This is a genomic window from Streptococcus sp. Marseille-Q6379 (genome assembly GCF_965119505.1).
On the sequence record NZ_CBCPLV010000002.1, the window covers coordinates 115,343 to 230,685 of the forward strand.

At 40.3% G+C, this 115,343-nt stretch carries 101 protein-coding genes, 4 pseudogenes and 1 riboswitch (1 of these 106 cut by a window edge); of the genes and pseudogenes, 28 read left to right on the forward strand and 77 right to left on the reverse strand.

Going from position 1 to position 115,343, the window contains the following annotated elements; genetic code table 11:
- From lpdA to ACWPVZ_RS07315, 10 genes and pseudogenes are all read left to right on the forward strand, one after another.
- A protein-coding gene (gene lpdA, locus ACWPVZ_RS07270) for a dihydrolipoyl dehydrogenase (RefSeq protein ID WP_454381636.1) crosses the window boundary here: on the forward strand, positions 1 to 174 show its 3' portion. The gene continues 1,584 nt to the left of window position 1, outside the view; the window shows 174 of its 1,758 coding nt (coding positions 1,585-1,758); the start codon falls outside the window, past its left edge; it ends in the stop codon at positions 172 to 174.
- A 264-nt stretch (positions 175 to 438) separates the two neighbouring features.
- Positions 439 to 4,299, forward strand: a complete 3,861-nt coding sequence (locus ACWPVZ_RS07275) for a GBS Bsp-like repeat-containing protein (protein ID WP_454381638.1) — start codon at positions 439 to 441, stop codon at positions 4,297 to 4,299.
- Between the two features lie 386 nt (positions 4,300 to 4,685).
- Positions 4,686 to 5,285: a GBS Bsp-like repeat-containing protein gene (locus tag ACWPVZ_RS07280; RefSeq protein WP_454381923.1), complete on the forward strand. Its 600-nt coding sequence runs from the start codon at positions 4,686 to 4,688 to the stop codon at positions 5,283 to 5,285.
- Positions 5,183 to 5,533 (forward strand): annotated as a pseudogene (locus tag ACWPVZ_RS07285) (N-acetylmuramoyl-L-alanine amidase family protein); the annotation flags it as partial. The gene ACWPVZ_RS07280 and the pseudogene ACWPVZ_RS07285, both read left to right, overlap by 103 nt.
- A 119-nt stretch (positions 5,534 to 5,652) precedes the next feature.
- Entirely contained in the window at positions 5,653 to 9,366 is a 3,714-nt protein-coding gene (locus ACWPVZ_RS07290; RefSeq protein ID WP_454381640.1) for a pullulanase, read from the forward strand.
- A gap of 250 nt (positions 9,367 to 9,616) precedes the next feature.
- The gene (gene efeO / locus ACWPVZ_RS07295) at positions 9,617 to 10,489 is read left to right on the forward strand and encodes an iron uptake system protein EfeO (RefSeq protein WP_454381642.1); all 873 of its coding nucleotides are present in this window, start codon (positions 9,617 to 9,619) and stop codon (positions 10,487 to 10,489) included.
- A gap of 5 nt (positions 10,490 to 10,494) precedes the next feature.
- Positions 10,495 to 11,700, forward strand: coding sequence for an iron uptake transporter deferrochelatase/peroxidase subunit (efeB, locus tag ACWPVZ_RS07300; RefSeq protein WP_454381644.1), 1,206 nt, complete (start codon positions 10,495 to 10,497; stop codon positions 11,698 to 11,700).
- Positions 11,678 to 13,363, forward strand: a complete 1,686-nt coding sequence (locus tag ACWPVZ_RS07305) for an FTR1 family iron permease (RefSeq protein WP_414340777.1) — start codon at positions 11,678 to 11,680, stop codon at positions 13,361 to 13,363. Before efeB ends, ACWPVZ_RS07305 begins: the two co-directional genes overlap by 23 nt.
- Positions 13,350 to 14,078, forward strand: coding sequence for a twin-arginine translocase subunit TatC (tatC, locus tag ACWPVZ_RS07310; protein WP_038676006.1), 729 nt, complete (start codon positions 13,350 to 13,352; stop codon positions 14,076 to 14,078). The genes ACWPVZ_RS07305 and tatC overlap by 14 nt, the downstream gene beginning before the upstream one ends.
- Positions 14,079 to 14,090: 12 nt before the next feature.
- On the forward strand, positions 14,091 to 14,279 hold the full coding sequence (locus ACWPVZ_RS07315) for a twin-arginine translocase TatA/TatE family subunit (protein WP_454381647.1): 189 nt from the start codon (positions 14,091 to 14,093) through the stop codon (positions 14,277 to 14,279).
- A gap of 135 nt (positions 14,280 to 14,414) precedes the next feature.
- Here ACWPVZ_RS07315 and ACWPVZ_RS07320 read toward each other — a convergent pair whose 3' ends face one another.
- Positions 14,415 to 14,507, reverse strand: a complete 93-nt coding sequence (locus ACWPVZ_RS07320) for a type I toxin-antitoxin system Fst family toxin (protein WP_004182539.1) — start codon at positions 14,505 to 14,507, stop codon at positions 14,415 to 14,417.
- Between the two features lie 297 nt (positions 14,508 to 14,804).
- Between ACWPVZ_RS07320 and tnpA the strand changes: the two genes are divergently transcribed.
- Positions 14,805 to 15,278, forward strand: a complete 474-nt coding sequence (tnpA, locus tag ACWPVZ_RS07325; protein ID WP_002891962.1) for an IS200/IS605 family transposase — start codon at positions 14,805 to 14,807, stop codon at positions 15,276 to 15,278.
- Positions 15,279 to 15,418: 140 nt separating this feature from the next.
- On the opposite strand, the gene ACWPVZ_RS07330 is transcribed toward tnpA, so the two are convergent.
- From ACWPVZ_RS07330 to ACWPVZ_RS07345, 4 genes are all read right to left on the reverse strand, one after another.
- Entirely contained in the window at positions 15,419 to 16,555 is a 1,137-nt protein-coding gene (locus ACWPVZ_RS07330) for an ABC transporter ATP-binding protein (protein WP_454381649.1), read from the reverse strand.
- A gap of 15 nt (positions 16,556 to 16,570) precedes the next feature.
- The gene (locus ACWPVZ_RS07335; protein WP_060971766.1) at positions 16,571 to 17,407 is read right to left on the reverse strand and encodes a sugar ABC transporter permease; all 837 of its coding nucleotides are present in this window, start codon (positions 17,405 to 17,407) and stop codon (positions 16,571 to 16,573) included.
- Positions 17,407 to 18,765 carry a carbohydrate ABC transporter permease gene (locus tag ACWPVZ_RS07340; RefSeq protein WP_414340784.1) on the reverse strand — a complete coding sequence of 453 codons (1,359 nt, stop codon included), beginning with the start codon at positions 18,763 to 18,765 and terminating at the stop codon, positions 17,407 to 17,409. Before ACWPVZ_RS07340 ends, ACWPVZ_RS07335 begins: the two co-directional genes overlap by 1 nt.
- Positions 18,766 to 18,879: 114 nt before the next feature.
- Positions 18,880 to 20,127: an extracellular solute-binding protein gene (locus tag ACWPVZ_RS07345; protein ID WP_414340785.1), complete on the reverse strand. Its 1,248-nt coding sequence runs from the start codon at positions 20,125 to 20,127 to the stop codon at positions 18,880 to 18,882.
- Positions 20,128 to 20,309: 182 nt separating this feature from the next.
- Between ACWPVZ_RS07345 and ACWPVZ_RS07350 the strand changes: the two genes are divergently transcribed.
- The 3 genes from ACWPVZ_RS07350 (at position 20,310) to glgP (ending at position 25,329) form a co-directional block, all read left to right on the forward strand.
- The gene (locus ACWPVZ_RS07350; RefSeq protein ID WP_107373060.1) at positions 20,310 to 21,302 is read left to right on the forward strand and encodes a LacI family DNA-binding transcriptional regulator; all 993 of its coding nucleotides are present in this window, start codon (positions 20,310 to 20,312) and stop codon (positions 21,300 to 21,302) included.
- 264 nt (positions 21,303 to 21,566) lie between these two features.
- Positions 21,567 to 23,066 (forward strand): 4-alpha-glucanotransferase, encoded by a 1,500-nt coding sequence (malQ, locus tag ACWPVZ_RS07355; protein ID WP_002890948.1) that lies wholly within the window; start codon positions 21,567 to 21,569, stop codon positions 23,064 to 23,066.
- A gap of 1 nt (position 23,067) precedes the next feature.
- The gene (glgP, locus tag ACWPVZ_RS07360; RefSeq protein ID WP_454381653.1) at positions 23,068 to 25,329 is read left to right on the forward strand and encodes a glycogen/starch/alpha-glucan family phosphorylase; all 2,262 of its coding nucleotides are present in this window, start codon (positions 23,068 to 23,070) and stop codon (positions 25,327 to 25,329) included.
- A gap of 109 nt (positions 25,330 to 25,438) precedes the next feature.
- Here the strand turns inward: glgP and ACWPVZ_RS07365 are convergent, their stop codons facing one another.
- Positions 25,439 to 26,566, reverse strand: a complete 1,128-nt coding sequence (locus tag ACWPVZ_RS07365; RefSeq protein WP_454381655.1) for a hypothetical protein — start codon at positions 26,564 to 26,566, stop codon at positions 25,439 to 25,441.
- A gap of 123 nt (positions 26,567 to 26,689) precedes the next feature.
- Between ACWPVZ_RS07365 and ACWPVZ_RS07370 the strand changes: the two genes are divergently transcribed.
- Together ACWPVZ_RS07370 and xerS are read left to right on the forward strand one after the other, a co-directional pair.
- Positions 26,690 to 27,679 carry a lipoate--protein ligase gene (locus tag ACWPVZ_RS07370; protein WP_049545534.1) on the forward strand — a complete coding sequence of 330 codons (990 nt, stop codon included), beginning with the start codon at positions 26,690 to 26,692 and terminating at the stop codon, positions 27,677 to 27,679.
- A gap of 267 nt (positions 27,680 to 27,946) precedes the next feature.
- Positions 27,947 to 29,017 (forward strand): tyrosine recombinase XerS, encoded by a 1,071-nt coding sequence (xerS, locus tag ACWPVZ_RS07375; protein ID WP_060973277.1) that lies wholly within the window; start codon positions 27,947 to 27,949, stop codon positions 29,015 to 29,017.
- A 163-nt stretch (positions 29,018 to 29,180) separates the two neighbouring features.
- Here the strand turns inward: xerS and ACWPVZ_RS07380 are convergent, their stop codons facing one another.
- The 20 genes from ACWPVZ_RS07380 to pcrA form a co-directional block, all read right to left on the reverse strand.
- On the reverse strand, positions 29,181 to 31,721 hold the full coding sequence (locus ACWPVZ_RS07380; protein WP_454381658.1) for a M1 family metallopeptidase: 2,541 nt from the start codon (positions 31,719 to 31,721) through the stop codon (positions 29,181 to 29,183).
- A gap of 133 nt (positions 31,722 to 31,854) precedes the next feature.
- The gene (gene phoU / locus ACWPVZ_RS07385) at positions 31,855 to 32,508 is read right to left on the reverse strand and encodes a phosphate signaling complex protein PhoU (RefSeq protein WP_004182526.1); all 654 of its coding nucleotides are present in this window, start codon (positions 32,506 to 32,508) and stop codon (positions 31,855 to 31,857) included.
- A 28-nt stretch (positions 32,509 to 32,536) separates the two neighbouring features.
- Positions 32,537 to 33,295: a phosphate ABC transporter ATP-binding protein PstB gene (gene pstB / locus ACWPVZ_RS07390; protein ID WP_368386430.1), complete on the reverse strand. Its 759-nt coding sequence runs from the start codon at positions 33,293 to 33,295 to the stop codon at positions 32,537 to 32,539.
- A gap of 12 nt (positions 33,296 to 33,307) precedes the next feature.
- Positions 33,308 to 34,111 carry a phosphate ABC transporter ATP-binding protein PstB gene (gene pstB / locus ACWPVZ_RS07395; protein ID WP_002890957.1) on the reverse strand — a complete coding sequence of 268 codons (804 nt, stop codon included), beginning with the start codon at positions 34,109 to 34,111 and terminating at the stop codon, positions 33,308 to 33,310.
- A 10-nt stretch (positions 34,112 to 34,121) separates the two neighbouring features.
- Positions 34,122 to 35,006 carry a phosphate ABC transporter permease PstA gene (gene pstA / locus ACWPVZ_RS07400; protein ID WP_195519872.1) on the reverse strand — a complete coding sequence of 295 codons (885 nt, stop codon included), beginning with the start codon at positions 35,004 to 35,006 and terminating at the stop codon, positions 34,122 to 34,124.
- The gene (gene pstC, locus ACWPVZ_RS07405; protein ID WP_002890959.1) at positions 34,996 to 35,910 is read right to left on the reverse strand and encodes a phosphate ABC transporter permease subunit PstC; all 915 of its coding nucleotides are present in this window, start codon (positions 35,908 to 35,910) and stop codon (positions 34,996 to 34,998) included. Before pstC ends, pstA begins: the two co-directional genes overlap by 11 nt.
- A 2-nt stretch (positions 35,911 to 35,912) precedes the next feature.
- On the reverse strand, positions 35,913 to 36,788 hold the full coding sequence (locus ACWPVZ_RS07410; protein ID WP_454381661.1) for a phosphate ABC transporter substrate-binding protein PstS family protein: 876 nt from the start codon (positions 36,786 to 36,788) through the stop codon (positions 35,913 to 35,915).
- Positions 36,789 to 36,913: 125 nt separating this feature from the next.
- Positions 36,914 to 38,224, reverse strand: coding sequence for an RsmF rRNA methyltransferase first C-terminal domain-containing protein (locus ACWPVZ_RS07415; protein WP_454381663.1), 1,311 nt, complete (start codon positions 38,222 to 38,224; stop codon positions 36,914 to 36,916).
- An 80-nt stretch (positions 38,225 to 38,304) separates the two neighbouring features.
- Positions 38,305 to 39,072, reverse strand: coding sequence for an inositol monophosphatase family protein (locus tag ACWPVZ_RS07420; RefSeq protein WP_073689717.1), 768 nt, complete (start codon positions 39,070 to 39,072; stop codon positions 38,305 to 38,307).
- Positions 39,062 to 39,343: a UPF0223 family protein gene (locus ACWPVZ_RS07425; RefSeq protein ID WP_004182521.1), complete on the reverse strand. Its 282-nt coding sequence runs from the start codon at positions 39,341 to 39,343 to the stop codon at positions 39,062 to 39,064. The genes ACWPVZ_RS07420 and ACWPVZ_RS07425 overlap by 11 nt, the downstream gene beginning before the upstream one ends.
- Positions 39,336 to 39,749 carry a Spx/MgsR family RNA polymerase-binding regulatory protein gene (locus ACWPVZ_RS07430; protein ID WP_002890965.1) on the reverse strand — a complete coding sequence of 138 codons (414 nt, stop codon included), beginning with the start codon at positions 39,747 to 39,749 and terminating at the stop codon, positions 39,336 to 39,338. The genes ACWPVZ_RS07425 and ACWPVZ_RS07430 overlap by 8 nt, the downstream gene beginning before the upstream one ends.
- A gap of 69 nt (positions 39,750 to 39,818) precedes the next feature.
- A complete protein-coding gene (locus ACWPVZ_RS07435) occupies positions 39,819 to 40,730 on the reverse strand; it encodes a bifunctional riboflavin kinase/FAD synthetase (protein ID WP_454381666.1) in 912 nt (303 codons plus the stop codon).
- Positions 40,727 to 41,608: a tRNA pseudouridine(55) synthase TruB gene (gene truB, locus ACWPVZ_RS07440; protein WP_080610518.1), complete on the reverse strand. Its 882-nt coding sequence runs from the start codon at positions 41,606 to 41,608 to the stop codon at positions 40,727 to 40,729. Before truB ends, ACWPVZ_RS07435 begins: the two co-directional genes overlap by 4 nt.
- 119 nt (positions 41,609 to 41,727) lie before the next feature.
- A complete protein-coding gene (locus tag ACWPVZ_RS07445; protein ID WP_454381669.1) occupies positions 41,728 to 43,074 on the reverse strand; it encodes a DUF438 domain-containing protein in 1,347 nt (448 codons plus the stop codon).
- 1 nt (position 43,075) lies between these two features.
- A complete protein-coding gene (locus ACWPVZ_RS07450; RefSeq protein WP_064524432.1) occupies positions 43,076 to 43,309 on the reverse strand; it encodes a DUF1858 domain-containing protein in 234 nt (77 codons plus the stop codon).
- A gap of 87 nt (positions 43,310 to 43,396) precedes the next feature.
- A complete protein-coding gene (locus ACWPVZ_RS07455) occupies positions 43,397 to 44,017 on the reverse strand; it encodes a restriction endonuclease subunit S (RefSeq protein ID WP_454381671.1) in 621 nt (206 codons plus the stop codon).
- A gap of 126 nt (positions 44,018 to 44,143) precedes the next feature.
- Positions 44,144 to 44,638: a thiol peroxidase gene (gene tpx, locus ACWPVZ_RS07460; protein WP_037611582.1), complete on the reverse strand. Its 495-nt coding sequence runs from the start codon at positions 44,636 to 44,638 to the stop codon at positions 44,144 to 44,146.
- A gap of 67 nt (positions 44,639 to 44,705) precedes the next feature.
- Positions 44,706 to 45,461 carry an HAD hydrolase family protein gene (locus ACWPVZ_RS07465; RefSeq protein ID WP_454381673.1) on the reverse strand — a complete coding sequence of 252 codons (756 nt, stop codon included), beginning with the start codon at positions 45,459 to 45,461 and terminating at the stop codon, positions 44,706 to 44,708.
- 60 nt (positions 45,462 to 45,521) lie between these two features.
- Complete coding sequence (locus ACWPVZ_RS07470) at positions 45,522 to 46,802, reverse strand: O-acetylhomoserine aminocarboxypropyltransferase/cysteine synthase family protein (RefSeq protein ID WP_155213108.1); 1,281 nt, start codon at positions 46,800 to 46,802, stop codon at positions 45,522 to 45,524.
- Positions 46,803 to 46,922: 120 nt separating this feature from the next.
- Positions 46,923 to 49,232 carry a DNA helicase PcrA gene (pcrA, locus tag ACWPVZ_RS07475; RefSeq protein ID WP_454381676.1) on the reverse strand — a complete coding sequence of 770 codons (2,310 nt, stop codon included), beginning with the start codon at positions 49,230 to 49,232 and terminating at the stop codon, positions 46,923 to 46,925.
- 305 nt (positions 49,233 to 49,537) lie between these two features.
- Positions 49,538 to 49,644: riboswitch (glycine riboswitch) on the forward strand.
- Between the two features lie 96 nt (positions 49,645 to 49,740).
- On the opposite strand from pcrA, the gene ACWPVZ_RS07480 reads away from it, so the two are divergent.
- The 3 genes from ACWPVZ_RS07480 (at position 49,741) to ACWPVZ_RS07490 (ending at position 53,667) form a co-directional block, all read left to right on the forward strand.
- Positions 49,741 to 51,084: an alanine/glycine:cation symporter family protein gene (locus ACWPVZ_RS07480; protein ID WP_037597809.1), complete on the forward strand. Its 1,344-nt coding sequence runs from the start codon at positions 49,741 to 49,743 to the stop codon at positions 51,082 to 51,084.
- 127 nt (positions 51,085 to 51,211) lie between these two features.
- Positions 51,212 to 52,582 carry a tRNA uridine-5-carboxymethylaminomethyl(34) synthesis GTPase MnmE gene (gene mnmE / locus ACWPVZ_RS07485; protein ID WP_410537200.1) on the forward strand — a complete coding sequence of 457 codons (1,371 nt, stop codon included), beginning with the start codon at positions 51,212 to 51,214 and terminating at the stop codon, positions 52,580 to 52,582.
- A 176-nt stretch (positions 52,583 to 52,758) separates the two neighbouring features.
- Entirely contained in the window at positions 52,759 to 53,667 is a 909-nt protein-coding gene (locus tag ACWPVZ_RS07490) for an AraC family transcriptional regulator (RefSeq protein WP_392391877.1), read from the forward strand.
- Between the two features lie 35 nt (positions 53,668 to 53,702).
- On the opposite strand, the gene nt5e is transcribed toward ACWPVZ_RS07490, so the two are convergent.
- The 11 genes from nt5e to ACWPVZ_RS07545 form a co-directional block, all read right to left on the reverse strand.
- On the reverse strand, positions 53,703 to 55,937 hold the full coding sequence (gene nt5e, locus ACWPVZ_RS07495; protein ID WP_454381679.1) for a cell surface ecto-5'-nucleotidase Nt5e: 2,235 nt from the start codon (positions 55,935 to 55,937) through the stop codon (positions 53,703 to 53,705).
- Positions 55,938 to 56,047: 110 nt separating this feature from the next.
- Positions 56,048 to 56,701 (reverse strand): amino acid ABC transporter permease, encoded by a 654-nt coding sequence (locus tag ACWPVZ_RS07500; protein ID WP_454381681.1) that lies wholly within the window; start codon positions 56,699 to 56,701, stop codon positions 56,048 to 56,050.
- Positions 56,702 to 56,759: 58 nt separating this feature from the next.
- Positions 56,760 to 57,608 carry a transporter substrate-binding domain-containing protein gene (locus ACWPVZ_RS07505; RefSeq protein WP_454381683.1) on the reverse strand — a complete coding sequence of 283 codons (849 nt, stop codon included), beginning with the start codon at positions 57,606 to 57,608 and terminating at the stop codon, positions 56,760 to 56,762.
- A 105-nt stretch (positions 57,609 to 57,713) separates the two neighbouring features.
- On the reverse strand, positions 57,714 to 59,165 hold the full coding sequence (locus ACWPVZ_RS07510; protein WP_454381685.1) for an amidase: 1,452 nt from the start codon (positions 59,163 to 59,165) through the stop codon (positions 57,714 to 57,716).
- Positions 59,166 to 59,250: 85 nt separating this feature from the next.
- Entirely contained in the window at positions 59,251 to 59,880 is a 630-nt protein-coding gene (pyrE, locus tag ACWPVZ_RS07515) for an orotate phosphoribosyltransferase (protein ID WP_201709774.1), read from the reverse strand.
- Positions 59,881 to 59,967: 87 nt separating this feature from the next.
- On the reverse strand, positions 59,968 to 60,663 hold the full coding sequence (gene pyrF / locus ACWPVZ_RS07520; RefSeq protein WP_201709773.1) for an orotidine-5'-phosphate decarboxylase: 696 nt from the start codon (positions 60,661 to 60,663) through the stop codon (positions 59,968 to 59,970).
- 235 nt (positions 60,664 to 60,898) lie between these two features.
- Positions 60,899 to 61,855: a dihydroorotate dehydrogenase gene (locus ACWPVZ_RS07525; protein WP_454381687.1), complete on the reverse strand. Its 957-nt coding sequence runs from the start codon at positions 61,853 to 61,855 to the stop codon at positions 60,899 to 60,901.
- 9 nt (positions 61,856 to 61,864) lie between these two features.
- Positions 61,865 to 62,638: a dihydroorotate dehydrogenase electron transfer subunit gene (locus ACWPVZ_RS07530; protein ID WP_454381689.1), complete on the reverse strand. Its 774-nt coding sequence runs from the start codon at positions 62,636 to 62,638 to the stop codon at positions 61,865 to 61,867.
- A gap of 340 nt (positions 62,639 to 62,978) precedes the next feature.
- Positions 62,979 to 63,527: a DJ-1 family glyoxalase III gene (locus tag ACWPVZ_RS07535; protein ID WP_316582899.1), complete on the reverse strand. Its 549-nt coding sequence runs from the start codon at positions 63,525 to 63,527 to the stop codon at positions 62,979 to 62,981.
- A gap of 133 nt (positions 63,528 to 63,660) precedes the next feature.
- Positions 63,661 to 64,461, reverse strand: a complete 801-nt coding sequence (locus ACWPVZ_RS07540) for a TraX family protein (RefSeq protein WP_454381692.1) — start codon at positions 64,459 to 64,461, stop codon at positions 63,661 to 63,663.
- A gap of 64 nt (positions 64,462 to 64,525) precedes the next feature.
- Positions 64,526 to 65,515: a hypothetical protein gene (locus ACWPVZ_RS07545; protein ID WP_454381694.1), complete on the reverse strand. Its 990-nt coding sequence runs from the start codon at positions 65,513 to 65,515 to the stop codon at positions 64,526 to 64,528.
- Positions 65,516 to 65,962: 447 nt separating this feature from the next.
- Here ACWPVZ_RS07545 and ACWPVZ_RS07550 point away from each other — a divergent pair, with 447 nt between their 5' ends.
- The 3 genes from ACWPVZ_RS07550 to ACWPVZ_RS07560 all read left to right on the forward strand — a co-directional run bounded on the left by ACWPVZ_RS07550 (position 65,963) and on the right by ACWPVZ_RS07560 (position 70,732).
- Positions 65,963 to 67,621, forward strand: coding sequence for an Rqc2 family fibronectin-binding protein (locus tag ACWPVZ_RS07550; RefSeq protein WP_454381696.1), 1,659 nt, complete (start codon positions 65,963 to 65,965; stop codon positions 67,619 to 67,621).
- A gap of 175 nt (positions 67,622 to 67,796) precedes the next feature.
- Entirely contained in the window at positions 67,797 to 69,341 is a 1,545-nt protein-coding gene (locus tag ACWPVZ_RS07555; RefSeq protein WP_454381698.1) for a hypothetical protein, read from the forward strand.
- A 50-nt stretch (positions 69,342 to 69,391) separates the two neighbouring features.
- A complete protein-coding gene (locus ACWPVZ_RS07560; RefSeq protein ID WP_454381700.1) occupies positions 69,392 to 70,732 on the forward strand; it encodes an MATE family efflux transporter in 1,341 nt (446 codons plus the stop codon).
- A gap of 46 nt (positions 70,733 to 70,778) precedes the next feature.
- Here the strand turns inward: ACWPVZ_RS07560 and ACWPVZ_RS07565 are convergent, their stop codons facing one another.
- Complete coding sequence (locus ACWPVZ_RS07565) at positions 70,779 to 71,747, reverse strand: ABC transporter substrate-binding protein (protein WP_454381702.1); 969 nt, start codon at positions 71,745 to 71,747, stop codon at positions 70,779 to 70,781.
- Positions 71,748 to 71,961: 214 nt separating this feature from the next.
- Between ACWPVZ_RS07565 and ACWPVZ_RS07570 the strand changes: the two genes are divergently transcribed.
- Both ACWPVZ_RS07570 and ACWPVZ_RS07575 read left to right on the forward strand, forming a co-directional pair.
- Positions 71,962 to 74,676 (forward strand): DEAD/DEAH box helicase family protein, encoded by a 2,715-nt coding sequence (locus ACWPVZ_RS07570; RefSeq protein ID WP_454381704.1) that lies wholly within the window; start codon positions 71,962 to 71,964, stop codon positions 74,674 to 74,676.
- Between the two features lie 72 nt (positions 74,677 to 74,748).
- Positions 74,749 to 75,384, forward strand: a complete 636-nt coding sequence (locus ACWPVZ_RS07575; protein WP_454381706.1) for an HAD hydrolase-like protein — start codon at positions 74,749 to 74,751, stop codon at positions 75,382 to 75,384.
- Positions 75,385 to 75,445: 61 nt separating this feature from the next.
- Here ACWPVZ_RS07575 and ACWPVZ_RS07580 read toward each other — a convergent pair.
- From ACWPVZ_RS07580 to ACWPVZ_RS07625, 10 genes and pseudogenes are all read right to left on the reverse strand, one after another.
- Positions 75,446 to 76,209 (reverse strand): annotated as a pseudogene (locus tag ACWPVZ_RS07580) (nucleoside phosphorylase).
- Between the two features lie 152 nt (positions 76,210 to 76,361).
- Entirely contained in the window at positions 76,362 to 77,159 is a 798-nt protein-coding gene (locus ACWPVZ_RS07585; protein WP_454381708.1) for a hypothetical protein, read from the reverse strand.
- A 255-nt stretch (positions 77,160 to 77,414) separates the two neighbouring features.
- A complete protein-coding gene (locus tag ACWPVZ_RS07590; RefSeq protein ID WP_454381924.1) occupies positions 77,415 to 77,714 on the reverse strand; it encodes an alpha/beta hydrolase in 300 nt (99 codons plus the stop codon).
- Between the two features lie 246 nt (positions 77,715 to 77,960).
- A complete protein-coding gene (locus tag ACWPVZ_RS07595; RefSeq protein ID WP_316582888.1) occupies positions 77,961 to 80,183 on the reverse strand; it encodes a heavy metal translocating P-type ATPase in 2,223 nt (740 codons plus the stop codon).
- Positions 80,184 to 80,194: 11 nt separating this feature from the next.
- A complete protein-coding gene (locus ACWPVZ_RS07600) occupies positions 80,195 to 80,566 on the reverse strand; it encodes a cupredoxin domain-containing protein (protein ID WP_454381710.1) in 372 nt (123 codons plus the stop codon).
- Positions 80,567 to 80,584: 18 nt separating this feature from the next.
- Complete coding sequence (locus ACWPVZ_RS07605) at positions 80,585 to 80,980, reverse strand: CopY/TcrY family copper transport repressor (RefSeq protein ID WP_454381712.1); 396 nt, start codon at positions 80,978 to 80,980, stop codon at positions 80,585 to 80,587.
- Between the two features lie 212 nt (positions 80,981 to 81,192).
- A pseudogene (locus tag ACWPVZ_RS07610) lies at positions 81,193 to 81,438 on the reverse strand (IS30 family transposase); the annotation flags it as partial.
- A 6-nt stretch (positions 81,439 to 81,444) separates the two neighbouring features.
- On the reverse strand, positions 81,445 to 82,482 hold the full coding sequence (locus ACWPVZ_RS07615) for an alcohol dehydrogenase catalytic domain-containing protein (RefSeq protein ID WP_316582885.1): 1,038 nt from the start codon (positions 82,480 to 82,482) through the stop codon (positions 81,445 to 81,447).
- A 91-nt stretch (positions 82,483 to 82,573) separates the two neighbouring features.
- Positions 82,574 to 83,668, reverse strand: a complete 1,095-nt coding sequence (hemH, locus tag ACWPVZ_RS07620; protein ID WP_454381714.1) for a ferrochelatase — start codon at positions 83,666 to 83,668, stop codon at positions 82,574 to 82,576.
- A gap of 111 nt (positions 83,669 to 83,779) precedes the next feature.
- The gene (locus ACWPVZ_RS07625) at positions 83,780 to 84,676 is read right to left on the reverse strand and encodes a cation diffusion facilitator family transporter (RefSeq protein WP_454381716.1); all 897 of its coding nucleotides are present in this window, start codon (positions 84,674 to 84,676) and stop codon (positions 83,780 to 83,782) included.
- Positions 84,677 to 84,809: 133 nt separating this feature from the next.
- Between ACWPVZ_RS07625 and ACWPVZ_RS07630 the strand changes: the two genes are divergently transcribed.
- Genes ACWPVZ_RS07630 through ACWPVZ_RS07640 form a run of 3 tightly spaced genes read left to right on the forward strand, consistent with a single transcriptional unit; the run spans position 84,810 to position 86,203 of the window.
- The gene (locus ACWPVZ_RS07630; protein WP_224111184.1) at positions 84,810 to 85,349 is read left to right on the forward strand and encodes a TetR/AcrR family transcriptional regulator; all 540 of its coding nucleotides are present in this window, start codon (positions 84,810 to 84,812) and stop codon (positions 85,347 to 85,349) included.
- 15 nt (positions 85,350 to 85,364) lie between these two features.
- On the forward strand, positions 85,365 to 85,835 hold the full coding sequence (locus tag ACWPVZ_RS07635; protein WP_002891025.1) for an HXXEE domain-containing protein: 471 nt from the start codon (positions 85,365 to 85,367) through the stop codon (positions 85,833 to 85,835).
- Positions 85,836 to 85,870: 35 nt separating this feature from the next.
- Positions 85,871 to 86,203, forward strand: a complete 333-nt coding sequence (locus ACWPVZ_RS07640; RefSeq protein WP_418861716.1) for a glucuronide permease — start codon at positions 85,871 to 85,873, stop codon at positions 86,201 to 86,203.
- Between the two features lie 55 nt (positions 86,204 to 86,258).
- Here the strand turns inward: ACWPVZ_RS07640 and ACWPVZ_RS07645 are convergent, their stop codons facing one another.
- The 24 genes and pseudogenes from ACWPVZ_RS07645 to ndk form a co-directional block, all read right to left on the reverse strand.
- On the reverse strand, positions 86,259 to 87,131 hold the full coding sequence (locus ACWPVZ_RS07645) for an SDR family NAD(P)-dependent oxidoreductase (RefSeq protein WP_454381719.1): 873 nt from the start codon (positions 87,129 to 87,131) through the stop codon (positions 86,259 to 86,261).
- 1 nt (position 87,132) lies between these two features.
- Complete coding sequence (locus ACWPVZ_RS07650; protein ID WP_454381721.1) at positions 87,133 to 87,969, reverse strand: alpha/beta fold hydrolase; 837 nt, start codon at positions 87,967 to 87,969, stop codon at positions 87,133 to 87,135.
- A gap of 13 nt (positions 87,970 to 87,982) precedes the next feature.
- A complete protein-coding gene (locus ACWPVZ_RS07655) occupies positions 87,983 to 88,987 on the reverse strand; it encodes an NADP-dependent oxidoreductase (protein ID WP_454381723.1) in 1,005 nt (334 codons plus the stop codon).
- A gap of 77 nt (positions 88,988 to 89,064) precedes the next feature.
- Positions 89,065 to 89,496 (reverse strand): Rrf2 family transcriptional regulator, encoded by a 432-nt coding sequence (locus ACWPVZ_RS07660; RefSeq protein WP_195413606.1) that lies wholly within the window; start codon positions 89,494 to 89,496, stop codon positions 89,065 to 89,067.
- 140 nt (positions 89,497 to 89,636) lie between these two features.
- A pseudogene (gene pnuC, locus ACWPVZ_RS07665) lies at positions 89,637 to 89,999 on the reverse strand (nicotinamide riboside transporter PnuC); the annotation flags it as partial.
- 167 nt (positions 90,000 to 90,166) lie between these two features.
- Positions 90,167 to 90,967, reverse strand: a complete 801-nt coding sequence (locus ACWPVZ_RS07670) for an energy-coupling factor ABC transporter ATP-binding protein (RefSeq protein WP_201709746.1) — start codon at positions 90,965 to 90,967, stop codon at positions 90,167 to 90,169.
- A complete protein-coding gene (locus ACWPVZ_RS07675) occupies positions 90,954 to 91,790 on the reverse strand; it encodes an ABC transporter ATP-binding protein (protein WP_201709745.1) in 837 nt (278 codons plus the stop codon). The genes ACWPVZ_RS07670 and ACWPVZ_RS07675 overlap by 14 nt, the downstream gene beginning before the upstream one ends.
- A complete protein-coding gene (locus ACWPVZ_RS07680; RefSeq protein WP_454381726.1) occupies positions 91,766 to 92,557 on the reverse strand; it encodes an energy-coupling factor transporter transmembrane component T in 792 nt (263 codons plus the stop codon). The genes ACWPVZ_RS07675 and ACWPVZ_RS07680 overlap by 25 nt, the downstream gene beginning before the upstream one ends.
- Positions 92,557 to 93,159, reverse strand: coding sequence for a hypothetical protein (locus ACWPVZ_RS07685; RefSeq protein WP_002891037.1), 603 nt, complete (start codon positions 93,157 to 93,159; stop codon positions 92,557 to 92,559). The genes ACWPVZ_RS07680 and ACWPVZ_RS07685 overlap by 1 nt, the downstream gene beginning before the upstream one ends.
- A gap of 300 nt (positions 93,160 to 93,459) precedes the next feature.
- Positions 93,460 to 94,260, reverse strand: coding sequence for a PhzF family phenazine biosynthesis protein (locus tag ACWPVZ_RS07690; RefSeq protein WP_454381728.1), 801 nt, complete (start codon positions 94,258 to 94,260; stop codon positions 93,460 to 93,462).
- Between the two features lie 111 nt (positions 94,261 to 94,371).
- Entirely contained in the window at positions 94,372 to 95,892 is a 1,521-nt protein-coding gene (locus ACWPVZ_RS07695) for an ABC transporter permease/substrate-binding protein (RefSeq protein ID WP_454381730.1), read from the reverse strand.
- Positions 95,885 to 96,613: an ABC transporter ATP-binding protein gene (locus ACWPVZ_RS07700; RefSeq protein ID WP_454381732.1), complete on the reverse strand. Its 729-nt coding sequence runs from the start codon at positions 96,611 to 96,613 to the stop codon at positions 95,885 to 95,887. The genes ACWPVZ_RS07695 and ACWPVZ_RS07700 overlap by 8 nt, the downstream gene beginning before the upstream one ends.
- Positions 96,606 to 97,571: a zinc-binding dehydrogenase gene (locus ACWPVZ_RS07705; protein WP_454381734.1), complete on the reverse strand. Its 966-nt coding sequence runs from the start codon at positions 97,569 to 97,571 to the stop codon at positions 96,606 to 96,608. Before ACWPVZ_RS07705 ends, ACWPVZ_RS07700 begins: the two co-directional genes overlap by 8 nt.
- A gap of 13 nt (positions 97,572 to 97,584) precedes the next feature.
- Positions 97,585 to 98,349, reverse strand: a complete 765-nt coding sequence (locus ACWPVZ_RS07710; RefSeq protein ID WP_454381736.1) for a nuclear transport factor 2 family protein — start codon at positions 98,347 to 98,349, stop codon at positions 97,585 to 97,587.
- 3 nt (positions 98,350 to 98,352) lie between these two features.
- Positions 98,353 to 98,802, reverse strand: a complete 450-nt coding sequence (locus ACWPVZ_RS07715) for a MarR family winged helix-turn-helix transcriptional regulator (protein WP_454381738.1) — start codon at positions 98,800 to 98,802, stop codon at positions 98,353 to 98,355.
- A gap of 163 nt (positions 98,803 to 98,965) precedes the next feature.
- Positions 98,966 to 99,685, reverse strand: coding sequence for an acetolactate decarboxylase (budA, locus tag ACWPVZ_RS07720; RefSeq protein WP_002891043.1), 720 nt, complete (start codon positions 99,683 to 99,685; stop codon positions 98,966 to 98,968).
- A gap of 15 nt (positions 99,686 to 99,700) precedes the next feature.
- The gene (gene alsS / locus ACWPVZ_RS07725) at positions 99,701 to 101,377 is read right to left on the reverse strand and encodes an acetolactate synthase AlsS (RefSeq protein ID WP_454381740.1); all 1,677 of its coding nucleotides are present in this window, start codon (positions 101,375 to 101,377) and stop codon (positions 99,701 to 99,703) included.
- Positions 101,378 to 101,588: 211 nt separating this feature from the next.
- Positions 101,589 to 101,930 (reverse strand): hypothetical protein, encoded by a 342-nt coding sequence (locus tag ACWPVZ_RS07730; RefSeq protein ID WP_002891047.1) that lies wholly within the window; start codon positions 101,928 to 101,930, stop codon positions 101,589 to 101,591.
- 97 nt (positions 101,931 to 102,027) lie between these two features.
- Positions 102,028 to 103,254: a hypothetical protein gene (locus tag ACWPVZ_RS07735; protein ID WP_454381742.1), complete on the reverse strand. Its 1,227-nt coding sequence runs from the start codon at positions 103,252 to 103,254 to the stop codon at positions 102,028 to 102,030.
- A gap of 195 nt (positions 103,255 to 103,449) precedes the next feature.
- The gene (gene lepA, locus ACWPVZ_RS07740) at positions 103,450 to 105,282 is read right to left on the reverse strand and encodes a translation elongation factor 4 (protein WP_454381744.1); all 1,833 of its coding nucleotides are present in this window, start codon (positions 105,280 to 105,282) and stop codon (positions 103,450 to 103,452) included.
- A gap of 121 nt (positions 105,283 to 105,403) precedes the next feature.
- Positions 105,404 to 105,568, reverse strand: coding sequence for a hypothetical protein (locus tag ACWPVZ_RS07745; protein ID WP_002891050.1), 165 nt, complete (start codon positions 105,566 to 105,568; stop codon positions 105,404 to 105,406).
- 101 nt (positions 105,569 to 105,669) lie between these two features.
- Positions 105,670 to 106,434 (reverse strand): (S)-acetoin forming diacetyl reductase, encoded by a 765-nt coding sequence (locus ACWPVZ_RS07750; RefSeq protein WP_002883902.1) that lies wholly within the window; start codon positions 106,432 to 106,434, stop codon positions 105,670 to 105,672.
- A 211-nt stretch (positions 106,435 to 106,645) separates the two neighbouring features.
- Positions 106,646 to 106,939: a rhodanese-like domain-containing protein gene (locus tag ACWPVZ_RS07755; protein ID WP_454381747.1), complete on the reverse strand. Its 294-nt coding sequence runs from the start codon at positions 106,937 to 106,939 to the stop codon at positions 106,646 to 106,648.
- Position 106,940: 1 nt separating this feature from the next.
- Complete coding sequence (gene ndk, locus ACWPVZ_RS07760) at positions 106,941 to 107,354, reverse strand: nucleoside-diphosphate kinase (protein WP_454381925.1); 414 nt, start codon at positions 107,352 to 107,354, stop codon at positions 106,941 to 106,943.
- 167 nt (positions 107,355 to 107,521) lie between these two features.
- Between ndk and ACWPVZ_RS07765 the strand changes: the two genes are divergently transcribed.
- Positions 107,522 to 108,667 carry a cobalamin-independent methionine synthase II family protein gene (locus ACWPVZ_RS07765; protein ID WP_454381749.1) on the forward strand — a complete coding sequence of 382 codons (1,146 nt, stop codon included), beginning with the start codon at positions 107,522 to 107,524 and terminating at the stop codon, positions 108,665 to 108,667.
- Between the two features lie 59 nt (positions 108,668 to 108,726).
- On the opposite strand, the gene trmFO is transcribed toward ACWPVZ_RS07765, so the two are convergent.
- From trmFO to topA, 5 genes are all read right to left on the reverse strand, one after another.
- On the reverse strand, positions 108,727 to 110,070 hold the full coding sequence (trmFO, locus tag ACWPVZ_RS07770) for a methylenetetrahydrofolate--tRNA-(uracil(54)-C(5))-methyltransferase (FADH(2)-oxidizing) TrmFO (RefSeq protein WP_021144085.1): 1,344 nt from the start codon (positions 110,068 to 110,070) through the stop codon (positions 108,727 to 108,729).
- A gap of 117 nt (positions 110,071 to 110,187) precedes the next feature.
- Positions 110,188 to 111,564, reverse strand: a complete 1,377-nt coding sequence (locus tag ACWPVZ_RS07775; RefSeq protein ID WP_454381751.1) for a sensor histidine kinase — start codon at positions 111,562 to 111,564, stop codon at positions 110,188 to 110,190.
- On the reverse strand, positions 111,555 to 112,214 hold the full coding sequence (locus ACWPVZ_RS07780) for a response regulator transcription factor (protein ID WP_110981436.1): 660 nt from the start codon (positions 112,212 to 112,214) through the stop codon (positions 111,555 to 111,557). Before ACWPVZ_RS07780 ends, ACWPVZ_RS07775 begins: the two co-directional genes overlap by 10 nt.
- 35 nt (positions 112,215 to 112,249) lie before the next feature.
- Positions 112,250 to 113,074, reverse strand: a complete 825-nt coding sequence (locus ACWPVZ_RS07785) for a TraX family protein (protein WP_110981437.1) — start codon at positions 113,072 to 113,074, stop codon at positions 112,250 to 112,252.
- Between the two features lie 114 nt (positions 113,075 to 113,188).
- The gene (gene topA, locus ACWPVZ_RS07790) at positions 113,189 to 115,333 is read right to left on the reverse strand and encodes a type I DNA topoisomerase (protein ID WP_037599980.1); all 2,145 of its coding nucleotides are present in this window, start codon (positions 115,331 to 115,333) and stop codon (positions 113,189 to 113,191) included.
- Positions 115,334 to 115,343: the final 10 nt, after the last annotated feature.

Consider the following 115,343-nt stretch of genomic DNA (forward strand, 5'->3'; position numbering starts at 1 on the left):
GGACCGGCTGCAGCTGAATTGATTAACGAAGCGTCAACAATTATGGAAAATGAATTGACTGTAGATGAGCTCTTGCAATCTATCCACGGTCACCCAACCTTCTCTGAAAACATGTACGAAGCCTTTGCTGATGTACTTGGAGAAGCTATCCATAACCCACCAAAACGTAAATAAAGCTGATAAAATTCTCGGACAAAGGTTCGGGAATTTTTTTATACATTTTCATTTGTATTTATTTGAAAAAATTGTTACAGATTTTCAATAGTTTTGTAGAAACATACGAATAATAAGTTAAAGAGTTTTCTATCAAGAGAGAAAGTTTATTTATAATTTTATAATATTTCTATTTTATTTAGAAATTTTTTAATAATAACCTTTCCACGAGAGTTTTTCTGTGGTAAAATGGTTCAAGTATTACAAATGCAAAAGGAAAGTTAAATGCGAACGAAAGATTTTATCTACTATGCTAGTGCGGCTGTTCTCTTGGCTGTCACAACACAGGTTGCTCAAGCAGACGAAGTGGCGACACAAACGCCTTCTGTTACCGAAGGAAATCAGTATCAACCTGTGACAGCGGCTGAGATTTTTGGTGGAGAAGCAGCCTTACCTGTAACTCCTAGTTCAACGGTTTCAGCACCCGCAGCTACGAGTGAAGTGGCAAAAGCTAGTGCTCCAGCGGTATCTACGTCTCCTGCTTCACAGAGTTCCGAGGCTGCAACGGCAACGGTATCAACTTCGGTAGCTAACTCTACTGTTGCTGTGACATCAGCTTCAGTAACATCTTCAGTTGTTAGTTCAGAAAGTGCAACTGCTTCTACGAGTGCGACAAGTTCAGAAATGTCAAATAGCACTGTAGCAACACCTGCTAAATTAACGAATTCTACGGATGTTCCTTCTCCAACCCTTAAGGTGCAACCGAAGACTTTTATCGATGTCAGCAGCCATAATGGTGAAATCAGTGTAGATGACTATCGTGCTCTTGCACGCCAAGGTGTTGGTGGGGTCGTAGTCAAGTTGACAGAGGATACTTGGTACAATAATCCTAAGGCAGCGTCACAAGTTCGCAATGCGCAAATCGCGGGTCTTCAAGTATCAACCTATCATTTTTCTCGTTACACGACTGAGGAAGAGGCGCGCGCAGAAGCTCGTTTCTTCATTCAAGCTGCACAAAACCTTAACCTTTCAAAGAGCACTGTTATGGTTAACGATTTCGAAGACTCTAAGATGCTTCCAAATATCAACCGTAACACTCAAGCATGGGTTAATGAAATGCGTAAGCATGGTTACAACAACTTGATGTTCTATACAAGTGCCAGCTGGTTGGATGAGAACAATCTAGGCCATCGTGGACTTGTCTCAACCTCTCAATTTGGTATTGAGAATTTCTGGGTCGCACAGTACCCATCATCAACTCTTACAGCAACGAGCGCTAAAAACATGCGCTATAATGCCAAAACTGGTGCATGGCAGTTTTCAGCTACGTCTAATCTCTTGCCAAGTAAACATGTCTTTGACCACAGCGTGGATTATACAGGACGTTTCACAGCTAATGCTAGTGCTGAGGTTGATGCAACTCAAGGCAATTTGAGTGGAACCATTTCTATTGTCAACAATAATCCAACTGTTGGTAGCTTTAATGTTGTCATCTCTAATGTCAAAGCACCAAATGGTGTTGAAACAGTCTCTGTTCCAATTTGGTCAGAAATTAATGGTCAAGATGACATTATCTGGTATACGGCTAACCGTCAAAATAATGGAACTTATACAGTAAACGTTAAGGCTTCAGCTCATAAAAACTCGACAGGGCTTTATAATATCCACCTTTATTATGTTCAAAAAGATGGTCAATTGACGGGTGTTGGTGGAACAACTACGCAAGTCTTCATTGGTAAGACACCTGAGCAGTTGAAACCTAAAGCAAGTTTTGCTATTGAAAACAATAATGCTAAGGCTGGAACTTTTGACGCCGTTATCACTAATATCTCAGCACCACTAGGTGTTAAAGAAGTTTTGGTGCCATCATGGAGTCTTGAAAATGGCCAAGACGACCTTATTTGGCATAAGGCGACTAAGCAAACTGATGGCAGCTATCGTGTAACCATTAAGGCAAGTGAGCATAAGGGCACTAAAGGAAATTACCGTGCCGATGCTTATATCGTGGATAACTCTAACAATCGCCATTATATTGCTGAAAAAGTAGTGGCTGTTGATTATGCTCGACCAAGTGGTCTCCTTACGATTGAAAACAACAATACTGCAACAGGTACTTTTGATGCAGTTGTTCGTAACATTGTTGCTCCTACAGGTTTGAAAGAAGTTCTTGTTCCTTCATGGAGTCTTGAAAATGGTCAAGACGACCTTATTTGGCATAAGGCGACTAAGCAAACTGATGGCAGCTACCGTGTAACCATTAAGGCAAGTGAGCATAAGGGCACTAAAGGAAATTACCGTGCCGATGCTTATATCGTGGATACCTCTAACAATCGCCATTATATTGCTGAAAAAGTAGTGGCTGTTGATTATGCTCGACCAAGTGGTGGCCTTACGATTGAAAACAACAATACTGCAGCAGGCACTTTTGATGCAGTTGTTCGTAACATTGTTGCTCCTACAGGTTTGAAAGAAGTTCTTGTTCCTTCATGGAGTTTAGCTGGTGGTCAAGACGACCTTATCTGGCATAAGGCAACTCGTCAAGCCGATGGTTCTTACCGAGTGACTATCAAAGCAACGGATCATAAGAATTCAACTGGTAAATACCGTGCCGATGCCTACCTTGTAGATGACTCTAACAAACGTTTCTACCTTACTGAAAAAGTGGTAGAAGTTTCTCAAACTCGTCCTAGTGCAAGCCTCTTTATTGAAAATAATAATGCTGATTTAGGTACTTTTGACGCTGTTATCCGCAATATCGTAGCACCAAATGGGGTTAAAGAAGTTTTAGTACCATCTTGGAGCCTAGTTAATGGACAAGATGATCTCGTTTGGCATAAGGCAAGTCGCCAATCTGATGGTAGCTACCGTGTCACTATTAAGGCTAGTGAGCATAAAAATTCACTAGGAAATTACCGTGCTGACGTTTACATCGTAGATAATGCCAACCAACGTCATTATGTCACTGAAACCATTGTAGACGTAAAACATAATAAGCCAGTCGGTACTATTTCAGTTGTTAATAACAATAATGATACTGGTACTTTTGATGTCATTATCAGTGATGTTTATAGTCCTAAAGGTGTTCGTACTGTTCAAGTACCTATTTGGTCTGAAAAAGATGGACAAGATGATATTCGTTGGTATGAAGCCACACGTCAAGCTAATGGCACTTATACGGTAAATGTTCAAGCTACTCACCACAAAAATTCAACAGGTTTGTACAATATTCATTTGTACTACATTTTAAATGATGGGTCACAAGTTGGTGTAGGAGGGACAACGACAACAGTTGAATTCCGTAATGCTAAGACTAAAACGCAAACCTATATCACTAATGTTAATTCAGAAGCAGGTAGTTTCACAGTAGTGGTTGATCAAGCGCCACAAGGACGTCAGATTAAGAATATTCGTGTAGCTGTATGGTCAGAAAGTAACCAAGGAAACCTTTCTTGGTACAATACAGCACCTACTGGAACACATACTGAAATCAATGTATCGACTGTTAATCATAAGAATCTCATAGGTAACTATACGACTCATGTTTATGTAGACTATGTAGACAATACTGTAGACGGGTTTAACCTTGGTGAGACAGCTCTTGCTCCACGTAATCGTCGTGTTGAGCCTCAGACGACTTATTATTCTCAACGTGACCCTCGTTGGGCTTCTAAGTGGTATGGTGTCAGCAATATGGATCAATCTGGCTGTGTTCCAACATCACTTGCCATGACTTTTACAGATATCTTGGGAACTGTCATTGCACCAACGACAGTTGCGGATTATTTGTACTACAATACAAATTCATTTAACAAAACATCAGTCGCTGGTACTGATGCAGATGGTATTGTATTAGCAAGTAAAAATTGGGGTCTGAAGAGCAACGTACTTTCAAGTATTGCTAACATTGCCTCAGCTTTGATGTCAGGGCAACACGTTTTGGCGGCAGTAGGAGCAAGTCAATTTATCAATTATCCTTACACGCATGAAATCGTACTTCATGGCTATGATAATGGTAAAACATATGTTCGTGATCCATTTAACGCCAATAACAATGGATGGTATTCATTGGATTACATTCATGGTGTTCAGAGTAGAGATGCAATGGATACTAAGCTTGGTGCACCATTCTTCTCTGTCTTTGCTTAATCTATCAATCAAAGGTCTTTAGAAGGAAACTTCTAAGGGCTTTTTTAGTGTTGATTTTTGATAGTTATGTTGTTATTTACCTATTTTCATAATATTATATACAGGATTGAAATCTTATATTTATAGGTTTTTACGTTATTATTTTGGATTGTGTTAGTACTATTAGCATAGAAATTACTTAAATTTTTATCATTTTTGTAGTTTTTTTAGAGAATTATCACTTTTCCTCTATTCGTAAGATATTTTCTATGGTGAAATGGGTGACGTATTAAAAAGTGTCAAAGGAAAGTTAAATGCGAACAAAAGATTTTATCTACTATGCCAGTGCAGCTGTCCTCATGGCGGTGACCACTCAGGTGACCAGTGCGGATAAGGTAGCCACTCAAATGCCTACAGTTACTGAAGGGAACCAGTATCAACCTGCGACTGCAGCAGATATTTTTGGTGGTGGAGCAGTTCTTGCGCAAGAGTCACCATCAGCAACACCAAGTTCAACCGTGGTGGTAGCTGCTACTGCTACAAGTGAAGTAACAAACTCAAATACTCCACAAGTCAGTCAAGCAAGCTCAACAACGGTTGTAGCATCTGAATCTGTAGTTCAGCCGAACACGGTAGCGAGTTCTGAAAATGCTAGGGTATCGACTGCTTCTGAGGTTTCAAGTGAGGTTGTAGCTGAACCTGCTAAATTGACTCATGCTTCAGGTTCATCTAATGATACTGATGTTTTAAAACCGAAGGCTAGCTTCTCAATTGAGAACAACAACAAGGTAACTGGTACCTTTGATGCGGTGGTTCGAGATATTGTTGCACCATTGGGTGTTAAAGAGGTTCTTATCCCATCTTGGAGTCTAGCTAATGGTCAAGATGATTTGATTTGGCATAAGGCAGCTCAGCAGCACAGGGAATCGAAACTTATTATTACCAACCTTATGCAGAATACCCATCACGCATTAATGCGACCTACCATGCTAATCCGACTCGTTTGAGTATGAGTGACACTTTGGCCAATGCCATCCAGTCCAGCCTTATTAATGCGACTGGCGCTCAGAATCAGGGCGTGAAACGTCAAACCTTTGCAGTCTTGCGTGAAACGACAGCGCCAGCAGCTCTCCTTGAACTTGGCTTCTTGTCAAATCCTCAAGAAGCAGCCCGTTTGAATACCTCTGCTTATCAAGAGACTTTAGCTAACGCAATTGTGGCAGGGATTAAGCGTTATTATTCTGTTTATAACTAATAGATTGAGAGAATTTTATAGTTCTCTCTTTTTTTATTTTAAAGGAGCGAAAACGCTTGCATAAATCTAATCTAAATGGTATATTAAAAAACATGAAAACGTTAACAAAAGGAGTTAGTATGAAAAGAAATACTCAAGCTAATGATGAAAAAGTTCTTCGTTATAGCCTTCGCAAGTACAAGTTAGGGTTGGCTTCTGTAACCATTGGAGCTGTTTTTTTGAGCTTTGCTGCTACTCATGGAGTCAAGGCAGAAGAAGTAGTGTCAACACCTGCCTCAAGTACACAGGTAGAATCAGCTGATTCTAGTCTTACCACCAGTGGTCTAGTAACTGAAACGCCAACAGCTCCTCTAACAGCTGAGAATGCCACAGTGTCCAAGGAAAATGAGCCAGTTTCTCTTTCAGAAGAAAACACTAGCCGTACTGAGCCTACCAAGCTAACTGAAACTAGCGAAAACACGCCAAAAACAGTAAGTACTAATAATAGTCAAGCTCTCACTAATGCATCTGAGGAACCTATTGCTGAGGGGACTATTCGCTTGCATTTCCAAGAGTTACCAAGTCAGGATAAGGCATCGCTTGGGCTTTGGACTTGGGATGATGTGGAGACGCCATCATCTCAGAAAGGTGCTTGGCCAACAGGGGCAACCTCATTTGCAGAAGCCAAACAGGATGATTATGGTGTTTACCTGGATGTGAAGTTGTCTTCAACACCTAAAAAGCTTAGTTTCTTGATTAATAATGCCGCTGGAACGAACCTTTCAGGAGATAAAACTGTTGAAATTCTAAGTCCTCAAATGAATGAGGCCTGGATTGACAAGGATTTTCAAGTTTACAGTTATCAACCTATCCCTCAAGATCACGTTCGTATCAATTATTTCCGTACGGATGGCGACTATAGTAATAAGTCTGTATGGTATTGGGGAGATGTAAAGGATGCCCCAAGTAATTGGCCTGATGGTGTCAATTTCCAACCAAATGGTAAGTATGGTGCCTATTTAGACATTCCGCTAACAGAGGTTGCTAAATCTATCGGATTTTTACTCTTAGATGAGAGCAAAACAGGAGATGATGTGAAAATTCAACCAAATGATTATAAATTTAGTGACTTGAAAAAAACTCGTCAGCTTTTCGTACGAGATACTGATACGACAGTCTACACCAACCCTTACTTTGTCAAGGATGTGCGTTTGACTGGGGCTCAGCAACTTAGTCCAAGCCAAATTGAACTCAGCTTCACCAACTTAGACGAGGTCTCATCTGGAGACATTCTCAAAGACCTAAAGGTGACAGACAAGGATGGTAACAGTGCAACTCTTAAACAGCTTGACTTGGATGCTAAACTCAAAAAAGCTACATTAACAGGTGATTTTGCTGCGGAAAATCTGCCTTACAAGGTCACTTTGGGCAATGATAGTTTTAAAACGTCTGAGAGTTGGCAATTGAAGGATGCGCTCTACAGTTACGATGGTGAATTGGGTGCCCGTCTTCAAGAGAATGGTACTAAGGCACATGTGACACTTTGGTCACCAAGTGCAGATCAAGTAGATATCATTGTCTATGATAAGAATAATCAAGACATGGTTCTTGCTGAACATGCCCTAAGCAAAGGACCTCGAGGTACTTGGCAAGCTGACTTGCTTGCGACTGATCTTGGTTTGGAAAACTTAACAGGTTATTTCTATCAATATCGCATTAAACGTGGTGATCAGTTTGTAATCGTTTTGGATCCTTATGCTAAGTCTTTGGCTGCTTGGAATAGTGACGATGCCAGCAAGGGACCTGAACACAAGATTGCCAAGGCTGCCTTTGTAGATCCTGCTAATTATGGACCAAAAGATCTTGACTACGCTAAGATTCCAAACTTTAAATCTCGAGAAGATGCCATCATTTATGAGGCTCATGTACGAGATTTCACCTCTGATAAGGCTATCTCAGCTGAATTGAAACACCAGTTTGGGACTTTTGCAGCCTTTGCAGAGCGTTTGGATTATCTTAAAGATCTCGGTGTTACCCATATTCAGCTTTTACCAGTATTAAGCTACTATTTTGTCAATGAAATGCAAAATGGGAAGCGTTTGGATGCCTATGCATCAAGTGATAGTAACTACAACTGGGGCTATGATCCACAAAACTATTTCGCTTTGACTGGCATGTATTCTGAAAATCCAAGTGATCCAGCTAAACGTATCGAAGAATTCAAGAATTTAGTTGCTGCTATTCATGCCCACGGTATGGGCGTTATCTTGGATGTGGTCTATAATCATACAGCCAAGACAGCTATTTTTGAAGACATTGAGCCAAATTATTATCACTTTATGGATGCTGATGGTACTCCTCGTTCGAGTTTTGGAGGGGGGCGTCTAGGCACGACTCACTATATGAGTCGTCGTGTCTTGGTTGATTCGATTGCTTATCTTACTAAGGAATACAAGGTGGATGGTTTCCGTTTTGATATGATGGGTGACCATGATGCTGAAAGTATCGAGCAAGCTTACCATGCTGCACGTGCCCTTAATCCAAACCTTATTATGCTTGGTGAGGGCTGGGTGACTTATACTGGCGATGAAAATAGCCCTGTTCAGCCTGCCGATCAGTCTTGGATGAAAGACACAGATACCGTAGCTGTATTTTCAGACGATATTCGAAACACCCTCAAATCAGGTTATCCAAACGAGGGGACACCTGCCTTTATCACAGGTGGCAAACGTGATATTAATAAGGTCTTTGACAATATCAAGGCACAGCCAACTAACTTCGAGGCTGATTCTCCAGGTGATGTGATTCAATATATTGCTGCTCACGATAATTTGACCCTTTTTGATATCATCGCCCAATCAATCAAGAAGGATCCAAGCAAGCCTGAGAATAATGCTGAAATTCATCGTCGCTTGCGTCTAGGAAACCTCATGGTCTTGACTGCTCAGGGAACACCATTTATTCACTCTGGTCAGGAATACGGCCGCACCAAACAGTTCCGTGATCCTGCCTACCGTTATCCTGTGTCTGAGGACAAGGTGCCGAATAAGTCACATCTTTTAGTGGATGAAAAGGGCAATCCATTTGACTATCCTTACTTTATCCATGATTCTTATGATTCTAGTGATGCCGTCAATCATTTTGACTGGACTAAAGCAACTGATAGTCAGGCATTCCCAGAAAATACGAAAACACGTGCCTTTACCAAAGGGTTAATTGCCTTACGTAAGTCGACAGATGCCTTCAATTTCAAATCGAAAGCGGATGTGGATGCTCGTGTGACGCTATTGACAGTTCCTGGTCAGGACAATGTCGCTCAAGAAGATTTGGTATTGGGATACCAAACTGTTGCTTCGAATGGAGACCGTTACCTTGTCTATGTCAATGCTGATAGCAAGGCTCGTCAGTTTGATTTGAGCAAGATTACAAATGGCCTATCCTATCAGGTTTTGGCAGATGGCAGTCAAGTTAATTTATCCGGAATTAGTGAGTTATCAGGTGTTGCAATCAACAATCATATCTTGACCTTGGATCCACTAACAGCGACTATTATTCGTTTGACCAATGCTCAGACACCAACTGACCAAGTAGCTAAGCCTTCAGAAAGGACCGAGTCATTTGGTGGAAAAGAGACTGAGGTAACTAAAACAAGTGCCAAGACCTCAAGTCAAGAGAATCTTGTCGGAGATGCTGAACTTGTTAATCGTGACAATGGTCAGGCTAAGACTGAAGCTAGTCGTCAGACTGATAAACAACTGCCATCCACTGGTGAAAAGACAAATCGTGGACTCTTTTTAGCAGGTCTGCTAAGCATTCTTAGCCTAGGATTCCTTAGAAAACGACGGATGAAATAAATAAGTGACAACAGGTTATTTCCTGTTGTTTTTCTTTTATTTAGAATCATTCTTATCTGCTCTTTAGAATAGTTCTTAAATAGCCTAAAACCGTTGACAGTGCTGGTTTCTTCTGTTAGTTTAGATATGTTCTCTTACATATGAGAGATCATTATTGACTTATCATCGTTCGTTCTTTATTAATGTTAAAACGACGATTCACATATATAACGACAAATGTCGAACACTATCTTGAAAATAGGAGACATTCATGAAAAAACTTAGCAAACTTGGTGTTGTTCTTTTGGCATCAGGACTTTTATTGACGGCTTGTGCCAAATCTGGTAATTCAAGTCATTCAAGCTCAACTAGCTCAAAACTCACAGCCAGTGAGCAAAAGCAATTGAAGCAGGCTACAAGTGATTATAAGACTTTCGTAGAAGGCGAAATTGATCAGCTTTTGAAAGATACTGAAGGATTCAGTGAAACCCTCAAGTCAGGAAATCTTGAAGAAGCTAAGAAACAATACCCATTGATTCGTATGGCTTACGAGCGTTCAGAACCGATTGCAGAAAGCTTTGGTGAGTCTGACGTGAAAATAGACTACCGTTTGGTTGATTACATGGACGAAAATAAATCAGAAGACGGTTGGTCAGGGTTCCACCGTATCGAACGTATCATGTGGCAAGACAACACGACAGAGGGTACAGATGCCTATGTAGATCAATTGGTTAACGACATTAAGGAACTCAAAGCTAAAATTGCAACTGTTAAAGTTACTCCAGATATCATGTTGACAGGTGCTGTTGACCTTCTGAATGAAGTAGCCACTCAAAAGATTACAGGTGAAGAAGAGGTCTTCTCACACACTGATCTTTACGACTTCCGTGCCAATATTGAAGGGGCAGAAAAAATCTTTGAACTTTTCAAGCCGTTGATCCAGAAGAAAGATGCTAAACTTGTGAAGACTCTTGAAACTGAATTCAAGAATGTGAATGGTCTTTTGGACAAACACATGATTGATGAGAAAAACTATAAGTCTTATACAGATTTGAGTGAGGCAGATACTAAGGAATTGGCCGAAGCTGTAACTAAACTTGGTGAACCATTATCACAAATGGGTGTTATCCTAGATGGGAAATAAGAAAAATGACTGACGAAAAATTTTTAGATCAAAAAATGGACCGTCGTGAATTTCTTAAAAAAGCAGGTATTGGAGGGGCTGGGCTTGCGCTTGGTCTTTCTGGTGCATCTGCTTTTTTCGCTAATCAGGATAGTTCAAGTAAAAAGGCTTATGATGGTGATGAAGATATTAGCTTCTTTGGCAAGCACCAGGCTGGGATTACGACTCCTATGCAGAAGGCTTGCTACTTGGTGGTGCTAGATCTTCATACAACCGATAAAAAAGAAGTCATCCAGCTTTTTAAAGACTGGACCGATTATAGTAGTAAATTGGTCGAAGGAGAGTTAGTCAAAAAAGATGGTTCTAATGCCCTCTTGCCTCCTACGGATACAGGCGAAACGGTAGGACTCAATCCCTATCGCCTGAGTCTGACTTTTGGAGTTTCGGCTGATTTTCTTAAAAAACTTGGTTTAGAATCCAAACGTCCTAAGCTCTTCCGTGATTTGCCTCCATTTCCTAAGGAGCAGTTGCAGGACAAGTATACGGGTGGAGATATCGTTATTCAAGCCTGTGCAGATGATGAACAAGTAGCTTTCCACGCTGTCCGCAATCTGATTCGTAAAGGTCGTAATAAAATCACCATGAAGTGGAGCAAATCAGGGTTTGCAGCCATCGGAGACCGCAAGGAAACGCCTCGAAATCTCTTTGGCTTCAAGGATGGTACTGCTAATGTTACGACAGAAATGGAATTCGACAAGGTTGTCTGGACTGATAGTAAAGATTGGATGAAGGGTGGTTCTTATATGGCTCTTCGTCTGGTACAGATGCACCTTGAAACTTGGGATCGTACTAATTTGCAAGAGCAGGAAAACACCTTTGGTCGTTACAAGGAATCAGGCGCTCCCTTTGGTAAGAAAGATGAGTTTGACGAAGTAGATTTGTCAAAATTACCAGTCGATTCGCATGTGCGTTTGGCTAAAGAAGTAGACCTTCCTATCTTACGTCGTTCATATTCTTATTCAGATGGCATTGATGAGAGAACTGGCCAGTTTGATTCAGGTTTGATTTTCATTGCCTACCAGAAGGATCCAGACCGTTTTGTTAAAATTCAGACCAATCTTGGTGCTGTAGACAAGATGAACGAGTACATCACCCATATCGGAAGTGGGCTCTTTGCTTGCTTTGCTGGGGTGGAGAAAGGAGGCTACCTTGGTCAAGCACTCTTTGAATAAACTCCTCGTTTTACTTGGGCTTTTAGCCTTATTCTGGACCTATCCAGTAGCTGCTGAATCATACAGTGACCTCTATATCAAAATTACAGATGCGACAACAGCTGTTCAAAATAAAAATCAAACAAAAGCTAAGGAATTGGTTGCTGAGATTAAGACTGATTTCGAAACTAAAGAAAATCACGATTCCAAGGCAGGTAAAAAAGTTAGCAAGGCTCTTGATATTAAGGGTGACGTGACAGAAGAGGACCTAACCTCCATTTCGTCAGCCCTTCTTAAATTTGAGAAAGAGCAAAATCCTGTTGATTTAGATGCCGAAAAGGAAAAACTTGAAACACGCCTAGAGCCTTATTTCAAAAACTTACAGGATGCCATTACGGCCAAAGACCTGGCTGCAACACGCAAAACTTACAGTGAATTAAATAATGCTTGGACGCGAAATGAAGCTGTTGTCCGTGACCACAGTACTGCCTACTACGGCAAGATTGAGACGGCCATTTCACTTTTGCGAAGTAGCATTGAGACGGAGCCTACTGATTTCACCAGCATCCAGTCATCTTATGATGATCTCAAGGGTGGGATTGATGACTTTATCAAGGGTGTCCCTCTTGATAGCACAAGCACAAGTTTAACCCTAAAAGATGGTATTAAGCTCTTGGAAAAGGCTCTAGGTCAATTCCAAGCAGGTGATGACAAAACGGCTGCGGCAACTATGAAGAAGTTCATCACTATCTGGCCAACCATTGAAGGCGATGTAAGCACAACTAATCCAAGCCTTTATACGCGTGTGGAAAGTGAAACACCTGTTATCATGGTTAAGGGAAAAGAAAAAGTTTATCAGGACAAACTGCAAGCCTTGATTACAGACCTATCTGCTATTGATACAAGTGCTTCTTATAATGCCTTTGATGCCATGTTGATTCTCTTACGTGAAGGGGTTGAAGCCCTCCTCATTGTTATGGCACTTGTGACTACTCTTAAGGCAGCCAAGATGCGTAAGGGACTCAAATGGGTTTATGGCGGAGCCATTGCTGGTGTTCTTGCTAGCGCAGTTATAGCTGTTATCTTACAAGTTGTCTTTCCAGCTGTGACCTCGGGGGCTAACCGTGAAATTATTGAAGGTGGCGTTGGTATCTTTGCAGTTGCGATGATGATTCTGATTGGAGTTTGGCTCCATAGCAAGTCTTCAGTCAAACAGTGGAATGACTTTATGGACCGCCAGATGAAGACGGTGACGGCTACTGGAAGCTTTGTGTCCATGTTTGCACTCAGTTTCTTGGCTGTCTTCCGTGAAGGGGCCGAGACTATTCTTTTCTATGTCGGTATTGTCCCACGTATCACGACAGCTAATTTCTTGATTGGTATTGCTTCAGCTATTGCAGTTCTTGTTATCATTGCTGTGGCTATGACTAAAGCGAGTCACTATATTAAACCGCACCGCATTTTCTTTATTTTGACTTGGTTGATTTATGCCTTGGCCTTCAAGATGCTCGGTGTCAGTGTTCATGCCCTTCAGTTAACTAATATGATGTCTAATCATTTGATTAGTGGTTTCCCAACCATTGATTGGGCTGGTATCTATCCAAGCTGGGAAGTCTTGATTCCACAACTTATCTTTATTGCTATTATTGTCTTTGTGACGGTGAAACAGCATGGCAAGAAATAAAGATGAGATGACTATTGTTGAGCATCTGGTGGAATTTCGGAGACGTTTCATTGCAGTAGTGTTATGCTTTTTCCTAGTTTTTTGTATTACTCTGTTGTTTGCTGGGCAACTCTATGCTTATCTAACCAGAGGATTTGACAAGCCTTTATTAGTTCTAGGGCCTAACGATATTCTTTGGATTTACATTAACTTGGCTAGTCTTATGGCTTTTACGGTCACTTTGCCTTTCACCACCTACCAGATTTGGCAGTTTGTGAAACCAGGTTTAAGGGACAATGAAGCGCGTGCTATCTTTGCTTATATACCTGCAACTTTTGTCTGTTTTGTATTAGGCTTGGCCTTTGGTTATTATTTTGTTAGTCCAGCTATCTTAGAAGTGCTTTTAAAACTAGGCGAAGGGCTCTTTAATACACAAATTACAGCACAGAACTACCTTAGTTTCTTACTGCATACGACAGTGCCTTTGGCTGTTCTCTTTGAACTTCCCGTAGTTGTGAGTTTTTTGACATCTATCGGCATAATAACACCAGTTTTTCTGACACACTATAGACGCTACGCTTACTTTATTCTCTTGGTTTTGGCGGTCATTCTAACACCAGCTGACTTTATCAGTGACCTGGCCATGACGGCACCCTTAATCTTGCTTTATGAAGTTAGCGTAACTCTAAGTAAGTTCATTTATAAACGTAAACAAAGAAAATATAAAGATAAATAGAAAGGAAATCTCATGGGAATTCTACGTGATATCGGAGCCCCAGGACTTATCATTATTGTCCTAGGAGCCCTCCTCATATTTGGTCCTAAACGCTTGCCAGAACTCGGCCAATCTATCGGTAAAATGCTAGCCGAATTTAAAGCAGCTGTAAATAAGACTGATGAAGATAAAAAGGATTATGAGACTGAGAAGAAAGACTAGTTCCTAGATACTCTAGTTTCTTGACAATTATAAGCTTTTGTGACATAATACACTTGTATTGAATAGTAAGTCTATATCATAGGCAAGAAAAGACCCCAAGCTAACTTCCACATAAGCTCGGGGTCTTTTTTAGCACTATCTATCCTTGTTTAACCACTTGTCGATCAGACGAAGGATAACACCGACCACAATGGGTCCGATGATAGTTTTGAATAGTAAATCCATCATAGGCAAACTCACCTCCCTTCGTAGGCGGTGTCGAGGTGCCAAGGGATATTATATCATAGATTGAGAGAGTTGTTTAGTGAGTGTCAGGAAGTAAAAGTTAGAAGGTAGTTTAATCATGCCATACAAAAAATCAGCTCAAGAAGGCTGATTTTTTTATTTTTTCTTGTCTCACGAAAACCACTAGCTGTGCTAGTGGTTCCGAAAAGCTTTTAGCGATGTATCAAAAAAGTCCCCCTAAAGTGTTATATTAGATAAGGTTTCCCGACCGCTAACTAATATACAAAAGGAGGACCCCTGATGAGACAGGATAATAATAGTTTAGCACATACTACATGGAATTGTAAGTATCATATTGTGTTCGCACCCAAATATCGACGTCAGATAATTTATGGGAAATACAAAGCAAGTATTGGTCAAATCTTACGATTATTATGCGAAAGAAAAGGTGTTGAAATTCATGAAGCAGAAGCTTGCCCAGACCATATTCACATGTTGGTGAGTATACCACCGAAACTAAGTATTTCCTCATTTATGGGATATTTAAAGGGCAAAAGTAGCTTAATGATATTTGATCGACACGCTAATTTAAAGTATAAATATGGGAATCGCAAATTTTGGTGTCGAGGGTTTTATGTTGATACGGTTGGACGAAATCAGAAGCGAATTGAAGAATATATTCGTAATCAATTACAAGAAGACGTGATAGCAGATCAGCTAAGTCTATTTGAGGAGTATGATCCGTTTACAGGTGAGAAGAATAAAAGAAAGTAATCTTAAAGAGACCCGCTAGACGGGTCAGCTAGCAAAGGTGGTGCTGAAGGGAAACCATTCGGTAGGCCTTTAGGCCTCGGCCGGTAGCAGAGGCTTTCAGCCGAAGAGCAAGCCACCCGTTCTCACGGGTGGTTTTGACTTTACAAACTGATACGTTTTTCTGTCTCAGCGTCGAAGAAATGACCTTTTGCAACGCTGAAAGTAAGGTTTACTTTTTCACCTGGATTGTGGAAGTCACGCGCATCAACACGGGCAGCAAATTCAGTTTCTCCAAGTTTTAGGTAAAGCATTGTTTCTGCACCAAGAAGCTCTGAAACGACGACTTCAGCATCTACATTGGCATCTGGATAGACTTCTTGAACGATTGGACTGCTTGAAACATCTTCAGGACGGATACCGAAGATAACTTCCTTCCCTTGGTATCCTGTTTCCTTCAAGATTTTAGCTTGACCTTCAGAAATCGCAATATCCAAACCTTCAGCGTTAGTAATACGATTGCCATCAACTTTGACATTGAAGAAGTTCATGGCAGGACTTCCGATAAACCCAGCAACAAATTTGTTGGCTGGTTCATTGTAAAGTTCCTGAGGTGTACCAATTTGTTCGATACGACCGATAGTACCAGAACCATCAGGATTTTTAGTAGAACTCATGATAACGATACGGTCAGCAAGAGTCATGGCTTCTGTTTGGTCGTGAGTAACATAGATGGTTGTTGCGCCAATATTACGAGTAATTTTAGCAATTTCAGCACGCATAGTGACACGAAGTTTAGCATCCAAGTTTGAGAGAGGTTCGTCCATAAGGAAGACTTTAGCATCACGAACGATGGCACGTCCCATAGCCACACGCTGACGTTGACCACCAGAAAGGTCAGCAGGTTTACGTTCCAAGAACTCAGTCAGGCCAAGGCTAGCAGCTGCTTCACGTACACGTTTGTCAATATCGTCTTTTTTATATTTACGAAGTTTTAGACCAAAGGCCATATTTTCATAAACAGTCATGTGTGGGTAAAGTGCGTAGTTTTGGAATACCATGGCAATGTCACGGTATTTTGGTGATTTGTCATTAACCACTTCACCATCAATATAGAGTTTACCTTCAGTGATTTCTTCAAGACCAGCAACCATACGGAGAGTTGTTGATTTACCACATCCTGAAGGACCTACGAAAACGATAAATTCCTTGTCTTTGATGTCGATACTGAAATCTTCAACAGAGTAGTGAGTTGCATTTGGGTATTTTTTGTAAATTTTATCCAGTTTAAGAGTTGTCATATCATTTATCCTTTATTATTTAACTGATCCGCCGGTTACACCTTCAACATAGTATTTTTGCATGAAGATAAAGAGAAGGGTGATTGGAATGGCGATGATAATAGCACCTGCGGTAAATGGAAGGAACCATTCATTGATAGCGTCTTGGTTAAGCATTTGGAAGAGTCCAAGGGCAACGGTATATTTATCTTTAACGTCACCGAGGATAACAGATGCAAAGATGAAGTCTACCCAAGGTCCCATGAAGGCCATGAGGGCAGTGTAGACGATGATTGGTTTAGAAAGTGGCAAGGTAATCTTGGTAAAGATTTGAAGTCGAGTTGCTCCATCAATCATTGCTGATTCATCCAATGAGTAAGGAATGGTATCAAAGAAACCTTTCGCAATGTAGAAACCAAGTGCTGCCCCAGCAGAATAAACCAAAACCAAAGATGTCAAGGTTTGTGTCAAATTAAGGGCCTTCAAAATATAGTAGACCGCAATCATAGACATGAAACCAGGGAACATGTTAAGTACAAGTGCCAATTTCAAGAAGCCATTTCTGTGTTTGAATTTAATACGGCTAAGTGAGTAGGCCATCCCAACGGTAATTAAAGTTGAGAGGATACATGTACATGTGGCAACGATGAATGTATTGATGAACCATTTTCCAAATGGATAAGCATCGCTGGTAAACAGTTTGATGTAGTTATTAAAAGTGTAAGTCTTAGGGAAGAAGTAAGGTACCGCATTAGCTCCTTCACCACGGAAACTTGTAAGGAAGATCCAGATAATAGGGATCAACCAGATAACAGCTAGAACTGTCAATAGAATATAAGTACCAGTTAGGTAAAGATTTTTCTTACGTTTCATTATTTAGCAGCCCCTTCCTTGAATGAAGATGATCTTGTGTAGGCCAAGAGACTGAATGTTGCAGAGATGGCGAAAATCAAGATACCGATAACAGATGCCAAGTTGTAGTCTTTAGCGCTAACAGTCAGTTTGTAGAGCCAAGTTACCAAGAGGTCAGTTGAACCCGCTTGATAGTATTCAGAATTAGTAGGTCCACCACCAGTAAGGAAGTAGATAACGTTGAAGTTATTGATATTACCGATGAATTGTTGAATCAATGATGGCGCCATAATCAAGAGAATTTGTGGGAAAGTGATGCTCTTGAAGATTTGGAACTTGCTTGCTCCATCAATTTCAGCTGCTTCAATCTGCTCAGTTGGCAAGTTCATGATGATACCAGTTGCGACCAACATTGTGAATGGAATACCAATCCACATATTAACAAAGATAATAGAGAACTTCGCCCAGAGAGGATCAGTCAAGAAGGGAATAGGTCCATTAGTGATATGCAAGGTTTGAAGCAAACCATTCAAAGGCCCATGGTCATTAAGGAAGTTACGCATCAAAAGAAGTGATACAAACTGAGGAACGGCGATAGTGATAACAAAGAGTGTACGCCATACTTTCTTGAATTTAAGGCCCTTAGTGTTAAGCAAGAGGGCAAGGACAATACCGAAGAAGAAAGTGGTTGCTGTTGCAGCAACGGCCCAAATCAAGGTCCATGTCAAAAGTGGGAAGAAAGTACCAGCCATACGACCTTGTAAAACTTCACCAAAACTTGAGAAACCAACCCAGTCAAAGAGTGATTTAGGTGCTGGGTGATTGTGGTCAAAGTTAGTAAAGGCCAAACAGATCATGTAGATCAAAGGCAAGATTGTGAAGAGCAAAACTCCAATCAGTGGGACAGTCATAAGACCCATGTGGAAACGGCCATCAGCCAAGGTCTTGAAGTCTTCGATAAAGTTAGGAACTTTACGTCCAGACTGTTTGAGAGCCATGAGATGACGAGCACTCTTAAGATTACACCAGTAAATATAAGCGAAGACTGCACAGAAGATTAATGAGGCAAGTCCAAAAATCAACATAAGCATTGAATTATCTCCAGCAACCTGAACTGTAAGTTTAACGCCATTAACTTCTTTAACGGCCTCACCTTGTTCTTGAGTTCCCAAAGTAATCATTCCTTGAAGAGCTGGGACAATTTGGATAACGAATGCTACTAAGAAGGCAATCTCAGAAAGGAGGAAAAGCAATCCCTTGGTAAACTGTTTGTTAACCAAGTTTGTCAATCCCATTACCAGAAAGGATAATTTGACATCCCATGTACCTTCTTTGAAGACTTGGCGCATAGGAGTTGTGTCGTAGATTGTTTGTGACATAGATATCTCCTCAGATAAATGTGTGATTAGTGATGGTTTCTATTTTGTCTACAAATAAAAGATAAAGAGGATAGGAACTTGACCCACCTCTTTACCTTGTCATTGTTAGGATTCTTATTTAGCCGCTGCCAAATCTTTATCAAATTGTTGTAATTTAGTAAGGAATTGGTCTTCCTTGATTTTACCGTTATAAGCGTCACTCATAAGAGCAGCACTTTCAGTCCAGAAGACTGACATTTGACTAAGTTTAGGCATAACAGTTGTGTACTGATTAGATGAACCCATAGTAATTACAGCTTGTGCAAGTGCATCCTTTTGAACTGCTTCAGAAGCTTGAACTTCTTTGTTGGCTGGGATGATGTGACGGTCTTCATTAGTGAATTGGTTATTTTGACTGTCTTTGCTTGTCAAAGCTTGTGCCAATTGGTAAGAAGCAGCAATACGTTCAGCGTTACCTTTAGATGGTGTTTGGTTAACTGCGTAAAGTTTTACACCCATGAAGGCTTTTTGTTGAACGTCTTGACCACCGATATTAACTGTTGGGTAAACAGCAACACCAAGATTGTCTTTACCGACAGCTTTAGCAGCTGCAGCGTAGTCCCATGGACCAGATTGGAAAGCATCAACAGAACCATCTTCGAATTTAGCCATCATGTTAGCTGAATCAACATTAACAAATCCTTTGTTGTCTTTTTGAGCTGCGATGAATTTAAGAACGTTCACACCAGCTTCATTGCCCCAGTTAGTCCCTTTAACATCTTCACCGTTAGGACCAAAGAGTGTGTCACCAACTGAAAGGAAGAGAGGACCAGTTACATAAGCATTAACTTCTTTCAAGTTGCTACCAAATTTAGCTTTAGAAGTGATTGTTTCATATGATTTAACATCATCTTCGTTAAGTTTAGATTTATTGTAGTATGTAACTTGTGTTTCGATACCGTATGGGAAGGCGTAAGTTTTACCTTTGTATTGAGCACCTACAGTAGCTTGCTCAGTATCTTGATCAGCAATTTCTTTTGAGTATTGCTCTGGGATTTCTTGGATAGCTCCAGCGTCTACCAATTTACCGAGTTGGTCATGTGGAAGTGAGAAGACATCTGCAGCAGTAGAAGCATCCTTAGTCAAGTTTTCTTGAGCATTTGGATCTTCCATTTCAACCATATCAACTTTGTAACCAGATTTCTTTTCAAACTGTGCTACTGTATCTGAGTAAGATTTCTTAGCGCCAGTTGGTACCCAAAGTTTCAAAGTCTTGCTATCTGAACTTGAGCTCTTGCTTGAATTTGACCCACAAGCTACCAAGAGCGATCCAGCCACAAGTAATCCAGCACTACCAAGTAATACCTTTTGCCATTTTTTCATTTCTATTTCCTCCAGAAATTTAGTTTACGATAATCATTATGCAACCGTTTCCACAATCTGTCAAGTATTTTGTTAAAAAAATTATTTTTTTGCAAACGATTGCATAAAACACCCATCTAGTTTATAATTGTTCTTATATTTTACGACTATAAAGAAAATTTTATGAGAATGAGAGGGACATAATGGCTACAATTAAAGATGTTGCTAAGAAGGCTGGAGTCAGCCCATCAACGGTAAGTAGGACATTAAAAGATAACTCGGCTATATCAGAAGAAACAAAAATTAAAGTAAGAGCAGCTATGGAAGAATTAGGTTATGTACCAAACTCAGCAGCACAAATGTTGGCAACAGGCTTAACTCATAGTTTAGGTGTTGTTCTTCCTCCCTTAACTGACCGTGAAAATATCAGCCAGCCCTTCTATATGGAGATTTTAACAGCAATCAATGAAGAGGCTAGTTGTCATTCTCAGGTCGTTAGTATTGCTACGGGTGCTACTCTAGAGGAATTAGTCAAGCAAGTTGAGCTCATGCATCGCCAAAAACGGGCAGATGGCTTTATAATTCTCTATTCAGAAAAGAAAGATCCGGTTAAAGATTACTTATTAAAACAAAAAGTACCTTTTGTAGTGGTTGGAGCAGCAGTGGATAATGAAAATAAAGTAACCTATATTGATAATGATAATAAGGAACTAGGTCATGAAGCTGTGAACTACTTACAGGCAAAAGGTCACCGAAAGATTGGTTTTGTCACAGACGATTTATTTGGGCAAGTAGGACAGGAACGTTATCAAGGGTATCAGGAAGCGGCAGACAATCTAAATTTGGATGTCTTACCTGAACTTGTATTTTCAGCTCGAACAATCGAGACTTTTAAAAAGGAATTGGAAAGATTTTCTCCGACAGCTTTGATTGTTAAGGATGACCTTATTGCCCTTCGTCTCATTCAATGGTTAAACAACCAAGGATTTAGAGTTCCTGAAGAGTATGCTATTATTTCTTTCAATAATTCGACTTTTGCTGAAATCATGCATCCTTTCTTGACCACATTTGACATTAATATTCAGGCACTAGCTAAAGAAAGTGTTCAAAACCTTCTTGGGATTCTTAAAGCGACTAAGATTAAGTCGCAAAAAGTCATTATTCCATTTAAACTTATAGAAAGAGAAAGCGTCTGAACTTATCCCTAATAGGTTAAGGAGCATCCAAGTAGTTGGTTAGAAAAACAGCCGGCTACTTTTTTCGTTTAAAAAAGAAACCTATTTTTTCGAATTCAATAGAAATAAAGATTTAAGAAAATACTCCCGTAATGTAAGCGCTTGTTTTACGAATTTTATTTTAAAGAGCTATAAATTTTTTTTATTTTTTTGTTAAAAAATCTTGACTAATGCAAACGTTTGCATTATAATAATAAGTGTAAAAAATAATTTGAGGTAAACGTTATGAACAAACGAGCAAGCGGTGTTTTGATGCACATCACATCACTTCCAGGTGACTACGGGATCGGATCTTTCGGTCAAGCAGCCTATGACTTTGTTGATTTCTTAAAAGAAACAAAACAAACTTACTGGCAGATTTTGCCACTTACTACAACAAGTTATGGGGATTCACCTTACCAATCATTCTCAGCGGTAGCAGGAAATACACACTTTATCGATTTGGATTTCCTAATTCGTGACAAATTTTTAACTAAAGCTGATGTTAAAGACGCTGACTTTGGGTCAGATCCTGAGTTTATTGACTATGCTAAAGTTTACGAAGCACGTCGTCCAATTCTTGAAAAAGCAGTTAAAGCAATTTTAGCAGATAAGAAAGAAACTAAAAGATTCGAAGCTTTTAAAACTAAAAATGCTAACTGGTTAGCAGATTATGCTGATTTCATGGCTATCAAAGAACACTTCGATAACAAAGCACTTCAAGATTGGGATGATAAAAAAGCAGTTAAACGCGATGAAGCAACTCTTGAGAAACTTCGCAAAGAACTTGCTGATGTTATCACATATCACCAAGTGGTACAATACCTCTTCTTTAGCCAATGGGCAGAACTAAAAGCTTATGCTAACAAAAATGGTATTCAAATCATCGGTGACATGCCAATCTACATTTCAGCTGATAGTGTTGAAGTTTGGACTCAACCGCATCTCTTCAAACTAGACGCTGAATGTAAACCGCGTTACATTGCAGGAGTTCCACCAGATAACTTCTCAGCAACTGGTCAACTTTGGGGTAACCCAATCTATGCTTGGGATAAACACAAAGCAGAAAATTATGCTTGGTGGGTATTCCGTATTCAAGAATCATTTAAACTTTATGATTACTTGCGTATTGACCACTTCAAAGGGTTCTCTGACTTCTGGGAAATTCCTGGAGGAGATGAAACTGCTGAAAATGGTGAATGGGTTCCTGGACCTGGTTATGACCTTTTCAAAGTGGTTAAAGAAGAATTGGGTGATCTTAAAATCATTGCCGAAGACCTTGGTAACATTGATGATAAGACACGTAAACTTCTTGCAGACTGTGGTTACCCTGGAATGAAGATTGTTCAATTTGGATTCTACGATACTACTGGAAATAGCATTGACATTCCACACGTATACACACAACATTCAGTTGCCTACACAGGTACACATGATAACGAAGTAATCAACGGTTGGTACGACAACTTGACGCAAGAGCAACGTGATTATACTGATGCATACATCAACCGTCGTCAAGGTGAACCAATCACACGTGCTCTTCTTCGCACCCTCTTTGCTACTGTAAGCAACACAGCTATTGCGACTATGCAGGATATCCTTGATAAACCTGAAAATAGCCGTACAAACTTCCCTAACACAGTTGGTCAAAACTGGAAATGGCGTATGCTTCCAGGTGAAATTACTGTCGACAAGAAAGAATTTTTGACAGACATTACAGAAAGATATAATCGAGGTAATAACTAAAATGGCTACATTTACACAATATGTTGAAGCAAAAAACAAAAATCTTAAGGACCTTTCAAACGAAGAAATCTACTATCTTTTGTTGGAATTCGTAAAAGAAGCAGCTGCTCCAAAACCAAAAAACGATAGCAAACGTAAAGTTTACTATATCTCAGCTGAATTCTTGATCGGTAAACTTTTGTCTAACAACTTGATCAACTTGGGCATCTACAAGGATGTTAAAGCTGAATTGGATGCTGCTGGTAAATCAATCAGCGAAATTGAAGACGTTGAACCAGAACCATCTCTTGGTAACGGTGGTTTGGGTCGTTTGGCTTCATGTTTCATCGACTCTATGGCAACACTTGGCATCAACGGTGAAGGTGTTGGTCTTAACTACCACTGTGGTCTTTTCAAACAAGTCTTCAAAGACAACAAACAAGATGCAGAACCAAACTACTGGATTGAAGATCAATCATGGTTGGTACCAACTGATATCTCTTATGATGTTCCATTCAAAAACTTCACATTGAAATCACGTTTGGATCGTTTGGATATCTTGGGTTATAAGAAAGAAACTAAGAACTACCTTAACCTCTTTGACATCAATGGTGTGGACTACGATTTGATTGATAAAGGAATCACTTTTGATCAAGACGAAATCCAAAAGAACTTGACACTCTTCCTTTACCCAGATGACTCAACTCGTAAAGGTGAGCTCTTGCGTATCTACCAACAATACTTCATGGTATCAAATGCTGCTCAACTTTTGATTGACGAAGCTATCGAACGTGGATCTAACCTTCACGATCTTCCAGATTACGCTTACGTACAAATCAATGATACTCACCCATCAATGGTAATTCCAGAATTGATCCGTCTTTTGACAGAAAAACATGGATTTGAATTTGATGAAGCAGTAGCAATCGTAAGCAAAATGGTTGGTTACACAAACCACACTATCTTGGCTGAAGCCCTTGAAAAATGGCCTCTTGACTACCTTGAAGAAGTTGTTCCACACCTTGTTGTTATCATCAAGAAATTGGATGCTATCATTCGTGAAAAATTCGAAGATCCACGTGTTCAAATCATTGACAAAGACAACCGTGTTCACATGGCACACATGGATATCCACTTCTCTACAAGCGTTAACGGTGTAGCAGCACTTCACACAGAAATCCTTAAATCTTCTGAGTTGAAACCATTCTACGACCTTTACCCAGAACGCTTCAACAACAAAACAAACGGTATTACATTCCGTCGTTGGTTGGAATTCTCAAACCAAGAACTTGCTGATTACATCAAAGAATTGATTGGTGATGGTTACCTTACTGACGCAACTCAATTGGAAAAATTGGCTGCCTTTGCAGATAATCCAGCAGTTCACAAACGTTTGGCTGAAATCAAATATGATAACAAATTGTCTCTTAAACGTTATCTTAAAGCCAACAAAGGTATCGATCTTGATGAAAACTCAATTATTGATACTCAAATCAAACGTTTCCACGAATACAAACGTCAACAAATGAATGCTTTGTATGTCATCCACAAATACTTGGAAATCAAAAAAGGAAACCTTCCAAAACGTAAAATCACTATCATCTTTGGTGGTAAAGCAGCTCCTGCCTACGTTATTGCTCAAGACATCATCCACTTGATCTTGTCACTTTCTGAACTCATCAACAATGATCCAGAAGTAAGCAAATACCTCAACGTTCACTTGGTTGAAAACTACAACGTAACAGTTGCTGAACACCTTATCCCAGCAACAGATATCTCAGAACAAATCTCATTGGCTTCTAAAGAAGCTTCAGGTACAGGTAACATGAAATTCATGCTTAACGGTGCTCTTACACTTGGTACAATGGACGGTGCCAACGTTGAGATTGCTGAATTGGTAGGACCAGAAAACATCTTCACGTTCGGTAAAGACTCTGATACAATCATCGACCTTTACGAAAAAGAAGGTTATGTATCACGTGATTACTACAAAAAAGATGCTAACATCAAAGCAGCTGTTGACTTTATCGTAAGTGAAGACCTCGTTAAAGTTGGAGATAAAGAACGCTTGGAACGTCTCCAAAAAGAACTTATCTCTAAAGACTGGTTCATGACATTGATTGACTTGGCTGAATACATCGACAAGAAAGAAGAAGTATACGCAGCTTACGAAGATCAAGATGCATGGAACAAAAAAGTTGTTTACAACATCGCTGAAGCAGGATTCTTCTCATCTGACCGTACAATCGAACAGTATGACAAAGACATCTGGCACACAAAATAAAAATCTAGTTGCATAGAAGGAAACAAGATCAGAAATGGTCTTGTTTTTTTCATGAAAAAAAACACAGCTAATTTAGATGGTTAGCTGTGTTTACATAAATTTAATTCTGTCAGTTATGATAATGATTCAATATATCATTAATATATGCTTCTTTATTTGATGCATCATAAGTTTTAGATGTTGAGTATTTTAGATAATGGATTTGATCTTTTGCAGTTCTGGATTCTTCTTGTAGGTATGAATCTGTAATGGTAATTTTAAAGTTCTCGCTCTTACCTGTTAAATCAAGGCTTAGTGGAAAATTTGTAAATTCATCTGAGTAAAAGGCCATCTTGTAAAAGTTGTATTTGTCACCCCTAAAGCTATTTAAGTGAGGAAACGTTATATTGTACATTTCATCCCAGTAATTCCCATACTCTCTAATATCGTAGTCATCGAAGAAGTCTTGGATTCTTTCTTTGTTAGCATCATCCTTATCAAAGGTAACAAAGGGAGTCTGCCAATCCCATATTGGAATGTCGCCTTCATTTCCATAGATAATATAACGTTGCATTTTTCCTGATTTAGGATTTTTCAACTGAAAACGGTATTCACTTACACCATCTTTGACAGCTCCAGTTTGATATAGGGCATCGCCAGGAACTATCAAAAAGAGAAAATCTCTTAGATATAATTCGAAGTCAGTATCCATTGTTTTATCATGTAATCCAGGGAAACGCTGAATCATTCGTCTGTAATTCTCTGCATTAGAAAACCATTCTTTATCAAAGCCTGGACCAACTTCAAAAACTTTATGATCTAAATAGTTTTCAAAACGTTCAGAATAGTTTTCAGTAGAAGTTACCTGTCCAAATGGTAAAGTCATGTTGGTATTATCTGTAAAAGTAATATGTAAGAAAAGTCTTCGTGGATCAATTCCTTTATCAGTATAATGACTGACCTTATATGTAGACAGATTATCAGGGAAATCGTCTTTTCCAAAGTGTAGAACTTCAATCTCTATATCTTTGACAATCTTCTTTTGTGATTTTATCTTCTTGACCTTGTAATGATAAGCCTTGTAATAGTAATTCTCCTTATCATAGAGGTAAGGCTTATAAGCTCTTTGGTAGGCATTATAGAGAAAAATTCCAAGGGTTACAAAAAGAAGCAGAGCTAAGGCTATTTTGAACTTTTTATTTATTTTATTAGTTAGCCTTGAGAAAAAGAGACTCAATTTACTAGGATTTTGTATCATGTCAAAACTCCCCATATATTTTATACTATTATATCATGAAAATCCTTATACCTAAGGCGTCTTCGTGTACTTTGCCACCGTTTTCCTTTATAATATAAGTATCACATTATAAGAGGAGACCTCATGAAATACATCGTAAACACATCAAATGATCCTGCCTATAATATTGCTTTGGAAGCCTATGCTTTTCGTGAATTGGTGAATGAAGATGAATTGTTCATTCTTTGGATTAACCGTCCAGCTATCATTGTTGGTAAACACCAAAATACCATTCAAGAGATTAACAAAGAATATACAGATGCTCATGGTATCAAGGTTGTTCGCCGTTTATCTGGTGGTGGCGCTGTTTATCACGATTTGAATAATCTGAACTATACCATCATCTCTAATAAGGCGGATGAAGGTGCTTTTGACTTTAAGACTTTCTCTCAACCTGTAATCGCCACACTTGCTGATTTGGGAGTTAAGGCTGAATTTACTGGCCGAAATGACCTTGAAATCGATGGTAAAAAGTTCTGTGGAAATGCTCAAGCTTACTATAAAGGTCGTATGATGCACCATGGTTGCTTGCTTTTTGACGTTGATATGTCGGTTCTTGGTCAAGCCCTTAAAGTCAGCAAAGACAAAATCGAATCAAAAGGCGTTAAATCTGTACGTGCTCGTGTGACCAACATCGTCGACGAATTGCCAGAAAAAATCACTGTAAATGAATTCTCAGATAAAATCTTGGAAAAAATGAAAGAATTCTACCCAGAAATGACAGAATACGTCCTTTCTGAAAGCGAATTGGCTAAGATTCAGGATTCTTATGAGAAACAATTCAATACATGGGATTGGACTTACGGACAGTCACCAGAATACACAGTAGAACGTAATGTTCGTTACCCAGCCGGTAAGATTTCAACCTATGCCAATGTTGAAAATTCAATCATTAAATCTGTTAAGATTTACGGAGATTTCTTTGGTATCGGAGATGTATCAGATATTGAAGACTTGTTGGTTGGTGTACCTTACGAGTACGAAGATGTCTTGGCAAAACTTAAAACTATTGACACAACACATTATTTCTCACGTATGACAACCGAGGAGGTTGCAAAAGCTATCGTAGCTTAATCATTGTTTGAACAATCTGGAAAACTCTAGATTGTTTTTTCTTGGGAAAAATCTTTCAAAGTGAAATAACAATATAGATATTTTAGCATTGGTTCTGGAAGTCAGTATCTGATTGACCTAGTGTGGTATTTTATATATTCAGATAGTAAACCTATAAAGCCTCTAAGAGAAAACACCCTATAACATCTTTCCGAAAAACTGTAATTTTCTTGAAAGAAAGATAAGGGTGTGGTATACTTCTATTAAGTAATTTTGGAGAAAAAACAAATGAAACGTGAACTCTTACTCGAAAAAATTGAAGAATACAAATCTCTTATGCCCTGGTTTGTTTTGGAGTATTATCAGTCTAAACTATCGGTTCCATATTCTTTTACGACCTTATACGAATACCTTAAGGAATATAAACGCTTTTTTGACTGGCTGATTGACTCAGGTATTTCAGATGCTGATGATATTGCCTCAATTGACATCAAAACTCTTGAAAATCTAACTAAAAAAGATATGGAGTCGTTTGTCCTATATCTACGTGAGCGTCCATCTTTAAATACTTATTCCAAGAAACAGGGTGTCTCTCAAACGACCATTAATCGTACACTTTCAGCTCTATCTAGTCTCTATAAATATTTAACCGAGGAGGTCGAGGGACCTGATGGTGAGCCATATTTCTATCGTAACGTTATGAAAAAAGTTTCTACTAAGAAAAAGAAAGAAACTCTAGCTGCACGTGCTGAGAATATCAAACAGAAACTCTTTCTAGGTGATGAGACCATGGAATTCCTTGATTATGTCGAAAATGAATACGAAGTTAAGCTCTCAAATCGCGCTAAATCATCGTTTTATAAGAATAAAGAACGTGATCTAGCTATCATTGCCTTGCTGCTGGCTTCTGGTGTTCGACTCTCTGAAGCTGTTAATCTAGACCTTAAAGATATCAATCTTAAATTGATGGTCATTGATGTCACTCGAAAAGGAGGCAAACGGGACTCAGTTAATGTAGCAAGTTTTGCAAAACCTTATCTTGAGAATTATCTTAGTATACGTGATAAACGCTATAAGGCTGAAAAGAAAGATGTTGCCCTATTTTTAACAGAATATCGAGGTGTTCCAAACCGTATTGATGCTTCAAGTATCGAAAAAATGGTCGCCAAATATTCTCAGGATTTCAAGATACGTGTGACTCCCCATAAACTACGACATACTCTGGCAACACGTCTTTATGATGCTACCAAGTCTCAAGTTCTAGTTAGCCACCAACTTGGCCATGCTTCCACTCAGGTCACTGATCTTTATACTCATATCGTCAATGATGAGCAAAAAAATGCTCTAGATAATTTATAATTACCCTAGTCTAACCATTCCTATTCGGAGTGGTTATTTTATAGTTTACATAAATTTAATTATGCTAAAATCATTTTATGGCCATCCATAAACATAACTAAATTTATGTAAAATATTACACACAAAAAACAAACTCTCCTTCATGGAAAGCTTGTTTTACTTATTAATAATCTTTAAGGGCTGATTCAACCGCAGCTTTTTCTTTTTCAATCAAGTTTACTCGTGCGGCAATTGTCTTAATTCCCATCAAGATATTACGTTCTAAGGCTTTATCACTTGTTTGTGGCTCGAAGAAAGCAATATATTGATCAAGACGTTCTTGCGTTTTAAAGATTCCTGCTGGGATATTAACAAAGCTATCGAAGCTCATATCGCCACCTAGGGCTGCCTTAATCCAATCCCAGTTATCTTTCGCCCAGTTCCAAACGGTTTCTTGTGCAAATGATTTGTTGAGGAAATTCATATACCATAGGTACAAGTCTTGAGGTTTAACAACATGTTTGTCTTTAAGCTGACCTAGCACGTAGTCGAGACCTTCTTGGTTTTTAAGGTATGAAACTGCTTGAGTCAATTGACGACGGAAATTACTATCATTTGTTGTTACATATGCATTGACATAGTCTTCAACAAGAGTTAGACTGTCTTCTTGTTTCATTTGGTTAATGAGAACGAGACCACGGACACTTGCAGGGATGCTTTCAATGTTCTCTTTATGAGCTTGGAAAACACTTGCGGCCGCAAGGACTGCTGGTTGATAGTCTGCTTGAATCAAGTAGCTAAGAGCTGTTTGACGAACCATTTCGTCTTCATCTGATTCTCCATCTTTGGCATCAAAACCAAGACGCTCAAAGTCGTTTTGGTTTTGACGACGTACTAAAGCCTTGTAATGCACTTCTGCTTCTGTATCCTCATCGATAAAGCGTTTCAAACCAGCGAGGATTTGAGACTTAGCTTGAGCAATCAAGAAGCTTTCTTCTTTTTCGACAAGATCAAGAAGAGCGACTAGTCTTGCATATGAGATACGGCCACTTTCAGCAAGAAGGCGGCGTTCTTGCAAAATCTGAAGTTTACTTACAGTATCAAGGTTAGCAAATTCCTCTAAGAGTTGGTCCAAGAGTTCACCTTGATAATCTGTGATGTAATGTGCTGTATTTGCTGTATTAAGGCGAAGAGCTCCTTTATTTTCAGCAGCAAGCTGGTTATAATTTGGAATCTCAATACGCTCTTCTGAGAGTGTGTCTGGGAGCCCCTTCCAGTTTGTGTTCAATGGAATCTCCCAAAGACGACCTTTATCTTCATGTTCACCAATGAAGAATTGTTTTTGACTAAGAATGAGAGTGTCGTCAACTACTTCTGCACTAACAACAGGGTAACCTGGTTGCTCCAACCAAGTATCCATGAAACTAGAGACATCTTTACCAGAAGCATCAGAAAGGGCATTCCAGAGATCTCGTCCAATAGTGTTGTTGTACTGATGTTTTTCGAAGTAAGCTTTAAGTCCTTTAGCAAAGGCTTCGTCACCTAACCAACGGCGAAGCATATGCATGAGACGGCTACCTTTAGCATAAACGATAGCACTATCAAAGAGGGTATTAATCTCATCTGGGTGATTGACTTCCATGTGGACAGACTGAACACCGTCTGTAGCATCACGTTGGAGGGCATGAGGCACACCAGTTGTTTGGAAATCTTCAAAGATATTCCAGCTAGGCTCAATGGCATCTACTGAAACATACTCCATCATATTGGCAAAGCTTTCGTTAAGCCAGAGATCATCCCACCATTTCATTGTAACAAGGTTACCGAACCATTGGTGAGCCAATTCGTGGGCAACTACAAGGGCTACTTGTTGACGGCTTGCAGCTGAGCTATTTTCATCTACAAGAAGGTAAACTTCACGATAGGTAACAAGTCCCCAGTTTTCCATGGCACCTGCTGAGAAGTCAGGAAGTGCGAGATGGTATGACAATGGGATAGGATACTTGACTTGGAAGTAGTCTTCGTAGAAATCAATGACACGAACGGCAATATCAAGGGCAAAGTCAACGCTGTTTTCAGCTTGTGCAACTGTAGCGAAGACACCAACTTCAGTACCGTTTTGTGTTTTCGCTGTCTTACCTTGAAGAGCTCCAAAACCAAAGGCAAGGAGGTATGTAGACATACGAGGGGTTGTCTCAAAAGTCCAAACCCCAGTCTCTTCACGCAAATGGCTATTGATTTCAGGCATGTTTGACAAGGCTATATCGCCTTCTTCAGCATCAAATTTCAATGAGAAATCAAAAGTAGCTTTAGCTTCTGGTTCATCAACAGATGGGAAGGCTTCACGCGCAAAATGAGATTCAAACTGCGTTGAAATAATTTCTTTTTTCTCACCATTGTAGCTGTAATATGATGGGTAAATCCCTGTCATATTATCTGTAATACGACCAGAGAATTCAATGACAAGCGTCAAAACACCGGTCTCTGGAAGTTCAATATGGAAGGCTTCGTTAGCATCATCCATTTGGAAGCTTAACGATTCATTATCCAAGAGAACGGAACTAATGGTAAGGTCTTTTTGGTGAAGGGAGATATGGTTATCAAGGGCTTCACCTGTAATGGCAACATTCCCTGTAAAGGTCTTTTCAGAACGATTAATGTCCAAGAAAAGATTGTAATTTTCAGGGATGAAACTTTCGATAAAACGAGCAACAGATGCTGTCATACGTATATACTCCTAATCTAACTTTTCGCATCGAAACAGACTGACAAATGTTTCGATATTAGACTCTTTTACAAAAGAAAAGGGTCTGAATTATTCAATACAAACCCATTATAACATAGATTGGAAGCTTTGCCTACAGTTCAATGATTTTACCAGATTTGAGGTAGACAACCCACTCGCAGAGATTGCGGGCATAGTCACCGATACGTTCCAAATACATAAGTACTTGGAAATATTCTTTGGCAGCGAAGGCAGCATCTGGATTCTTACGAACACCTTCTACTGTCATGGCTTGAATATCACGGAAATAGTTATCAATGATTTCATCTGAAGCTGCGATTTCATAAGCGCGTCGTTCGTCACTGTTCAAGTAAACATCTAGAGCATCTTCGACCATGTGGCGGACTGCTTTCCCCATTTTCTTGATTTCAGCTTCAATTTCAGTTAGACGCTCTTCACCTTTAATGCGGATGGTTGCTTTAGCGATAGCAACGGCATGGTCACCCATACGCTCAACGTCGCTAGATGCTTTAAGTGCGGTGATAACTGTACGCAAATCACTTGATACAGGTTGCTGTAGAGCAATAATTTCAAGTGATTTTTTCTCAAGTTTGGTTTCGTAGTTATTGACGATTTCGTCATTTTCAATGACTTCCTTAGCCAAATCACGGTCATGGCTGATAAAGGCACGTACAGCTTTCTTAAGCTGAGCTGCAACCTCTGTACCCATAGCGTAAAATTGGTTGTGGAGTTTTTCTAATTCTTCTTCGAAGGGAGTTCGTAACATCATAATTTTTTTAGTAATCTGTCCTTTCTTAACCGAATTTACCGGTAATATAATCTTCAGTTTCTTTATGTTGTGGATTTAGGAACATGTCTTTCGTTGATGAATACTCGATGAGTTCTCCATCAACGAAAAAGGCTGTTCGTTGTGAGATACGACTTGCCTGCTGCATAGAACGAGTGACTAGCAACAAGGTGTATTGTTCTTTAAGGTTATAGAGGGTTTCCTCAATCTTACCAGCGGATATAGGGTCGAGGGCCGACGTTGGTTCGTCAAGAAGGATAACCTTTGGAGATGTGGCTAGTACTCGTGCAATACAGACACGTTGTTGTTGCCCTCCTGAAAGTCCAAGTGCTGAGTCATGGAGACGGTCTTTAACCTCTTCCCAGATTGAAGCACCCTTTAGTGATTCTTCTACTGCTTGATCAAGAACAGCCTTATCTTTGATACCATTGATACGAAGGCCATAAACCACGTTTTCATAGATTGACATTGGAAAAGGATTGGGTTGTTGGAAGACCATTCCGATTTCTTTACGGAGTTCAACGGTATCTGTTCGAGGACTGTAGACATTGTGACCGTTGTATGAAACAGCACCAGTAAGTGTCCATTCGGGATTTAAATCTCCCATTCGGTTGATAGAACGGAGCAGGGTTGATTTCCCGGATCCTGAAGGACCGATAAGGGCCGTGATTTCATTTGGATAGAAATCCATTGTCACATTATTGAGGGCTTTTTTCTTATTGAAATACACCGATAAATCATTAATTGAAATGATTGGTTCAGTCATAAGTGCTCCTTTCTATCCAAAGCGTCCTGATACATAGTCACTGGTTGACTGTAGGGCAGCATCTTGGAAGATTTTCTTGGTTTCATCATATTCGATAAGATCACCAAGGTAGAAGAATGCTGTATAATCACTAGCACGCGCTGCTTGTTGCATATTGTGCGTCACGATGATAATAGAGTAATCTTCCTTAAGTTCAAACATGGTCTCTTCGAGCTGCATAGTAGCTACAGGGTCCAATGAAGCTGCAGGTTCGTCCATGAGGAGAATCTGCGGTTTCACGGCAATAGCTCTTGCAATACAAAGACGTTGCTGCTGACCACCTGAAAGGGTAAAGGCAGATTTATGAAGGTCATCTTTAACTTGATCCCAAAGTCCAGCTTGCTTAAGTGATGTTTCAACAATCTCGTCCAAGGTTTGCTTATCTCTTACACCTTTACGTTCGTGAGCAAAGGTGATATTTCTGTAAATAGACTTGGCGAATGGATTTGGACGTTGGAAAACCATTCCAATATGTTTACGCATTTCATAAACATTGATATTACTTGCGTTAACATCGACTCCTTGATAAAGGATTTGTCCAGTAACCTTAGCAATATCAATCGTATCATTCATACGGTTTAGACTACGAAGAAAAGTTGATTTACCGCATCCTGAAGGCCCAATAAGAGCTGTGATTTTATTTTTCTCGAATTGCATGTCAATGCCTTTGATGGCTTCTTTTTGACCATAGTAGACATGCAAGTCCTTTGTTTCAAGAGCGAGCTCCTTCTCTGGGAAGGTGATAATATGACGCTCGTCCCAATTATATTTTGTCATAATAACTCCTTTAAGCGGATGTTAATTTCTTATGGAGGTAAGCTCCCAAACGACGTGCACCAAAGTTGAAAATCAGAATGAAAATCAAGAGCACTGCTGCTGAACCAGCAGATACTGCAGTGGCGTCAGGTGTCGTACCTTCTGAGTTGACCTTCCAGATGTGAACAGCAAGTGTCTCTGCTTGGCGGAAAATCGAAATTGGACTAGAGATGCTAAGCGGATTCCAGTCGCTCCAGTTAAGTGCTGGTGCAGATTGACCTGCTGTATAGATTAGCGCTGCTGCTTCTCCGAAAATACGACCAGAAGCAAGAACGATACCAGTAACAATACCAGGTAAGGCTTCTGGAACAACAACGTGACAGATAGTTTCCCATCGAGACAAACCTAGAGCTAGGCCAGCTTCACGTTGGGTATGGTGAACGGTTCTTAAGCTATCTTCCACCGTACGAGTCATTTGTGGCAAGTTAAAGACAGTTAAGGCCAAGGCACCTGATAGGATTGAAAATCCATACTGAAATTGAACAACGAAAATTAAATAACCGAAGAGTCCGACCACCACTGAAGGTAGTGAAGATAGGATTTCAATACAGGTACGGACAAAGTTGGTAAGTCGTCCTTTTTTAGCATATTCTGATAAGAAGATGCCAGCTCCCATTGAAAGAGGCACAGAAATAATCAAAGTAATAACCAATAGGAAGAATGAGTTGTAGAGTTGAACCCCAATTCCTCCACCAGCTTTGTAGGATGATGATCGACTAGTCAAGAAAGACCAGCTGATGTGTGGTATCCCGCGAACCAAGATATAGAGAATCAAGGCTGCCAGGATTGTTACAATAATGCCAGCAATCGCATAAAGCGTGCTGATGGCAATTTTATCAATTTTTTTAGCGTTCATAATTTCTCTTTCTCTCACGGGTAATGAATTTCACCAGCATATTGAAACCAAGACTCATCAATAAGAGCACCAAGGCGAGAGACCAAAGGACATTGTTTGAAACAGTACCCATGACTGTATTCCCGATTCCCATAGTCAAGACGGATGTCAATGTTGCTGCTGGTGTCGTTAAAGAAGTTGGAATCACGGCGGAATTTCCGACAACCATTTGGATGGCCAGGGCCTCACCAAAGGCACGGGCCATACCAAAGATAACAGCCGTGAAAATACCTGGTTTAGCTGCATTAAGTGTCACACGCCAAATCGTTTGCCAGCGTGTAGCTCCCATGGCCAGACTAGCTTCACGATAGTGACGAGGCACTGCACGAAGCGTATCTGTTGTCATAAAGGTTACGGTTGGTAGAATCATGACGAACAAGACAAAGGTACCTGAAAGAATACCAAAACCTGTTCCACCAAAAATTAAGCGAACAAATGGAACCACGACTTGGAGACCAATAAATCCATAAACAACGGATGGAATCCCGACCAAAAGTTCAATAGCGGGTTGTAGGAATTTAGCCCCTTTAGGAGAAATCTCAGTCATAAAGATGGCTGCTCCAATGGCAAATGGGGTTGCAACCAAGGCTGAAAGCAAAGTCACTACGAATGATCCCAAAATCATAGGTAGAGCCCCGAATTTACCTTCAGATGGTGACCAATCACCACTAAAGAGAAACTCGACCAAGCTCACTTTATTGACAAAGAAAGTCGCCAGCCCTTTTTGAGCAACGAAAAGTAAAATCATCGCCACGATGAAAACAATCAAGGCCAGGCAAAGGAAAGTGATTGTTTTACCAAACTTCTCGAGGCGTGAATTTTTAGAGGGTGATGTTAATTGTTTCACCAATTCTTCATTTTTCATGCTTACTCCTCACTCTTCTTTGAGACTTTACCATCAGCATCCTTGGTAACTTTCATGCTATGGATGGAAATGTAACCCATTTTTGCGACGACGTTTTCTTGAACTTCGTCACTCATCATGTAATCTAAGAATTGTTTGGTATAGCTATCCGGTTTTCCCTTGGTATACATATGTTCGTAGGACCAAATCGGCCAATCGTTAGTTGCAACATTTTCAGCTTTAGGTTCAAATCCATTTAACTTTAATGTTTTAACAGAATCATCAAGGTAAGCAAATGATAGGTATGAAATAGCACCTGGTGTCTGTGCAACGATTGACTTAACCATACCGTTAGAATCTTGCTCTTGGGTACGGATTGGTGATTTACCATCCATAATCACTGCATCGAAAGTTGCGCGTGATCCTGAGCTAGCTGCACGGTTAATAATAGTAATCTCTAGGTCTTTACCACCAAGCTGTTTCCAGTTTGTGATTTCACCAGTGAAAATCTTACGCAGTTGTTCTGTTGTCAAGTTATCTACAGAGACTTCTTTGTTTGTAATAACTGCAATCCCAGCAACGGCAACTTGAAAGTCAACAAGCTTACTAGCATCAATTCCCGATTTTTCCTCGGCAAAAAGGTCACTGTTACCAATTTGAACGGCACCGGATTGTACTTGAGAAAGTCCAGTACCAGAACCGCCCCCCTGAACGTTAACGATATTGTCAGGGTTCTTTTCAGTGAACCCATCTGCTGCCGCCTCCACTAAAGGTTGAAGGGCCGTAGAACCAACTGCTGTAATGGACTGGCCACGGTCAATCCAAGAGGCACAGCCAGTTAAAACCAGCATGGCCATTGCCAGTGACAGAATCACTGCAAGGACTTTTGTTTTTTTCATTTTTGTCCTCCGACATTTTGTAACATAAGTAAGAAAGTGTCTCATAGATATGCTGTTAAAAGACACCTATCTAATTATAACAAGTATAGGATAACTAAGTCATATTAAAGTTTGGTTACAGGTTCTTAAATGTGAAATCTTAATCCTTTAGGATAGTAGTTTTTAACCGTATTTCCAACAACTTTAGCAAACCCAAAACCATTGCCGTCCACTAAAAGCTGATACCAACCGTTAGGATATGTTTGATCTAGAGTAACCACATTACCAGAAACGTATTGGGCAAACTGGTCTTGACTTAGCTCTATACTTGAAACAACTTCATCAGATGTTAAAGCAATTCCAAGAGCAAAACTTGGTTCGAAACGTTTTTTCTTGAAGACACCAAGATGCAAACCGTTACGAGCGATTTTAACTTTAGAAAGGTCTGGGAGCCCTTTTGGAAGCAGGTAGAGATTGTCCCCAAAACCTTGCAGTAAACCATCCAGTCTTGTTTTAAGGTGTTTTTTTGCAAAATCTTCCCAAAGTTGCTTCTGCTCCTTGTTTAGGTTAGATTTTCCCTCTTTGATACGTGTTTGCTCAGGTACGCGCTTATCCTGGAATTTTGCCACAAACTGGCCTTCACCTTTGAAATGGTGTGGATACATTCGAGCTGTTTCTGGAAAATCAATTCCATCACTCATGCCATTCAATTTAGGGATTGCCACCAATTCAAGATCAGGATTATTTTCTAAAATCCAAGCAACAACACCTTCATTTTCCTCAGGAGACCAGGTGCAGGTTGAGTAGATCAATTGTCCACCAGGAGCGAGCATTTTCAAACCGTCTGATAAGATGTCCTTCTGTAATTGTGCCAGTTCATTAGGATACTCCTTATGCCAATATTGGATTGCATCAGGATCCTTACGAAACATTCCTTCTCCAGAACATGGTCCATCAAAGACAATCGTATCAAAATAATTTTTGAAAACTTTGGCTAGTTTATCAGCTGACGTGTTTGTCACAATAACATTTCTCGCTCCAAAACGCTCAATGTTTTCAACCAGAATTTTGCTACGCTTTGGATTGATTTCATTACTGACCAGCAGTCCTGTATTATCTAGGTAACTAAGAAGATGAGTAGACTTTCCGCCTGGAGCAGCTGCCAAGTCTAAGACACGACTTCCCTTGGATGGAGCTGCCACTTGAGCAACCATTTGAGCAGCTGGTTCCTGAGAATAAACTAAACCAGTTGCATGGTCGGCAGATTTTCCGGAGATTTTACCGTAATGGCCCCAAGGTGTTTCAGGGATAGCATCAGGAAAGTCCTTCTGTTGCTTTTTCAAAGGGTTGGTACGGTAGGCGGATACGGCTTCTTGATCAAAAGATGCAAAGAAGTCCTCAGCTTCATCTCTAAGGAGGTTATTATATTTTTCTATAAAGTCTGATGGAAATTGCATAGTTTCCTTTCTATCAAAAAACTGGACTAACCAAGAGAACTTGCTGTTCTGATTTGTCCAGTATGGTTTTATGTTTCAAATTAATTTTCTGAGCCCATAATATGCTTGATTTCTTCAAGTCTGTCTTTAGGGACAAGCATCACAGCTTGACGACTAGAATAATCTAGTGGTTCTCCAGTAATGGTCTCAAGGTGATAACCCAATTTTTCTCCCATAATACTTGCTGCGGCATAGTCCCATGGGTAAATAACTGAAAAGTAAGCTAAAATTTGACCAGATAGGACTTTTGACATGCTTAAACCAGCACCACCGTAGACACGAACACCCAAGGTCTTATCAATAAGGTCTTTTAAGCCGTGAAAATTTTTAGCATACATAGCTCCATTGCTAGCGACTAGGCAACGGTCTAAAGGTCGGTTTTTATATGCTGGAAGCAACTTGTCATTACAATACACATCAAACTGGCCACCACCATAGAAAAGTTGATCAGCCATGACGTTATAAATGAGGCCAAATTTTCCTTGCCCCTCTTCATAGTAGGCAATCATAACACAAAAATTATCTTGTTGGACAATAAAATTGACCGTTCCATCAATAGGATCCAAGACCCAGACATTTCCATCTTTGATATTATGAACCAAGCCATTTTCTTCAGCGAAAATATTGTCTGAAGGGAAGGAGGATTTAATACGTGCCACGAGTAAATCTTGTGTTTGTTTGTCAATATTAGTTACTAAATCATCAAAAGCCGTCTTTTCTTCGACCGTGATAGTTTTACTTAAACTTTCTTTAATAAAAGCACCGGCTTCTTTGATGATTTCTTTGGCGAAAATCAGTTTATTTTCCAAGTGATACAAATCCTTTATCTTTTGCTTTAGCAGCTTTGACAGCTTGATAGGTTGAAAAACCGCTAGCTTCTTCAAAGGCCTTGTCTAGTTGTTTTTCAGGCGCTTTGCCTGGAACAACGGTTTTGAATGCCTTATAGGCTTGCAAGAGTTGGTCACGGTCAACCTTGCTCTCGTATGCTTTTTCTACCTGACTCAAAAAATGAAGCACTGTGGTAATTTCCTCAGTGCTCCATGATGGATCGAGTGGGTAGGAATAATTTCCTTTAGTCATTGTTACCCTCAATTTCAGCTCGAATGGTCGCTTGGCGTAATTCTTGCTTTCTATAATCACGAGGCAAAAAGGCACGAATTTCATCTTCGTTGAAACCAATTTGCATGCGTTTGGTGTCCATAATGATAGGTCGACGAAGAAGATTTGGGTATTCAGAAATCAATTGAATGAGTTCCTTGATGGTCAAATCATCCACATCGATATTCAGCTTCTGAAAGACTTTTGAACGAGTTGAAATGATATCTTCAGTACCATTTTCCGTGTAAGACAAAATCTTCATTAACTCATCGTGAGTTAATGGGCTCGTGATAATATTGTGTTCGTCAAAAGCAACTTCATGATTGGTCAACCAGGCTCGTGCTTTCCTACAGCTGGTGCAGCTAGGTGATAAAAATAAAGTTACCACGCAAACACCCCTTTCACTTTAACATTCCTAATCATTATACATTATTTGATTAGTTTTGGCTACGCTTTCTTAAAATTTTTCCGCGATTTTTTTATCAGCCTCCAGTTGAGCACATAGTTCATCGATATTATTGAACTTAATCATATCACGGATATAATCCAGCCAAAAAACTTCAATTGTCTTTCCATAAATATCGCCTTCAAAATCAAAGATATTGGCTTCAAGACGGAGTTCTGTCCCCCCAAAGGTAACGTTTTTTCCTAGGCTAGTCATGGAACGATAACGTTTGCCATCAATTACAACATCGGCGACGTAGACACCATCAGCTGGTAGAAAAGTCCTATCAATAGGTGCTAAATTTGCTGTTGGAAAACCAATGGTACGTCCACGGGCATCACCATGCACCACGATGCCACGTGTAGAGAATTCATGGCCAAGGAGTTTATTGGCTTCTTTAACCTTGCCTTCTCGTATTAATTGACGCACACGTGTTGACGAAATCTTTTCACCATCGCTTTGTTGCTCCTCAATGACATGAACATTACCAGAAAAATTACGGGCTAGGTAGTCCGCATCTGTTCGATGATGTCCAAATTTGTAATCAAAGCCCACAACAACCTCTTGGGCTTTTAGACGTTTAATATAACGAGCAATGAAATCGTCTGAACTTGTTCGGGCAAAATCACTATTGAAATCTGTTAAGTAAAGCTGATCTGTTCCATAGGCTTCAAAAAGATCACAGCGTCTCTTGGGTGCTGTGATATGAAGGAGGAGATCATCCGTATACCGTTGAAAAGTCAGTTGAGGACTTTCATTAAAGGTAAGAACAGCTACTTCAAGCTGTTTGTCGTCAGCAATCTGGCGCGCCTTATCAAAAAGGACCTTATGACCACGATGAAGCGCATCGAAATAGCCTAAGACAAGGACTGTATCCTTTTCCTGATGGATATCTTTATAATCGTTAATAGAAGTTATTTTCATTGACTTAATACTTTTCTAGGTTTATAAACTTGATTTCGCTTTTCCATGATGGCTAGAACTTTGTCTCCTAAAAAGGCCGCAACTAAGGGTTCTTGGCTATCAATAGCAATAAAGCGACCAAATGAGATTTCTTTAGCATCATCTTCAGTGACTTGTACTGCTGGCAAATCCTGAACACCGAATTCGATGGGAAGGAGGAAGGACGTATCCCCTGCTTCTACCATTTCTGAAATTTGAGAGAGAGTTAGTGCCTTATCTAAGGTTAGACCAGCTGAGGCTGTTCGACGAAGAGCAGACATATGACTCGCGTAGCCGAGCTTAGCACCCAAATCGACAGATAAGGTACGGACATAAGTTCCCTTGCTACAAGCAACACGGAAGGTGAATCTCGCAGTGTCGTTTTCTAGCTCGATGGGTGAGGTACGGACAAATTCGGTAATGGTCACTTGACGTTGTGGACGTTCTACTTCTTCTCCAGCGCGTGCGTACTCATAAAGTTTCTTTCCGTTGACCTTAACTGCTGAGTACATAGGAGGAATTTGTGTGATTTCTCCCTCAAAGCTAGCCATTGCTTTGTCAACGGTGGCTTCATCTAGCTCAGTTACTGGGGTAGTTTGGACGATTTCTCCACCAGCATCCTCGGTAGTTGTCGAAAAGCCAATGGTAATTTCTCCCTCGTAGACCTTCCCTGCTTCAGTCATGTATTCAATGACACGAGTCGCTTTTCCAACTGCTATAGGTAGGACACCAGTAACATCTGGATCAAGGGTACCACCATGTCCAATTTTTTTCTCTTGTAATATTTTGCGTAGTTTAAATACAGCATCATGACTGGTCATTCCAGCCTCTTTTTTTAGATTAATAATTCCTGAAATCATACTTTTAATTATATCAAAAGCAATCCTAAAGAGCTAGGTAGAAACATAAAGAGGCAGAGAGCAAAGTCTCTAACCTCTTACGGATTATAGTCATAAGCAATCGCAAGACTGCTAGCTTTTTAATCAATATCTCTTTTTAGATCGCTTTCTAGTTCAAAGAAGGGTTGAATATCTTGCACATACTCTAGGACACCTTGAAAGTCTCCCTGGTCATCCCTGACAGCTGCATAGGTAACATAGACGAATTTTCCTAAACGTTCAGATTTGAACCACATTGGAACTTGGTCACGCTCACCACTCCTTAGTAATTCAAAAATTTTCTTGACCTTATCAAGTACTTTTGGCGGATGACAAAGTTCAACGTTTCGTCCAATTTGGCTAGGTGTTCGTTTAAAAACCATTTCATTGGCAGGAACATTATCATTATAGTATTGGAAAATATCGTCTTTATTGACGAAAGTAATTTCCAAAGGGAGATGATTTAGAATAAGATTGGCCTGCTCCACAGAAAGATAACCATTGCCAAAAGGTTGCGTTGTTTCTCTATCTACGACAGTTTCAGTTTTTGGTTTTGGGGTGAAGCTGATGGTGAACTGCCCTTCGGGAGTGTCAATAATTCGGGTATTGTCCAGACGTTCGTCACTACTTAGTTCAGATTGTTCTTGCGATGTATCAGCATTTACCTCCTCAAAACGTTCACGCTTAGGTTTCCAGACTGCTGTAGGTTTTATTATTGCATAGCCATAGGCATCGCTTTCTTCGGCAATCGAAAGCCAATCGTCTTGCGTGAAGGTTTCAAGCAGAATCATAAGTAAGATAGCCTCTTCTTTGAAAATCATGGCTTCAAACTCTTCTGAGAATGCTTCGAAAGACTTTGAAAATTCTTCTAAATCAGCACCTGGAAGTTCTTTTAGTTTAGCTTCTGCCGCTCTAAAAAGTTTTCGGATGTCATCGTCTACTCCCCACATCACTTTTGGAGGGGAGTCATGGCCGTAACGCTCCATTATTGGAAAGAAAAGCTTTTCTTTACGCGTATAATGATTATGGAATTGACCAAGTAGAGTCATCTGATGCTTAAGTCCATTGAACAGGTCAGATTTAAAATCTTCATTTTCAGGCTTACTAATATTTTCTATGATACGTCGGATACGGAGAATAGCTGAACGTAGGGCTAAATTCTCTTGTTTAAACACATAAACAGGGTGGCCCTCTTGATCAGCGTCTGCCACTTCCACATCTGCAATAGCACCTTTAAAGAGGTTTGCGTGGACATTACAGAGACTCATTACGTCTTCAAAGGTAACCCCATCTTCTGATGACATCAATTCATGCTCCATCATAGAGATTTCGAGGGCAGATACTCCCTTGAAGTGTTGATTGAAGCGCTCTTGAACACTCTCAGGACTGGCTCCATGGTGCAAATCTAGTAGAATTTCTTTGAGTATTTGAATACGATTATCTTCCATATTAGTCACCAATTACGTCATAACCGTTGAAAATTAAGGTTTGCTTGATTTTATCTAGGGGAATATTAGCTAACTTAGAGCCAGCTTTTAGACTAGTCACCTTACCGACAGTATTTAGCATAGCTGGGTTAGACAAGGGCTTGAAACCGAGATCAATCAGTAATTCCTTAACCTCTGGATGCTCTTTAATGATTGTTGCAACAGGTTGTGATAAATCTATAGTGTTGGTAGTCATAATGACCTCCTAATAACATATTTACTACTTCCATTATACACGAGAATAATGAAAAAAAAACCAACAAATCTTAGTTTGCTGGCTTTGTTAATTCGCAAATAGGGCTTCTGTAACATTATGCTTGATATTTTCCCACTCCTGCTCTGCCCTCACCATCTTACGGTGATAATCAGCACGCCCACGCAAGTAGGCAGCAATTTGATAATCTTGCTTCACAATTGGTATCTCAGGAATTTTGATATCCAAGAGGTCAGCTGTCGACAAATTTAGGACAGCCTTTCCCTTATCAGCATAGTCTAAATAGGCACGACCAATCTCTGTCTCAAGGAAAAACTTGATGTAGAAACCACGGAGTTTTTCCTTAGGTCGTAATACTGTGATATTTGATGAGGCGACAACTTCACGCTTGCCCTGATCCTCGAAAACAGCAACTTTCTGAACCGTTCCCTTAGAAGCAATAAGGACATCACCGTCTTCTAAAAGAAAACGTAATAATTTCCGACGTTCCTCAGAAAACGTTTTAAGGTCATCGTAGGCAATACCGTTGGGTGTCATATCTGATAGATTAATGACAGCGAATTCGCCAGGTTCTGCCTTAGCAGGGACAGCTTTTCCTTTAAATTGATCGACAACATCGCCTAAACGAACAAGTTTGTCTGTATTAGCTTCGTAATCGATAATCAGTTGAGGTCTTTCTTTTTCAGACATTGAATCTCCTTTTTTATATTTTACTATCCATATTGAGTATTGCTATACAATAATAGCAAGAAGCTAATACTTTTGCAAGTAAAAACTGTAAGAAAGACAAAATAAAAAAGAGACCTGAGCCTCATTTTATAAGCTTTTAACCGCTGCTACTGCTGCTTCATAGTTTGGATCAGTATTGATATTGTCCAAATATTCGACATAAGTAATCTTATTGTCAGCATCTGCCACTAAAACTGCACGTGCTAACAAGTGCCATTCTTCAATGAGGACACCATAATCTTTACCGAAACTATTATCATAGTAGTCAGAAAGCATGATGGCATTTTCAAGTCCTTCAGCACCACACCAACGAGCTTGTGCAAATGGTAGGTCCACTGAAATAGTAATAACTACTGTATCGTCTAATTCTGACAATTCCTTATTAAAGGTACGTGTTTGAGTTGAACAGATACCAGTATCGATTGATGGAACGATAGAGATAACTTTTTTCTTTCCATCGAATTCTGAAAGTGATTTTTTCGTCAAATCTGTTGCTGTTAAGTTAAAGTCACGCAAGGTATCTCCAACTTGAAGTTGTTTGTCTTCTGCTACTGTAACTGGTTTTCCAATAAATGTTGGCATGTTAGTCGTCCTCCAATACTTTTTTTACTATTGTACTGTAAATATAGCAATAAGCCTAAACATTTGTTTAGAACTTTTCAAACAGAAGTTTAATTTTTTCAGCAATAACTGCATTAATTGTAGGAATAACCTCATCCGCAAAGTTTTTTAGGTAGGGATAATCACCAATTTGCACTCCATATATAGAATTTTTGAAAAGAGAAATATCATTTTGATCATTTCCAAAAGCTACAAAGTCTTTACCAAAGTGGTTTAAAACAGTACTAGCCTTGGTCACACCTTTAGGATTAATGTAAAGACACCTTTCGATATCATGATAACTAAGGTCTAAACATTCCAGTTTGTTTAGATTAAAGATAAGGTCTTCACGTATATCTTCATGCTCTACAAGTGGAATAACAACTTTGATAGGCTCATTAAGTTCATGAACAGGCAAAATCCTTGCTTTGTTTAATGGATCAACATTTGAAAGAAAAGGGATTTGCTCAGGATTTTGAATAGCATAATTAAAGGTATCATCAATAAAATAAGGGAGATTATAAGTATCACAGTAGCTAACAATCGTTCTGAGATCATGAGAAGGTATTGTGTATTGCGATACTAAGTGTTCATCTTGAAAGACTTCACCACCGTTTAAGCCAACTACTGTCAGCTTTCTCAATTCTCCTTCTAAAATACTAAGACAGTCTCTGTAAGAGCGTGCTGTTGCAAAAATAATTTCATGTCCGTATTTTGATGCAGTTAAAAGAACCTTTTGTAGGTCTTTTGACATGGTCATACCATCAAAACATAGGGTTCCATCCAAATCAAAAACAAATTTCATAGGGATAGTATAACAAAAAACCAGCTAAAGAGCTGGTTAAATAAGTTAGTATCGGGATACTTAAATTTTATCAAGGGCTAGTTTTAAATCTTCAATCAAATCATCTGCGTTTTCCAAACCAACTGAGATACGAATTTGATTTGGAGTGACACCACAAGCTAGTAAATCAGCTTCTGCCAATTGTTGGTGAGTTGTTGTTGCAGGGTGCACCACCAAAGATTTTGCATCAGCAACGTTGGCTAAATCTGAGAAGATTTCAAGATTATCTATAACGGTACGTGCTTCGTCTTGTCCACCTTTAACATGAAAAGTGAAAATAGAACCTGGTCCTTTAGGGAAGTATTTTTGTGCCAAATCATAGTAAGGACTTGATGGTAATCCAGGATAGTTAACCTTTTCAACTTTTGGATGATTTTCCAAAAAGTCTACGATTTTTTTAGTATTTTCGACGTGGCGTTCGACACGAAGTGAAAGTGTTTCAAGTCCTTGCAAGAGCAAGAAAGCATTGAAAGGTGCCAAGGCAGCCCCTGTGTCACGCAAAAGTTGTGTACGAAGGGCAGTTACAAATGCTGCTGGACCAACATCACGCGTATAGCTGATATTGTGGTAAGATGGGTCCTCGTCAACCAATTGTGGGAATTTGCCTGAAGCTTCCCAGTCAAATTTACCAGAATCGACGATAAGACCTCCAATAGTTGTTCCATGTCCACCGATAAACTTAGTTGCAGAATGAACCACGATATCTACACCATGGGAGATAACATTGATGAGATATGGAGTTCCAAAAGTATTGTCAGCAACCAATGGAATCTTATGACTGTGAGCAATCTCAGCAATTTTTTCAAAATCAGGAATATTGATAAGCGGATTTCCCAAAGACTCAATCAAGACAAGCTTGGTATTATCTTTGATTGCAGCTTCAATTTCTTCAGGATTGTCAACATCTACAAAAGTTGTTGTGATTCCATAGCGTGGAAGGGTTTCTTTTAAGAGATTGAATGTCCCACCATAGAGGGTTGTCGCAGCAACAACGTGATCGCCAGCATGTGCCAAACCAAGAATAGCATAGGTGATTGCAGCCATACCTGATGCCGTAGCCAAGGCCCCAACACCACCTTCGAGGGCTGCAATACGTTCTTCAAGTACTCCTACTGTTGGATTGGTAATACGTGTGTAAATATTACCAGGCTTTCTAAGGGCGAAGAGATCTTCACCTTCTTGAGCGTCGTCAAAAACATATGAAGTGGTTTGGTAAATTGGAACAGCACGTGATTTTGTTTCCTTGTCAGGTGTTTGTCCAGCGTGTAATTGTAAGGTTTCAAATGAAAATTCTCGTGACATATGGGTGTCCTCCAAAACAAAAGTTCCCTTCATTCTACACCCAGAAAAGCTAGCTGTCTAATAGAAATTTTTTATCAATGTGATAGGGAGGGCTTATAAAAAGGACCTTTAGGTCCCTTTCTATTTCTTCACGATAGGTGCTACGCTTGCCAAGACTTTTTTAAGTCCAACTTCTGGGAATTTTATCTTAAGTTCCTGTGTCTTGCCACTTCCAGTTACTTCTAAGACGGTACCATCTCCCCATTTCTTGTGGTGAGCGATATCTCCGATTTCCCAATCTGTAGCTGAGTTGCTAGGGTCTGAAGTCTTACCAAAAGGTAGTCCCCCAGTAGCTTTTGAAAATGGCTGAGCGCCAGTATGTCTTTGCGGTTGTGCATTTGCTTTTCTGGTCTGAAGCGCTTGTTGTAAACTCATGCCTTGACCAAATTGTGTAGGCTCTTCCTTTGTAAAACGAACACCAAATGATGAATTGGCTGGACGTGCTAGACCTTGATATTGTAATAAATCATCTGAAATTTCACGTAAGAAACGGCTAGGACGATTATAGCTAGTCTTACCAAAAAGCGTACGTGTATTAGCGTTGGTAAGGAAAAGAATCTCTTCTGCCCGAGTGATACCTACGTAAGCCAAACGACGCTCTTCTTCGAGTTCATCTGGCTCTTCTGAGGCACGTGACAAAGGGAAAACTCCCTCTTCCATACCAATTAGGAAGACAACTGGGAATTCAAGCCCTTTGGCAGCATGGAGAGTCATCAAAGTTACCTCTGCTGCTTCCATATCACCATCGTCCGTATCAGCAATTAAAGCTAAATCGTTTAAGAAACGGCCTAAACGGTCAATACCTGTCTCGTCTTCCGTACCATCGGTGTTGGTTTCGTCAAAATTCTTAGTAACAGACATGAATTCTTCGATATTTTCAATGCGCGCTTGACTTTCAAGTGTTTGTTGCATCGAAAGAGCATCCAGATAACCAGACTTATCCAAAACGGCCTCTACAGCTTCAGTGATACTTAGTCCATCTAGCTGATCACGTAGGTTCAGAATCATGTTAGCAAAATCGTAAACGCCCTGAGCTGCTTTCCCCTTAATAGGAGACAACATAATATTAGCTGAAGCATCTAGGAGGCTCATGTTTTGCTCATAGGCAAAGTTACGAATCTTTTCTAGTGTCCCAGGCCCAACTCCACGTTTAGGTTCATTAACGACACGTTCAAAACTAATATTATCCGCAGGATTGGCAATCAAGTTCAAGTAAGAAATGACATCACGAATTTCTTTACGGCTATAGAACTTGGTTCCTCCAACCATGGTATAAGGAATATTAGACTTGAGTAAAGCTTCTTCAATGGTACGAGACTGAGCATTGGTACGGTAAAGTACAGCGAAATCCTTGAAGTTCTTACCTTCTTCACGAATAATGTTATCAATAGTTGAAGCAACAAAAACAGCTTCATCACGCTCGTCATTAGCACGGTAATAAACAATTTGTTCACCGTCATCATTTTGAGTCCAAAGTTTCTTAGGACGGCGGTTACGGTTGTTCTTGATAACTTCGTTGGCTGCTTGGAGAATTTTCTTGGTTGAACGGTAGTTTTCCTCCAAGAGGACAACCTTAGCTTCAGGATAGTCCTTCTCAAAATCAAGGATGTTCTGCATGTCAGCCCCACGCCAACCGTAGATTGATTGGTCAGCATCACCCACGACACAGATATTCTTGAAGCGAGATGCTAAGAGTTTTACCAACTGATACTGCGCATGGTTGGTATCTTGATATTCATCCACGTGAATATACTGATAACGCTGCTGATAATAAGCGAGCACATCGGGATTTTTATCAAAGAGACGCAGAGTCATCATAATCAAATCGTCGAAATCCATGGCTTCACTACGACGGAGCTCTTCCTGATAGGCTTTGTAACATTTAGCAACGATTTGAGTATACATGTCACCAGCTTGGTGCTCATAAGCCACTTCATCCAAGAGGTCATTTTTTGCGTTGGAAATCGTCCCTAAGATGGCACGTTCATTCCACTTCTTAGGATCAAGGTTAAGAGTCTTGAGAATACGTTTCATCAAAGTACGTTGTTCACCAGGATCCACGATAGTAAAGTTTCGATTGTAGCCAATATGGTCCGCTTCACGACGAAGGATTCGCACGCACATACTATGGAAGGTCGCAATCAAGGTTTCTGAAGTTGCTGGGTTTAAAGCCATAGCACGCTCTCGCATCTCACGAGCTGCCTTATTGGTAAAGGTAATGGCCAAAATATTCCAAGGATTGATCATTTTTTCGTCGATAAGGTAGGCAATGCGGTGGGTAAGTACACGTGTCTTCCCTGATCCTGCACCTGCCATAATCAACAAAGGACCTTCAGTCGTTTGGACGGCTTCGGCCTGTTTGTCATTCATACCAGTTAATAATGGGTTCATCATATTCTCCATTCTCAAAAATAAGCTCTACTATTTTATCATTTTTTGGATGAAAATGCAGACTCTATTCATAATGAGTGTGAAATAACTTTAGTAAATAATCGTTTGTTATTATTGGGAGGTTGTTTGCTTAAAATGATTGTTATTCCAAGCTTTTCTAGGTTTTGGTGAAAGGCATTCTTAAGTATAATATTCGGTTTTTTATAGTTTTGATGAAAATTAATGTTGACACTGTTCGGTTTTTTAGATAAGATAGAACCACAATAAAATAAAAACCGAGTGATGTCATCAGGAAGACTGGTGATTGACGGACTTCTGGAGAGATCTTGAAGCAGCCTTAGCTGTAAACAAGACACCGAAGGGGCAAGGGGTAACAACCGAAACTCTCAGGTAAAAGGACAGAAAGCATCGCAAGTTTTTAACTTGTAGTAATAGCTTTGTATTCTCAGAGGTCTGGTTAAGCCAAACCTCTTTTTTGACGTCTCGGTTAAAGGAGATTGTTACATTCATGTTAGACTTTTTTACTACCATTGATGATTTTGTCTGGGGTCCACCCCTTTTGGTCCTTCTTGTAGGAACTGGGATTTACCTTACGCTTCGTCTTGGACTTTTGCAAGTTCTTCGTCTTCCTAAAGCTTTTAAACTTATCTTTGCTGAAGATAAAGGGGAAGGTGATATTTCTAGTTTTGCAGCCCTTGCGACAGCTCTTGCTGCAACTGTTGGTACAGGTAACATTGTTGGGGTAGCTACAGCCATCAAAACTGGCGGACCTGGTGCCCTTTTCTGGATGTGGATTGCGGCTTTCTTTGGTATGGCAACCAAATATTCCGAAGGCCTTTTGGCTATTAAATTCCGTACACTTGACGACCAAGGTAATGTTTCTGGTGGTCCAATGTATTACATCACACATGGTTTCTCTGGAAAATGGCAAATAATTGCTAAACCTTTGGCCTACTTCTTTGCCTTTGCAGGTGTGCTTGTTGCATGGTTGGGGATTGGTACTTTCTCTCAAGTTAACTCAATCACCGCCTCACTTCAAAACAGCTTTGACTGGTCACCAAAAATCGTAAGTATCTTACTTGCTCTTATAACTGCTGCCATCATTTTTGGTGGTATCCAATCTATCTCTAAAGTTTCTGAAAAGGTCGTGCCATTTATGGCTGGACTTTATATCCTAGCAGCTCTTGTGGTCATCTTTACAAACTTTAATCAACTTTTACCAGTTCTTGAAATGGTCTTCCAATCTGCCTTTACTGGTAAAGCAGCAGTAGGTGGTTTTGCTGGTGCAACAGTCATGGTCGCTATGCGACTTGGTATTGCGCGTGGTGTCTTCTCAAATGAGTCAGGTCTTGGATCAGCTCCTATCGCTGCCGCTGCCGCTAAGACCGAAGAACCTGTTGAACAAGGTTTGATTTCGATGACAGGTACTTTCATTGATACGATTATCATCTGTACGCTTACAGGTCTTGCTATCCTTGTAACTGGTCAATGGTCAGGTAGCCTAGAAGGTGCCCCAATGACACAAGCCGCCTTCTCTTCTGTTTTTGGTACATTTGGTGAAATTGCCTTAACACTTTCTTTGGTTCTCTTTGCCTTTACAACAATCTTGGGTTGGTCTTACTATGGTGAACGTTGTTTCGAATTCATTTTCAAATCAACGAAATTCCTTCCACTCTACCGCCTCATTTTTGTGGTTATGGTTGCTCTTGGTGGTTACCTCACACTTGATGTTGTTTGGAAAATTGCGGATATCGTAAACGGCTTGATGGCATTGCCTAACTTGATTGCCCTCCTAGTCCTTTCACCAATCATCATTAAAGAAACCAAATCATACTTTGAACGCCACAAATAAACCAAAAGAGCTCAGGCTCTTTTTTCTTGGCTTTATTAGCACCAATCCTTGCGACTACTGCTCTTTTGCGTTACAATGAAATTAAATCATTTTAAAACTTATACAGAAAAAATCCAAAGGAATAACTATGTCAATTACCAAAGAATTTGATACGATTACTGCCATTTCAACGCCCTTAGGTGAAGGTGCTATCGGTATCGTTCGCTTATCTGGAACCGATGCTATCGCCATTGCTAATAAAGTTTTCAAAGGAAAAAATCTAGAATCAGTTACTTCACATACTATCAATTACGGCCATATTGTCGAAAATGAGGAAACCATTGATGAAGTCATGGTAAGTGTTATGCGTGCGCCAAAGACCTTTACGCGTGAGGATGTCGTGGAGATCAACACTCATGGTGGGGTTGCTGTGACTAATGAAATCCTCCAACTCCTTATTCGTTCTGGAGCTCGTATGGCTGAGCCTGGAGAATTTACCAAACGTGCCTTTTTGAATGGTCGTGTGGACTTGACTCAGGCTGAAGCTGTTATGGATTTGATTCGTGCTAAAACTGATAAGGCTATGGCCGTTGCCGTCTCTCAACTTGATGGGTCGCTCAAGGATCTCATTAACAACACTCGCCAAGAAATACTTAACACCTTGGCTCAAGTCGAAGTTAATATTGATTACCCAGAATATGATGATGTTGAAGAAGTTACCACAGCTCTTGTCCGTGAAAAAACGCAAGAGTTCCAAGCACTTTTAGAAAATCTTCTTGCCACTGCTAAACGAGGAAAAATCCTACGAGAAGGCCTTTCAACGGCAATCATTGGTCGTCCAAATGTCGGAAAATCTAGTCTTCTTAACAATCTCCTACGCGAGGAGAAAGCTATCGTAACAGACATTGAAGGTACCACCCGTGATGTCATTGAAGAATACGTTAATATCAAGGGTGTTCCACTTAAGTTAATCGATACCGCTGGTATTCGAGACACAGATGATGTGGTTGAAAAGATTGGTGTTGAGCGTTCTAAGAAAGCTCTCGAAGAGGCTGACCTGGTTCTCCTTGTGCTTAATAGCTCCGAACCGTTAACAGAGCAAGACCGTACATTACTAGAAATCAGTCAAAATAGCAATCGCATCATTCTTCTAAATAAGACAGACCTACCACAAGCAATCCAAATGGAAGAGCTTCCCGAAGATGTCATTCCAATTTCAGTCCTCAAGAATGAAAATATTGACAAAATCGAAGATTGCATCAATCAGCTCTTCTTTGATAATGCTGGCCTAGTGGAGAAAGATGCTACTTATCTCTCAAATGCTCGTCACATTTCACTCATTGAAAAAGCTCTCGAAAGTCTTGAAGCAGTCAATCAAGGTCTTGAATTAGGCATGCCTGTTGACCTCTTACAGGTTGATATGACACGCACCTGGGAAGTTTTAGGAGAAATTACTGGTGACGCCGCCCCAGATGAACTCATTACACAACTCTTTAGTCAGTTCTGTCTAGGGAAATAAACATAACTAAATTTATGTAAAAAAGATGCTTAGTCATCTTTTTATTTTGCATACTTAAATACAGAAATAAAATTATGTAAATAAAAAAACTACCAATACTATAAGACGATTAACTCATGCTTTTTAAGAAAGAAAATGCTATCATGGTATTATCCTATGATTTTGAAAGGTTAATCATGAGTCAAGCAGCTACTGATACTGATTTTAAACATTTAATAGATTTTGATGATAATCTGCTTCCTTTTCGACTGGAGGAAACTATGGTCGAAAATGGACGCCCTGATATTCTATTTCATTGGCATCCTGAGCTTGAAATACAGTACGTTTATGAGGGGACAGCTCGCTATCATATTGATTATGACTATTTTGACAGTCAGGCTGGAGATATTTTTTTGATATGTCCTAATGAGCTTCATTCGATTCATCCCATAGATAATCAGTCTCATCATACTGATACTCTTCATTTTCATTTGGATATGTTGGGACAGTCTCTGGTGGATCTGCTTAGTCTCCGTTATCTTCAGCCCTTACAGAATTCCAATTTTAAGTTTAAACAATGTCTAAGACCATCAGACGAGGGTTATACGGAAATTAAAGCACTTCTCTTCGAGATTTTTAAGATAATTCGTCAGAAAGATCGTCACTATGAACTTCTTCTCAAGTCAAAACTAGAGGAATTAATCTATCTCTTCTACTTCTATCGCTTGGTAGAGCGAAAGACTTCTGATGATCATTATCGTAAGAATGAAAAAATTCGGGAAATTATTGATTACATTAACCAGCATTATGCCGAAAATCTCACTATTGATAAGTTGTCATTGCTTATGGGGTATAGTAAGACTCACTTTATGACGATTTTTAAGCAACAAACTGGTACCTCTTGTACCGAATTTATCATTCAAGCAAGACTTAATGCTGCTTGTGAAGAGCTCCGTAATAGTGTTAAACCAGTTTTGGAAATTGCTACTGATGTTGGTTTTAACAATTTATCAAATTTCAACCGTCAATTTAAACACTATTACGACCAAACACCAAGTCAGTATCGAAAAACACATAGCAACAACAAGAAAACAAAAAAGAGTTAGCCAAATGGTTAACTCTTTTTTTATCTGCAAACTTCTTAGTATTTCTCTTTACCTTTGTGTTTTCCACTAAGTCCAAAGAGAGTTAGCAACATACCAAGTCCGAGGAGTCCAGCGTGTGAGGCCTTGTCACCTGTTGTAGGAAGAACTTCAGTTTGAGCAGAAGCTTCTGCCACTTTTTCTGTTTCTTTAAGTGCTTCGTTTCTTGTTGAAACGAAGAATACTTTACCATTAGGTGTCGTTACTACTTTAGATACAACTGGTTTAGTTGTTTTAAGGTCTTCAGCAACGCTAGATGGCGTAACAGGACTCAATGGATTGAGTGTAGGATCTTCTGCATTTTCTTTTTTGTTCAAGGCAGCAAAATCAGCACTTGAAATAGAAATGGTTCGTGAGTTTGGATTGATAACTGCATACTTAGAAAGGTCTGCATGTGTCAAGTAATCCGCAAAGACGGTATCCATTGAAGGACCTTCTTCACGAGGACCACCAAGCATTGTGTAGCCATCACCACCAGCAGCTAAGAAGTCATTCGTTACAAGGTAGTAAGTTTCATTAGTGTTGAGTGGTTTATAGGTACCAGTTTCTGGATCAAAAATGTCAATTGACAAGATACGTTTTTCTGCTGGAAGTGTTGTGTCATAATAAACACGAGCTCCTGATACTTGAAGGAAACCACCAGATGGTTCAAGAAGAGGTTGACCATTTTCATCTAGAACAGTTTTACCACTTTCGTCAACTTGGAGAATAGAACCAAGAGATTTGACAAACATATCATGGATATTTTGACCTGTCACTTGAATTTGAGCAACTGAGTTACCAAATGGAAGAACGGCAATGATATCACCTTTAGTGATTGGTTTGTCTTTGGCAATTGTTTCACGAAGACCACCACCGTTTGTTACGGCAAGGTTAGACTTGTGTGTGAAGGCTGATTGTCCGTAATCTAAGAGAGAATCAGCGACAACATTACCAAGGTTAGTTTCGCGAACACGAACATCCATACGGTCACCGCTAAGTTTAACTGGACTATTTTCGATAACTACTTTCGAAGAATCTGCCTTGTACTTAGCTTGGATGTCATCAACCATAGTTTTAACTGTTGGGTTAACTTGATAATTCTTCTTAGCTTCGTCGTGTGAAATCACGCCATGTGACAAGATACGGTCAGAATTATAAACGACGCGGCCGACATTGTTAAGGTAGCTACCAGTTTGGTTGTAAGTGACATTATCGCCGTATGTCGCTGTGTGAAGAGTGTGTGAGTGACCATCAAGGACAAGAACACGTTTTCCTTTCAAAGGTGCATAGTTTGAAAGAGCTTCTGCCAATGTTGATCCACGCCATTCAACTGGAGTTGTTGTATCTATACCCAAGTGACTAAGGACAATATAAGTCTTGTATTCCTTACCTTCAGCACGAGCATTTGATTCCACTTGGTCAACAACAGCTTTAACCTCAGTAATAGGATCGGTGAAAGAGACACCAGTGATATTACGTGGGTGTGTCTTAGTAGCTGTCTCAGGTGTAGTAACACCGATAACAACTACTTCATCTCCATCAACACCAGGTGTTTTGTCAACGATTGTAGATGGTTGGAAAAGACGTACGCCGTTCACATAAACGTTAGATGTGATGATTGGGAAATTGATTTGTTTGCTCAAACGACGCAATTGGTCAAGACCAAAGTCGAACTCATGGTTACCCACTGTCATGGCATCAAAACCAACAGCATTCATGACGCTTGCCATGTCCTCACCCTTAGAGCTGTTTGAGATTGGAAGACCTTGGAATGAGTCCCCTGAGTCAAAGACAAGGGTTGTTCCTTTTGAACGAGAATCATTGACGATACCAGACAAAAGGGCATCACCAATAACTCCGTTACGATCATCTTCAACCATACGACCATGAACATCGTTGGTGTGAAGAACAGTTACAGTGTCGTTGCTGGCACTTGTGCTAGCATTTGTCACGACTTCTGTTGTAGGAGTTGCGGCTGCTGTTGCTGTTTCACTGGCTGTGGCAACTGGTGTCTCACTTGTTTCAGCTGTTGAAGCAGTAACAACTGATGTTGAACTAGCTACTGGAGCTGCAGACTCGCTTGCTGCAGTAGATGTCGCATTGGTAGTTGCCTCTGTAGCTACTACTTTAGTGCTTGTTGCTGTTACAGCTGCATGAGTTTCTACTTCGTCAGCTTGGACAGCATTAGCCAAGATGGCAGTTGAGACAAGTAGGGTTGATAGTGTCGTTGCAACGACTGTTTTCTTCTTCATTCCAAAAGACCTTTCTGATTTTTAAATCGCTTTTATTATACCACATTTATAAGATTAGAATTAAATAAATTTCAATATTTCATTAGATATTCAAACAATTTTTTCAAAAATCAATAGGTAGCTAAACGTTTTTCAAGATAGCCTTCAAGCAGTTCTAAAGTAAAGCTCAAAGTCCAGTAAATAAGGGCGATTAGGATATACATAGACATGTAGTCATACTCACGCCCACCGATAATCTTAGCATTTTGGAAAATGTCAGGCACTGTAATCATAGCAGCCAATGAGGAACTCTTAACCATATCAATAATAACATTACCAAGAGGGGCTACTGCTATACGCATAGCCTGAGGTAAGATAATCCGACGGATAATAGACTTCTGAGGAAGACCAAGAGAGCGAGCTGCTTCCCACTGCCCCTTATCTACGGCAACTATGGATGAACGGAAAATCTCTGCCATATAAGCGGCACTAACACAGGAGAAGCCAATAAAGGCACAAAGAAGGGCAGGTAGCTGAACACCAACATAAGGCAAACCAAAGTAAAGAATGAAGAGCACGACCAACATAGGAACCCCACGCATGATGGAAATATAAATGCGGGCTGGATACTTTAACCAAGGCTTTTGAGACATTCGCATAAAGGCAAGTATGACAGCAAAAACATTCCCAACCATAAAGCTTAAAAGCGAGATTCCTAAGGTATAAGGCAGACCTGATAGGACATAAGGAATGCTTTTTAGAATCAGTGAAAAATCAATAATCATAAGTCTAACTTTCTAAACATTTCTTTAGCAAATAAGCGATCCAATTGGATCGCTTATATTATTCAACATCAGAGATATCAATCTCAGTATAGTCAACTTTTGTTTTCTTTGTAACGTCTTGACCAGCAAAGAATTTCTCTGAAATCTTGGTAAGGGTACCATCTTTCTTCATGTCTTTGATGGCTTTGTTGACCTTTTCTTGAAGGGTTTTATTCTTCAATGAGAAGGTAAAGCTTGTTGAGTAAGGGTTACTGTAGATACCGTCGTTGATCTTAACTGGGTACTTGTCTTTGATAGCGGCTACTGCCATCTTTTGCAAATAGTAATCGTTGACGATAACGTCTGTACGTCCATTTACCAAGTCTTGCATGTAAACGTCATTGGTAACATTATCATATACGACGAGTTCAGCACCCATTTTTTTGGCAATCTTCATGTACTTTGTACTTGCAGCACCGGCTGCCTTTTTGCCTTTGAGATCCTTCCATGAAGAGATTCCAGAATTATCCGATTCACGAACGACCATTGAAGTGAAGGAATACTTGTATGGTTCAGAACGTAAGAATTTTTTAACATTCTTATTGTCGTCTTCGAGTGAGTAGTTAGCGATATCGACTTGCCCGCTATTTACAGCAGTAAGCATGCCATCTACACCCATCTCAGTGAATTCAATTTTCAACTTAAGACGTTTTCCAACTTCTTTGAGAATCTCAACGTCATAACCAGTCAAATTATTCTTATCATCGTGGTAGGTTTGTGGGTAAAGTGTTCCAGCAGTCGCAACCTTGATGCTACCACGTTTCTCAATCTTTTTCCAGTTCTTCTCACCTGTACTTTGTGACGAGCAGGCAACCAAAAAGACCGCAGCCAAAATTAAGCTAAAAACGGCGAAAAATCTCTTTTTCATCTATGTGTGTCTCCTTAAAAAATGAAGTTAAGTTAAAAAACTTATAATCTAAGCCTACACTATTTGAAAGGGTTTTACAAAAAATTGAACCGAGAATGAGTATAGCTAGCTAAAAACCGAACCTTTTTCCATTTGTTGGGCCAAGTGTAAGAGGAGGTCTTCTCTTCCCTTGGCAGCTGTCAGTTGAACACCAAGGGACAGCCCCTGCCCATCACGATAGACAGGTAAAGAAATCGATGGTTGTCCTGTCAGGTTAGCTTGTTGGGTGAAAGGCGTCCAATCTAAACTATCCGCAAACATATCCCAAATAAGTTCTTGTTGCTTTGGCCAATCAAACTCAGACATATGCTTGAGTTGGTTCTGTAGGCTTTCAGAGAGGGCAAACTGCCCATGCTTAGGTGCCACATCCGCAACTGTAGGAGTCAGAAGAATATCGTAAGACTCATGAAAATTCGCCATCTGATGGCTATACTGGTCCCACTGAGTTAGGACTTTAGAGTAAACTTTGGCAGGAATCTTTTGCCCAGATTGGAAAATAGCCCAAGTCATTAACTCCATATCTTCAAGCGTCATCTGACGTCCCAAACCAGCCTCTATACCATCAAACATGGCAGCCGTCTCAACACTATTCATGATGTAGTAAGACTGCATAGCTTCAACACCATTTAAAGGCTGTTGGGTGATTTCATGGACATGATGTCCTAGAGTTTCCAATGCTCTAGCAGCCTTTTTTGTCGCCGCAATAGCAGATTCTGACACCTTACCACCGATAGGAGATACAGTCAAAAAAGCAATCTTCAAAGGTCTGACTGGTTGGTCTAAAGAATCTTTGCTGAGCTTTGGCAAGATAAATGGACTTTCCATCTGACACGTCTGCATATGATAAAGCAAGCGTTTTGTATCTCGAACAGACTTAGTTAAAGCAAACTGGACAGAGGCTCCCTGCCATCCACGAAACGAACCAGGACCGACAGGAATTCGTCCTCTGGTAGGCTTGAGACCGATTAGGCCGTTAAAGGAAGCTGGAATTCGAATAGAGCCCCCACCGTCACTAGCTGGGGCCAAAGGAGAAATGCCAGAGCTCACAATAGCAGCCGCACCGCCACTTGAGCCACCAGCATTACGCCTCACATCATCAGGTAGATTGACAGGACCATGAATCTGGGCGTCACTGATATTTTTGAAGCCAAACTCAGGAGTGCTAGAACGTCCTAAAATAATAAAGCCCAATTCCTCAAGTTTCTTAACATAATTATCCGTTTCCTTAGCCCGATAACTTGTAAATAGGCGAGAACCCGCTGTTGACGGCTCACCAGCTTGCTCCTGACCTAAATCCTTTAGGAAAATTGGGACACCAGCAAAAGGTTTATCTGAAAAGTCTCTAGTTTCTGCTTCTTCTAAAGCTTTCTCGTAACGTTGACTGACGATAGCATTGATTTTAGTATTCGTCCTCTCCGCTTCACTTATAGTATCCTTTACTAGTTCTCGGGGACTGACCGTCTTATTTCGCACGGCCTCAGCCATTGCCGTTGCATCTGACCACTCATTTACTGACATCTTATATTCTCCCTGCTTCTATTACTTCCTAAATTATACTAAAAAAAGCGAAACGCCTGAAACGTTCCGCCTTCAATCATGATATTTAGTCTTGCCAAGTTTCTTGGTTTTCTTTAAATTTTTTCAAGAGTTGAAGTCCGTCTGCTGTGATGTAGCCTTGCACTTTAGCCACTTTGATCAATTCAGTGTAGTTTGAAAGAGTGACCAATTTCACGCCAGCATCAGCGAAGTTATTCTCAGCTTTTGGCAATTCGTAAGTGAAGATAGCCACAACACCGATAACATCAGCCCCTTCACGCTCTGCAGCTGCTACAGCATCAAGTACTGATCCACCAGTTGAAATCAAGTCTTCAACAACAACCATTTTTTCGCCTTTAACCACACGACCTTCGATTTGGTTACCAGCACCGTGATCTTTTGGTTTGCTACGGATGTAGGCAAATGGAAGGTTCATCTTGTCAGCGATAATCGCACCGTGAGGAATACCAGCAGTTGCAGTACCTGCAATCACTTCTACTTCAGGGAATTCTTCCTTAATCTTTTCAACAAAACCATTTTCAATAAGTGTACGAGTTTCTGGGTAAGACAAAGTAATACGGTTGTCTGTGTAGATTGGTGATTTGATTCCCGATGCCCATGTAAATGGTTCTTCAGGTTTAAGGTAAACAGCCTTGATATCGAGCAAATCAGATGCGATTTGTGTTGCTAATGTCATAATTATTATCCTCCGTAAAGCGTTTTCTATTCTTTATTATAACCTAATTCAATCTATTTTCCTATGAAATAAGGTCTTTTTGAAAATTTATTGACCGTTCCATTGGGCCTTAATGTCGTGATAAGCTGCTACTGGATTGTCAGCTTGCGTAATTGGACGACCAACAACAATGTAATCTGAACCAATTTGACGAGCATCGGCAGGTGTCATGACACGTTTTTGGTCACCAACTGCTGCTCCTGCTGGACGGATACCAGGTGTCAAACAAACGAAATCTTCATTTGTTGCTTCTTTGATTTTTGCTACTTCGTGTGCTGAGCAGACAACACCATCAAGACCTGCTTCAGCAGTCTTCTTAGCATAATGAACCACTGATTCTTGAAGTGTGGTTTGGATATTTTGGAAGTCACGCATCTGCTCTTCAGAGGTAGAGGTCAACTGTGTTACAGCAATCAAGATTGGACCATCTCCCAAGCCTTCACGCGCAGCCTTCATCATTTCCACACCACCAGCCGCATGCACATTAGTCATATCAACGCCAAGGTTAGACAAGACACGCATGGCTGATTTCACAGTATTTGGAATATCGTGAAGCTTAAGGTCAAGGAAAACACTATGGCCAAGCTCTTTAACGTAGCGCACAATCTCAGGCCCAGCCGCATAGTAAAGTTCCATACCAATCTTCACATAGAGCTTTTCATCAGCAGGAAACTTAGCAAGGAAAGCCTTTACATCCTCAAAAGTCGGGAAATCAAGGGCAATAACAGGACGATTTTCTCTCATTTCTTAAATCCTTTCACACAAAAAACCTCCGCCAGTCAGCGAAGGTTGCACGAAAATAGGGCAGTCCCTACCCTTTAGTGATGCCGTAGCATCTCAGTACACCTTTCTCGCCTCTCTGGACTCGATTAAAGGTTCAGTTCAATTTGTTCTATTATAGCGCTTTTATAAGGGAATGTCAAAGGGGGATGAAAGTAATTATACCTTTGTTAAATTCCTTAAAAAGGGTATTAATCTTCTATTTCCCCAACAAGTCTGTTCGAACTTCCTTACGCAAGTCTTCAAGTGTTGTGATGCCGTACTTGTCCATGACTTCAGGGAGTCGGTCAATGATTTTAGGGCAAGCATAGGGATCTGCGAAGTTGGCTGTTCCGACACCGATGGCTGATGCACCAGCGATGAACATTTCGATAGCCGCTTCGGCACTGTCGACGCCACCCATACCGATGATTGGGAGGTCTGATGCTAGAGCAACTTGGCGGATGAGTTTAAGGGCTACTGGGAAGACAGCTGGGCCTGACATACCACCTTGGCCATTGGCAATGATAGGTTTGCGAGTAGCCAAGTCATAGCGTGTACCGACCAAGGTGTTAATCATGGTAAAACCAGTCGCACCGGCATCTTCGACTGCTTTAGCGACACTCGTGATGTCAGCCACACTCGGTGTCAGTTTGACATAGACGGGCACATCAGAGTGAGAGACACTGGCTTTTACTGCCGCGTAGGCAAGCTCTGGGACTTGTCCGATGAGAAGGCCGTTATTGCCATGGTCCACATTTGGACAGGAGATATTGAGCTCGATAGCCTTGACGTTGCTGGCTTTGGAAATCTTGTGAGAGACTTCCGCATATTCTTCGTTTGAAAATCCAGCCACATTGGCAATGATTGGAAGCTCAGGATAATGATCCTGCAACCAAGGGAGTTTTTCAGACAAGACGGCATCAACACCTGGGTTTTGCAAGCCAATGGCATTAAGCATGCCTGATGGCGTCTCAGCCACACGGGGTGTTGGATTACCAAAACGAGGGTTGGCAGTCGTTGCCTTAATCATGATAGAACCTAGTTTGTCCAAATTATAATACTTGGCATACTCTTGCCCAAAACCAAAGCAACCTGAGGCTGGAATAATAGGATTTTTCAAGTCAAGCCCTGGAAGGCTGATAGCTAATCGATTTTCTGATTTAATCTCTGACATAGTAACCTCCTAGACGATGACTTTTCCGGTAGGGAAGACTGGCCCTTCCTCGCAAACACGAAGATTTTTGGCGTCAGATTCTCCTTTAACGTGAACCACACAGGCATAACAAGCACCCATACCACAAGCCATGCGAGCTTCCATAGAAACATAGGCATGAGGATGATTTTCAAACTTGCTATCGACATATTTAAGCATGCCTGGAGCTCCGCAACTGTAGACGGCATCTGGAGTCCAGGAGAAACCATCAATAACCGTTGAAACGTAACCCTTGATACCGTATGAACCGTCATCGGTCGTCACATAAACATCACCACAAGCTCTGAGCTTGTCCTCCAAGATGACGGCATCCTTATTGGCAAAACCAATCACTGATACAACTTCCACTCCCTTAGCCTTCAACTGCTTAGCCGTCTCAACCAAAGGTGGCACACCAATACCTCCACCAACTAGGAGGGCTTTCTGCCCAGCCTCAATAACGGAAATATCAAAACCATTTCCCTGAGGGCCCATGGTATCAATGGTTTGACCAGCTACCATCTTAGACAGAATAGCTGTTCCCTCGCGTTCCACTCGATAGACAATGGTCGCCACTTTCTTGTCATAGTCAATTTCTGAAATGGAAATCGGACGACGAAGGAGCTTACTTGGGTCTGGGACTTTGAGGTGGACGAACTGTCCAACCTGCATATCTGCAACCATCTCTCCCCTAAGCACCATCTCGAAAATACGAGGTGCAATCTCACGCTGATTCACAATGGTTAAATCTTCAACTAAAATCATGACAACCCTTTCTAAACTACAAAATGTCATCAAAAAAACCTCGCCACATGGCAAGGTCGCACAAAAAATCACAGGAGAACCCTGTTTTTAACCTGTCCGACCTTTCAAGCCTCTCTGGACTCATTTAAAGGTTATTTTGTCATTATTATAACCGTTTTCATAACGGATGTCAAAGGAGAAAAGAAAAAACCAAAGCTTATAAAATTAGGCTTTGGTCTCTTTAATATATGATTAGGGCATTTGTTTGATAAGTTCTCTATCATCTTACAAGCTAACATAGATTGTTTATTTATCTAGCATCATGTGTTAGGACTTTTTGATAAAAGGCTCAAATAAACTATTATTTAAACAATCTGTCGTAAACCATGGTATTAGCTAACTGCTGACCATCGCCACCCAACAAATCAACCAGTGCGTAAGCAAAGGCTAGTGCTGTTCCGGCACCACGGCTAGTGACAATATTGCCGTCAACCACCACCAAGTCAGTTTGATGCTCGCCAGATGCAATTTGTTCCTCAACACCAGGGAAACATGTGAATTTACGCCCTTCAAGAAGACCAGCACGTTCGAGAACAATTGGTGCCGCACAAATGGCAGCAACGTATTTTCCAGCTTTTGCAGCCTCTTGAAGAGAGGCAATCAAAGTTTCGTTGTCGCGTAGATTAGTTGATCCAGGCATACCTCCAGGAAGGACCACCAAGTCGTAATCCGCAAAATTGCCATCAAATACACCATCCATAGCGACTTGAATTCCATGTGAGCCAGTTACTGACACACTTTCAAGTCCTAGCATGCTACAGTCAAATCCTGCTCTGCGGAAGACATCCACTGGGCTCAAGGCTTCGATTTCTTCAAAACCTTCCGCAAATACTACTGCTACTTTTGTCATGATATACCTCCAATTTGCTTATCACAAGATTCTATTACGCCTTAAATTATAGCAGTTTTAGAAGCAGGAAACAAACCATAAAAATGGCCTTTAAGCACGAAAAAAAGACAGTACAAGGACTGTCTTTGTCATTTTATCTAAACAAACTTGCTAGGATCCACAAGAGATAAATATGGGCTGGATAGAAAATATAGAAGAAATTCTTGTTCCCACTACCACGTTCACCATTATAGAAATACATAGGAATCGCAGCAAAAACCATCATCCACTGAACATCAACTGGGTCAATCAGATAGAAAATCAGAGAAATAACAGCCAAAACCACAAGCTGGATATTTCGGTGTTCTCTAAAAATATAGAAAAGCAGACCTAGGATAACAAGTAGGAAACTCCCCTCTACCGTAATGATACTTGGAATCATGATGGTTACTAAAGCGAGCAGACGTAAAACAACCGGATGAAGACCACCACCAGTTAACATAGATGCCAAGATTAGCGTTGGAATGGCCAGAATGATAGGCAATAGGAAGAGACCAATCCCTTTTAAAATTTCATCCTTTGATTTATCACGAAGTCCTTTAAACAGTAAGTCCCATGAACAGATATAGATACCCGTTACCAAGAAGGTTGAAAAGGCATTGTTCATCAAACCAACATCACCATTATGGAAAATAGAACCTACAATCGTGTTACCGATAGACATAAACCAAAACATAAATAAAAGACGTTTCATGTAGGCTTTTCGGTCATGTGTGTAATGGAAACTATCTGCTGCCAAGAAGAGAAAAATAGGGAAAACCAAACGCCCTATCATTGTTAGCCACATCGGTGCCCCCATAAAGGCAAACATCTCATGAATGTGGTCTAAAAACATGAGAGTAATGGCCAAGTATTTCAAATTAGTCGCATTACTTATCTTTTTAATTTTATCCATTTAATACTCCTTTAATTTTCAGCATATTAAATGATACCACAAGTCAGATGTAATTTCAAAGGGATTAATGACGATTAAGACAACTAGGGTCTCTAAGTAACAACTTATGTCTTTTTACAGTATTTAAGTTTAGATTTACGTAACTCGCTCCTGAAATATCTGAATTAATATTCTTGTTCTGAATTTCTACAAATCTCATTGAACCATCCCTTACAAAGTCTATTTTTTGTTTACCTATATTCAAAATTATATTATCTTTTTCAAAAGTAACTTTCACTAATACTTCATCATTGCCTTCGGATGTCTTTTTAGAAATATAAATTTTTTGAGAATAAAAGCTATTATTTTTTACTTCTTTACTGATTTTTCTTTTTGAATCAGGAAATTTAATGATTTTGTCTCTTATTTGATTATATTTACTACCAAATCTTATAAAAACTTCATCGTCTGCACCTTCCAAAATCATAATATCAACTTCTTTAGAAATGAATCTAAATGGCTCCCCATTTGTTGTATAAAAATAGTAAGCCCCTCCAATCTCAAGTTCTCCTCTAAATAAAGTACCGAATGTTATAAAAATTACAATAATTGAGATAAATATTTTCTTAGGAACTTCTAATGAATTAGCCTTTATAAATTCATTAAGAAATAATTTGATTATTTTTATAAAGAATAAAATTGCTCCATAGTATAAAGGAATATATATATCAGTACTTGAAAAACTTCCATATATTAACTCTGTTAGCAAAACAAAAAGCATTAGTATTGATGATAATAGTATTAAAATAGAAGTTATTAAAAAATTTTTTTCAACAAATCTCCAAAGATTATCTCTTTTTTTAATTGTCTTGTTTAGCCAAATAGTAAAGCCAATCAATAATGAAAATATAAACAGAATAATTTTAATTCCATGCGGATTGTATAAATATAACAAAATAGAATTATATACGTTATTTATAATATTAAGTGTAGGATCACCTATGTTTGAAATACGTACAACAAAAAAAGTAAATAATAAAGGTAAAATTATATAATTAAAAATTTTTGATTCCATAGAATCACTATTATCTATGGATAAATAATAATCATCAATAGATTCTTTTAAAATTTCCTTAATAAATTTTTTTCATCTACTGTAATATTTTGTTTTTTATATCTACTTAACCTTTTTCTTAAATCATTTTTTATTGATTGGCTCAATATACATATCAACGATATGACAAGTAATGTAATAATTAAATAAAGTTCTCTTCTTTCCATAATCCCTCCAGTTTAAATATATAACTTGACAAACAATTATATCTTATTGAATTATTATAAGTCAATATTCTTTCAGATAGTTAACTGAAAAATTCAGGGTTCTTACTTCTTTTTCTCTATATAACTTTTCTCTCCCCTCCCCAAGCATTTCTAGAGGCTTTATGCTATAATGAATAGGCGTTTTATGCTTTGTCACAACTAAAAAAATAATTATTAACACTAACATGAAAGGAAGTACACCATGTCTTTTGACGGCTTTTTTCTTCATCATATGACGACTGAGTTGCGGGAACAGGTGCTTTTCGGGCGTATCCAAAAGGTTAATCAGCCTTTTGAGCGTGAGTTGGTCCTGACCATCCGTAACAATCGTCAGAATTACAAGCTTCTGCTTTCGGCTCACCCTGTCTTTGGGCGTATTCAGACGACCAAGGCTGACTTGCCAAATCCGCAGAATCCAAACACCTATACCATGATTATGAGGAAATACCTTCAGGGAGCGGTTATCGAGGATATCCAACAGTTGGAAAATGACCGTGTCCTTGAGATTTCTGTATCAAACAAAAACGAAATCGGTGACAGCGTCAAGGTTACTCTTGTTATGGAAATCATGGGGAAACACTCCAATATTATCCTGATTGATAAAAACGAGAGCAAAATCATCGAGTCTATCAAGCATGTTGGTTTTTCACAAAATAGCTATCGTACGATTCTACCGGGGTCAACCTATATTGCCCCACCAAAGACGGATGCCAAGAATCCTTTCGATATTCCAGACGAAAAGCTCTTTGAAATCTTGCAGACGGAGGATTTGTCAGCTAAAAACCTTCAAAAACTTTTCCAAGGTTTGGGGCGTGACACGGCCAATGAATTATCAGCTTTACTTGAGACTGATAAGCTTAAGAATTTCCGTGCCTTCTTCAATCGTGAAGTAGAGCCAAACTTAACGGCAAAAGCATTTTCAGCTGTAAGATTCTCTGATAGTCAGGACCAACCTAAGTTTGAAACCTTGTCTGCCCTTTTGGATTACTACTATTTGGACAAGGCGGCGCGTGACCGTGTGGCTCAACAGGCTAGTGATTTGATCCATCGTGTGCAAAATGAGCTGGAAAAAAACAAGAAGAAACTTGTTAAACAGGAAAAAGAGCTTGCGGCGACTGAAAATGCTGAGGAGTTCCGTCAAAAAGGGGAACTTTTGACCACCTACCTCAGCATGGTGCCAAATGACAAGGATAGTGTCGAGTTAGACAACTACTACACTGGTGAAAAGATTACCATTCCTCTAAATGTGGCTCTGACTCCTAACCAAAATGCTCAACGTTACTTCAAGAAATACCAGAAGCTCAAGGAGGCTGTTAAGCACTTGACTGGTTTGATTGAGGAAACCAAACAGACCATTGATTATTTAGAAAGTGTTGAATTCAGTCTTTCTCAAGCCAATATGGATGAAATCGAGGATATTCGTGAGGAGCTTGTTCAGGCTGGGTTTATGAAGCGTCGTTCAACTGACAAACGCCACAAACGTAAGAAACCTGAACAGTATTTAGCTTCTGATGGCAAGACCATTATCATGGTTGGTCGTAACAACCTGCAAAATGAGGAGTTGACCTTCAAGATGGCTAAAAAAGGGGAGCTCTGGTTCCACGCCAAGGATATCCCAGGTAGTCACGTAGTTATCAAGGACAATCTTAACCCAACTGACGAGGTCAAGACCGATGCGGCTGAATTGGCAGCCTACTATTCTAAGGCTCGTCTATCAAACTTGGTTCAAGTGGATATGATTGATGTTAAGAAACTCAACAAACCAACGGCTGGTAAGCCTGGATTTGTAACTTATACGGGACAAAAGACCTTACGTGTCACACCAACTGAAGAAAAAATCGATAGCATGCGGATGAAGTAAACTACTTTATAAAATCAAACTCTCTTGTTGCTGATACAAGAGAGTTTTTCTATGTCGTAAACTAAGTAGGTAAGTTTCAGAAATGAATGATATTTTCTTCTAGTTTTCATTACATTTTTCCGACGACTGTGCTAAACTATAAGGGTAATTACCTATATTAAAGGAGACTTTCAGTATGAAGGCTCTTATGTCAAATACGAGTTCTGTTTTAGAATGGCTAGGTCGCTACGTGGGGCTATTAGTCTTCGGCCTATTATTTGTGACTGCTTTACTCATTCGCACGACCATGATGACCGGATACTTTGAGTGGGCAGAGATTAGTAGCGTTCCTTGGTATGTTTATGTTTCAGGTGGTGTCATTCTGCTTTTGACACTTCTCTGGCGCAAAATCTTAAAGGAACTGACAACAAAACAGATTTTCATCTTTTTTTCCGTTTGCTTTGTGAGTTTTGGCCTACTTTTGATTTTTCTGACGAGTTTTGCTGGTCGAGACGATGCAGGTACTGTCTTTAAAGGGGCGGTCCAGTTTAATGCTGGCAACTTCTCCTTAATTAAACCAGGAGCCTACTTCTACCGCTATCCTCATCAGTTGGGATTGCTTAGTTTTGAACGCCTGGTTCTCTATCTGATTCCTTTGCCGGTCATCTCGGTTTTCTATGCATTGAATCTTGGCATGGTCATTGGTATGAACTATGCGACATGGAAAATCACGGATGAACTGTTTACGAAACCGTTAGTCAGTCGTTTGGCTGTCATCATGAGCTTCGGTTTCTTGCCTCTAGTTTTTAACATTATGTTTGCCTATGGACTTATGTATGGTTTGTTCTTTTCTAGTTTTGCCATTCTCTTCTTTCTACGTTACTTAAAACGTGGTAAGGCTAGGAATGCGATTTTTTCGGTGGTCATGCTATCATTGGCTTACTGGGTAAGAAGCAATAATATTATTCTCATTATTGCATTATCTGGTATTTTGATACTAATGACTCTCAGAGAGAAACGTTACCGCTATTTACTTTTGGTTTTGGCTTTCTTTGCCTTTCCGATGAGCTTGCATAAGGCGACAACCAGTTACTATGAGATTACCACTCATCAAAAAATTCCTGGAACGCCTCAGATTGCTTGGCTGGCCATGGGCTTACAGGACCAACCTGATTCTAAACGAATGCCAGGATGGTATACCGGTTATGTCCGTGACATTTATGCTAAGAAAAAGGGCAATATCGAAAAGATTGAAAAAAGCGCCAATCATCTTTTTGATAAGCGTGTTCAATACCTCCTAGCACATCCCGATGAGGCCAGTTGGTTTTTCAGAACCAAGTTTATCAGCTCCTGGACGGAGGGAAGCTTCCAGTCCATCTGGAACGGTCCAAGTAAAGACAAGTTTCAGCCTTTGTGGAATAGGTTTGCGACCTCTATCTATCACGATGGGACCCTGCATCTCTTTTTTGTGACCTATATGCAAGGCTATCTCCTAGTCCTATATCTTGGTGGTGTGTTCTACTATGCTTTCACTTATAAACGAATGGGAGATGGAGCAACACTAGGCCTCTATGCCTTCCTCTATCTCTTCGGTGGCATTCTCTTTCACCTCATATCAGAGACTAAGAGCCAGTACACCCTACCTTATATTTACTTACAAATTCCAATGATCGCGGCGGGTTACAATCATATGACACAAATACTCGGCCGCTATCTAAAAAATAGGCGAAAGTCATCTTAGGATGGCTTTTTGTCATTGTTTCACAATTACAATCTTGTTATAATAGTTCTATGAAAAATTCGTCAGTTGATCTTTTACGAGGCCCTATTTTGCGGTCTCTTTTAATCTTTGCTCTACCAATTTTGATATCCAATATTTTCCAGCAACTCTACAATACTGCTGATGTCATGATTGTGGGTCGTTTTCTAGGTCCAGATGCCTTGGCTGCTGTAGGAGCTTCTTCTGCTATTTTTGATTTGGTTATCGGCTTTGCTCTTGGCGTTGGAAATGGTATGGGCGTTGTTATTGCACGTTATTATGGTGCCAAAGACTTTAGGAAACTTCGTCAGTCTGTGGCGGCCACCGTTGTGATTGGTTTAGGCTTAAGTGCCTTGGTTATGATTCTAGGGCATTTTGGTCTCTATCCTTTGCTTAGATTTTTAGGAACGCCTTCTTCTATTATTGGGCAGTCCTACCAGTATATTTCTATGATTGTGTCTTGTGTTGGGGTAAGCTTAGGATATAATCTTTGCGCCGGGCTTTTAAGGGCTGTTGGGGATAGTCTTACCGCCCTCTATTTTCTGATTTTTTCAGCTCTAGTCAATATCGTTTTAGACCTTTTCTTTATTACACAACTTCATCTTGGTGTTCAATCAGCAGGCTTAGCGACAATTATCTCACAGGGACTTTCAGCTATCCTCTGTCTTTACTATATTAAGAAAAAAGTGACCTTCCTTCTACCAAGCAAGTCAGACTTTGTTCTTGATTCAAGCCTTTATTTGGCCCTTTTTGGACAAGGGATGGCCATGGGACTCATGAATTCTATTGTTTCGATTGGGACTGTGACCTTACAATATGCCATTAACGGCTTTGGACCTCTTATCATCAGTGCCCAAGTCGCGGCAAGACGCATTATGTCCTTCGCTGTTCTCCCTTTGACCTCACTTGCGGCTGGGGTGACCACCTTTACCTCTCAGAATTTCGGGGCCAAACAGTTTAAACGCATTGTCGCTGGTTTAAAGCAATCTAGCCTTGTTTCTATCACTTGGTCTGTCATTGCTTGTGCCCTTCTCTATATAGCAAGCCCCTTCTTGGCTGGTCTTATCTCTGGTTCTGAAAATGCTGTGATTATTGACAACGCCAGTCGCTACCTCCGTATCAGTTCTCTCTTTTATCCTATTTTGGGGATGCTCTTTATTTTTAGAAATAGTCTCCAAGGCCTAGGTAAAAAACTCACACCCTTAACCTCTAGTTTCATTGAGCTTTTTGGAAAAATTCTCTTTGTTCTTTTGGTTATTCCTTCTATGGGCTACCTTGGCGTTATCCTATGCGAGCCCTTGATTTGGATTCCCATGACCATTCAGCTCTATTTTGCCTTGAGGAAACATATTCGACGCTTGTTTATCAGTTAGACTACTTTTGAACATAGAAAAAACGACCATCACGGTCGTTTTTAGTTTAATTTAATCCCCATTCATCAGAGATCTGTTTCATTATGGCCTCTTGGGAGACAATCCCAAAACCCAGCATGTAGGTTGAGTAATCAGCATAAATTACCTTGTTATTTTGAACTGACTTTAAGCTACTCCAGACAGGGTTATTTTTAAGTTTGTTATCTAGGAGTTCTTGAGAATCTGCTTGAATAATCAGGAGGTCCGGATTAATGTCTTTTAGTTTATCTGGATCGATAACTTGGAACATATCATCTGGATTGAAGGTTTCAGCACGATTGAAATGATAAGTATCATAAAGATAACCAAAATGCCCGTAAGCGTAATAACGGATGTCATTGTCTGTCACGCGCAAATACATAAGTTTTTGATTGCCAAACTTAGATTTGACATTCTCTGCGAACACGGCCTCCCTAGCATCCACTCTATCCAGGTCCTTCTTCATCTCATCACGTTTGTCGAAGATTTCTGCTACCTTTAATGAGGTTTCGTGATAGTCCCAGTTTTCATCAGTGTTGATCTGGTAGCCAACAGTTGGTGCAATTTCAGACAGCTCCTCGTAGAGGTCTTCCTGCTCGCCGGTCATAAGGATTAAATCAGGTTTTAACTCAGCAATCTTATCCAAATCTGGACTCCCCTGCCAACCAACTGAAACCACCTTGGCATCCTTGTATTGTTTCTTAAAGAGGGTTGAAAATTCTTGACTATCAGCTTGACCAGTTGTTGCACCTACAGGAGTGATATCTAAAGGATTCAAGATTTCACCATAGAGGTTGTCGAGGATAACAATACGTTTAGGAACTTTTTTCAACTCTGTCGTACCAAAATCATGAACAATCATCTTCTCCTTAAAAGTTTGACTTGTATTATTTGACTCTGCATTATATCCAGACGTCATGTCTGGCAAGTAATATAGTAAAAGACCAGATATGATGGCCAGAATGGCTAATAGATAAAGAAGATTTATTTTTTTCATGGCAACTCCTCGATAAGATCGGATTAAATCGTTACTTTAAAGTTATCTTAAAACTTCTTTAATGTCAATCACTACTTGTTAGTTTAAGCAAAGAATAGTTGATTCTGTAATATTACTGATTTTAATAATAGATTGTTTTGAATGTTCCATAGGTAGAGCAATATTTGGGAAAATTAATCTATGTTATAATGATAAGTAACATTGGAGGGAAATTATGTTAAATCAGCTTTCATTTAAGGGACAATGGCGACAGTACCAACAGCGTGTTCTCGATAAAGCCGAAAGCTTTATGAATGATGGGAAGATTCACTTGGTGGCTGCTCCTGGTTCTGGTAAAACAACCTTAGGAATTGAATTTATACAGCGTTTTGGTAATCCAACTTTAATTTTAGTTCCGACAGTTACCATCCGTCAACAATGGGTAGATCGGATTAAACAAGCTTTTTTAAGTGATGACAATCTAGTAGAACAACTCATTTCACAGGATTTAAAAAAGCCTAAAATGATTACGGTTGCGACCTATCAGGCACTGCACAGTGCTATGAACCAAGTCGTGGGAGATAGTCTTATTGAGGACACAGATGATGAGTCTCAACAAGAGCATTTCGATTTTCAAGGTTTCGATATTCGAAAAACTTTTGGGGACCAAGATTTAGGGACTCTTTGTCTGGATGAATGCCATCATTTAAGAAATGAATGGTGGAAGAGTTTAGAGAGTTTTCAAAAAGCTTTTCCAAATATAAAGATGATCTCTTTGACAGCAACCCCCCCATACGAGGGAGAACCTGCACTTTGGGAACGTTATATTAGCATGTGTGGTGAGATTGATGAAGAAATTACAGTGCCTGAACTTGTTAAGGAAGGGACGCTCTGTCCTCACCAGGACTATGTCTACTTCGCCTTTCCAACAAAGGAAGAACGCGAACAATTGGACCAATTTGAAAAGCAGAAACTTAACTTTCTAACTAAATTGTCTACAGACATAAACTTTTCGAACACTATTCAGTCTAGCCCAGCACTAAGTGGCCAAATTGGCGATGATGACCTATTGGCTAATCCTAAATACCTTTCCGCTACCCTGATTTTCTTACGGTCTAAAAAATTGCCTTTTCCTCAACGTTTTCAAGAACTTCTCTCTGCAAAAACCTTGCCAACTTTTACGCTTGACTGGTTTGAAACCTTGCTTAATGGCGTTATTTTTCAGGTTCCAAAATGGTTTGGATTTACCGAGGAAGCCTTTAACCAATTGAAAAGTGATTTGAAAGCAAATGGTCTTATCGAGAGAAATCAAGTTAAACTTATCCGGAATAAGAAGCAAGATGTCCTGCTTAATCAATCATTGGGAAAACTCAATGCTGTTAGAGATATTTTTAAGGCAGAATACCAGTCTCTAGAAAATAATCTCCGTCAACTTGTTTTGACAGACTTTATACGTAAGGATTTTCAAATTCATCTAGGCGATAACAGTGCACAATTTACCCAACTAGGTGTGCTCTCTTACTTTGAATCTATTCGTAGAGAAATGATTGAACAGTCTTGGACGGTGCCTGTGGCTGTATTGACAGGAAGTTTAGTGATTATTCCAACTTCAGCTAAAGAACATCTAGAGCGACTCATTCCTGATTCTCGTTTATCCTATGATATTATTGGACAGGTGAGCCAAGAAGACTATCTTAAGGTGAGTGTTTCTGGTTCTCACCATAATCTAGTGACTGCCCTTACCCAACTTTTCCAAGAAGGACATATTCAGGTGATTATTGGGACCAAGTCTTTATTGGGCGAAGGTTGGGATGCCCCTTGTGTTAACTCCCTTATTTTAGCTAGTTTTGTTGGAAGCTTCATGCTAAGTAATCAGATGCGAGGACGTGCCATCCGTGTATGGCCAGATAATCCTGATAAAACCAGTAATATCTGGCATTTGGTGTCTATTAATTTGTCTCCTCGAAAATGGTATGAAAGTCAAACCGTTGAGGAAAAGGATGCTGAGATTAACGAGCTTCAATTATATGAGTTTAGTCCTGACTTAGACTTGTTAAATCGTCGCATGAAGCAATTTCTAGGCCTTCATTATCATGATCAGACGATCGAGTCTGGCATGGAGCGACTGGGGCTTAATAATCTCAAATTCAACCAGAAAAGCTTGGACAAACTCAATCAAAACACCGTATGGCAATCTCAGAATAGACAGGAACTAAAAGATCGTTGGCAAGAAGCCTTGCCCCTTTACGAAGAAATGGAAGTTGCTAATGAGGTTGACGTCGACAAACACTTTTTACCCATGGCTTACCTTAATGATTGGAAGAAAGCACTCCTACTATTTCAAGCAATCGTCGTAACCTATACTATCTTTGACATTGGCAAATATCTGATTGGTGGAACACTGTCAAACTTTAATCTTACAATTCTTCTACTTGCCATTATTGCACTTGCTTTCGTTTGGGGAAGATATGCCATCTATAAAAGCCCCTATAAGCGTTTGGAAATATTCGGAAAAGCTATTCATCAAGCCTTGCTCGATGTGGGTCAGATTGAGACTCAAGAGTCTGCCCCTAGAGTAGTAAGAGATAGTAAACAAGCCTTATATAACGCCATTTATCTCAAGGGTGCAAGCATGAGAGAGAAAGAAATTTTTGCTCAAGCTATTACTGAATTTTTCGCCCCTATTGAAAATCAACGTTATATCTTAAAAGCTAGTCGCAAAGTCGCAGATCAGACTGAATATTTTGCTGTGCCAAGTATGTTTGAAAAACGAAAGGATGATGCAACCGTATTTCTTGACCGTATTCAAAAGAGCGTTGGTAAGTATGATCTGATTTATACTCGAAGTGTACAAGGACGTCCAATTCTTCTTGAAGCTCGTATAAAGGCACTCGGAAATAAGCAAGAACGTACGATTACACGTAAAAAAGTCATGTCCAGCTTGGAATAACGATTGGCTCAAAACTTACTATGACATCCTATCGTGATATAATAAACAAACAACATTGTATTGGAGAATCATATGATATTTACACACATTTTCTTCGACCTTGATGGTACTCTTATAGATAGTTCCGAGGGCATCCACAATGGTTTTGTCCAAACCTTTGAGAGACTGAGCCTACCTGTTCCTAGCGACCAAAAAATTCGAAGCTTCATGGGTCCTCCCCTAGAGGTTACTTTTAAAGAAGAAATTAGCGAAGATGGTGCTGAACAAGCTGTTCAACTTTATCGTGATTACTACGGCACTAAAGGACAGTTTGAAGCCCACCTCTACGACGGTATAAGAGAAGTCCTCGAAAAGCTGAGTCAAAATCCAAATAAGAAAATCTATATCACGACTTCCAAAAATGAGCCTACCGCTCTGGAAATGTGTGAGTACCTTGGCATCACTGAGTTTTTTGACGGCATCTATGGAGCCACACCTGCTGCTTTCCACAAAGCTGACGTCTTGCAGCGTGCTATTACTGAAAATAATGCAAATAAGGACCAGTCTGTCATTGTTGGCGATACCAAGTTTGACATGATTGGCGGAAAAACAGTTGGTATCAAGACCTTGGCTGTTACCTGGGGATTTGGGACAAACGAAACCCTTTTGGCAGAAAATCCTGATTTTATAGCTGATACTGCCCAAGAACTCTGGGATATTTTGAAATAAAAATCGAGACATAAAAAGAGCATGGCCATACAATCATGCTCTTTTTTCTATCGAATTAAGATTACATCTGAACAATGATATCTAAGCAGAGCACCAAGGCCTCACCAAAAGCTTCTGAACCCCAGTCACGCTGGTCATAATTTTCCAGGTCTGCAAGAGTATCTGCGGTAAATAGGAGCAAGCCCCAAACTGCATTACGAAGCTGGGCTACTGCTGCAAGTGAGGCACACTCCATCTCCACAACACTACACCCTTCTTCAATGCGATAGGCCACCTTGTCAGGCGTTTCTCTATAAAAGCCGTCAGTCGACCAAGTCATGACCTCTTGATAAGGAATGGACGCTTGTCTTAGAACTGTTTCAATGGCAGTCAGTGCTCGATGATCCACTTCTATATACCTAGAAGGCGCAACATAATGGTAACTAGCTCCCTCATCTGGCAAAGCCTTAGTCGGGATTAAAAAGGTATTTTCTTCCATATCCACCAAGACGCCACAGCTACCTGCTGAGATAATCTTCTTCGCCCCATAGCCAATCAACCAATCCATGAATTGGGCAGCAGCTGCAGATCCAACTGGTGCTTGGGCCAAGCAGATATCCTCTCCTTGGTACTCCATGACATAAACTGGATAGGTCTTGGTAGCTGAGACAAAGCTAGCTACTTGTTTGGCTCCGACAACTTTCGCAAAGCGATCAATCTCATCCTCTAAGAAAGCATAACGCATTTTTCAGGCAAGTGCACATCAAGCCCCTCATGAGTCGGCATAATGACTGCCTGTGGGTTGTCGTCAAACTCTAAAATAGGTATTTCATGCTTATGGATCATCAGCTACCTCCAAACTTGTTTGTAACATTATATAAGCCCATCTAGCCGGTGTCAAGAAGAAATAGCAAAAATGGATATTTTCCTTATATTCCCGTTCAAACAAAACATCAGAGTAACTTCTAATTCCTCAACATAGTTATTTCTTCAACCCCTCACTTTTGCTCTTCATCTTCTAGTACTAGATTCTCATCCTCATAAAAGACGACTTTCCCATCTTTTACTTTAAAAGAATAACTGATTGAATCATGATTCTCATCCTTGGTATTGGAATAAAAGAAATTATATTTACCATTCGGAAGATCACTAGCATCTAACTTTTTAGCCGCATCTTTCATATCTTGTTCTTTGACTGATGCATTATCATCAATAAAAATAGTCATATAAACCAACTCTTGATCAATCAAGGTTTGGTATGGAATTTGATAATAACCAGCAAAGTCCTTCTTACCTTCCTTAAGATTTTCGGAGGCAATAGTATCCAATATTTTCTCCTTTTCATCATGACTGAAGTTAGGTAGAAAACTAAAAAAGTCAATAGGGATACCGAGTTTTTGTTTCTTCAATTGTTTTTCAATTTTCTTCTCAACTTTTTGGACAGATTTCTGCTCCAAAAAAGATTCCTTATAGTGTAAAAATTGAATACTGTCATAAGAATCAGATGACCTATTTTCAGGAATAGCCCTATTATTCTCTTCCAATTTTATTGTTTGCCCATCGTAGGTGTTCTCAGAATAGGTATAAGATACGTAGTAAGTTGGACTTTCTAGTGGAGTCCAATGTAAGTCAGTGATGGTAACTTTGCCATGAAGACCCACTTTATTACAATCTTCGATGATGATTCGCTTAATTTTTATGTAATCACTAGGCATCATCACCTTGCAACCGCTCAAAACCAAAACTGATAGCAGCAAGGGAATCAAGAATAGAATGCGATAGATTTTCTTTTTCATAGCTCTACCTCCTGTAATCTAAAGCTAACAAAAGAAAGACAAGCGAGTGGAAAAATCTATTTTCTGAATATATGTATAACGTTACTCAATTAATGTAAACGGTTATATTATCTTATCTTTATTTTAACATTCTTTACATGAAATGTCAGATGAAATTGGATTCGTTCTTTTACTTCTCTTCTTTGCCAACTCAATCATTGTATTAAAAAAATCTAGTAGACAGCCTCTACTAGAATTTTTTGTATTCTTATCAACTCACTTCCCCCACAAGAAAGCAATTAGAGGCTTATCAACCAAGCCTGTTTCATGGAGTTTACTGTGTTGGCCGTTAGGACCTGTGATTTCCTTTTCTTGGTAGGATTTGACATGACCTTTAAGCAGACAGGCTAGGGATTGACTGGATAGATTGGTCACGCGCTCATCACTCTCTTTACCTGTATTGCCATAGATGTTGAGGACTTCAACTTGTCCTTGAGGATAGTTGTCTCCAAGAGACAAGAGCTCCTCATATGACTCGGTCATGCTAGTTGGTTTTCCTTCGCTATCTAGTAGGATATTTTATTATAATTTACATGTATCTTTAAGACTTGTAGCTGTAGGAAATCGAACAAAAAGAGGCTGGGACAAAAGTCCTAGCCTCTTAATTGTTTTTGGATTGTCAAGCAAGACGCAGTGGTTGAGTGGGCTCTACTACGCTGATTTCATCAGCTTTTACAGCCCTACTCAACTGTGCGGAGGTGGGACGACGAAATCGAATTCTAACGAATTACCGATTTCTGTCCCACTCTCTTTTTGTTCCCATTAATCAATCTTCGCAACATTGAGAAGCAGCGAGCTAGTCAAAACAGACAAAGAACTAAGGGCCATAGCAAGACCTGCTAGTTCTGGATTGAGGGTCAATCCCAGTCCTACAAAGACTCCAGCAGCAATTGGAATCCCAAGGATATTGTAGATAGAGGCCCAGAAGAGATTGAGTAAGATCCTGCGGAAGGTCTTTTGACTCATGTCAAAGGCGCGCACAACGCCAAGCAAATCATTTTGCGTGAGCACGATGCCACCGGACTCGATCGCAATATCCGTTCCAGATCCCATAGCGATCCCCACATCCGCGATCGAGAGAGCTGGAGCATCATTGATTCCATCTCCAACAAAGGCGACCTTGCTAGCTTCTTGCAGTTTTTGGATGGCGCTAGCTTTTTCTTGAGGAAGGACATCAGCAATGACGGTGTCAATTCCCACTTGCTTAGCAATAGCTTGGGCCACCCGTTCATTATCCCCCGTTAACATGACCGTTTTCAAGCCCCGTTCTTTGAGCTTTTTGATCGCTTCTTTTGAGCTGGCCTTCGGAGCATCTTGAATGGCAATCAAGCCAATCACTTGCCCATCCACAGACAAACTGATCACTGTTTTGGCCTGCTCTTGCAACTCTACCATCCGTTTTTCAAGCTCCGGATCCATCGCTGTCCCGTCATGAAGTTTGCCATTTCCCAAGGTCACCAACTGCTGGTCGATCTGACCTTGGACCCCTTTTCCTTCAATCGCTTGGAAGTTTTCCACAGGGGATAACACCAAACCTTTTTCTTCTGCTTGAGATAACACCGCTTGGGCTAGTGGATGTTCTGAAAAAGTTTCAAGACTAGCAGCCAGTGTCAAGACACGCGCTTCATCTCCTACAACATCGGTTACAAGTGGTTGACCAATAGTAATAGTCCCTGTCTTATCAAACACAACGGTTTGAATCTTTTGCACTTCTTGAAGAACTGTTCCATTTTTAATCAGAACCCCCATCTTGGCACTACGGCCGGTTCCGACCATCAGGGCTGTTGGGGTTGCTAAACCAAGGGCACAAGGACAGGCAATAATGAGGACAGAGACTGCATAGAGCATGGCCTCTTGAAGCGACGCGCCCAGAAGCACGGACCAAACCCAGAAAGTCGCAATGGCCAAAATCGTCACCACTGGAACAAAGATACCTGAAATCTTATCCGTCAAATCTTGAATGGGAGCACGACTGGATTGGGCCATTTTGACAAAGTCCACAATTTGAGATAAGAGGGTCTCACTACCGACTTTTTCAGCCTTAAAGAGAATGGTCCCATTGCTGTTGATAGTGGAGCCGATAACTGCATCACCAACTGATTTTTCCACAGGCAAGCTTTCACCTGTCACCATCGACTCATCAATGGTCGTACTTCCTTCTACAATCGTCCCATCAACCGCAATCTTTTCCCCAGGACGGACCCGAATCAAGTCATCAATTTGGATATCTTCTGCCGCCACCTCGACATAGTTCCCATCACGGAGAACTTGAGCCGTTTTTGCCTGCAAATCCAACAACTTTTCCACAGCCTCGGAGGCATTGTTACGCATCCGTTCTTCAAAGATTTGCCCTAAGAGGATAAAGAAGATGATAAAACCCGCAGCCTCAAAGTATACTGGCTGACCAGTAAAAAGGGCAAATACACTATAGACATAGGCTACCAGGGTTCCAAGAGCTACCAAGGTATCCATATTGGAATGGTGCTTCTTAAATGAGGCCCAGGCACTCTTGATAAAAGGTACTCCTGCTACCAACATGATCGGCGTTGTCGCTAGAAAAGTCCCCCAGCGACTGACTGAATGGGATACAAATCCTGCCCACATCCCAATCATCAAGATCAATAAAGGAAGGGTAAAGATACTAGTAATCCAAAAGCGACCCCGTAAACTTAAGACACGACGGCGTTTTTCCACAACCGTGTAGGAACCCTTTTGCATCTTCATTCCACATGAAAACTCAAAGTCCCCTGTTTCTGTCGGGGTAAAGGATATCACCTTATCCACACCGACTTCCAAAGGCTCTAAAATCCCCTGATCTTCAAACAAAATTTCCTTGTAACAGCCGGAAGGATTGACCCGATGGAAGGTGATTTCAGCAGGGATCCCTTTTTGAAGTTGAAATTCTTTGGGACTATAGCCCTTTTCTGCTGTAATACGGATCTTTTGCACTCCGTTTTCCACAACTGCTTTTTGTTTTTCTACCATACCTAACTCCTTTATTCCACAATCATTTGACCATGCATCATGTTCATTCCACATGAATACCCATATTCGCCCGCTTTTTCTGGCGTAATTTCAATGACATGTTTTTCACCTAAAGGCAAATCTTCATGAACGCCAAAATCTGGAAAGATCACTTGAGCCAGACATGAAGATGGATCCTTGCGATTAAAGATGATCCGGGCTGGAACATTCTTTTTCAGGACAATGGTTTCAGGCGAATAGCCCCCCATGACTTCGACTTCAATTTCTTGATAACCTGATTTCTGACGAGCGTGGCCGCTTACCTTTTCATGCTCTGCAAAGAACCACCAAGCAATAAAGACAACCACAAGTAAACAAACAATACTAATCAACAATCCAAACATGGAATTTCCTTCTTTCTACTACATACAATTGCAGCGGACTGTTTCGACAGCCTCTGCTTTCTTTTCTTCCAGGACCTGCTGCAGCTGATTAAGATCTGCAAGCGTAAAGTCACTCGCCTGAATCAAGTTTTCAAGCACCTGAACAATCCTTTTGGAACAAACCTTGTCTTTCACCTCCTCAACCACCAAGTCTAAACTCTGGTCCTGCTTCAACAAAGCCGAGTAAACAAAGGCCTTGCCTGTTTTTTCTCTAGTCAAATACCCCTTTTCCACCAAGCGGGTCAAGAGAGTCTTGATGGTTGACTTCGACCAGTCAAAGCGCTCGGACAAGACGGCGATCAAATCCGTGCTGGTCTGCTTACCTTCCATCCAGATAATCTTCATGATGCGCCATTCCGCATTGGAAATTTGCATGACCTCTCCTTTCTAAATCTACATTTGTAAACATTACAATGTTATTCTACTCCTAAGGTTTACATTTGTCAACCCAAAGTTAAAAAAAAAAACAAATCTTCCTTTGAAGATCTGTCTGATTGGGCTTTTTTCACTCCCTATTTTTATCTCCCTAAATTGTCAAATTAAGTTAGATTTTTCATGTAACAGAGAAAAACTTGGTATAGTGTTTGTTAATTCAAAGACTTCCTAGGTATTCTATTTCTTTTATCAGCTGTAGCTGATAAATAATTTTGAGAAATATTCGTAAAAGCCATTTGTTTAGGTAGTCCATTTCGTCTTAATAAGCCATTAGAATGTTCATTGAGACCTCGTTGCCCAGGACATCCTGGATCCGCAAAGAAAATATCAATGTCATGTGCATTCGAAATAGATTTCCAATTAGAAAATTCTTTTCCGCAATCAAAAGTGATTGACTTAATTCGTTACTCTATCACAATCATAGATTTAATAGACTTGCGTTCATCCATATCTTTATAGGCCTGATTAATATCTTCCAATTTATAACTTGTCGTAAAGACTCGGCCTGGATTGATGTCGCCATCAAGAACAGCTTTTAACAAAACTTGTTTATCATAGGTTGTGACAGAGGCTGGTCCGCCACCAATCGTTGTATTTTGTCCAAAGGTTGATCCAATGGCACGATTTTCATAGTGTGGAACACCAACAAATCCCATGCGACCACCATTATGAAGGACTCCAAGAGCTTGGTCCACCGCTGCTTCTGTACCGACACATTCGAGAGCTGCATCTGCTCCTCCCCCGAGGATTTCACGGACTTTGGCAATGCCTTTTTCGCCACGTTCAGCAACAACTGCAGTTGCACCTGACTCCAAAGCCATTTTTTGACGATCTTCGTGACGACTCATAAGGACAATTTGTGAAGCACCACGCATCTTAGCTGCGATGACAGCACATTGACCAACAGCCCCATCTCCGATAACGACCACCTTGTCACCTTTTTGCACATTAGCCACACGCGCCGCATGGTAACCCGTCGGCATGACATCAGCCAGTGTCAAAAGTGACTTGAGCATGCCTTCACTATAATCTGAAGGTTGCCCAGGAATTTTGACAAGGGCCCAGTTAGCAAAGTGGAAACGGATATACTCAGCCTGCACGCCCCCAGACCAGTTATTACCTGGGTGGTTGTCACAAGAGCCATCAAAACCAGCACGACAGGCATCACACTGTCCACAACCATGTGTGAAAGGGGCAATGACAAAGTCACCTGGTTTTACTGTAGTAACTTCCTCGCCAACTTCTTCGACAATTCCGATAGCCTCATGACCGCTATTTCTATGTCCTTCTTCCATTTCCGGATTACGGTAACTCCAAAGGTCCGATCCGCAAACGCAAGTACGTACTACCTTGATAATGGCATCATCTGCCTCTTGAATGCTTGGACGTTTGATTTCCTCAATGCCGACCTGACCTGCCTTTGTGTAAACTACTGATTTCATTTAAAAACCTCTATTCTTTCGTTTCTGATAGTATACACTTTTTAACAAGAAATCGCTCAAAACACTCCCTATTACAGTCATATTTAGTTACTTAATCATATTTTTTTCCATATTTCTTTTCAAGCATTTTCTTAACTAGATATGGCATCTTGACATTCTCTCGACCTTTTTTAGCAATCAATTTTTTGACGAAATCAGGCATCTGAATATCTTCTTCCTCTTCTAAAATCTGTCCTGTGTTTGAAGGAGCTTCCAACTCATCAAAAGTCTCTAGTTGAGGATGATAGTAACGATAGTCACCGTCTATATGAGACTGAATGGTTGAAAGAAGTGCTTTAATCAAACGAGAATCGCTATTTGGCATAGGAGGACGGTGATAGGCCACACCAAGCTCATGACAAAGCTCCTTACACTCCACATCATTATCAAAAAGAACCTCAATATGCTCACTAATAAAAGCTATCGGGACAAAAATATAGTGGTCAGGGTGTTCCTTCTCATCATGAAGGTATTCTAAGACATCAGGTTTAATCCAAGGAATACCAATATCACTTTCACTCTGCCATGTATTGGTATACTGGTCTTCTTCAAGACCTAAAATTTCCACAATCAAGCGAGTATTGTCATAAATCTGATCGATATAAGGATCGCCAAAATCAAGTGCCAAAACTGGTACACTGTGAGCTGAAAAAATCACCTTATAGCTGTCATCTCCAATTTGATCTAAAATATTTCTAATCTCATCAGCCCAGTAGTGAAGAAGTGAAGGTTCTTGGTACCAATCCTTGATAATTTGGAACCTAATCTGCTCACTTTCTAAAAATTTCTCATATCCCATGACAGAATAGTAAGAATAATGAGGCTCTAAAATCAAGCACAAACATTCTTCAATTCCATCATTCTCCATCTCTTTGATTACATCAGTGATAAAAGGGCGGGAAAATTTGTTGGCAAAGTAGACCGACGCTCGTTCTCCAAGAGCAGAAGCAACCAGATCCACTTCTTCTCTAGTTATCCTTTGAAGTGGAGTTCCGCCAATTCGTACGTAATTGTCATATAAAGTCTGAATTTCATGTGGTTCAGGACGAACACCACGTCGGATATTCGTGAAAAATTCCGCTACTCCTTCATAGGTAATCTCTTCTGGTGACCCAAAGGTCATCATCAACACAGCTCTCTTACTCATAATTACTCCTTGTTCTACATTTGTTCTATTTTATCATGAAAAGGCTTACTTTAGGGAACTTAGTATCAAAATAACTCTTAAAGGTAGACTCTAAGAGTTTAAAAACAAACCTTAATGATGGTGTTGCTGCTCACTTTCTGCTTCCAGCTCTTCGATATTTCGCTTGTGAGCTCGGTGGGTTGCCAAGTCTTCATCAACTTCGATTGTGACATTTTGAAAGCCACTCTCTTTGAGCAAGTCTCGGATAGACTCTTTACAGATCTCCATATGTTTGACATTCTCCAGACAAACATGAACAATAGCATTTTTCTCCAATCCATCCATGGTCCAAAGATTGAGCTGATTGATACTAGCAACATGGTCCAATTCAGCCAAATCCGTCTTTATCTTCTGGATGTTCACCCCTTCTGGTACAGCATCCAGGAAAATCTTGAGCGTGCTCCAAAAACGTGGAATGGCTTTTGATAGAATAAAGAAGGAAATGGCAAGGGACAGGAGCGGATCCAGGATATACCAGTCAGTAAATCGGAGAACAATGGCCATCAAGATGACAGCCAACCAACCTAAGGTATCTTCCAAAAAATGCAGGCTGAGAATGGATTCATTCTTGGTTTGCCCCTTGCGAATGACCAGACTCGCCAGCACATTGACACTGATAGCAATAATTCCCAACCAAAGAAGCCCTTCGTCATTGACGGGCTGAGGGTGGAAAAGCTTGCTTACATTTTCTAAAATCACCATACCAGACCCTGTCATCAGAATCACAGCGGTCACCATGGCACCTAAAAGGCTAAAACGCTTGTAGCCCAAGGTGTAATGGCTGTCTTCTTTCCGATTGGAAATGCTCTCTAGAAAAGCTGAGATGCCAATGGCGATTGCATCTCCAAAGTCATGGACCGAATCAGCGAGAACTGCACTGGAACCAAAGATTCCCCCCGCAATAAATTCAACAATGGCAAAGCTTAGATTTAATAAAAAAGCCAACCAAACCGCATATTTTGTCTTCATTATATTTCTTCCTTTGTTATAATAGATTCATGAACATCATGTTCATTATCTATTATCCAATACTATCAACAGAAAGGATAGGGGCAAACCGTTCGCTGTGTACGTTACTGAACAGTTTGTTCATAGTGTCCATATGACTGCACAAGATCGTCGCATTACCAAGACTAGAAAAGCCATCTATCAAGCTTTCTTGCGCTTACTTAACCAAAAAGATTATGAGACCATCACCGTTCAGGAGATTATTGACTTGGCTGATGTAGGACGTTCGACCTTTTACAGCCATTATGAGAGCAAAGAGTTACTACTGGATGAGCTCTGCCAAAAACTCTTTCACCATTTGTTTGAGCGTGCTCAACACCTCTCTCCACAAGACTACCTAGCACATATCTTTCAACATTTTAAGAAAAATCAAGACCATGTAACCAGTCTCTTACTCTCCAAAAATGATTATTTTATCCGGCAACTGCGAAAAGAGCTAGAACATGATGTCTATCCAATGGTTGCCGAGGAGCTGATTCAATCGCACCCAACCATCCCTCACTCCTATCTCAAGCATCTGGTCGTCAGCCATTTCATTGAAACCCTCAGCTGGTGGTTGAAAAAAGGCAAGTCCTATAGCGAGCAGGAAGCTGTCCAGTTTTATTTGGAGATACTGAAAGTTGGTTCAAACTAGAAAGAAGTTTTTTTAATGACCCTCACTCAATTTTATTTTCTCTTTCCAGCCTTATTCATGCTTCACGAACTTGAGGAAATCATATGGATGCCCTCCTTTGTCAAAAAACTATCAGCACAGTTTCCAGATATTCGATTCCTTTCTTATTACACTCCTTTTACTTTCAATGTCATTGTCTTGGAGCAGTTTCTGATCCTGCTTCTATCACTTTTTCTTAGCTACCAGTTTAGCAACTATACTATTTACGCAACCATTGTAATTGCTTATATCTACCATATTTTCGGACATCTGATTCAGACAATTGTCCTTCGAAAATATGTTCCTGGCTTGTTAACGGGCAGTTTAACGAGCTTGTTCTCCATCGCATTTCTAAAAATTGAAATTTCAGTCAAACTCTATGGTTACTCTTTTTTGACTTTACTGGTTATCGTTTTAAATCTTGTAGTATCATTTATGATTCTTAATCAAATCAGTCATAAAAAATAGCACTTAGACAATCATATCTTGGAAAGAAAACATCTATGTCACTTTATCCCATCTTTAGCATCATCACAGTCTTCTTAGCGCTTGCTTTTGTCCTGCTTCATTTGTTGGCCTCCCTTTCTGAAGTTAAAAAAGGAAATCACACTCTAGGAAATCAATTTCTCCTCATCGGAAGTAGCCTTGCGACTTTGTCTCTCTTCCTCTACTTCTTTTTCCCGATTGTCGCACTATCTCTTTGGCTGATTGGTTGTGGGGTGATTTGCTACGGAGCCTATTGGAATGGCAAGCAAAAAGAAAATTTCCATCTAGCCCACCATGTCATTCGATTGGGAATCGCTCTGATTCTTACCATTTTGTTAGCTCTCATCTAAGAAAAACTCAAGTTTTATCAATGAAAACTTGAGTTTTTTTCTTGTATTTATGATATTAAACATCCTGCTTTTCTTTAAACATTTTGACCTTTTCTTGGCAGTAATCCATTAATTTCCGTGCTTTTTCAAATGAATAGCCTTTTTCAGATACAGACTTGACTTTCTTTTCATCAAAGTAGTAGCCAGTCAAGCCCCTGACTTCTTCTGATAAGGTGAGATAATAACCTGTTTCGATTCCCTGATCTAGATCTTTTGAGAGAGATTTCATCAGGCGTCCAAAGAGGGACTTCTTCGTTTTTTCATCACTAGAGTTATTCCCTAAGTTAGTCGAGATAAGACCAGGATGGTAGGCATTAATAGTGATATTTGAACCTTTTAAAAAGAAATCTCTTGCTAGATAGCGTGTCATCCAAATGGTATAGAGTTTGGAATTATTATAAGCCAATCCTGGATTGTATTCTTTCTCAAATCCAAAGTCCAAATCCTTAACCTTGGCAAAATGATGCATATAGGAAGAGGTATTAATGACACGGCCGTCAGGCGCTTTTTCTAACAAGGGGCTTAGCTCAGTTGTTAACATATAGGGAACGAGAACGGATAACATAAAAGTCAACTCGACATTTTCAGCACTCGCTTTTCGTTCTTTTCCTGCATACAGGCCTGCATTGTTAAATAAGACATCGATCCTTTGAAAGTCACGCTTGATTTCCTCCGCAAATCGATAAACCTCATCTAATTTTGAAAAATCTGCCAAGTAGCTTGAAACTCTTCCTCTCAGGGAAACGGCCCGAACCTCTCGAAGCGCCAACTCAAGTTTTTGAGGATTGCGACCATGAAGGATGACATGATGGCCTTCACTAGCCAGTTTCTTTGCCAAATGTTTACCAATACCGTCAGTAGCACCTGTTATTAGAATGGTTTTGACCATATTAGTCCTCCAAGAAAGCAATGAGTTCTTTCGAAAACTCTTCTGCATATTGGAAGATCGAACCGTGACCAGCATTTGGATAGATGATGAGCTTACTATCTTTTATTTTCTCATGCATATCATAAGAATTTTCCGTTGGAACCTGCATATCCTGGTCGCCGTTGACGATTAAGGTTGGTTGGGTGATAAATGTTAGGTCGTCTTGAGAATCTTTCCCCCAACGTTTAATAGCTTTGAGTTGAGTCAAGAAACCTGGCACACTCATGTCTTTGTCCGCAAATTCCTTGGTTCGCATTCCCATTCGTCCTAGAACTTTCAAGGCTTCGATTTTTCCTTGTTCATCATGGTTATAGAAGATATAGCGTTTAGGATCGATGCGCTCGAGTCCAGCTTTAAACATATAGTTAAAGGTTTTCCCTGTGACCTTATCGACCTCTTTTCCACCTCGAGGTCCTGTTCCTGCTAAAATGAGACGGTTGACCAATTCAGGCTTGATTCGGATGATTTCTTGGGCAATCATGCCTCCCATAGAAAGACCTAGGAGATTGATTTTATCGTAACCAAGGGCTTCTATAAAGGCAATCGTCTGCTCAGCCATTCCAGGAATGGTTGGCGCCACTTTGCCTTGACTGGCTCCGACACCAGGAAGATCGACCACAATCACATGGTGTTTTTCAGCAATCAAGTCCAAGAGTTTTGGATCCCAGTTATCGAGGGTTGCTGCCAAATGGACCAGCATCAGAAGAGGTAGTTTTGATTCGCCTTTGCTGAGTTCGCGATAGGCAATTTGATTTCCTTGAACAGTGATGTATTGAGTTTTACTTGTAAGATATGACATTGTATTTTCCTTTTTATTTCTTAAAGCTGAGGACTGTTTTTCCACGTGAGCGACCATTAGCGACCTTGTCTAAGGCGCTATTCACTTCTTCAAATGGATAGACTGTATCGATAGATGGCTTGATTTCTAATTTGCTAAAGAGGTCAGCTACCTCTTGTAATTGAGCGCCATTGCTTTCTACAAAGATAAAATGGTAGTGAACCCCATATTTGTCAGCCATCTTATCAAATTTACGACCAGCTAGTCCAAGTAAGATCTGTTTCCATTTTGGCAGGTTCATGCGTTTGGCAAAGTCACCATTTGGCATAGCACGGAGGGAAACAAGCTGACCACCTTTTTTCATGATAGACATTTGTTTTTCAGTCTCAGAGCCCCCAAGAGTATCAAGGACATAATCAACCTGGCTAACAGTTTTTGTATAATCCTCTGTTTTGTAATCGATAAAACGATCTGCTCCTAGGTTCAATACACGCTCAGCGCTATCTCCAGCCCCATTGGTGATGACTGTCAAACCTTTAGCCTTAGCAATCGGAATGGCCATACCGCCGACACCGCCTGTACCACCAGAGACAAAGATGGTTTTGCCAGCTTGAGCTCCCATGAGTTCTAGGGCTTGCATAATGGTCAAGGCAGTCAAAGGCACAGCAGCGGCTTCCTCGTCAGACAGATAGTCTGGAACCTTGGCTAAGGCTTGGCTATCGACAGCTACGTATTCAGCAAAGGCACCAATATGATCAAGTGGTAAACGTCCAAAAACTCGGTCTCCGACTTTGAGATTTTTGACTTGTCTACCGGTCTTTTCAATGATACCGACCAATTCATTTCCCGCAGTTTGTGGGAGTTTGTAAGGGACAATCATTTTGACCTCACCACGGGAAATCATGTTATCCAGAGGATTAACACCAGCTGCAGTGACTTTTACCAAAACTTCTTTGTCTGTGATACTTGGTTTTGCGATTTCTGTGATGTTTAGTGTGATATTCTTTTTGTTATAAGTAGTATGTTGTGCGGCTTTCATTGTCTTCTCTTTTCTATTTTTTGTTGTATTTGACAAAGATACAAGTTTAGTCTTTTTAAAACTGATTTGCATGCAAATCAGTTTCGTTTTTGTTTGGCTTCTTGATAAAGATTGTTAATGACCTCTTCTAAGGTTTGGTGGGCTAGTTCCTTCTCAAGTTGAGCTTCAGCGCTAGCAAATAGTGGTGAAACGGCTCCTTGGATATGTTTCCCTACTGGACAATCCGGATTGCTATTTTGATGAACTGGAAATAGGCTGATGTGGCTGACTTCTTGTGTGGCAAAATAAATGTTAAGTAAGGTGATGTCCTTTGGCGATTTACTGAGTTGATAGCCTGTTTTTCCTTGATGAGACTGGATTAGTCCAGCATTTTTCAATAAGGCGATTACCTTTCGAATGTAACTCGCATTGGTGCCAACGCTAGTTGCTAGTGCTTGAGAACTTAAGGTATCCTTGCTCTCACTAATCATGGTTAGGATATGTAAGGCCACTGAAAATTTTGTATCCATATAAACTCCTTTAGATAACTTGTATCTGATACAAGAACAAGTATAGCACAAATAAAAAGAAAAGCAAGACTTTTGCTTCACTGTAAAAACACAAAAAAAGGACCCTACTGGATCCTCTTATTAATTGATAAACATAAGTATTAAGCTTTCTTTGCTGCCTTGCTCCATTGGTACCAACCAACTAGACTGTTGATAAGATAAATGAAATATTTCCCTTGAATTTGAAGGCTTTCTCCCCACCACAAATAGATAGAGAAAACATTGGTAGCGGCCCAAAAAATCCATTGTTCGCGGTAAACAGCTGTCATCAAGAGCTGACCAACACCGTTTGTCGCATCAGTTATAGAATCACGATAAGGACGATTAGCTCCAATTGACTGGTAAATAAGACCAAAAGCTAGCCACCAAAGTACACTAATTGAGAGGTACTTGGTCCATCCCACGGTATCCAACTTACGGGCAACAAATTCTTGTTTTTCTTTTTTGAACTGGGCTTGATAGATCAAAAAGTGTTAAAAATAAGACAGTAACCTCAGAATAGATACTGTCTTATCTCTTTTTTTTACTTAAAGCCTTGATAGACTTGACAAATGATAGAAAAGAACCGTGAGTTCTTGCCAGAAGCTGAAGTTAATCCTTCAACCTGGAAAACCCGCAGAGGTGACTTTTTCTATACATCTCGATTTTTCTGGCAATAATCATTAACCGATAAATATGTCTGTGAATCACCCAGCGACTCCGCTATGTCCATAATCCGCGGTGGTAGTAATCCCACTCGCTGGACAAGTTCGTGATCGCTGAACAATTCCCGTGGACTGCCGGCGAAGCCAAACTTCCCGTGTTCCATAACATACACCGACTCAAACTCGGCGGCGACCCAATCCATGTCATGGGTGATGGTCACAACTTGGTGGCCCGAATCAGCCAACTGATGGAAAATTGCGGTCAACTTGCGCCGGCTTTCCCAATCAAGCGACATCATCGGCTCATCAAATAAATAAATCGCCGGATCCACTGCCAAAACTGTGGCAACGCTCAACAGCTTGCGTTCCGACAATGACAGGTCATATGGACTTTCAGCTGCTTTATCATCCAAGCCAACTCTTTTTAGAGCCGCTAAAGCCCGCCTCGTAATCGTGTCGTGGTCATCCATGACCTGCGCGACACTCCACTCCACCTCTCGTTGAACGGTCGGGTTGAAAAGCTGATCGTCAGGATTCTGAAAAGTAATCCCAACCTTCAGTAACTTTTCGACTGGTTTAAGATCATTAAAAATTTCTCCATCGATCTTAATCACACCGGTTTGTGGTGTCAGCAAGCCCGTCAACAATTTGAAGAGCGTTGATTTACCGGCACCATTTTGGCCGACAATCGCCACCATCGGATCGGCGAAGTGTTTGTCTTCAACATCCAAGCTAAAGGACCGTTCCGGATAAGTGAACGTCAGGTGGTTCAGTTCAATTGTGGACATAACAAGCCTCCTTCAGATCAGCGCCATTCACCGGATACCGGCCATCAGCCAAGTGCCAATCCATTTTTTGAGCAAGTTGCTGAATTGTCGGGGCTGGAATCTGCCAGTCAGCTGCCAAATGATTAAACACCTCACCCGGCCTGCCCTGGGCTACCATTTGACCCTCGTGCAGCACCCACACAACGTCGGCGACTTCGCACAAATCGTCAATTTCACTGGTGACAATGAAGACAGTCGTCTCTTTGACTTGGGCCAGCCATTGGAAAAATTGCCGGCGGCCAAGGGGATCCATCTGACTGGTCGGATCATCCATAATCAAAACAGCCGGATTAGCCACAATCGCCGTGGCAATTGCCAACCGCTGGATCTGACCACCGGAAAGGCTCTCGGGACGCAAATTCAGCTGTTCAATCAGCCCCATTTGCGTGGCAACTTCTTCAACCCGTTTTTGAATCAGTCCTTCAGCCATTCCCTGATTAATCAAGTCAAAGGCGATTTCATCGGCAACCGTGTCTGCCAACCCGCTTAGTTGGCCAGCTGGATTTTGCAGTACAACTCCATTCATGGCATTATAAACGGGCCAATTGTCGGACACTCGCTGGCCAAACATGTGCCAGTCGCCCTCAATCTCAGCAGACACAATTTTGGGAATGACCCCTGCCAGCACATGGCACAAAGTCGATTTGCCGGAGTGGCTATTCCCGATAATCCCAACCACCTGGCCGGTATGAACCTCCGCGTTAATCTGACGCAGTTGTGGTTGCTCAGTACCCGGATAACGGGTGGTCAAATTTTCAATTACAATCCGGTTATCTTCTTCCATATCTTCCACCCAATCAATAAAATTGCCAATCCAGTCAGACCAATGTGCAGCATCCGCGACAGGCGATACACGCGCTGGGAGGTTCTGACAGTCCGGTTGAGATTATCAAAACCTCTCAGTTGGAGAGAAATCGACCGCGCCATCGATTGATCCAAGGTCTTAATCACCAATGGAATTAGAACCGGCAGGACTGACTTTAATTTCTGAATCAACGTTTTTTGCGGATTGGTTCCGCGAACTTTTTGTGCCTGCTGGATTTTCCGCATATTGCGCATCATTTCCGGCAAAATATAACACACCGACATCAGAACGTAGACGGTTTTATAAGATAATCCGGACAGTTCCAAATAGGCCGCGTTTTCTGAAATACTCGTGGTCACCATAAAAAAGCCACTGGTCAAAATAATCACAAATACTCGACAACCCAGAGTGGTGGCGTAAATCAGGCCTTCTTTGTAGAACGACACCCCAAGCACAGAAAACAGCACAGTTTGATTCCGACTGTAAAACAACCCTTGGATGATCAGCATGGTGCAAATCAGAAACAGGCTGAATCCCAGCGCCTTAAAGATGGTAGAACTCAATTTGGAAAATAACAATAGCAATGTTGCGACAAGAATTAATCCGGCCTGAAGCAATAAATTCATACTGGCAAAGCTCAACAACGTCATGTCCAAGATGAACAAGAGCTTAGTAATCGGATCGATCACCTGGTACCACTTGAGCTTGACCCGTGGCGCTCCAGAAATCAATGTTTGATCAGTCATCATTTATCACCGCTAAAGAAGTGCACCATCCGCTTCGGCAGCTGACGATAGATGAAGAATGCCAGGTAGGCCACGCAGACTTTATCCAAAATATCCAAGACAAACTCATCGGTAAATGAGGCCAGCCACACTGGTGCATGATTGGCGACCATTACCGCAAACAATGAGTCACCCCAAGCGATACCGGTCTGACCACCCCAAAAGATGACGTTGAGTGGCGTTGAAATGACAGCTGAAACGATGGCAATAATAATAGCAGAAACAAATACTCGTCGCGCTGACGAGAACCACCCATTGGCGTGCAAAACTCCGACAGCAATCCCAATTCCGATGCTGGTAATCGCATACACGGTTGAAATTGGCGATAAGGTCAGCCCATAGATCACGTTGTTGATGAAACCACTGATGGCACCGGCAACCGGCCCAGCCAACATGCTGGCAAGAAAGGTTCCCAAAGACCCCAGCCAAACGGGCAACTTTAACCCCTCCGCCAAGGCTTTGGCAACATAGTTAATCCCCACTGCAGCGGGAATCAAAGTCATGGTGGAAGCACTTAACTTAAATTTCCACATACTGGTACGACGAATCGGTTCTGTTTTCATAATCTTCTCCTTTTGTTTTTAAAGAGCCGTGTCAGGAATGACTTTCGGACGCAACGCTCTATAGAATAGTTAATAGAACTATTTAGTCTTTTCACAATACCAACCGTAGTCGACATAGATTAATATAGTAAAATTACTATTTCTAAGTTCATACTCTATATCATACGCTTATTTTCAAAATTGTCAAGTCTTTTCTGAAAATTCTTCAAAAAAATTTGGAAAATTTAAAATGCCTAGCTCAGCTAGACATCTTTTGTTTCTATAATGACTTTAATCGTTATTGCTTATACTAGACAACATCTAGTCTGTCACATAAATCTCGCCACGGCTATAGAGGGCGGCTTTTCCTGCAAGGTAAATCCTGTCTCCTTCAAGACGACAAATAAGATGACCACTTCTCTTAGAGGCTTGATAAGCTCTAAATTCTTCTTGTCCTAACTTATTAGCCCATAAGGGAATGACATGACAATGCCCAGAACCACAAACTGGATCCTCCATGACTGATAATTTTGGTGCAAAACTACGTGTAACGGTATCATAGTTTTTACCTTTAGCTGTGATATTTAGGAGTAAGCCATCTAATGCTTTAACTTTATCGAAATCTGGAGTCGCAGCAATGACATCATTTTCATAAGGGAGGATACACACTAGATCTCTTCCAAGCCACGCTTCAAGAGGACGGACACCGATTGCTTCTTCCATCTCACTTGTTACTGGAACTTGGTGCATCGAGTAAACTGGGAAATTCAGCTCATATAGCTCTCCTCTTTTGGTTACCAAAAGCTCCCCACTCTGAGTTGTAAAGGTTAGACTATCAACATCCACTTCTATAAATTGAAAGAGAACGAAGGCAGTTGCTAAAGTCGCATGACCACACAAATCGATTTCTCCACCGGGAGTAAACCAACGTAAATCGTAATAGCCGTTCTTTTTAACCGTAAAAGCTGTCTCAGAGAGATTATTTTCTTTGGCAATATTCTGTAAGGTATTATCCGACAACCATTCGTCCAGAAGACAAACAGCAGCTGGGTTCCCTTTAAAAACGGTATCTGTAAAAGCATCAACGATAAATTGAGAAATCGTATATTGACTAATTGGCATGAAGGGCTCCTTAATTTGTTATCTTTATTATATCTGAAAATAGGATAGAAAACAGACAAATAGTAACTAAAAAAGTTAATTGAAAAAGTTACTTTTTGTGCAAATTTTTCATTATTTCTTGATAACACCTTCTTTTACCAAGAAATCATGTGCGACTTGGGCAGCCGGTTTACCTTCTACTCCCACTTGGTAGTTCATCTGGCTCATTTGCTCTGCTGTGATTTTACCAGCTAACTTGTTTAGAATGCCTTCCAATTCTGGATGTTTCTTAAGAAGAGCTTCTTTCATGAGGGGAGCTCCTTGATAAGGTGGGAAGAGTTGTTTGTCATCCTCTAGGGTCACAAGGTCATAGCGAGCAAGCTCGGCATCCGTTGAATAGGCATCTGTTATCTGGATTTCACCAGACTGGATCGCCTGGTAGCGAAGGGCTGGCTCCATGGTGGAGACTTGTAGATTAAGACCATAGACTTTCTGCAAGCCCTTGTTTCCATCCTCTCGATCATTAAACTCTAGCGTAAATCCCGCCTTGAGTTGTCCTTCCACCTTTTTCAAATCTGAAATGGTCTTGAGGCCATACTCTTGGGCAATTTTCTTAGGCACCGCGACAGCATAGGTATTCTGATAAGCCATGGGTTTGAGCAAGGCTAGGTTGTCTTGTTTCTTGATCCCATCTCGAGCCGCTTGATAGACTGCTTCTGGATCATGGTCGACTTGCGGCGCCGGCTTGAGGAGACTTTCGGTCACGGTCCCTGTAAACTCTGGATAGATAGCAATATCCCCTTTTTTCAGAGCTTCATAGAGGAAGGTAGTCTTACCAAAATTTGGTTTAACAGTCACTGTCATGTCCGTGTTTTCTTCGATCAAAATCTTGTACATATTAGCTAGAATTTCCGGTTCAGGACCTAACTTCCCAGCAATGACCAGGTTTTCTTTTTCCGGTTTGGGAAGAAGACTTGGCGTATAAGATGCTCCCAATCCGATAACCATTACCGCAAAAGCCGCAAAGATGGTCCGCAATTTGGCCTTTTCCATCCATTTGAGAAGAAGGTTAAAGGCGATGGCTAAGAAGGCAGAAGACAGGGCACCGATCAAAATCAGACTGGCATTATTGCGGTCAATCCCTAGAAGGATAAAGGAACCGAGTCCCCCTGCTCCAATCAAGGCAGCTAGGGTAGCCGTCCCGATAATCATCACAGCTGCTGTCCGAATCCCAGACATGATGACGGGCATGGCCAAGGGAATCTCAAACTTCTTCAAGCGCTCCAACTTGGTCATCCCAAAGGCGACCCCTGCTTCTTCTAGACTTGGGTCAATCCCCTGCAAACCAGTGATGGTATTTTGAAGGATGGGGAAAATGGCATAGATGACGAGAGCTGTCAAGGCCGGAAGTGTGCCGATTCCCATGATGGGAATGAAGAGCCCCAAAAGGGCCATGGAAGGAATGGTCTGGAAGATCCCAGCTACCTGTAAAACCCAGTTGCTGGCTCTCTTGCGTGTACTTAAATAAATAGCTAATGGAACAGCTAGAAAAATAGCAAGGAGCAGGGTCAGTAATGACAGTTGCAAATGTTGCCCCAGTGCAGTGAGCCAGTCTCCAAAGCGTTCTTGAAAGGTTGCAAGTAGTTTAGACATGGTGAGCACCTCCAAATAAATTCGCAACAAAGTCATTGGCTGGTTGGGCTAGAATGGTATCAGAATCCGCCACCTGCACAATCTCTCCTTCTTGTAGCACCGCGATCCGATCGCCTAATTTTAGGGCTTCGTCTGTGTCATGGGTCACGAAAATAGTCGTCATACCAAATTCTTTGTGCAAGTCTTTGGTAAGAGCCTGTAGCTGTTTGCGAGAAATAGCATCCAGAGCAGAGAAGGGCTCATCCATCAATAGAATCTTTGGCTCTGCAATGATGGCCCGCACAATCCCAATCCGTTGTTGCTCCCCACCCGATAACTCATGGGGTTTGCGATCGGCGTAATCAGAAGCTGTAAGGCCTACTTTTTCTAAAAGTTCGACTGTTTTGGAAGCCACTCGCTCCTTGCCCCAGCCCTTCATCTCAGGAATGAGAGCGATATTTTCCGCAACTGTCAAATTTGGAAAGAGAGCAATGGCCTGCAAAACATAACCAGTAGAAAGACGTAACTCTCGTTCATCATAGTCCTTGATGCGTTTTCCGTCCATATAAATATTGCCATCTGTCGGCTCCAAAAGACGATTGATCATCTTGAGCATGGTGGTTTTTCCAGACCCTGAAGGTCCCACAAGGACCATAAATTCTCCAGCTTCAATACGGAGATTGACATCTTTTAAAATGTCTGTATCCGTGTAGCGCAGGACTACATTTTTATATTCAATCATATTCTTCCTCAATTTTCACAATTACTTTCCCGAAGGACTGGCTACTTTCAAGATAGGTGTGCGCTTCTTGTATCTCTTCTAGCCTATAAACCTTCTCAGGCCGGACATCCACTTGATACAATTCCACAAAATCGATCAACTCTTGGAGCTTTTCATTTGAAACATTCCCCGAATAAAAGGTCGTTAAATAAACATTCTTCGACAATTCAACAATTGGATCAAAATCAGCCAAGGTCCACTGGCCACCTAATTGACCACAAGAGCAGATAATTCCTCCTTCACTTAAGTGATGGATACTATCTTTGATATGGCGAGGTCCCACTAGATCTAGAATTTTTGTGAAAGACTCCTCACTTTGCAAGACGCCATCCTTCTCCAAAATCACCTGATCAAATCCGACCGCCTTCAATTGGTCTTCCTTAGCTAAATTTCGGCTTGTTCCTACCAAGTGAATCTCAGGAAATTTTCCTTTAAGCAGTCTAGCAAAGGCAATTCCTACACCACTAGTTGCCCCGCGGACTAACACGCAATCTTTCTCCTCAATTTTGAGATTAAGAAAAGAGCCAAAAGCTGTGTAATAGGTCTCAGGAAGGGCAATCAAGCTTTCCAAATCAAGTTCTGTCTTGATTGGATAAATTTGCTCATTTGGGAGAAGTGTATACTCTGCATAACCTCCATCAAAAGCTCGCCCCATCTCCCCCATAATAGAAATGATTTGCTGTCCAATCTTCAAATCCGGTCGAGTCGTTTCTTCCACAAGACCGACACACTCAATTCCTAACACACGAGGAAATTGAACTGACGGCGATAAACCCTGACGGGTAAAAATTTCACTGTGATTGATGCCAAATCCTTGAATTTTCACCAAGGTCCAACCGGCCTTCAAAATTGGTTTTTGTCGTTCGACAACTTCTAATACCTCTGGTCCACCTGGACTGCTCACAACAACTGCTTTCATAAGGTACTCCTTCTTAAAACTTCCCTCTATTGGTCAAGTCTTCTACCTTAGGCATGACTTCCTTATTATCCCAATGCTCAACAATTTTTCCATTTTCTAAACGGAAGATATCGTATTGAGCATAAGCAACGCTATCAATCAACACCTGACCATAGCTAACTGAAAAATTACCTTGCGTCAAGAGTTGGAAAACAAAGTCATAGGCTACGTTGTGCTCGCGTACGTAGTTCTTATAAGCTTGGCTTCCTTGCCCAATCTCATGGTTATGCTGAATCAGTTCCTCTGCCACAAAGTCTTCCCATTGATCGAGTTCCTTGTTTTGGAAAATTTCTGTCAAGAAACGATGGACCAATTTTTTATTTTCTGCTGTCTTACCCAAATCCTTGATTTCAAAATCTCCAAAGATCTGATCTAGTTGGCCATTTTCAGGTATGCGATAGTAGTCAATAACGTCCCAATGCTCAACGATACGACCATTTTCATCTGCACGGAATGTATCCGTCGTTACCCATTGGGCTTCTCCACCGTTCAGATATTGGTGAACATGAACAAAAACAAGATTTCCATCTTCAATGGTACGAACAATCTTAATATCACGTTCTGGATGACGTTTAAAAAAATCTGCAAAGAAAGCCGCAAAACCTTCTTTCCCATCTGGCACCCCTGTCGAGTGTTGGATATAGTTATCCCCTACAGAGCTAGCCTGAGCTTCTGCTACACGGCCATCTTGAATGGCATGAAGGTATAGATTTTGTGCGTTTTGTGCTTGAATAGACATGACTTATTCCACGTTTTCTTTTTTCTTTAAATTATTTATAATACGCTCTTGATAGGCTTGAAATTCTTGGATTTCGTTATCCGAAAAGCCTTGGTAGAATATCTCTCCCAGTTCCTGACTGACGCGATCTCCAATATCTTTTTGCGACCAACCTAAATCCGTCAAGACTACAAACTTCTTGCGCTTGTCCTGGTCACTCTGTTCAATCTTAACCAAACCTTGCTCGACCAATTTCTTTATCATGCTGGTCAATGTGTTATTAGCTAGTCCCGTCGCTAAAGCAATATCAGTTGCAGTTGTCCTTCCTTGCTCTTTTTGCCATAAGACTGTTAAAATTTTCCCCTGTTCACTACGGTATTGGGCATCTGGTTCCTTGCTCAGCAGTTTTTGAAAGATACGCCCATTCAATAAACGAATCTGTAGAGCTTGGTAGCCTCCTGTCATCTTATCCATTTTTGTCTCCTTTTTATTTCTATATCGAAATATCACAGTCATTGTATCACTGTTCGTTACATCTGTCAACTGTTTCGATATCGAAATAATTATAAAAACAAAAAAACTTTCCTAATCATCTAGGAAAGTTCTAACTATAATCGATTGATATCTTTAAAATCTTTTATTCAGCCTTGGTAATATCTTCACGCATTTCATCGACATTGAATTTAGCAAAGAGATACTGACGGTCTTGAACTGGGAAACGTTGATCGAGTTGGTCAACTGGTCCAACTTCGATAATACCATTTTCAATAACAAAGTCCATAACGTGACCACCGAATGTCAAGTCGTCTGAAATAAAATGAAGGTGATAACCAGCAACACTCACACCGTGAAACATTTCTGGCGTCCAAATACCAACGATGGTACCTGAAATATCATCTACCTCGTACTCAGGTTGGCGAGTGGCAACATCAGCAAACTTAATATCCGCATTTGATTTAGGAATCATGCGGACATGCATGTGTTTAAAATGACCCTTAATTTTGATAGAACGGAAGAGATTAACCCCATCATAGTAAGATTCAATACGATCCTCAAGTTCTTTATCAGTCATTTCATAACGTTGACGGAAGATAACTTCAGCTTGGTGAGGTACGACTGCTGCATAGGGAACTTTTTCATCTGGAGAAACTTCTACCACTTCGACTTTACCTTCAGAGCCTTTAGCTTGATAGGCTTTACCATCAAGAACAATCAACTCCCCATCAATAGAATCTAATGTTCCAAGACCCAAGTCTCCATGCTCCAACAATTCACCAACTGTTAAAGTACCTCCATAAAGCCCAGCCATCAAGGCTCCCAAAGTATTATATTGAAATAATTTTATGGCTTCAGACATGTCTACACCCTCTTTTTAGTAAAATTCATCTGGCAAAATAGTTTCGCCGAGTTTAATATTATCTTTATAGTCGATTGGAACATCAATAAGGACTGGTCCATCTACAGCTTTAGCCAAGGCTTCTTGGAGCAAGCTAGAAAACTCCTCTTTACTCGTTGCACGATAACCTTTCGCTCCAAAGCTCTCAGCATATTTTACAAAATCTACAGGACCAAAGTCAACCCCAGATGAACGACCGTACTTCATTTCTTCCTGGAATTCCACCATATTGTAATGGCCATCGTTCCAGATAATATGAACAATTGGCAATTTCAAACGAACTGCTGTCTCCAATTCTTGTGCTGAGAAGAGGAAACCACCGTCACCAGAAACAGAAATGACTTTTGTCTTAGGACGAACCAAAGCTGCAGAGATGGCCCACGGAAGAGCAACCCCCAAAGTTTGCATCCCATTTGAGAAAAGCAAATGACGTGGTTCATAAGATTTGAAATAACGAGCCATCCAGATATAGTGACTACCAACGTCAACGGTAACTGTCATATCATCATCCGTTTGTTCTTGTAAAACTTCAATTAAATCGAGTGGATGTACGGTACCTTCTTCAGGCTGACGCTCAAATTTAACATCTTCAACGACTGTATTTTTTAACCCTTTTAGATATTCAACTGATCCTTCAGGTATTTTGTAGCCTTGAATAGCTGGCAAGAGCAAGTCTAAGGTTGCTTCTACATTGCCAATCAATTCACGTTCTGGCTGGAAGTAAGTATCCACCTCAGCAGGTTCAACATCAATTACGATAATACGTGCTGAAATTTCAGCATTCCAGTTACGTGCTTCATACTCAATTGGGTCATAACCAATGGCAATAATCAAGTCCGACTTCTTAAGCAACATGTCCCCCGGTTGATTACGGAAAAGACCTACACGACCAAAGAAAGTATCCTCTTCAAGGTCACGTGACACGATACCAGCACCTTGGAAAGTTTCAACAACTGGTAATTTAACATGTTTCAAAATCTGGCGAATAGAGTAAGTTACAGCTTCTGATGAAGCACCGTTCCCTAAAAGTAAGACCGGCAATACGGCATTTTTAATCGCCTGTGCGAGATAGTTAATATCAGAAACAGATGCTGAACCAAGTTTTGGATCCGTCATAGGCTTGATAGCCTTAACACTGACCGGAGCATCAGTCACGTCTTGAGGAATTGAAATAAAGCTTGCACCCGGTTTCCCTGACTTAGCATGGCGATAGGCATTAGCAACCGTTTCAGAAAGGGTGTTAGCATCATGTACTTCAGCAGCATACTTGGTAATCGGTTCAAGCATAGCAACGTTATTCATTGATTGATGGGCACGTTTCAAAAGATCTGCACGCTTAACCTGACCACCAATAGCAAGAACAGGATCTCCTTCATCTGTCGCTGTTACCAAACCAGTAGCCAAATTGGAGACACCTGGACCAGATGTTACCAATACTACACCGGGTTTCCCTGTGATACGTCCAACACCTTGAGCCATAAAAGCAGCATTTTGCTCATGACGGGCAACAATCAATTCAGGTCCCTTATCTTCCAAAGTATCAAAAACCCTATCGATTTTTGCACCTGGAATCCCAAAGACATAATCAACATCATGGTTAATCAAACTATCAACCACTAAATCCGCACCATACAATTGCTTTTCTTCTGACATGAACACAGTCCTTCTGGCCCTAAAATGATAGAGCCAATTTTCCTTTCAAGTATAAGTCACAAAGTGTCAAAGTCTGCTCGTTTTTTCACAAACTTTTATCACTTCACAATTCTGTTATCATTATAGCACAGTTTTCAGACAATCTTGTGAAAAAAAGATTGTGAATTTTTGAACTTCTATCACAAAAAAACACCTGATAACCATCAGATGTTCATGTATTTTTTACCTTAGCAAACTCTCGATTAAGATAATTTTGCAAGCCTTCAAAAATCTCTATTAACTGGAGATAATTAGACAAGCTTGAGCGACCAGGGATATCTACGACATCCAAAGAAATGCGTTCCAAGTCCTTTTCATAGAGAATGCGGAAGGATACCACTGCTTGATCAGAAAAATAATTCTCCCCTGCTAAAATAAAGCACTCATAGATGATGCCAACAGGATTAGCAACCTTCAATTCAATACGAACTGCGCCTAATCCCAAGGCCTCCACTTGCTGAAAACGCTCCAGAATAGCCTGTCGCTGACTGGGGATAAAACTCATGATATCCATAGTGGCCCTCCCAAGATTCCTTTTTGTCTATTATAGCCTAAAGCTGAAAAAAATGCTTGTAATGGGTTTCTTGAAAAGACTAAAAGCCCATGAATCCTTATTTAGCTTCTTTATAATCTCTAAAGTCCGATTTTATAGTGTTATCGTAATCATGTTTATCTACCCACTCCTTAATATCAGCAAACGAATGAATTTCCTTCCTAATACCAGCACCGTCCTCTACAGAAATTACAATTGCTTGCTCTCCATTTGTTCCCAACCAATGTAAAATATCATTGGTCTGCTCTTCAGGGGAAAAATAGATTTGTGATTGTTTGTCGTACTCTCTATCTCTATAGGACTCATATTGAGCCAATTTCTTTTTATAGGCATCATATTTCCTATCATAATCTTTTTGGGCTTTTTGACGTGCTTTTTCGTAAGCTCGATAATCTTTCTGATAGTCTTGTTCTGCCTTCTTATTAAGAATGTCACTAAAACTTAAAGGTTTAATAGGAAAAATAGAATCAGGAAAAACATTAAATTCTGGAACTTTCTTTGGCTGGCTTGGTTTATTAGGTAGGCTGCTTTTCACTGGCTCAGTTGGACCGACCGGAAAATCTCCCTCCTTACCTTGACGGGTCAATACTTTAAATTTCTTTAAGGTATTACTGTTTGTTGTTGTCTGATTAACAGCCTCTTCGTAAATAGGCTTAACTTCAGAATTTTCTTTAAATAGATTAATTTGATTCTCTTGTTTTGAAGTATCTACATTATCAATCTCTAGGATCACATTTAGATGAGCTGATAAATGGTTGTTTGTTTGAGCTGGTGACATTCTTAAAAGCTCATCCAAGTTTCCTTCTCTCTTTAAATATCCCCACATGTTGCTATCATTCACCTGATTACGAGCAGAAGTCTTATCACCAAAATAAAGCAATTCATCCTTACTATAAGAATAATCTGGTAGGTCTCTAGTTAAAAATTGATTCGTATCTAAATTGTAAGCAAATTGCTTACCGTTTTGAGAATTCTCCAAGAAAACATAATCGTAACCATCAATCGATCTTAAAGACACAGCCAACTCCTTAATATCTTTAAAATCTTTTACTTTCTTCAAATATGGGGTCAAATTAATAATTTTCTTTTCAAAATTTTTGTTGATATCATAAACTACCAAATGAACTTGATGGAGACTACTCATGGTGTCGTAATAGCGAACAAAATGATTTCTACCAATCAACTCAGTAGCTACATTATCTTCAGAATTATAGTAAGTGGGTTCTTCATGACTAATGGCAACATATTGTTGACGTCTACCAAAAATCTCATTGGACTTTATCATCTTTTAGAACCATCTGTAACTCTTCTACAGCTTTTACATGAAATTTATGTTTGACATAAGCATTTCCTAAAAGAAAAAGTGTGAGTAAAGTCGCAGTATAAATCCTTCCACGCTTCGAGAAGGGAAATCTTAAAATCTTCTTTATCATAACTGTTTTACAAAAATAGCCAGAACATCACATTCTGACTATTACTTTTATTTCTCATCTTCGTCCATTGAAAGTACTGACAAGAAGGCTTCTTGTGGGACTTCAACCGAACCGATAGCTTTCATACGTTTTTTACCGGCTTTTTGTTTTTCGAGGAGTTTACGTTTACGTGAAACGTCACCACCGTAACACTTAGCCAAGACGTTTTTACGAAGGGCCTTGATATCTGTACGGGCAACAATTTTTTGACCGATAGCCGCTTGGATAGGCACTTCGAATTGTTGACGTGGAATGATTTTCTTAAGCTTGTCAACGATAAGTTTTCCACGCTCGTAGGCAAATTCCTTATGAACGATGAAGCTAAGGGCATCGACCTTGTCACCATTAAGGAGAATATCCATTTTCACCAATTGTGAGCGACGGTATTCTGACAATTCATAGTCAAAGCTTGCATAACCACGTGTAGATGATTTCAATTTATCAAAGAAATCAAAGACAATTTCAGCAAGTGGAATCTGATAAATAACGTTCACACGATTATCATCGATATATTCCATGGTTTCAAAATCACCACGTTTACGTTGTGCCAACTCCATAACAGCACCAACGTATTCTTGAGGAACCATGATTTGAGCTTTAACATAAGGCTCTTCGATGGCATCAATACGTGTAGGATCTGGGAATTCAGATGGGTTAGACACTTCAAGCATCTCACCGTCAGTCGTATTAACATGGTAAACTACCGATGGTGCTGTCATGATGAGATCAATGTTAAACTCACGTTCCAAACGCTCTTGGATAACATCCATGTGAAGAAGACCCAAGAAACCACAACGGAAACCAAAACCAAGGGCTTGAGACGTTTCAGGCTCAAACTGAAGACTGGCATCGTTCAACTGGAGCTTTTCAAGAGCTTCACGCAAGTCATTGTATTTATTAGACTCAATTGGATAAAGACCGGCGAAGACCATTGGATTCATTTGCTTATAGCCATGGAGTGGCTCTGCTGCTGGATTATCCGCAAGTGTTACTGTATCACCGACACGGGTATCCGCAACAGTCTTGATTGAGGCCGCGATATAACCAACATCACCTGTCGCAAGGTAGTCACGGCCAACAGCTTTAGGCGTGAAGATACCAACCTCAGTAACATCGAAGGTCTTGCCATTAGACATCATTTGAATCTTATCGCCTGGTTTAACCATTCCGTTAACTACACGCACTTGGAGGATAACCCCACGGTAGGCATCATAAACAGAGTCAAAGATAAGGGCTTGGAGAGGCGCTTCGACTTCACCTTGAGGTGCAGGAATTTTCTCAACGATTTGTTCGAGAATCTCCTCGATACCGATACCAGCTTTAGCTGATGCAAGCACGGCTTCAGAAGCATCTAGTCCGATTACATCTTCAACCTCTGTACGCACACGTTCAGGATCTGCAGCTGGAAGGTCGATTTTATTGATAACTGGTAAGATTTCCAAGTCATTATCTAGGGCCAAGTAAACATTGGCAAGTGTTTGCGCTTCAATTCCTTGAGCAGCATCCACCACCAAGATTGCACCCTCACAGGCAGCAAGAGAACGTGACACTTCATAAGTAAAGTCCACGTGTCCTGGTGTGTCGATAAGGTGGAAAATATATGTTTCGCCATCTTTAGCTGTATAGTTAAGCTCAATAGCATTTAGTTTGATAGTGATACCACGTTCACGCTCGAGGTCCATACTATCAAGGAGTTGCGCCTGCATCTCACGACTTGATACTGTCTCAGTCTTTTCCAAAATACGATCAGCAAGGGTTGATTTACCGTGGTCAATATGGGCAATAATAGAGAAGTTACGAATCTTCTCCTGTCGTTGTTTTAATTCTTCAATATTTGGCATTTTTATCTTTCCTAGTTCTTACTTGTGATTATAAAAAAACTAATCGTTACCTTCTATTATACAAAAAAGACAGGCTTTTGCCTATCTCTAATATCTGCTTTCTGAGCGCATTTAATCCTTCTTATTTCTTAAAAGTATCGTTGTAGTGCTTATTAATGATTGCAGAGCGCTTGTTTTCTGTAGAACTACTTGAAAATGGAGCTAAACCGAAGGCTAGTACAACAATTCCCAATAAAATGAGACTAAAAAATGGGTGCTCTATAATATAGTGTAAAATATCTGACATAGAAAGGCTCCTTTTAAAGCATAATTAATTAAGATTATATTATCAGAAATATTATGTTTTATCAAGTAAAAAAAGAGAGTCTTCCGCTCTCCTTTTTAATATTAATGGAATTGCATCCCACCATCCACGATGATGGTTTGACCTGTGATGTAGTTTGAGTCAGGTCCAGCTAAGAAGCTAACTGCTGCTGCCACATCTTCAGGTTCTGACAAACGTTTGAGAGTAATGTCTTTAGCAAAAGTTTGCATACCCCATTCATCATCTTTACCAGCGTTCTTACCAACTTCATGAGCAATGTCAAACATCATTGGAGTCTTAACGATACCTGGTGCATACGCATTGACAGTGATACCTGAATCAGCCAAGTCACGCGCCAAAGTTTGAGTGATACCACGCACTGCGAATTTAGTACCACCATATACAGTCAAGTTAGGGTTACCTACGACACCTGCTTGTGAAGTCGCATTGATGATTTTACCACCATGACCAAGTGCTTTAAATTGTGCTTGTGCAGCTTGAGCACCCCAGATAACACCACCGACATTGATGTTAAATGTACGTTGGAACTGTTCTTCAGTAATAGTATCAAGTGGTGTTGTTGGTGCCACACCGGCATTATTAACAACAACATTCAAATCACCAAAGTGATCAACTACTTTTTGGAAAGCTGCTGCCACCTCAGCTTGTTTAGACACATCAGCTACAACCGCAAATGCTTTGTCTGCTGACAATTCAGCAACCGCTTTTTCTGCAGTTTCAGCGTTGTAGTCTAATACCCCAACTTTAAAACCATCTTCAACCAAACGTTTTGCAATCGCAAAACCAATACCTTGACCTGCACCTGTAACAATAGCAACTTTTGACATACGAAATCCTCCTCTACCAATTGTAGTTACAAGCTTAATTAAAAGCCCTATCTCAATTGGAATACGCTAAGTTAATCAAGTTCTGGCAAAGTCATTTTCATAGGCTTTGTCTTAACTCAATGAGAATTTTACTACTTTGTGAAAACGTTGTCAAGTAATTGTCATACTTTTCTGAAAACAAATAAGACCACCGCAGGTGGTCTATTTTCTATTATTTTTCAAACGTAAACCCTAGTGCTTCCATATCGTCCAAGCCACCTAAGTTGGAAACCTTAGTATAGCCTCGTTCTTTCAGTACGCCTGCAGCAAATTCTGCACGAGGCCCCATTTTACAATAGAGGTAAATTGAAGCGTCTTTTTCAGCTGGAATCTCAGCAGAAAAAAATTGTGTATGAGGAATCAAGAGGGCATTCTTAACATGACCTTCTGAATACTCTTCTGGACTTCTGACATCAATTAACAGTCCACCCTTAGCTAAATCATATTGAATCTGTACTAAATCCATCTTACTCACCAAACCAAATCTGAATTTCTCGAGCCGCAGATTCTTCTGAGTCAGAACCATGAACGATATTCGGAACCATATCCCCATCTGGTGCAGTTGCAAAGTCTCCACGAATCGTTCCTGGAGTAGCATCCCCAGGATTGGTTGCTCCCATCATATCACGCCATGACTTGATAACACCTGGGCCAGACATAATACCAATAACTGCTGGGCCACTCATCATGAATTCAGAAATACTAGGGAAAAATGGTTTATCAACCAATTGGGCATAATGTTCTTTAAGACGTTCTTCGTCAAGCATCAGCATCTCCATACGCTCAATAATGAAGCCACGTCGCTCAATTCGATCAATCACTTGTCCCATCAAGTGTCGTTTTACAGCATCTGGTTTAATAATAAAGAATGTTTTTTGCATGTTTCCAACCTTCATCGTTTTCTTTCCATTTTACCATAGGAAATATCATTTTGCAGACCTAAACCTTATATAGTCTAAAACTATATCCACAGCCAGAAATTAACTATTTTTCATTAGTTCAAATAAGAAGTACTATAGATTTAAATACACATTTTGAGGTAAATACAATGACAAAATCTAAATTCCAATTAGTCGGTTCCCTTCTTCGTCCTACGGATCTCCGTAAATACAAGGACGAAATCGAGCATCGTGACGACATCCAGTATCCTTTCTATGATGCCCTTCCTGGTTATCAAGAAACTGAAACTGCAGATATTAAGCAAATTGTGTCTGACCAAAAAGCTAACGGAATTGACATCCTTACTGATGGGGAGTTTGGACGTTCTATGTGGCACTTGGACTTTGTCTGGGGACTCAAAGGTATTGAACGCTACATTGCTGAGCATGGTTACACTTTTAAAGACCATGATGGTGGTCAATATGAAACACGTAAAGATATCGGTATTCGTATCACTGAGCCTCTCTCAGGTAAAAACCACCACTACCTAGATATTTACAAATTGGTTAAGGCTGAAGCTGGTGATGAAGATATCAAACAAACTATCTGGGGACCTGCTCATGCCTACACTGAACTTGCTATCTTTGACCGTTTGGCTGGTCCTGGACAAGTCTATGAAACAAATGAAGACCTCAAAAATGGTTTGATTAATGCCTATAAAGAATTCTTGGAAGAATACAAGGCTGTCGGTGGAAAAATTGTTCAATTTGATGACTGTCTCTGGGAACTTTTTGACCCATCAAACCCTGCAAGTTTCTTTGCGGAAGGTAATTCTGATTTAGCAGAATTGGCTGATGAGTTTGTAGCTATCAATAACGAGGTTGTAGACTATGCTCACGAACTTGGTTTAACGGTTTGGACGCACAACTGTCGTGGTAACTATGAAAGCCGTTCTGCTGCCGAAGGAACTTACGAAGCCATCGCTAAGAAGTTCTTGGCAGAGCAACACTATGACCGTTTCTTCCTTGAGTGGGATAGCGACACCGCTGGTGATATCAAAGCTCTCGAAACCCTTAAAGACAACAAAGCTGAAGTTGTACTAGGACTTTTGTCTTCTAAAACTACTGACCTTGATGACGAAGAACGTGTCCTTGATTTGCTTGAAAAAGCGAGTCAAATCCTTCCAAAAGAACGTCTCTTCCTCTCTCACCAATGTGGTTTCGCCTCATGTGACTCAGGTAATGAGTTGGCAACACCTCAACAATGGGCTAAAATCAAACAAGGTCAAGAAATCGCTAAGAAATTCTTTGGCTAATTGAATACTTTTAAATCATAAAATCCCTTGCCGTATTCGGTAAGGGATTTTAATGTTGTCTAAGCTTGAATAAAAGGTTGTAAATCTTTAAGAGCTCGCTCAGCAATTTTTTCATAGCGCTCTTTCTTGTCACGAATACGTGGCCCTTCCAACTCTTTGATAATACCAAAGTTAACATTCATTGGTTGAAAATGTTTACTTTCAGCGTGAGTCACATAATATGGAAGACTCCCGATAGCTGTTGTGTGAGGGAAGATAACCTCATCTTCACCCTTAAAGAGACGGGCAGCATTGATGCCGGCAACCAAACCTGAGGCAGCTGATTCAACATAACCTTCTACACCAGTCATTTGTCCTGCAAAGAACAAGTTAGGGTTTGATTTTGACTGGAAAGTCTGTTTGAGCAAGTTTGGTGAATCCATGTAAGAGTTGCGGTGCATTACCCCGTAACGTACAAATTCTGCATTTTCAAGACCTGGAATCATTTGGAAGACACGCTTTTGCTCTCCCCATTTGAGGTGGGTTTGGAAACCAACAATATTATAGAGGCTACCAGCCGCATTGTCCTGACGAAGCTGAACAACCGCATAAGGTGTCTTGAAGTCACCATCACGTGGACCCTTATAATCCTCAGGATACTCCAAACCAACTGGTTTCATAGGACCATAGAGCATTGTCTTGATACCACGTTTAGCCATAACTTCGATAGGCATACAGCCCTCGAAATACTTTTCTTTTTCAAAAGAATTCAAAGGAGCTTCTTCAGCTGTTGTCAAGGCCTCGTGGAAGGCCATGAACTCTTCCTTGGTCATTGGACAGTTTAGGTAAGCTGCTTCACCCTTGTCATAGCGTGACTTAAGGTAGACTTTGTTCATGTCGATAGTCGCTTTATCAACAATCGGTGCAGCGGCATCATAGAAATAGAACCCATCTCCACCGTTTAGCTTGTGAATTTTTTCAGCTAAAGCATCAGAAGTCAAAGGACCTGAAGCAATAACTGTAATGGCATCATCAGGAATTTCTGTGATTTCTTCTCGGATGACTTCAATTAATGGATTGTTCTCAATTTCAGCTGTCACTGCTTCTGCATAACCTTCACGGTCAACCGCCATGGCACCACCAGCTGGCACACGGTGAGCTTCTCCATTACGCATAATGATAGAGTCCAAGCGACGCATTTCTTCTTTAAGAAGCCCTACAGCATTTGTCAAGCTATCGCCACGGAAAGAGTTAGAACAAACCAATTCTGCAAAGTTTGTTGTCTTATGCTGAGGTGTTGCTTTGACCCCACGCATTTCATATAGTTTTACCGGAATACCACGTTTAGCAATCTGATAAGCTGCTTCAGAGCCGGCCAAACCAGCTCCAATCACGTTAATATAATCTGCTTTTGATTGAGACATGACACTAATACCTCTTCGAGAACAAGATGAAATCCTGCCCCCACAAATCTTTCTTCATTTTTACTCTTAGTAGTATAGCAAAAAACTCCTCATCTGGCGACTAGGAGTCATCTGTATTTAAAGGGGTAAAATGATCGTCACTTTAGCACCACCCGTGCTATCGTCATTCGAAAGAGCAAGACTACCATGGTGTAAGCGAATAATATCATTGGCAATAGTCAGACCAAGACCACTATGATTGCGACTCTGTCTGCTTTTATCCTCTTGATAAAAGAGCTGAGTAGCCTTTTCGAGAGATTCAAGGGAAAATCCAGGACCAGAATCAAGGCAGATAAATTTGAATTCATCTTCTTCTACCCTAGCGGTCAGGAGCAACTGACTGCCACTGGGTGTATGCTCTACGGCATTCGAAACGATATTCATAAAAGCTCGATTCAACAAGGACCTGTCCCAATGGCCTATGATTTCTTTCTCAATTTCTTTCTTGTCAAATGCTACATTGATTTGTTTGATTTGACCTAGTGACAAGGTTTGATCGTAAATGTCTTCAACAAATTCCCTAACCGAAATGTCTTCAAGTGTCAAGGTTTTCGTCAAACTCGTTTTGTTGAGTTCGGACAACTCTTTAACATAAGCATCAACCTGTGTAATCCCCTTTTGAAAATGCTCTAATAAGTCCATCTGTTCCGCATCCAAGGGCGTCATGGCTAAGAGGTCTGCATTCCCACGAGCAACTGTCAGTGGTGTCTTTAAGTCATGTGTTAGGGCAGAAATCTGATTTTGCTTATCTTGCTCTGCCTTCCAATTTTCCATCAAAGATTCACGGAGCGCAACCCTCATGTGATCCAAGCCACTTAAAACCTGATTGAATTCCTTAATTGTAGACTGAGAGGTTTTAAAATCCAAATCTTGTTGGGAAATTTTTTCAGTAACTTTTAATATAGGTTTAAGCTGCTGGCTTAATTTATTTGCATAGTAAAAAGTTAAAATAATAAATATTAGGAGAATGAATGCAAACATTGAGCCAATCATCAATAGATCAGCATTGGGAAAATGCTGATTCATCCACGCATTATGATACCTAGGTGATAATTGATAGTTGACAATGACTATACCATCTGACCGTTCAAAAGACTGAAAATAGCCGTATATCCCACCGTGAGCATTCTTGAATTGGTAATTTAGTAAGGATTCTTCTTGCAAGTTAACTGGCATGTTAGACTTCTTAAGCTTAAAATCTCTAGTCAAAAAGACATAGCGAGTACCATCGGGCAAGACATCTGGATTAAAGACCTTAGAAGTTTCAATATCATTCCTGACAGCAGACAAATCACTTTCTACCTGATTTGCTGGAATCACAACGCCAAAACGATAAGACAAGCTGAACAAAGACAAAATAAGTAGGCTACTGATTGCCGAGAGGACCGTCAGGCTGACGACATAAGATAACAAGATTGTTCTTAGAGAGTGCTCTCGTTTTTTAATTAGTGCCACTTGTAACCAATCCCCCAGACTGTTTCAATAGGATTTTGCCCAAAATCTTTGAGCTTTGCACGGATATTTTTAATATGTTCAGCCACTGCTGTCGGACTCCCTTTATCCTCATAGCCGTACAAATGCGTGTAGATTTGTTCTTTGGAAAAGACTTGGCCCTTATTTTCAGCCAGAAACTGACAAATACCATATTCTGACTTAGTCAAATCTAACAACTGATTCTCAACATAAAGCTCCTGAGCAGACAAATCAAACTGAATATTTCCAATTAATAGCTTATGGTGGCGCTCACGATGTTCACGTCTCAAGTGTGCAGCCACACGCGCTTGAAGTTCTTTAACCCCAAATGGCTTGCAAATATAATCATCAGCACCATAAGTCAAGCCTTGAACAATATCAGCCTCTTGCGTTTTGGCTGTAATAAAGAGTATAGGACAATCCACCTGATCACGAATCTCAGGACAAAACTGGAGACCATCAACATCAGGCATCATGATATCCAGTAAAATCAAGTCAAACCGTGGCAGCGAGTTCTTATCTAAATCCAAAACACTTGTAAGGCCCGTCACCTTATGATTTTGGAGCTCTAAAGCCTTAACAACCAATTGAACAATATCTTCCTGATCATCAACAACAAGTATCTGAGCCATAACCTTTCCTTTCGTACAAAGTTACCCTTATCATATCATCTATAGAAGAGAACTGACAAGGCGTAGAGTAGATAAATATGTGTTGGGTAAAAGACATAGAACAAATATTTTGACCCTTTACCTCTTTGACCGTTATAACAAAGCATTAAAGGAGCTGCAAATATTTCCATCCATTCAATGTATTTAAACATTAGATCATGAATAGATAGCTTACTTAAAACAATCGTAATTAGTACCCAAACAAGACTAACAGTCACAAAAGCAAGTACTTCTTTCTTAAGATTCTTGTGACAAAGATACATAGCGATACCAGTCAAAAGTAACCACGTTCCTCCATCGCTGATAAATGTATGAACTGGCAACACTGTGAAATTGAGTAAATTTAGTAGAAAACCTAACATAGGTTTGTTCACACTTAGCAGATAAAAAGGCACCATTAGCAATGGGAGTAATATTGGAAAAAGTAAAGTTAGTATCCCTTTAAGGTATTTCTTTTCTTGAATCCAAGCGATACCTTGAAGAGCTACGAGCAAGATAACGAATGATGACAACATCATATTTTGTGGAAAGAAACCATCTGGCCTTACAAGAGGATGTAAAAAATTATAAAATCCAAACTGAATCAATCCCATTAAAATAGCTAAAGCATAAATCCTTAGGAAGTATTTTTTTCGATTGTGTGTATGGACGAAACCTTCAATCACAGCAAATAGAAATATGGGGGCCGCTAATCTCCCAATCATAGTAAACCAAATGGGTATTTTTCCTGTATATTCAAAAAAATATTGAATATGGTCGAATACCATAGTAATTAGAGCTATATATTTGAGTTGGAAACCTGATAGACTTAAACGTTTCATAATAACTCTCCTTTCTTTCATTCTCAGTATAAAAAACAAATTTAAGGAAAGTATCAGTTTTTTGGATAAAATACAAAAAACTATCCCAAGTCTTAACTTGAGATAGCTATGTCTTTATTTAACAACAGATTCTTTGTAGTCACACTCTTCGTTACTACAGATGACTTGTTTGCCACCACCACGTACTTTCTTCTCGACGAGGTAATCGCCTGATTTAGGACAGTTACGTCCAACAGGAATATCCCACGACGTAAATTCACAGTCAGGATAGCGATCACAACCATAAAAGACACGATTACGTTTTGTCTTACGTTCGATGACCTGACCTTGACCACAGGTTGGACAAGTAACGCCAATTTCTTTTGTAATGGCCTTGGTGTTATGACAGTCTGGGAAATTACTACATGCGTAGAACTTACCGTAGCGACCAAGTTTGATGACCATTGGGTGACCACAGAGGTCACAATCAAAACCAGCAGGCTCATCCTTAATTTGGATTTTTTCAATACCTTCTTCAGCTTTTTCCAATTCTTTTTGGAAAGGTTTGAAGAATTCATCAATTACCTTCTGCCATTGTTCCTTACCAATTTCAACCTTATCAAGTTTACCCTCCATTTCAGCGGTGAATTTAACATCCACGATGTCAGGGAAAAATTCGACGATTAAGCTATTAACGATTTCACCAAGTTCTGTTGGTTCAAAACGTTTAGCCACCAATTTGACATAGTAGCGACGTTGGATAACATCAAGCGTTGGCGCATAAGTTGACGGACGACCGACACCATTTTCTTCCAGTGTCTTAATCAGTGTCGCTTCAGAATAGCGTGCAGGAGGTTGCGTGAAGTGTTGTTCAGGCGTTGTCACAACCTTTTTAACCGTATCACCTTCAGCCATATCAGGAAGCATTTTGTTTTTATCAGAGTCGTTGTAAACGGCCATATAACCGTCAAACTTGATTTGGCTACCATTTGCTGTGAAAATGACTCCGTTTTGAGACAAGGTCACCTTCATCGTATCAAATACAGCAGCTGTCATTTGACTGGCCACAAAACGATTCCAAATAAGGGTATAGAGCTTGAGCTGATCCTTATCCAAATACTTGGCAATGCTTTCTGGTGTTTGGAAAACATTTGAAGGACGAATAGCCTCGTGGGCATCTTGCGCCGCTGAGCTATTTTTCACCTTACTACCATGCTTAGAATACTTAGAACCAAAGCGTTCTGTAATAAACTCAGCAGCCTGGTTTTGTGCCACCGGACTGATACGTGTAGAGTCCGTACGCATATAGGTAATCAAACCTTGAGCTCCTGACCCCAGATTAATCCCTTCGTACAACTGTTGGGCAACCATCATGGTCTTACGTGTACGGAAGTTAATCTTATTGGCAGCATCCTGTTGGAGAGAGGAGGTAGTATATGGCAATGGTGCATTACGACGGCGTTCTTTTTTCTCTACCTTATCTACGTTGAAGTCGTCACTTGTGATACGAGAAAGAACAGCTTGAACATCGTCATTATTGTTGAGCTTAAGCTTTTTACCATCCAAGCCATAGAAGCTAGCTTGAAACTTCTTAGCCCCCTTCTTAAAGGCACCATCAATAGTCCAATATTCTTCTGGTTTAAAAGCCTTGATTTCATTCTCACGGTCTATAATAAGCTTAAGAGCTACCGATTGCACCCGACCTGCAGAAAGACCTTTCTTAACCTTCTTCCAAAGAAGTGGAGAGATTGAGTAACCCACAATACGGTCCAAGACACGACGAGCTTGCTGCGCATCTACCAAGTCCATGTCAATGGCGCGTGGCTCCACAAAGGCATTCTTCACCGCGTCTTTAGTAATTTCGTTAAAGACGACACGATTTTTTTCCTCTGGCTCTAATCCAAGAATATGTGACAGATGCCATGAAATGGCTTCCCCTTCACGGTCCGGGTCACTTGCGAGAAAGACTTGCTTGGCTTTTTTAGCCTCTTTCTTCAATTCATTGATAAGAGGTCCTTTACCACGAATATTAATGTACTGAGGTTCGTAGTTGTTTTCAAAATCAATAGACATACTTGATTTTTTCAAATCACGGATATGCCCAACAGAGGCTACAACTTTATAATTGCGCCCAAGATACTTTTCAATGGTTTTTGCTTTGGCAGGAGACTCCACGATAACCAAATTTTTCTTTGGTGTCGCCCTCTTTTTAGTCGTCTTTTTAGCCGTTGTTTTCTTTGTTGCTTTAGTTTTTGTTTTTGTTGTCGTTGCTGTCGCCATAGACTATTTC

Excerpts from the sequence above, each read along its gene's own strand:
- lepA (WP_454381744.1), bottom strand. The coding sequence starts at position 105,282 with ATGCCAAATATTGAAGAATTAAAACAACGACAGGAGAAGATTCGTAAC.
- ACWPVZ_RS07455 (WP_454381671.1), bottom strand. The coding sequence starts at position 44,017 with ATGTCTGAAAAAGAAAGACCTCAACTGATTATCGATTACGAAGCTAAT.
- alsS (WP_454381740.1), bottom strand. The coding sequence starts at position 101,377 with ATGTCAGAAGAAAAGCAATTGTATGGTGCGGATTTAGTGGTTGATAGT.
- truB (WP_080610518.1), bottom strand. The coding sequence starts at position 41,608 with ATGATTTCAGGAATTATTAATCTAAAAAAAGAGGCTGGAATGACCAGT.
- ACWPVZ_RS07710 (WP_454381736.1), bottom strand. The coding sequence starts at position 98,349 with ATGTCTATTCAAGCACAAAACGCACAAAATCTATACCTTCATGCCATT.
- ACWPVZ_RS07755 (WP_454381747.1), bottom strand. The coding sequence starts at position 106,939 with ATGGATTTAGTACAGATTCAATATGATTTAGCTAAGGGTGGACTGTTA.
- trmFO (WP_021144085.1), bottom strand. The coding sequence starts at position 110,070 with ATGTCTCAATCAAAAGCAGATTATATTAACGTGATTGGAGCTGGTTTG.
- ACWPVZ_RS07350 (WP_107373060.1), top strand. The coding sequence starts at position 20,310 with ATGGCTACAATTAAAGATGTTGCTAAGAAGGCTGGAGTCAGCCCATCA.
- ACWPVZ_RS07700 (WP_454381732.1), bottom strand. The coding sequence starts at position 96,613 with ATGATTGAATATAAAAATGTAGTCCTGCGCTACACGGATACAGACATT.
- pstB (WP_368386430.1), bottom strand. The coding sequence starts at position 33,295 with ATGACTGAACCAATCATTTCAATTAATGATTTATCGGTGTATTTCAAT.
- ACWPVZ_RS07605 (WP_454381712.1), bottom strand. The coding sequence starts at position 80,980 with ATGCAAATTTCCAATGCGGAATGGCGCATCATGAAGATTATCTGGATG.
- tnpA (WP_002891962.1), top strand. The coding sequence starts at position 14,805 with ATGAGACAGGATAATAATAGTTTAGCACATACTACATGGAATTGTAAG.
- ACWPVZ_RS07450 (WP_064524432.1), bottom strand. The coding sequence starts at position 43,309 with ATGACTACCAACACTATAGATTTATCACAACCTGTTGCAACAATCATT.
- pyrE (WP_201709774.1), bottom strand. The coding sequence starts at position 59,880 with ATGACATTAGCAACACAAATCGCATCTGATTTGCTCGATATCAAGGCT.
- ACWPVZ_RS07490 (WP_392391877.1), top strand. The coding sequence starts at position 52,759 with ATGAGTCAAGCAGCTACTGATACTGATTTTAAACATTTAATAGATTTT.
- tpx (WP_037611582.1), bottom strand. The coding sequence starts at position 44,638 with ATGCCAACATTTATTGGAAAACCAGTTACAGTAGCAGAAGACAAACAA.
- ACWPVZ_RS07280 (WP_454381923.1), top strand. The coding sequence starts at position 4,686 with ATGCCTACAGTTACTGAAGGGAACCAGTATCAACCTGCGACTGCAGCA.
- ACWPVZ_RS07410 (WP_454381661.1), bottom strand. The coding sequence starts at position 36,788 with ATGAAAAAAACAAAAGTCCTTGCAGTGATTCTGTCACTGGCAATGGCC.
- ACWPVZ_RS07600 (WP_454381710.1), bottom strand. The coding sequence starts at position 80,566 with ATGTTTGGATTGTTGATTAGTATTGTTTGTTTACTTGTGGTTGTCTTT.
- ACWPVZ_RS07505 (WP_454381683.1), bottom strand. The coding sequence starts at position 57,608 with ATGAAAAAGAGATTTTTCGCCGTTTTTAGCTTAATTTTGGCTGCGGTC.
- nt5e (WP_454381679.1), bottom strand. The coding sequence starts at position 55,937 with ATGAAGAAGAAAACAGTCGTTGCAACGACACTATCAACCCTACTTGTC.
- ACWPVZ_RS07320 (WP_004182539.1), bottom strand. The coding sequence starts at position 14,507 with ATGATGGATTTACTATTCAAAACTATCATCGGACCCATTGTGGTCGGT.
- phoU (WP_004182526.1), bottom strand. The coding sequence starts at position 32,508 with ATGTTACGAACTCCCTTCGAAGAAGAATTAGAAAAACTCCACAACCAA.
- ACWPVZ_RS07585 (WP_454381708.1), bottom strand. The coding sequence starts at position 77,159 with ATGAAAAAGAAAATCTATCGCATTCTATTCTTGATTCCCTTGCTGCTA.
- ACWPVZ_RS07705 (WP_454381734.1), bottom strand. The coding sequence starts at position 97,571 with ATGAAAGCAGTTGTTGTGAGCAGTCCAGGTGGACCAGAGGTATTAGAA.
- tatC (WP_038676006.1), top strand. The coding sequence starts at position 13,350 with ATGGCAAGAAATAAAGATGAGATGACTATTGTTGAGCATCTGGTGGAA.
- ACWPVZ_RS07275 (WP_454381638.1), top strand. The coding sequence starts at position 439 with ATGCGAACGAAAGATTTTATCTACTATGCTAGTGCGGCTGTTCTCTTG.
- ACWPVZ_RS07445 (WP_454381669.1), bottom strand. The coding sequence starts at position 43,074 with ATGGAAGATAATCGTATTCAAATACTCAAAGAAATTCTACTAGATTTG.
- hemH (WP_454381714.1), bottom strand. The coding sequence starts at position 83,668 with ATGAGTAAGAGAGCTGTGTTGATGATGACCTTTGGGTCACCAGAAGAG.
- ACWPVZ_RS07345 (WP_414340785.1), bottom strand. The coding sequence starts at position 20,127 with ATGAAAAAATGGCAAAAGGTATTACTTGGTAGTGCTGGATTACTTGTG.
- efeO (WP_454381642.1), top strand. The coding sequence starts at position 9,617 with ATGAAAAAACTTAGCAAACTTGGTGTTGTTCTTTTGGCATCAGGACTT.
- ACWPVZ_RS07625 (WP_454381716.1), bottom strand. The coding sequence starts at position 84,676 with ATGAAGACAAAATATGCGGTTTGGTTGGCTTTTTTATTAAATCTAAGC.
- ACWPVZ_RS07555 (WP_454381698.1), top strand. The coding sequence starts at position 67,797 with ATGAAGGCTCTTATGTCAAATACGAGTTCTGTTTTAGAATGGCTAGGT.
- ACWPVZ_RS07335 (WP_060971766.1), bottom strand. The coding sequence starts at position 17,407 with ATGAAACGTAAGAAAAATCTTTACCTAACTGGTACTTATATTCTATTG.
- ACWPVZ_RS07575 (WP_454381706.1), top strand. The coding sequence starts at position 74,749 with ATGATATTTACACACATTTTCTTCGACCTTGATGGTACTCTTATAGAT.
- ACWPVZ_RS07540 (WP_454381692.1), bottom strand. The coding sequence starts at position 64,461 with ATGGATAAAATTAAAAAGATAAGTAATGCGACTAATTTGAAATACTTG.
- ACWPVZ_RS07785 (WP_110981437.1), bottom strand. The coding sequence starts at position 113,074 with ATGAAACGTTTAAGTCTATCAGGTTTCCAACTCAAATATATAGCTCTA.
- pstC (WP_002890959.1), bottom strand. The coding sequence starts at position 35,910 with ATGAAAAATGAAGAATTGGTGAAACAATTAACATCACCCTCTAAAAAT.
- ACWPVZ_RS07715 (WP_454381738.1), bottom strand. The coding sequence starts at position 98,802 with ATGGATAAGATGACAGGAGGCTACCAAGCTCTACAGATTCGTTTATTG.
- ACWPVZ_RS07645 (WP_454381719.1), bottom strand. The coding sequence starts at position 87,131 with ATGGTCAAAACCATTCTAATAACAGGTGCTACTGACGGTATTGGTAAA.
- xerS (WP_060973277.1), top strand. The coding sequence starts at position 27,947 with ATGAAACGTGAACTCTTACTCGAAAAAATTGAAGAATACAAATCTCTT.
- mnmE (WP_410537200.1), top strand. The coding sequence starts at position 51,212 with ATGTCAATTACCAAAGAATTTGATACGATTACTGCCATTTCAACGCCC.
- ACWPVZ_RS07630 (WP_224111184.1), top strand. The coding sequence starts at position 84,810 with ATGACTGCACAAGATCGTCGCATTACCAAGACTAGAAAAGCCATCTAT.
- efeB (WP_454381644.1), top strand. The coding sequence starts at position 10,495 with ATGACTGACGAAAAATTTTTAGATCAAAAAATGGACCGTCGTGAATTT.
- pyrF (WP_201709773.1), bottom strand. The coding sequence starts at position 60,663 with ATGAGAGAAAATCGTCCTGTTATTGCCCTTGATTTCCCGACTTTTGAG.
- ACWPVZ_RS07290 (WP_454381640.1), top strand. The coding sequence starts at position 5,653 with ATGAAAAGAAATACTCAAGCTAATGATGAAAAAGTTCTTCGTTATAGC.
- ACWPVZ_RS07685 (WP_002891037.1), bottom strand. The coding sequence starts at position 93,159 with ATGAAAACAGAACCGATTCGTCGTACCAGTATGTGGAAATTTAAGTTA.
- ACWPVZ_RS07525 (WP_454381687.1), bottom strand. The coding sequence starts at position 61,855 with ATGTCAGAGATTAAATCAGAAAATCGATTAGCTATCAGCCTTCCAGGG.
- ACWPVZ_RS07695 (WP_454381730.1), bottom strand. The coding sequence starts at position 95,892 with ATGTCTAAACTACTTGCAACCTTTCAAGAACGCTTTGGAGACTGGCTC.
- ACWPVZ_RS07640 (WP_418861716.1), top strand. The coding sequence starts at position 85,871 with ATGTCACTTTATCCCATCTTTAGCATCATCACAGTCTTCTTAGCGCTT.
- glgP (WP_454381653.1), top strand. The coding sequence starts at position 23,068 with ATGGCTACATTTACACAATATGTTGAAGCAAAAAACAAAAATCTTAAG.
- pstB (WP_002890957.1), bottom strand. The coding sequence starts at position 34,111 with ATGACAAAATATAATTGGGACGAGCGTCATATTATCACCTTCCCAGAG.
- ACWPVZ_RS07545 (WP_454381694.1), bottom strand. The coding sequence starts at position 65,515 with ATGGAATCAAAAATTTTTAATTATATAATTTTACCTTTATTATTTACT.
- ACWPVZ_RS07730 (WP_002891047.1), bottom strand. The coding sequence starts at position 101,930 with ATGGATATCATGAGTTTTATCCCCAGTCAGCGACAGGCTATTCTGGAG.
- ACWPVZ_RS07780 (WP_110981436.1), bottom strand. The coding sequence starts at position 112,214 with ATGGCTCAGATACTTGTTGTTGATGATCAGGAAGATATTGTTCAATTG.
- ACWPVZ_RS07565 (WP_454381702.1), bottom strand. The coding sequence starts at position 71,747 with ATGAAAAAAATAAATCTTCTTTATCTATTAGCCATTCTGGCCATCATA.
- ACWPVZ_RS07340 (WP_414340784.1), bottom strand. The coding sequence starts at position 18,765 with ATGTCACAAACAATCTACGACACAACTCCTATGCGCCAAGTCTTCAAA.
- ACWPVZ_RS07635 (WP_002891025.1), top strand. The coding sequence starts at position 85,365 with ATGACCCTCACTCAATTTTATTTTCTCTTTCCAGCCTTATTCATGCTT.
- ACWPVZ_RS07370 (WP_049545534.1), top strand. The coding sequence starts at position 26,690 with ATGAAATACATCGTAAACACATCAAATGATCCTGCCTATAATATTGCT.
- ACWPVZ_RS07595 (WP_316582888.1), bottom strand. The coding sequence starts at position 80,183 with ATGGTAGAAAAACAAAAAGCAGTTGTGGAAAACGGAGTGCAAAAGATC.
- ACWPVZ_RS07745 (WP_002891050.1), bottom strand. The coding sequence starts at position 105,568 with ATGTCAGATATTTTACACTATATTATAGAGCACCCATTTTTTAGTCTC.
- ACWPVZ_RS07465 (WP_454381673.1), bottom strand. The coding sequence starts at position 45,461 with ATGAAATTTGTTTTTGATTTGGATGGAACCCTATGTTTTGATGGTATG.
- ACWPVZ_RS07330 (WP_454381649.1), bottom strand. The coding sequence starts at position 16,555 with ATGACAACTCTTAAACTGGATAAAATTTACAAAAAATACCCAAATGCA.
- topA (WP_037599980.1), bottom strand. The coding sequence starts at position 115,333 with ATGGCGACAGCAACGACAACAAAAACAAAAACTAAAGCAACAAAGAAA.
- ACWPVZ_RS07570 (WP_454381704.1), top strand. The coding sequence starts at position 71,962 with ATGTTAAATCAGCTTTCATTTAAGGGACAATGGCGACAGTACCAACAG.
- ACWPVZ_RS07560 (WP_454381700.1), top strand. The coding sequence starts at position 69,392 with ATGAAAAATTCGTCAGTTGATCTTTTACGAGGCCCTATTTTGCGGTCT.
- ACWPVZ_RS07615 (WP_316582885.1), bottom strand. The coding sequence starts at position 82,482 with ATGAAATCAGTAGTTTACACAAAGGCAGGTCAGGTCGGCATTGAGGAA.
- ACWPVZ_RS07750 (WP_002883902.1), bottom strand. The coding sequence starts at position 106,434 with ATGTCAAAAGTTGCTATTGTTACAGGTGCAGGTCAAGGTATTGGTTTT.
- ACWPVZ_RS07735 (WP_454381742.1), bottom strand. The coding sequence starts at position 103,254 with ATGATAAAGTCCAATGAGATTTTTGGTAGACGTCAACAATATGTTGCC.
- malQ (WP_002890948.1), top strand. The coding sequence starts at position 21,567 with ATGAACAAACGAGCAAGCGGTGTTTTGATGCACATCACATCACTTCCA.
- ACWPVZ_RS07480 (WP_037597809.1), top strand. The coding sequence starts at position 49,741 with ATGTTAGACTTTTTTACTACCATTGATGATTTTGTCTGGGGTCCACCC.
- ACWPVZ_RS07365 (WP_454381655.1), bottom strand. The coding sequence starts at position 26,566 with ATGATACAAAATCCTAGTAAATTGAGTCTCTTTTTCTCAAGGCTAACT.
- ndk (WP_454381925.1), bottom strand. The coding sequence starts at position 107,354 with ATGCAAAAAACATTCTTTATTATTAAACCAGATGCTGTAAAACGACAC.
- ACWPVZ_RS07550 (WP_454381696.1), top strand. The coding sequence starts at position 65,963 with ATGTCTTTTGACGGCTTTTTTCTTCATCATATGACGACTGAGTTGCGG.
- ACWPVZ_RS07690 (WP_454381728.1), bottom strand. The coding sequence starts at position 94,260 with ATGCCAATTAGTCAATATACGATTTCTCAATTTATCGTTGATGCTTTT.
- ACWPVZ_RS07670 (WP_201709746.1), bottom strand. The coding sequence starts at position 90,967 with ATGTCCACAATTGAACTGAACCACCTGACGTTCACTTATCCGGAACGG.
- ACWPVZ_RS07535 (WP_316582899.1), bottom strand. The coding sequence starts at position 63,527 with ATGACAAAAGTAGCAGTAGTATTTGCGGAAGGTTTTGAAGAAATCGAA.
- ACWPVZ_RS07675 (WP_201709745.1), bottom strand. The coding sequence starts at position 91,790 with ATGGAAGAAGATAACCGGATTGTAATTGAAAATTTGACCACCCGTTAT.
- ACWPVZ_RS07765 (WP_454381749.1), top strand. The coding sequence starts at position 107,522 with ATGACAAAATCTAAATTCCAATTAGTCGGTTCCCTTCTTCGTCCTACG.
- pstA (WP_195519872.1), bottom strand. The coding sequence starts at position 35,006 with ATGAACGCTAAAAAAATTGATAAAATTGCCATCAGCACGCTTTATGCG.
- ACWPVZ_RS07500 (WP_454381681.1), bottom strand. The coding sequence starts at position 56,701 with ATGATTATTGATTTTTCACTGATTCTAAAAAGCATTCCTTATGTCCTA.
- ACWPVZ_RS07510 (WP_454381685.1), bottom strand. The coding sequence starts at position 59,165 with ATGTCAGTAAATGAGTGGTCAGATGCAACGGCAATGGCTGAGGCCGTG.
- ACWPVZ_RS07680 (WP_454381726.1), bottom strand. The coding sequence starts at position 92,557 with ATGACTGATCAAACATTGATTTCTGGAGCGCCACGGGTCAAGCTCAAG.
- ACWPVZ_RS07530 (WP_454381689.1), bottom strand. The coding sequence starts at position 62,638 with ATGATTTTAGTTGAAGATTTAACCATTGTGAATCAGCGTGAGATTGCA.
- ACWPVZ_RS07650 (WP_454381721.1), bottom strand. The coding sequence starts at position 87,969 with ATGTCATATCTTACAAGTAAAACTCAATACATCACTGTTCAAGGAAAT.
- ACWPVZ_RS07315 (WP_454381647.1), top strand. The coding sequence starts at position 14,091 with ATGGGAATTCTACGTGATATCGGAGCCCCAGGACTTATCATTATTGTC.
- ACWPVZ_RS07415 (WP_454381663.1), bottom strand. The coding sequence starts at position 38,224 with ATGCAATTTCCATCAGACTTTATAGAAAAATATAATAACCTCCTTAGA.
- ACWPVZ_RS07660 (WP_195413606.1), bottom strand. The coding sequence starts at position 89,496 with ATGGATACAAAATTTTCAGTGGCCTTACATATCCTAACCATGATTAGT.
- ACWPVZ_RS07425 (WP_004182521.1), bottom strand. The coding sequence starts at position 39,343 with ATGACTAAAGGAAATTATTCCTACCCACTCGATCCATCATGGAGCACT.
- pcrA (WP_454381676.1), bottom strand. The coding sequence starts at position 49,232 with ATGAACCCATTATTAACTGGTATGAATGACAAACAGGCCGAAGCCGTC.
- budA (WP_002891043.1), bottom strand. The coding sequence starts at position 99,685 with ATGTCTGAAGCCATAAAATTATTTCAATATAATACTTTGGGAGCCTTG.
- ACWPVZ_RS07380 (WP_454381658.1), bottom strand. The coding sequence starts at position 31,721 with ATGACAGCATCTGTTGCTCGTTTTATCGAAAGTTTCATCCCTGAAAAT.
- ACWPVZ_RS07435 (WP_454381666.1), bottom strand. The coding sequence starts at position 40,730 with ATGAAAATAACTTCTATTAACGATTATAAAGATATCCATCAGGAAAAG.
- ACWPVZ_RS07655 (WP_454381723.1), bottom strand. The coding sequence starts at position 88,987 with ATGAAAGCCGCACAACATACTACTTATAACAAAAAGAATATCACACTA.
- ACWPVZ_RS07470 (WP_155213108.1), bottom strand. The coding sequence starts at position 46,802 with ATGTCACGAGAATTTTCATTTGAAACCTTACAATTACACGCTGGACAA.